Source organism: Ferrovibrio sp. (assembly GCF_002796975.1).
GTDB lineage: Bacteria > Pseudomonadota > Alphaproteobacteria > Ferrovibrionales > Ferrovibrionaceae > Ferrovibrio.
Genome location: NZ_PEKV01000005.1, coordinates 122843 through 236168, shown reverse-complemented (window position 1 = coordinate 236168; position 113326 = coordinate 122843). Strand labels below are relative to the sequence as shown.

The window sequence follows — 113326 nt, the reverse complement described above, 5'->3', positions numbered from 1 at the left end:
TGCGCGTCTTGCCGACGATCACCGCAGCCATCGACTTGGCATCCTTGTCGACCAGACGGATCAGGATCGGGCCGGGATCGCCCTTCGCCGCTTCGTCGACGGGCTTGAACTGGTCGGGCTCCGTCACCTGCAGCAGGTTGTAGTTCTCCGGCTTATCGCTGCGCGGCTCGAGGGTCTCCAGCCCGGCGATGCCCAGTACATTCTTGCGCACCAGATCGGCACGCACCGGATAGTCATGCCGGCTCGGCATGGTCCAGTGATCGGCCGTCGCACCGCGCTCAATGCGGAACAGCGACTTCACCGTGGCGATCTCCAGCGAGGTGACGTCGTTCACCTTCGAGGTCAGGCCGGGGAACATCGGCTTTGGCGTGAAATCGGCCTGCGCCGCCTTGTCGCGCGACACCGCCACCCACCAGCCGGCACCGCCGAGAACGACAGCGGCGACGACCAGAATTGCCCAGCTCTTGTTACGCAGCTTCATGACGAACACTCCACGGAAATACGCTTCAGCCTTCCAGCGCGCGGCGGATGCGCCGCTGACGCCAGGCGATGGCCAGACCGACCGCGACCAAAGCAGCCAGCAGCGGCATCAGGCCTATATTGATGAACTTGACCAGCAGCTGCAGGCTTTCGATGTCGCGGTTCAGCTCGCGCTGCACGCCACGCAGCTCGCGCCGGGTGGAGAGCAGGTCGTCACGGAAGGTGGTCATCGCCGCTTCCTGCTCGGCGCTGAGCAGCGCATTCGACTGGTCCTGCGCCTTGCTCTGCAGGTCGGCGAGCTGCTTCTGTGTCGTCTCCAGCTTCTGTTCCAGCGCCTTCTGGCGGGCGAGGAACTGCTGTTCCGCGTGACGACGCATGTTGTCGATCACCTCGAAGGGGCGCTGCGAACGGCCGCGGCTGCGGAGCCCGATCAGGTCGCCCGAGCCCGACATGTTGTCGATCGCATTGATCAGCAGGTCGGCATTGGCGGCGATTGGCACATACATGTTCTGGCCCATCATCTGCTGGCTACGCACCCAGAAGCGGTCGTCCAGCAGGTCGGCATCGGCCACCAGCAGCACGTTGATCGGCTTGGCGCTGTCGGTCACATGCGGGGCCGTCGGCTTCGCAGCCTCTGCCGGCTTGGCGCCGTCATTCTTTTCGTCTTCCTTCTTCTGGGCAGGCGGTGCGCCATTCGGGAAAGCCGACTTGACCTGGCCGCTGATGCGGGCGGCCAGCACGTAGGTTTCACCGGTCGGTTTGAACTTCTCGGCCAGCGCCTGCGGATTGGGATCGCCGTCGAGATCCTTGGTCTCCATCAGCATCGCCTGGTTGGACGACGTGATCAGCGGCGTCACCGTGGTGGTGGCGCCGTCCAGCTTGCGGATCGAGCCCATGGAAGCCGCGTTGATCTGGGTCAGCTCGGACGTCACGATGTCATCGTGGTTGAGCCGTTCGCCCGGAATTGCCAGCCAGGGCACGTAATCCACCACGGCGGCCGGGCCGCTGCGGCCGGTCTGCACGCGCTGGGCCAGCGCCAGATCGGCGACGAACTTGCCAGCCTCGACCTCGACGCCCCAGGCCTTGAACAGATCGGGCAGCAGCGACGACTGATCGCCGCCCGGCATCGGCTGGCCGGTCATCGGATTGGGCATCGCCGCCATGGTCTCCGAATAGGGATCGGCAAACACGATCAGCCGGCCGCCCTTCAGCACATACTGGTCGATGGCATACTGCACCTGCGGGCTGAGATCCTTCGGATGCGCCAGGATCAGCGTCGAAATCTTGTCATTGATCTCTTCCGGCTTGGACGCATCCAGCATCTTCACCTGGAAGAACTGCTTGATCTGTTCGAGGATCAGATAGGGCTGCGCCTGATTGCGCATCGCCGCCATCATGCCGCCCGGACCGTATTCCAGCGGCAGGGCGCCGAGGATGCCGACGGTCGGCTTGGTCGGGTTGCTCAAGGCATAGACCAGCTTGGTCACGTCGTATTCGAGGAACTGTTCCTTGTCGGACTGGAAGAAGGCGATGGTCTGCTGCTGGTCGAGCGCATTGGTGCCGACCAGGCCGAAATAAAGCTGGCCGCTGGGCAGTTGCACACCCTGCAGGCCGGCCTGCACCGCACGGTCTTCCGCTTCGGTGAAGGGCTCGGGATCGATCACTTCGAGGCGGATCTTGCCGCCGGCGAGCGAGGCATAGCGTTCCAGCAACTCGCGCACGCGGTTGCCATACTGCTTCAGCTGCGGCGCATTGCCGGCCAGCTTATCCGAGAAGAAGAAGCGCAGGGTGACCGGCTCCGGGATGCCTTTCAGCACGTTGCGCGTGCCGTCCGACAGCGTGTAGAGCCGCGCCTCGGTCAGATCGACGCGCGCATCGCGCAGGCCGTTGTTGACCAGAATGTTGAAGCCGAAAAAGAGTGCGAAGGCGGCGACCAGGCCGGTGCCGGTGAGAAGGGCTTTGCTGCCGGTTTTCATGGACTTAACCCGCCTTCTTGAAATCGACCACGACAGCGTTGGCATAGAGCCAGACCGCAATCAGCGACAGGAAAAACACCAGATCGCGCAGATCGATCACGCCTTCGGTGATGGCGTTGAAATGCGCCAGGAAGCTGAAGGAGGCGATGGTGTCGACGATCAGTGTCGGTGCCCAGCCCTGGAAGAAACCCAGCACCATCGGCGCACCCGACACGGTGAAGATGAAGCAGACCAGCACGCTGAGCACGAAGGCGATCACCTGGTTCTTGGTCACCGCCGACATGCAGCTGCCGATCGCCAGATAGGCGCCGGCCATCAGGAAGCTGCCGATATAGCCGGCGAAGATCACGCCGTTATCGGGATTGCCGAGCCAGTTGACGGTGAGCCAGAGCGGGAAGGTCAGCGCCAGTGCGATGCCGGCAAAGGCCCAGGCGGCGAGGAACTTGCCCAGCACCGCGGCCCACAACGGAATGGGCAAAGTAAGCAGCAGCTCGATGGTGCCGGCCTTGCGCTCTTCCGCCCACAGCCGCATGGCAATCGCGGGCAGGAAGAAGAGATAGAGCCAGGGATGGAACATGAAGAAGGACTTCAGGTCGGCCTGGCCGCGTTCAAAGAACTGGCCGAGATAGAAGGTGAAGATTCCCGCGGTGAACAGGAACACCACGATGAACACATAGGCGACCGGGGTGGAGAAATAGCCGCTGATTTCGCGACGGAGAACGGCAAGCATCGGTTTCATGGTCTTCGTCCTGCTCAGGCCGCGCGGGCCTGGGTGATTTCGCGGAAGGCGGCGTCGAGCTTGCCGGGCCCGGCGAGCATTTCGCCGATGCGCCAGCCGGCACTGCCTTCGGGCTTGCCCTCGGCCAGAATGCGGCCGCGGGCGATGATGATGGCGCGGCTGCACACCGCCTCCACCTCTTCGAGGATATGCGTGGAGATGATGATCGCCTTGTCGCGCGCCATCGCCTGGATCAGGCCGCGCACTTCATGCTTCTGGTTGGGATCGAGGCCATCGGTCGGTTCGTCGAGCACCAGCACCGGCGGATCGTGCAGGATCGCCTGCGCCAGGCCGACGCGGCGCTTGTAGCCCTTCGACAGCGTGTCGATCGGCTGGTCCAGCACATCCTTGATGTTGATCTGGTCGACCACCTTGTCGAGGCGCCACTGGCGGTCCTTGCCGGCCAGCCCGCGCACATCGGCGATGAAATCGAGGAAACCGCGCGCGGTCATGTCGGCATAGGTCGGCGCGCCTTCCGGCAGGTAGCCGATGGCACGGCGGGCCGCCAGGGGTTCGGCCTCGACGTCATGGCCGCAGACCGCGATGCTGCCCGAGGTCGGGTTCAGGAAACCGCAGAGCATCTTCATGGTGGTGGACTTGCCGGCGCCGTTCGGACCGAGGAAGCCGAGCACTTCGCCTTTGGCGACGCTGAAACTGATATTATCGACGGCGGTGAACGGCCCGAACTGCTTGACCAGATTCTTGATGTCGATCATCGTTTTAGTTTGTCCCCTGCCCCGCGGAACGGCCCCTGCCGTCCAGCGCCCGCTAGATAAGAGTGTCCTCGACCATGGTTCAAGTCCCCGACCAGGAATTGCGGTGCTTCGCCGCAGGCGGGACGCCACATTTTCGCCATGATTGACGCTCGATCCCCTGTCGCCGATGACCCGCCGCCCTCGCCTTGCACCAAGGTCTGCACGATCGACCGCCGCACCGGCTGGTGTCTCGGCTGCTGGCGCACCGGCGNNTACATGCAGCAGGTCGCGCCGCCGGAACATCCGCTGCTGGCCCGCCTGCGCAAGGAAACCGCGGCGCTGCCCATGGGCGGCATGCAGATCGGCGTCGACCAGGGCCGCTTCTTCCAGCTGCTGGTCCGGCTGATGAATGCGAAACGTTGCCTGGAGATCGGCGTCTTCACCGGCTATTCCTCGCTGGCCGTGGCGATGGCCCTGCCGGCCGACGGCCATATCACGGCACTCGACATCAACGACGAATGGACGAGCATCGCCCGCCGCTACTGGCAGGAAGCCGGAGTTGCCGGCCGCATCGCACTGAAACTCGGCCCCGCCAGGGACACGCTGGATGCGATGCTCGCCGAAGGCGCCGGCAGCAGCTACGACTTCGCCTTCATCGATGCCGACAAGACCGGCTATGCCGCCTATCATGAACGCGTGTTGCAGTTGCTGCGCCCCGGCGGCCTGATCGCCTATGACAACGTCCTATGGAGCGGCCGCGTCGCCGATCCGCAGGATACCAGCGCAGACACCGAAGCCCTGCGCGCCCTGAATATCGCCCTGGCGCAGGACAAGCGCATCGTTACGGCCATGCTGCCGGTCGGCGATGGCGTGACGCTGGCGCTGAAACTGTAGCCGGCATGGCCGCCTTCCTGCTCAAGCGCCTGGCCACCCTGCTCGCCACCCTGCTGGCGACCTCGGTGATCGTGTTCCTGGTGCTGGAAATCCTGCCGGGCGACCCCGCTTTGCTGGTGCTGGGCATCGATGCCTCCGACGAACAGCTCAGCGTCTTCCGCCACGAATACGGGCTGGACCGGCCGATTCTCGACCGCTACCTGCTGTGGATCGGCAACTTGCTGATGGGCGATTTTGGCATTTCCTATGCCTACAAGACGCCGGTCTGGCCACTGATCGCCGAACGTCTCTCGCTCACCTACCCGCTGTCGCTCAGCGCCATGCTGCTGACTGTGATCCTCGCCCTCGGCCTCGGCGTCTATGCCGCCGCACAGCACAACAAGCCGGGCGACCTTGTCATCATGGGCATCAGCCAGCTCGGCATCTCGATCCCGAATTTCTGGTTCGGCCTGCTGCTGATCCTGCTGTTCGCCGTCAATCTCGGCTGGTTCTCCGCCGGCGGCTTNNGCCGCCATCCTCGCGCGGATCACGCGCTCCTCGGTGCTGGAAGTGCTGCGCGAGGATTTCGTGCGCACCGCGCGCGCCAAAGGCCTGAGCCGCCAGTCGGTATTGTGGGGCCATGTGCTGCGCAACGCGCTGATCCCGGTGATCACCGTGATCGGACTGCAGTTCGGCAACCTGCTGACCGGCACCATTGTTGTTGAACAGGTATTTTCCCTACCCGGATTGGGTCGTCTGATCTTCCAGGCGATCAGCAACCGCGATATCGAAGTGGTGAAAGCCGCCGTGATCCTGCTGGCCTTCACGGTCGTGGCCGTGAATTTCATCGTGGATGTGCTTTACGCGGTGATCGATCCGCGACTGAAGGCGCAGGATGTCTAGCTTCATCAAACGCGCATTCAAACATCGCAGCTTCGTGGTCGGCGCGGTCCTGACCGGCTTTGTGCTGGGCATGGCTTTGCTGTCGCTGGTCTGGACGCCATATTCACCGACCGCCATCAACATCCGCCACCGCATGGCGATGCCCTCGGCCGACTACTGGCTCGGTACCGATTCCTTTGGCCGCGACGTGCTGTCGCTGATCCTGGCCGGCGCGCAGAACTCGCTCACCGTCGGGCTGCTGGCGGTCGGCGGCGGGCTGGCGCTGGGCAGCGCGCTCGGCCTGCTGGCGGCGGCAAGACGCGGCTGGATCGAAGAGCTGGTGATGCGCTTTGCCGATTTCACCTTCGCGTTTCCCGCCATTCTGTCAGCGATCATGCTGGCCGCCATCTTCGGCCCCAGCACGATGAATTCGGTTGTCGCCATCGCGATCTTCAACATCCCGGTTTTCGCCCGCGTGGTGCGCGGCTCGGCCAATGCGATCTGGGCGCGCGACTATATCCTGGCGGCCCGCAGCGCCGGCAAGGGCAGCTTCCGCATCACCATCGAACACGTGCTGCCCAATATCCTGGCGGTCATCGTCGTGCAGGCCACCATCCAGTTCGCGCTCGCCATCCTGGCCGAAGCCGCATTGTCCTACCTCGGGCTGGGCACCCAGCCGCCGACGCCGAGCTGGGGCCGCATGCTGAACGAAGCCCAGGCGCTGGTCTTCCGCACACCCTTCCTCGCGGTTTTCCCCGGCTTCGCCATCGCCATCGCCGTCCTCGGCTTCAACCTGCTGGGCGACGGATTGCGCGATCTGACCGATCCACGCCTGTCGAGGCAACGCTGATGCCAGAGAAGACAACAGGCGGGCCCGCGCTTCTCTCGGTCAAAGATCTGCGTGTCGCACTGCAGACCGCACGCGGCCCTGCCGAGGCCGTGCGCGGTATCGGCTTCGAGCTGGGCAAGGGTGAGACGCTCGGCATCGTCGGTGAATCCGGCAGCGGCAAGTCGCTGACCGCGCTGGCACTGATGGGCCTGCTGCCGGATGGCGCCACCACGGGTGGTCAGGTGAATTACGCCGGCCGCGATCTTCTCGCTGCCAGCGAAAAGGAACTGTGCCGCCTGCGCGGCAACCGCCTGGCGATGATCTTCCAGGAGCCGATGACCTCGCTCAATCCGCTGCACCGGATCGGCGACCAGATCGCCGAACCGCTGCGGCTGCATCTCGGCCTGCGCGGCCCGCAGGCGCGCGAACGTACCGTCGAGTTGCTGGATCGCGTCGGCATTCCCAATCCGCGCAGTCGTCTGGACGCCTATCCGCACCAGCTGTCGGGCGGCCAGCGCCAGCGCGTGATGATCGCCATGGCGCTGGCCTGTGACCCCGACATCCTGATCGCCGACGAGCCGACAACGGCCCTGGACGTCACCATCCAGGGCCAGATACTCGACCTGATCCGGCGGCTGGTGGATGAAACCGGCATGGGCCTGGTGCTGATCAGCCACGATCTCGGCGTGATCGCCGAAACGGTGGACCGCGTGCTGGTGATGTATGCCGGCCGCGCGGTGGAATCCGGCCCGGTGCGCGAGGTGTTTGCCCGCATGGCGCATCCTTATGCGCGCGGACTGTTCAGCGCCATGCCGCGTATCGCACCGGGGCTTTCGCATCCGCGGCCGCAACTGCCGACCATTCCCGGCATTGTGCCCGACCTGCACGATCTGCCGGCTGCCTGCGCCTTTGCCGACCGCTGCAAGCTGGTCGAGCCGCGCTGCCGCACCGAGTTCCCGCCCAATGCGGCTGTCGGCCCGGCGCATCAGGCCGAATGCTGGCGCACCGACATGACAGTAGGCGCACCATGACTGCGCTGGTTGAGCTCGACGACATCCACAAGACCTATGTGCTGAAACGGGCGACGCCGTTTTCGCCGGCGCAACAGGTCTTTGCCGTCAATGGCGTGTCGCTGACCGTGCAGGCCGGCGAGAGTCTCGGCATCGTCGGTGAATCCGGCTGCGGCAAGTCGACCTTGGCCCGGCTGGTGATGGCGCTGGAAAGGCCGAGCCGGGGCCGCATGCGCTTTGCCGGTCGCGACCTGAATGCGCTGCCGGTCGAAGAGCTGCGCGCGGCGCGGCGCGATTTCCAGATGGTGTTCCAGGATCCCTATGGCTCGCTCGATCCGCGCCTGACGGTGGAGCGCATCGTCGCCGAGCCGCTCGATGTGCTGGAGAAGCTGACGCGCGCGGAAAAGCGCGATCGCGTCGCCGAAACGCTCGCCACTGTCGGCTTGCGCGCCGGCGACATGGAAAAATATCCGCATGAATTTTCGGGCGGCCAGCGCCAGCGTATCGCGATTGCCCGTGCGCTGATCACGCGGCCGAAGCTTATCGTCGCCGACGAAGCCGTCTCGGCGCTCGATGTCTCCGTCCAGGCCCAGGTGCTGAACCTGATGGCCGATCTGCAGCAGCGTTACGGCATCACCTATCTGTTCATCAGCCATAACCTGGCGGTGATCGACCATCTGTGCAGCCATGTGGCTGTGATGTATCTCGGCCGCATCGTCGAGCAGGGCAGCACGGCGACGATCTTCGCCAGGCCAGCGCATCCATACACGCGCGCACTTCTCGCGGCCTTGCCGCAGCCGGTACCGCCGCCGCCCGGTCAGGCGCGCCGCAGCAGCCTGCTGCAGGGCAACCCGCCGAGCCAGACGACACTGACGCCCGGCTGTGCGCTGGCCGATCGCTGCACCTATGCCAAGGATCGCTGCCACACCACGGCACCTGACTTGAGGATAATGCCCGATGGCCGCGCAGTGGCCTGCCACAAGGCAGACAGCGTTCTGGAAGAACCGCTAGCGCGCTGAACCGACCACCTGCAGGCGATAGCCGCGCTCGCGCATGCAGTAATCGGTGAATTCGGCCTCGCGCGGGCCGCGATCAAAGTAAGATGGCGTGCGCGGTTCGCGCCAGGGCGCACCCCATGTATTAAAACCGGTGCCGGTCCAGGGCGGATAGAGCGGCCGTGTCGACGAGCTTTCATCCAGCGCCTGCTTCCAGGCGATATTGCGGCAATCCTTGTAGTCGCTGTCGCGCTGCACGGCACCGGTATCGCTGCGCACCCATTCGGTCGGCGTCGTTGCGCAAGCCGCCAGCAGCAGAAAAAGCGAAATGGCGGCCACGCGGATCATGACTTTTTCGCGATGGGCTGCAGATGGTAACCACGCTGCTGCATGCAGTATTCCGCGAGTTCATACATGCGCGGGCCGCGGCGGGTATAGGAGGAGGTGATGCCACCATCCTCGTCGCCGCCTACGATGAACTGGGTGTCGCGGAACGGCGGATAGATCGGCCGCGTCTTGTCGCTTTCATCCAGCGCCTGCCAGTTGGCGATGTCCTGGCATTCCTTCTCGTCTTTCTGGCGCTGCTCCAGCGATGTCTCGGTCCGCGCCCATTCTGTGGTCGGCGCACAGGAGGCCAGAATGAGCAATGAGAGAAGCGCAATCTCGTGTCGCATCGCCAACCCCTATTGTTCCACCACCGGTGCGAGATGATAGCCGCGCGCGCGCAGGCAGAAATTCTGCAGGTCGCCTTCGCGCTGCTGCCGGTACATGAAGGCATCATGCCGGTAATAGCCATAGGGGCTCGGATAAGGTCCGAAGCGGGACGGCCAGGCACCGTAGTAGCCGCGGTAAAACGGACCGTCGAAAAAGCTTTCGCGGAAGGCCTGGTCGCGCGCCAGGTTTGCGCAGTCCCGGCTGTCGACCTGGGCTTCCGCCAGGGTGACGCCGGGCTTCTGCCAGGCCATCGGCGGCCCGCAGGCCGCCAGCAGACCGGCGACGGTCAGCACGGGAATGGCAAATGGCGTGTTTCTGCCCATGGCAGCCCGACCTCCGGGAGGCACTATACCAGATTGAGACTAGGCTGGGCTTACGGCAGAAATGGGGCCGGCGGTAACGCCTGCGTTATTCCTGACAGGGGAAGGCATCGGTCATGGCCTGCCGCACGGTCTGGATCGCGTCCAGCCCCAGTTGATCGCCATTTTCTTTCGCCCATTCGACGAATTGCTGGCGCAACAGAGCGGCCGGCGCCTCGCGCGGCGTGCAGAACCAGGTGATCTCCTTGCCATCGGCGACGATCAGTTCATACATCGCCACCGAGGCCTGCAGGTAGCGCAGGCAGCCGGTAAGGCGGGCGCTGCCTTCGGCACTGTCGCAGAGCGCCTGCAGGTCGCGGCCGAGGAATTTCGGTGGCGGCGCCAGACTGCCGCCCGGATTCATGGCGGGATTCTGCTGTGCAGCAGCAACGGAGACCAGTGAACCGGCGAGCAGGCCGGCCAGGACGAACAGGCGCATCAGACGATCTCGTTCTCGAAAGGCTCGCCGCCCATGCGGCGGAAGATGGCATACATCGCATCGGCTGCGGCATCCAGCATGCTGGGGTCGGTGGAGCGCATCACGATGGCCGTGGAGGCGCGCCCGCTGCGGAAGGCCGGGTAAGACCCCATGTCAACATCGGGATACTGTTTCTGCAGTGCGCCAAGATCCTCGGCCACCGCACCTTCGGGCACCAGCGCCAGCACGGTGCGCGACAGCAGCTTGTCGCCGCCGATCAGCGTCGGCGCCACGCTGGCCACCATGGCCTGGAAGATCATCGGCACGCCGGCCATCACCATGACATTGCCGATGCGGAAACCCGGCGCGGCCGATACCGGGTTGTCGATCAGCGTGGCGGTATCGGGGATCCGCGCCATGCGCAGCCGCGCGGCATTCAGCATGCCGGCTTCGTAATGCGCCTCCAGCCGGCGGCGCGCTTCGGCCTGGATATCGATGCTCACACCGAACGCCTTGGCGATGCAATCCGCGGTGATGTCGTCATGCGTCGGGCCGATGCCGCCCGAGGTGAAGACATAGTCATAACGTGCGCGCAGCTCGTTCACGGCCGCGATAATGGTCGCCTCGATATCGGGTACGACGCGCGCCTCGCGCAACCGGATGCCAATTTCGGTCAGCTTGCCGGCCAGGAAATACATGTTGGCATCGCGGGTGCGGCCCGAGAGAATCTCGTTGCCGATCACCAGCATGGCAGCCGTCACGATTTTAGGCGCGTCCGTCATACGACAGGAAATAGCACGCGCTGGACGTGTAGGCCAGTCGCCGCTATAGGCGGGTTATGCAGTTTTCACAGCCCCTGACGCAGGCCATCCTGCTGCGCCGCTACAAGCGCTTCCTGGCCGATATGCGCTTCGCCGACGGCCGCGAGGAAACCGTGCACTGCCCCAATCCGGGACAGATGCTGGGCCTGACCGAACCGGGCAGCCGGACCTGGCTCAAGCCGGGCAAGGGGAAGCTGAACTGGGGCTGGGTGATTGCGCAGGCCGACAATGGCAGCATGGTCGGCGTCGATACCGGGCTGGCGAACAAGCTGGCTGCCGAGGCGCTGGTCCATGACGTGATTCCGGAACTCACCGGCTACAACCTGCATCGCCCGGAGGTGAAATACGGCGCCAACAGCCGCGTCGATTTTCTGCTCACGGCAAGCGACCGCTCGCCCTGCTATCTCGAAATCAAGAACGTGCATCTGAGCCGCCAGCCGCCGCTGGCGGAATTTCCCGACTGCGTCACCGAGCGCGGCGCCAGGCATCTGCGCGAATTGTCGGCGATGGTGGCAGCCGGTCACCGGGCCGTGATGCTGTTCGTCGTGCAGCGCGACGATTGCAGCCATTTCCGCATTGCCGCCGACTGCGATCCGGGCTACGCCGCGGCCTTCATCGAGGCTAGGAATGCCGGGGTCGAGGCGCTATGTTACGCCTGCAGCGTGACGGAGGCCGGCATCGCGATTGCCCGCCGGCTCCCAATAGACCCGTAACGCCCTGATACACAAGGCAAAATATACGTGACCCAGAACCAGGCCCGCATTCTCGAAACCGACGACGACGATGACATCCACGCCGGTGCGGTCCGCCTGCACCGGCCGGAAGATTTCGTCGGCATGCGTGCGGCCGGTAAACTGGCCGCCGAGACGCTGGATTTCATCACGCCTTATGTCGAGCCCGGCGTCACCACCGGCAGGCTGGACGAGCTGTGCCACAACTACATCGTCGAGCGCAGCGCCGTACCCGCGCCGCTTGGTTATCGCGGCTTCCCTAAGTCGATCTGCACGTCGGTGAATCATGTGGTCTGCCACGGCATCCCGGGCGACAAGGTTCTGGAAGACGGCGACGCCCTCAACATCGACGTCACCGTGATCCTGGATGGCTGGCACGGCGATACCAGCCGGATGTTCTATGTCGGCGATGTTGGCGTGAAAGCCCGCCGGCTCAGCGACATCACCTATGAAGCCATGATGCGTGGCATCGAGGTGGTGAAACCCGGCGCGACCACCGGCGATATCGGCCATGCGATCCAGAGCTTCGTCGAGAAGGAGCGCTTCTCGGTGGTGCGCGATTTCTGCGGCCACGGCCTGGGCCGGATTTTCCACGAGCCGCCGAACATCCTGCATTACGGCGAACCGGGCACCGGCGTGCCGCTGCAGACCGGCATGTTCTTCACCATCGAGCCGATGGTGAATGCCGGCAAATGGCAGGTGAAACTGCTGTCGGACGGCTGGACCGCGGTGACGAAAGACCGTTCGCTCTCGGCGCAGTTCGAACATTCGATCGGCGTCACCGAGACCGGCTACGAGATCTTCACGCTCTCGCCCAAAGGCTGGCACAAGCCGCCCTACGCGTAAGACAGGCTGATTGGCAGAAGCGGTCGACACCGAAAAACCCCACTACCACGGCCATCGCGCAAGATTGCGGGCCCGCTTCCTCGATAGCGCCGGGGCCGGCATACCGGATTATGAAATCCTCGAACTGATTCTGTTCGGCGTGTTCCGCAACGGCGACACCAAACCGCTGGCCAAGGCGCTGGTGGCGGAGTTCGGCTCGCTGGCCGCCGTGCTGGCGGCGCCGTCCGAACGGCTGTCGAAAGTGCCGGGCTGCGGCGAGGCGGTGATCGCCGCGCTGAAGGTGACGCGCGAAGCCGGCCTGCGCATGCTGCAGGCCGAGGTCAAAGCGCGGCCCGCCTTGTCGAACTGGCAAGCCCTGCTGGATTACTGCCGCGCCGTGCTGCAGCACGAACAGGTCGAGCAGTTCCGCATCCTGTTTCTCGACCGCAAGAACCAGGTGATCGCCGATGAGCAGCAGCAGCGCGGCACGGTGGACCATACGCCGGTCTATCCGCGCGAGGTGGTGAAACGCGCGCTGGAACTGAATGCCGCCGCGCTGATCCTGGTGCACAACCACCCAAGCGGCGATCCGACACCGAGCCGCGCCGATATCGAGATGACGCGGCAGGTGGCATCGGCCGCCGCGACGATGGGTATTGCCGTGCATGACCATCTGATCATCGGCCGCAAGGGCCATACCAGCTTCCGCGAGAAGGGGCTGATCGGATGAGTCACGACCTGAAGATATCGGTCTGGATCGGCTTCGGCGTGACGCTGCTGCTGATACTGGCCAGCCTGCCGATGGCGCTGCGTCTGGTGCCGCTGAACCGCCATTACGGCCTGCGCGTATCGGCGGCTTATGTCTCCGAGCAGCAATGGCTGCTGATGAACCAGGTCTCCGGCATCAGCATGACCGGCGGCGGGCTGCTGATGCTGCTCGTCGGGGCATGGCTGCTGCGGGCTTACAGACACCAGGCGCTCGCCTGGCCGGACAAGCGGTTCAGCCTCGCCTTCGCGCTGCTGCCACTGCCGCCGGCGCTGCTGGGCATCGCCCTGCCCTACGCCTTCATTCCGTAAAGCGGTTGACCATCATTGCAGCCTGCGCCACCATCGCCGTTACCGAGGGGGGCGCCGCTAGGGCGCTGAGATTCGGCCGGCAGACTCGATCGTTTGCAACGCCGTGACCCTAAGAACCTGATCCGGGTCATGCCGGCGGAGGGAACGGTCGTTCAGTCGCCCAGAGTCTTATGACTCGCCGCGCCTGTATTCCGCGAACATCCACCACATCCCGGATTTCCTGTCGCCTGACGAAAAGGAAATCCCATGGACAAGCTTTCAGACGCTCCCAACTTTAAAATTACAACCGGCCCCCTGCCCGCCTCGCGCAAGGTCTACCAGTCCGGCGCATTGCATCCCGACATCCGCGTGCCGCATCGCGAGATCAGCACGCATCCCTCGGCCAACGAACCGCCGCTGCCGGTCTACGACACCTCGGGGCCCTATACCGACCCGGCGGCAGAGATCGACATCAACCGCGGCCTGCCGCGCTGGCGCAGCCGCCTGATCGAGGCGCGCGGCGATGTCGAAGCCTATGATGGACGCCTGGTGAAGCCGGAAGACAATGGCGGCGCGAGTACCGTGCCGACCTTCCCGCAGCATCCGCGTCCGCTGCGCGCCAGAGGCAATGCCGCCGTCACGCAATACGAATATGCCCGGCGCGGCGTCATCACGCCGGAAATGGAATATGTCGCGATCCGCGAGAACGAGGCGCGGAAAGAGCTGACCAGACGCGACGGGGAGGATTTCGGGGCCGAGATTCCCGATTTCGTGACACCGGACTTCGTGCGCGACGAGATCGCCCGCGGCCGCGCCATCATCCCCTGCAATATCAACCATCCGGAACTGGAGCCGATGATCATCGGCCGCAATTTCCTGGTCAAGGTGAATGCCAATATCGGCAATTCCGCCGTCACCTCATCGGTCGCGGAAGAAGTCGACAAGATGGTCTGGGCGATCCGCTGGGGTGCCGATACGGTGATGGACCTCTCGACCGGCCGCAACATCCACAACATCCGCGACTGGATATTGCGCAACTCGCCGGTGCCCATCGGCACCGTGCCGATCTACCAGGCGCTGGAGAAGGTGAATGGCAAGGCCGAGGACCTGACCTGGGAGGTCTATCGCGACACGCTGATCGAACAGGCCGAACAGGGCGTCGATTATTTCACCATCCATGCCGGCGTGCGGCTCAGCTATATCCCGCTCACCGCCAATCGCGTCACCGGTATTGTCTCGCGCGGTGGCTCGATCATGGCGAAATGGTGCCTGGCGCATCACCGGGAGAATTTCCTCTACACGCATTTCGAGGAGATCTGCGACATCATGCGGGCCTATGACATCAGCTTCTCGCTCGGCGACGGACTCCGCCCGGGCTCGACAGCCGATGCCAACGACGCCGCGCAGTTCGCCGAACTGGAAACCTTGGGCGAGCTGACCAAAATCGCCTGGGCGAAAGGCGTGCAGGTGATGATCGAAGGGCCGGGCCATGTCGCCATGCACAAGATCAAGGCCAATATGCTCAAGCAGCTGCGCACCTGCGGCGAGGCGCCGTTCTACACGTTAGGCCCGCTCACCACAGACATCGCGCCAGGCTATGACCACATCACCAGCGGCATCGGCGCTGCGATGATCGGCTGGTACGGCTGCGCCATGCTCTGCTATGTCACGCCGAAGGAGCATCTCGGCCTGCCGGATCGCAACGATGTGAAGACCGGCGTGATCACCTACAAGATCGCCGCCCATGCCGCCGATCTGGCCAAGGGCCATCCGGGGGCAGCACGACGCGACGACGCGCTCAGCCGGGCGCGGTTCGAATTCCGCTGGGAGGACCAGTTCAACCTCGGCCTCGATCCGGAGACGGCGGCGCAGTTCCACGACCAGACTTTGCCGAAGGAAGCGCACAAGACCGCGCATTTCTGCTCGATGTGCGGGCCGAAATTCTGCTCGATGAAAATCAGCCAGGAGGTACGCGACGCCGCCCGCGAGGGGATGACCGGGATGGCCGAGCGTTTCCGGCAGCAGGGCGGTGAAATCTATCGGTAATATCGCAGTGCGAAAGCGGCGGCCGGGGCTTGCGACTCCGGCTGCCGCTGCTTACATCATATAAACTTCTCATAAACTTCAGGGCAGGCCATCATGAACCGCAAACCGACCGCCATTCTCGTCGCCATTCTGGCCGTGGGCCTTGTCCTGCTGCCGGCACTGGTCGAGGCCAGGGCCGGTCGCGGCGGCAGCATGGGCAGCCGCGGCACCCGCACCTACCAGGCGGCGCCGCCGACCCAGACCGCGCCTTCGGCCGCCCCGGTCCAGCGCAGCGTGACGCCGCCCGCCACCACCCAGCCCGCGCCCACCACTGCCGCGCGTCCGGGCACCGCCGCTGGCGCACCCGCCGCCGCGCAGCCTGCCGGCTTCTTCAACCGTCCCTTCATGCCGGCCCTGATGGGCGGCCTGATCGGCATGGGCATCGGCGGGCTGCTGTTCGGCGGCGGCCTGTTCGGCGAAGGCGGCCTCGGTGCCATGGGCTTCGGCGGCATCGTCGGTCTGCTGCTGCAGCTGGCGCTGGTCTTCTTCATTGTCCGCCTGGCGATGAACTTCTTCCGCAACCGCCAGCAGCGTCCCGCCATGGCGGGTGGCCCCCAGCAGTATGCCCGCACGCCGATCAGCGACATTCCGGCGTCGCAGCCCCAGGCTCGCACCGGCGCCATGCTCGGTGGCGGCACAGCACCGCAGATCGGCGACGCCGATTTCGAGGCTTTCCAGCAGTCGCTGGGCGAGATCCAGACCGCCTGGTCGAACGGCGATCTCGAAGCGTTGCGCAGCCATGTCACGCCCGAGATGCTGGGCTATTTCGGCCGCGAACTCTCCGCACTCGCCAGCCAGGGCCTGACCAACCGCGTCACTGACGTCAATCTCGAACAGGGTGACCTTGCCGAGTCCTGGTCCGAGGACGGGATCGATTATGCGACGGTGGCGATGCGCTGGAGCGCGCTGGACTACACCACCGATGCCAGCGGCGCAGTGGTCGAGGGCAGCAGGACCGAGCGCAGTGAGAGCGTCGAGACCTGGACCTTCCTGCGTGCTGGCGGCACTGGTCGCTGGATCCTCAGCGCGATCCAGCAAATCGATTAAGTGACGCCGCCGCCGGTTTTCGATGCGGCCTTCCGGGCCAGACTGACCGAGCTGATGGTGTGGCGGCGCGACGTGCGCCGCTTCATCCCTCATAAACCTGTATCGCCGGAACTGGTCGCCGGGCTGCTGGAAACCGCAGCCCTGGCGCCTTCCGTGGGCAACAGTCAGCCCTGGCGTTTCGTGCTGGTGGAAGACACGGCGCGCCGCGCCAAGGTGGTCGCGAATTTCGAACGCGCCAACAAGGAGGCGCTCGGCGACTACAGCGGCGAAAAAGCAAAACTCTATGCCGGGCTGAAACTCGCCGGCCTGAAAGAGGCGCCGGTGCATCTCGCCGTCTTCGCCGATGAAGGCACCGGCCAGGGCCATGGGCTGGGCCGCCGTACCATGCCCGAGATGCTGGATTACTCGGCTGTCATGGCGGTCTACGGCTTCTGGCTGGCGGCGCGCGCCGTGGGCCTGGGCGCCGGCTGGGTCTCGATCTTCGAGCCGGACGCGCTCACCCGCGATCTCGACGTGCCGGTGGACTGGAAGCTGGTGGCCTATCTCTGCGTCGGCTGGCCCGAGGAGGAACAGGCGACGCCGGAACTGGAGCGCGCCGGATGGGAACATCGGCGGCATCCAGAGGACTTCATTACCAAGCGGTAGTCTATATTGCCGAGCCCTAATTGGGCGATTGAGGGCGTTCACGGAGGCTTCTCGCGACGACCTCGCTCAGGACCGTCGCATAGGCCTGATGCCCTTCGTAATTCAGATGCCCGCCGCCCAGCTGCCGGCCAAAGCCATACAAGTGACTGAGATCATCGCTGGACTCCGCCCGCAGACGATCGGCAAGCGCGCGGTCGATATCGATGAAGTTTATGCCGCGGCGCGCCAGTTCAGCCGTGATGACGGCGACGGTGGCTGCGCGCATGGCCTGCTGCTCCGCGCACGCCGTTTTCGGCACCGGCAGATTTCGCATCGCATAAAATGCAGCGACCCGATGCTCCCGTGCACCTGCGGAATATTCATCGAGAAGGACAGTGGCGGCCTGCCAATGTCGCTCGGGGGCATGGCCCACCCACAGCCGGTGCAACGACGCCAGAACATCCTGATGACAGCCATCGTGAGCCGCGCTTTTCGGCGTCGGCCGGGCCGCGGGAGCCAGACCCAGAATATGGAGCATGGAATTCTTGCTGCGCAGATACAGCAGCCGTGCAACCTCCGAGTGGCGCAGAAGCCCAAGAAACGCTCGTCCCGGAATGGTGTCGGCATACCGCATCGACAGGCGGTTTCGGTATGCATATCCGCGCACGAGCTTGCCGGACGCGTCCGGCACATAACCCGGATTGAGCCTGTCATCGGTCATCTCGCTGGTCAGGAAGTCCGAGGCGTCCGAGATGAGCATGACGACATCGGGCTGCAGCGAATAGCCGAAATGCTCCAGTCGCACCAGTTGTCGCAGCGGGCCAATCCCCGACATCGCGAGGTTCAGCACCTGCACCTGCCTGACGGACTCCGGCAGGCGTGCAGCGCGGTTGAGCATGGCCTGTGTCAACGCGGTGAAGGTGTACTGGTATTCGACCTGCAGACCTTCGACATGGGAATCGCCGGTTATGGCGACGCGTATTTCGCCGGGGCGCTTCGCCACCTCGATCCCGGCCGGACCGCGCAGGCCAAGATCGGTAATCGTCAGTGGCGCGCGGTTCTCCCGTACCCAGATGCCAGACACATGCGGGGTAAAGCCGTAGCCAATGTTGTAGTCTGGCGCACCGAGGATCGGCTCGATCACCGGCAGTACCCGCCAGAGCGGCGTCGCCGCGATGACCTTCAGGCCAGCTTCGACGGCGGCCAGGCCGGCAATGCCGCCGAGGGCGAGCATGAGAAGCCGGTTCCGCAGACTGTATCGCCTGGCCATGTCAGAACCGGAAATAGATGAAGGGATTGACTGCCGCTGTCGGAATCAGGACCAAGATCAGCGAAATCGAGATCAGGCAGCCCCACAGTAGCGGACCATCGTAACGCCGCAATATCAGTACGGCCGGACGGCCGGCGGCGCGCGCTTCGAGCCAGTGCAGCACGAACAGCCCAGCGATCCCGGTGCATACGTAGCCGGCCGGCGCGCCATGTTCGGGAATACTCCAGTTCGAGACCGACAGCATGGCGCGGAAGTAGTCCATCGCGAAGTCGAAGCTGGGCGAGCGGAATAGCACCCAGAGCGCGACAACGATCAGCATATGCACCAGCCAGCGCAGCGGTGCGAAGACCTCAAGCCGACACGGCCACAGGCGGCCGAGCAGAATATAAATGCCCCAGGCCGTGCCCCAGATGATGAAAGTGATATTGGCGCCGTGCCACAGGCCCGCCAGCGCCATGCTCGCCACCAGCACAATCGCCGAGCGGATCCAAGTGCCGTGGCGGCCGCCGAGCGGAATGTAGAGGTAGTCGCGGATCCAGGTGGACAGGCTGATATGCCATCGCTGCCAGAATTCGCGCGGTCCGAGGCTGATATACGGCGTGAGGAAATTCACCGGCAGCCGCAGGCCGAGAAGATAGGCCGCACCGATGGCGATATCCGAATAGCCGGAGAAGTCGAAATAGATCTGGAAGGTGAAGAGCGCAGCGCCGAGCCAGGCCAGATAGGCCGATTCCGGAGGGGCCATAAAAATCTCATCAACCAGCGGCGCAAGGCTGTCGGCGAACACCACCTTCTTGACCAGGCCGAGCGCACACAGGGCCAAGCCGAAAGCGATCAGGCGCGGCCGGCGCCGGCTGCCCGTGAACAGCCGCTCTATCTGCGGCAGGAACTGATGCGCCCTGACGATCGGGCCGGCCACCAGCTGCGGGAAGAAACTCTTGAACAGGAAGAAGGAGGCGAATGAAGAGGCCGGCGCGGTCTGCCGGCGCGCCACGTCGATGTGATAGGCGAGCGCTTGGAAGCAGTAGAAGGAGATGCCGAGCGGCAGGCCGGTATCGGTATAGCTGCCGGTGGCGCCGGCGGCGCCAAGCAGCAGGCTCTTGTATTTGAAGCCGACGATCAGGCCGATATTCAGCAGCACCGCCAGCGTGATCTTCCAGCGGGCCCGCAGGCCGCTCAACTGGATCAGCCAGTTGAGCGAGACCGTGACGAGAAAGACGATGGTGTCGAACGGCCCGGCGACGGCATAGAAGACCAGACTGGCCGTAATCAGGACATAGGCCGGTCGCCGGAAGGCCTGAACCGCGCACCAGCTTGCCAGCAGGAGCGCGAGAAAGGCGAGAGAGTTGAATGGCATATTCGGGCCTTGCGGACGAGGTGCTGCCGCAGGCCCGCCTGCGCGCCCTTACGCCGCCGCCTCGAGCATGGCGGTGTACTTTTCGACCTGCGCGTTGGCGCGGGCCTTGGCATGGTCGTCTTTGGCGTCGTCGAAGTCTTCGCGGGCATCCTTCAAGGCCTGCTCGACCTTCGCACGATCCAGCTTCGACACCGGGGTGGCCTCCTCGGCCAGCACGGTCAGCTTGTCGTTCGCCACTTCGGCGAAACCGCCGGCGACAAAGATGCGCTCGGTGACGGCGCCGTTGACGGTCACTTCGATCACGCCGTTGCGGATGGTCGAGATCAGCGGGCTATGACCCGGCAGCACGCCGAAGTCGCCGGCCTCACCGGGCACCACCACCATTTCGGCATCGACCGCGAGAAGCAGCTTCTCGGGCGATACCAGTTCGAACCTGACGCTTTCCGCGGCCATGGTCTACTCCTTTGCGCGAAGGGCTCAGGCCGCTTCGGCGGCCAGCTTCTTCGCCTTGGCAATCGCCTCGTCGATGGTGCCGACCATGTAGAAGGCCGACTCCGGCAGATGGTCGTGCTTGCCGTCCACGATTTCCTTGAAGCCGCGGATGGTCTCGGCCAGCGGAACCTGCACGCCCGGCGAACCGGTGAAGACCTGGGCCACGTCGAAGGGCTGGCTCAGGAAGCGCTGGATCTTGCGGGCGCGGGCCACGGTCAGCTTGTCTTCTTCCGACAGTTCGTCCATGCCCAGGATGGCGATGATGTCCTGCAGCGACTTGTAGCTCTGCAGGATCGACTGCACGCGGCGGGCGATCTCGTAATGCTCTTCGCCGACGATGCGCGGATCGAGAATGCGCGAGGTCGAGTCGAGCGGATCCACCGCCGGATAGATGCCCAGCTCGGCGATCTGACGCGACAGCACGGTGGTGGCGTCCAGATGGGCGAACGACGTCGCCGGCGCCGGATCGGTCAAGTCGTCGGCGGGCACGTAAATCGCCTGCACCGAGGTGATCGAGCCCTTATGGGTCGAGGTGATGCGTTCCTGCAGCATGCCCATGTCGGTGGCCAGCGTCGGCTGGTAACCCACCGCCGAAGGAATACGACCGAGCAGCGCCGACATTTCCGAACCCGCTTGGGTGAAACGGAAGATGTTGTCGACGAAGAACAGCACGTCCTGGCCTTCCTGGTCGCGGAAGTATTCCGCCAGCGTCAGGCCGGTCAGCGCGACGCGGGCGCGGGCGCCCGGCGGCTCGTTCATCTGGCCATACACCAGGGCGACCTTCGAGCCCGGGCCGTCGGTCTTGATGACGCCCGATTCCATCATTTCGTGATAGAGATCGTTGCCTTCGCGGGTACGCTCGCCCACGCCGGCGAACACCGAATAGCCGCCGTGCGTCTTCGCGATATTGTTGATCAGCTCCATGATCAGCACGGTCTTGCCGACGCCGGCGCCGCCGAACAGGCCGATCTTGCCGCCCTTCGAGTAGGGCGCGAGCAGGTCGACGACCTTGATGCCGGTGACCAGCACCTTCTGCTCGGTCGACTGGTCGACATAGTCAGGAGCCGGCGCATGGATCGGCGCGGCAACCTTGGCGTTGATCGGGCCACGCTCGTCGATCGGCTGGCCGATCACGTTGATGATGCGGCCCAGCGTCTCCTGACCGACCGGCACCGAGATCGGGCTGCCGGTGTCGGTGACTTCCATGCCGCGGACCAGACCGTCGGTCGAGTCCATCGCGATGGTGCGGACGGTGTTTTCGCCCAGATGCTGCGCGACTTCCAGAACCAGGTGGTTGCCCTGGTTGGTGCAATGCAGGGCGTTCAGGATGGCCGGCAGGTAACCGTCGAACTGCACGTCGACAACCGCGCCGATGACCTGAGTGATGCGACCCGTCTTGTTCGTGGACATGATGCTGCTCCGCTCTTTCTTTCCTGTATCGTCCAGCGCGCGGTCTTAGACCGCCTCGGCGCCGGAGATGATTTCGATAAGTTCTTTGGTGATCTGGGCCTGACGCGACCGGTTGTAGACGGTCGTGAGTTTCTTGATCATCTCGCCGGCATTGCGCGTCGCGTTGTCCATCGCGGACATGCGGGCGCCCTGTTCGGAGGCCGCATTCTCCAGCAGCGCGCGATAGACCTGCATCGACAGGTTCCGCGGCAGCAGCTGATCGAGAATGGTTTCCTCGTCGGGCTCGAATTCGTAGATCGCACCCTTCAGGTCCGGACCGGCATTGACCGCATCGCCGGCAACCATGGCCGGGATGAGCTGCTGCACGGTCGGGATCTGGCTGATCACCGACTTGAAGTTGTTGTAGAAGACATGGGCGACGTCGAATTCGCCGGCCTCGAACATCGCCAGCACGCGGTCGGCGATTTCCTGAGCCTCGGCAAAGCCCACCTTCTTGACCTTCGACAGATCGACGGTGTCGGCGATCTTCGACGCATGGTCGCGACGCAGCTGGTCGCGACCCTTCTTGCCGACGCAGAGGATTTTCACCGTCTTGCCGGCAGCGGTCAGTTCTTCGATCTTGCGGCGTGCCAGCTTGACGATCGACGAGTTGAACGCACCGCACAGGCCGCGTTCGGCGGTGGCGACGATCAGGAGATGAACCTGATCCTTACCGGTGCCGATCATCAGCCGGGGCGCGGTGTCGGAACCCGTCTGGGCAGCCGACAGCGAAGCCATGATGCTGGCCATACGCTCAGCATAAGGACGCGCCGCTTCGGCGGCCTCCTGGGCGCGGCGCAGCTTGCTGGCTGCCACCATCTTCATCGCCTTCGTGATCTTCTGGGTCGACTTGACCGAGTTGATCCGAACGCGCAGTGACTTGAGGCTAGGCATGAAGCTCTACCCTTTGGTTCAAGCGGTTCAGGCGAAAGTCTTGGCCAGCTCTTCGAGCACAGCCTTCAGTTTCGCTTCCAGATCCGGCGTCAGGGCCTGGGCCTCGCGGATACCCGACAGGATGTCGGCATGCTTCGACTTGATCGTGCTGAGCAGGGTCTGCTCAAAGCGGCCGACATTGCTGACCGGCAGCTTGTCGAGATAGCCCTTCACGCCCGAATAGATCGAAACGACCTGCTCTTCGACCGGCAGCGGCTGGTACTGCGGCTGCTTCAGCAGCTCGGTCAGACGCGCGCCGCGGTTCAGCAGGCGCTGGGTCGCCGGATCGAGATCCGAACCGAACTGGGCGAAGGCCGCCATTTCGCGATACTGCGCGAGTTCCAGCTTGATCGAGCCGGCAACCTGCTTCATCGCCTTGATCTGCGCGGCCGAACCGACGCGCGACACCGACAGGCCGACGTTGATGGCCGGGCGGATGCCCTTATAGAAGAGTTCGGTTTCCAGGAAGATCTGGCCGTCGGTGATCGAGATGACGTTGGTCGGAATGTAGGCCGACACGTCGCCTGCCTGGGTCTCGATGACCGGCAGGGCGGTGAGCGAACCGGCGCCATTCTTGTCCGACATCTTCGCGGCGCGCTCGAGCAGGCGCGAGTGGATGTAGAACACGTCGCCCGGATAGGCTTCGCGGCCCGGCGGGCGGCGCAGCAGCAGCGACATCTGGCGGTAGGCGACGGCCTGCTTGGACAGATCGTCATACACGATCACGGCATGCATGCCGTTGTCGCGGAAGAACTCGCCCATGGCGCAGCCGGTGTAGGGCGCCAGGAACTGCAGCGGCGCCGGCTCGGATGCGGTGGCGGCCACCACGATCGAGTATTCCATGGCGCCGGCTTCTTCCAGGGTCTTCACGACCTGGGCAACCGTCGAACGCTTCTGGCCGATGGCGACATAGATGCAGAAGAGCTTCTTCTTGTCGTCGCCGGTGTTGGTGGCCTTCTGGTTCAGGATGGCGTCGATCGCAACCGCGGTCTTGCCGGTCTGGCGATCGCCGATGATCAGTTCGCGCTGGCCGCGGCCGACGGGCACCAGGGCGTCGAGCGCCTTCAGGCCGGTCTGCATCGGCTCATGCACCGACTTGCGCGGGATGATGCCCGGGGCCTTCACTTCCATGCGGGCGCGGGTGACGTCCTTGAGCGGGCCCTTGCCGTCGATCGGGTTGCCGAGCGCGTCGACGACGCGGCCCAGCAGGCCCTTGCCGACCGGAACGTCCACGATGGCGCCGGTCCGCTTGACGGTGTCGCCTTCCTTGATGCCGCGATCTTCGCCGAAGATCACGACGCCGACGTTGTCGGTTTCGAGGTTGAGGGCCATGCCCTTCACGCCGCCGGGGAATTCGACCATCTCGCCGGCCTGGACCTTGTCGAGGCCATGGACGCGGGCGATGCCGTCACCGATGGAAAGAACCTGACCGACTTCCGAAACCTCGGCCTCGGTGCCGAAATTCTTGATCTGGCTCTTCAGGATTTCAGAAATCTCTGCGGCGCGGATATCCATCACGCAACACCTTTCATGGCGGTCTTCAGATTATTGAGCTTGGTGAGGACCGACGCATCGATCATGCGCGATCCGAATTTGACGATCAGGCCGCCGATCAGCGAGGGATCGACCTTGGCGTTGATCACGACATTGCCGGCGGCACCCGACGACAACGAAGACTTGATCTGGGCGAGCTGCGCGTCGTTCAGCGCCACGGCCGAAACGACGTCTGCGACAGTCTCGCCGCGATGATGGCTGAGCAGCGTCTTGAAACCGGCGATCACATCGGCCAGCACGAAGAGGCGGCGGTTGGCGGCGGCGACGCCGAGGAAGCGGCGAACCAGATCGCTGAATCCGGCCTTTTCGGCGACGGCGGCGATGGCCCTGGCCTGTTCGTCGCGGCTGAACACCGGCGAGCGGACCAGGCGGACGAGATCGGCCGAACCGGCCAGCATGGCCGACAGCTGGTCGAGATCCTTGGCGACGGCATCGAGCTGGCCGGCATCGCGCGCCAGATCGAACAGCGCGGTCGCATAGCGGCCGGCAATGCCGGTAACAAGCGAGGTTTCCTGAGCCACGAAAGCCCCTTCTTCTTCATGGACCGGAGCGTCGGAACGGGACTCGCCGCATGCACTTACGGCCAGCCCTCCGGCGCTCCTCTTAAGACGTTGACAGACTTAAGGAATTTTCGGGGAGACTATAGATATTTTACGGCCCCCCCGGCGCGAAAGCCGCGTTTAGTTAGCATACGGGTATTAGCGGCGCAACGGTGAGGCGTCATGGGCGGAAGAAGCCTTTTGTCGCACTGCATTCAGGGCCCGACAGACGCCTGTTTCGTCCCGTTTCGGCCTGTTCGACGGCCAGTTCCGTCCCGTTCGAGGCCTGTGACAGCCCGTTTCATCCCAATCCAGCCCGTTACGTCCCGTTAGAGCCCGTTTCGGCCAACATTTGCGCCGGTTTGCGGCGCGGCGCGGAGCGCGCAGCCTGGGCCAACTGCTCACCCGGCGTGGCCTGCTCCTGGTTTTGATTGATTTTTTCGCCCAGCCACTGCAGCAGGCGGGGATCCTGTTCCTGCACGGTGCGGCGGCGCATCTCGCGGGTCGCAGCATCGCCCAGCGCCGCGAAGCGCAGCCGGGCCGACAACAGCAGGCGGTCGGCGGCGCAGTCGATCCGGTGCCGGAATCTGGCCGAGCGGCGCAGGTTACGCAGAATGCGGTCCGGTTCGCATCCCAGCACTGCCGCCACGGCTTCGACAGTGCCGCCCTGGGCGATCAGCTCGGCGGCCTTGCCCCAGTCGACTTTCTTCCAGTGTTGGCGCGAGCCGGACTTCGCGGCCTTTTCCGGCGTGATGGCATCTGGATTGTTCAGGCCAATCAATGGCTTGGTCTGGTTCGTCATGATCTGCGCTCCTGCCGGGGGAAGTTTGCCGGCCAGCCTAGCAGAAACATAAGAACATTTAAAGTACAATATGATTATAAGCCTCACTCCACCCGTTATTGTCATGGCCGGGCTTGACCCGGCCATGACGGGGAGAAGGTACAGCACCAACGCTCAGCGCAGATGCTCGCGGAAAAAGCCGGTCCAGTGCGGCACGGCCACGAACCGGTCGCCGGTATAGCCGCTGTGGTAGCCGCCATAGCGGACGCATTTCGAGAAGGCGCCCCAGGTATCCTGCCCGGCGGTCACCGTGCCCGAATTCAGTTCGGTCACTTTGCCCCTGCCATCCGGGCCAGCCTCGACCAGCAGATTGCAGTTGGCGTAATGCGGACCGCTGCTGTTGCGCTGGCGGCGGTAGGGCGCATCGAAACTGTGGCCCACGCCGGGCAGCACGATAATCTTTGCCGCACCGCCGCGCCCGTTCATCCAGGGCACATATTGTTCGCAATAGCGGCTCGGCGTTTCATCGTCCTCGGCGCCGGTGATGAACAGGAAGGGCGTGGGCAGATAGGCATCGCGCGGCGCATGGCGCAGACCGCAATAGCCATACAGGCCGACCACGGCATCGGGCGGCTGCGCCGTGAACGGCTTGCCGTACAGACGCGTCACGTTGCGGTTGACGGTCTCATGGATCCATCTCTGCACCAGCGCGATCGCCGCGCCGCCGCCCTGCGACTCCCCGATGCTGCCGACTTTCGCGAAGCCGCGCTGACGCAGCCAGGCAACTGCGGTCAGGCTGTCGAAGGCCATGTTGAATTCGTTGCCGCCCTTCTGTGCTGCGGCGACATAGTCGTTGTGCGTCACGCCAATACCGCGAGGTGACCAGTGGTCGATCACCAGCGCGGCGAAACCGGCGGCGCGTGCCGCATCGGCATATTCGAACAGGCGCGAATCCAGCCCCTGAGACCCATGCGTGATCATCACGGCAGCCGTGGCGTTGGGTTGCGCGAAGAAATAGCCGGTGGCGTCCATGCGGTTGCAGATCACCGGCGCCCCGGTGCAGGCAACGCTCTGCCAGGTCACCTTCTCGCCATTCGTCGGCGCAGCGCGATTGCCGGTCGGCGTGACGCAGGCTGTCAGCAGCAGCGACAGCCCAAGCGTCAGCAGCAGTTTCATTTCGTCAACACGCGGCTCACGGCCTTCTGCCAGCCGGCATAGAGCTGCGCGCGGGTCGATGCATTCATGCGCGGCTCGAAGCGGCGTTCGCAATGCCAGCCATAAGCCACCGCATCCAGCCCGGCATAGACGCCGGTGGCGAGGCCCGCGAGATAGGCGGCGCCGAGCGCGGTGGTTTCGATCACGCGCGGGCGTTCGACCGCGACATCCAGCATGTCGGCGAGGAACTGGCAGAGCCAGTCATTCGCCACCATGCCGCCATCGACGCGGATCGCGGCCGGCGCCGGCGCGCCGTCGGCCTTCATCGCCGTGGTGAGATCGCGCGTCTGGTAGCCGACCGATTCCAGCGTGGCCCGCGCAATGTGAGCCCGCCCGGCATCGAGCGTGAGGCCGAGAATGGCGGCGCGCGCATCGGGATCCCAGTAAGGCGCGCCGAGGCCGACAAAAGCCGGCACCAGATAGACGCCGTGCGTCTCCGGCACCGTTGCCGCCAGCGTGGCGGTCTCGGCCGCGCCCTCGACGATCTTCAACCCGTCGCGCAGCCATTTCACGGCGGCGCCGGCGACAAAGATCGAGCCTTCCAGGGCGTAAGTCGTCTTGCCGTTCAGTCTGTAAGCCACCGTCGTGAGCAGGCGATTGGTCGACTGCACCGGTTTGTCGCCGATATTGACCAGCGCGAAACAGCCGGTGCCGTAGGTCGATTTCACCATGCCGGGCTGGAAGCAGGCCTGGCCGAAGGTGGCAGCCTGCTGGTCGCCGGCGATGCCGGTGACCGGCACCGCATGGCCGAGGATATCAACTGATGCGATACCGAATTCGCCGCTGCAATCCTTCACCTCGGGCAGCATCGCCGCCGGCACATTGAAAATTTTCAGCAGCACCTCATCCCATTGCTGCGACACGATATCGAACAGCATGGTGCGCGAGGCATTGGTGGCATCGGTGGCATGGACTTTCCCGCCGGTGAGGCGGAACAGGAGATAAGAGTCGATCGTGCCGAAGCAGAGCTCGCCTTTTTCAGCGCGAGACCGCGCACCGGGAACATTGTCGAGCAGCCAGGCGATCTTGGTGGCGGAGAAATAGCTGTCGATCAGCAGGCCGGTTTTCTGCTGCACGATGCCGCCGACGCCATCGGCGACTTTCTGGCGGCAGGTTTCCGCCGTGCGGCGATCCTGCCAGACGATGGCGCGATGGATCGGACGGCCTGAATCTCTTTCCCACACCACCGTCGTCTCGCGCTGGTTGGTGATGCCGATGCCGGCGATGTCGCTGCCACGCAGGCCGGCCTTGGCGACCGCTTCGCGCATCAGGCTCTGCACATCGCGCCAGATGTCCTCGGCATCATGCTCGACCCAGCCATCGGCCGGATAATGCTGGGTCAGTTCCTTCTGCGCGGTGGCAACTGGCAGACCAGACGCATCGAAGACGATGGCACGGCTGGAGGTGGTGCCCTGGTCGATGGCGAGGATGTAGTTCGGCATGGTCTGATTATTCCGCGGCGCAGCCTTCGGCCTTGAACACGCGTTTGGTGCTGGCCGGGAATTTCACCAGCTTGGACGCCGGACGGATCGGGCGGACCACCAGATTGCCGGTACAGTTCGGGCAACGGCCTTTCAGGGTGTTGTCGGCACAGTCGGCGCAGAAGGTGCATTCAAAGGTGCAGATGCGCGCCAGCTCTGACTCGGGCGGCAGGTCGCGGTTGCAGCATTCGCAGTTGGGACGCAGTTCGAGCATGACTTATTGTCCTTTCGCGATGGAGACGGCCTTTTTGGCGATGGCGGTGATGCCGGCCCAGTCATTCTTCTGCACCATCTCCTTCGGCGCCAGCCAGGAGCCGCCGGCGGCGAAGACATTGGGCAACGACGTATAGCTGCGCAGGTTGGCTTCGGTGACGCCGCCGGTCGGGCAGAATTTCATCTCGGGGAAAGGTCCGCCGAAGCCTTTCAGCGCGGCGACGCCGCCGGAAGATTCAGCTGGGAAGAATTTGGCGCGCAGGAAACCCTGCTCCATGGCGCGCATCACCTCGGACGCCGTCGCCACCGCCGGCAGATAGGGCAGGCCGGTATCCTTGGCGCAGTAATACAGCGCCTCGGTGGCGCCGGGCGAAATGACGAATTTCGCCCCCGCAAGCTGTGCGGCGGCGAACTGCGCCGGATTCAGTACTGTACCGGCGCCAACCACGGCCTCGGGTACTTCGGCGGCGATCCGCCGGATGGCATCCAGTGCGGCTGCCGAGCGCAAGGTGATTTCCAGCACCGGAATGCCGCCGGCCACCAGAGCTTTTGCCAGCGGTACCGCCGTGGCGGCATCTTCCACCACCAGCACCGGGATCACCGGGCTGCGGGTCAGGATGGCGTCCAGCGTGGCAGTACGCCCGGTCAGCTTGTCGGTGGCCTTGTCCGGCATGTGTCCTCCCTGATTTAAGGGAAGGATACGCGCGGGACACGGCCTGCTTCAAGCCATCCGCGCGGCCGTGGTGGTCACTCCTGCAGCCGGCCGCGATGGTAGCGGCGCACCACGGTATCGTCGGCCGGGAAGAAATCGGGCTGCATGCCGGTGATCATCGCCTGGATGCAGGACCAGCGGCCGTCCTCGCGCAAATACGTATCCGTGTAGATGCTCATGCCCGAGGTGGCGACGCCGTCGCGGCGGCGGGTGTAGCCGTTGCTGGCGCAGACCAGCGCCACGTCGCCGAAAATCTCGATCCGCTCGTCGCGATAATCCCAGTAGGTGATCACGTCAGGATCGAAGCCGGTGGCCCAGTAGGTCAGATAGGCGTCGCGTTCCAGCCGCTGGCCGGTCGGCATGATGCAGGTGAAGCGCGGATGGATGATCGAGGCCTGCGACGCCACATCGCAGGTGACGAAGTTATGGATGAACTGCGCATTGAGCCGGCGCAACGTGACGAGTGCGGTATCCTGCAGCATGACTTTCCCCATTCTTGCATTGCCTGGCTGCCTGTATCGGACATCGCGGGTCAATCCGGCAATTACGCGGGAGGTCAATCCAGCAGGGTAAACGCCGGTTCGGCCGTCAGCTTGCGCGCCAGCTGCGCGGTGATCTCGTCGGCCGGGAAAAAGCCTTCGAGCTTGATCTGCTGCAGGGTGATGTCGCGCGGCATGGCAAAGGTCGTCAGCGTGACGAAGAAGCTGAGCGCGTGCTTGCCGATGCGCAGCTGCATCGGCACGACGGGATGATCCATATGCGGGCTGGCGAAGGCCGCTGGCATGTCGGGGTAGCGCAGCAGGTCTTCGCGCAGTCTTGCGGCGGCATGACTGAGCCCCTGCGTCGCCTCGCGATGCAGCACCTGCAGATAGGCGGCGGTGAAATCATGCCAGTTCGGCATGAAGCGCCGCATGCCGCCGGGATGACACATCACATGCATCACATTCTGCGACAGTTCGGCCGGCACATTATAGAACGGCCGCAGCGCACCGAGGATGCGGGTGGCGGCATGGTTGCGATGGCGCAGGTTCCAGGCCTCATCCACCACCAGCGCCGGGAACGGCTCCTGCTGCGCCAGCATGAACTCCAGCGCCTGCTGCACATGGCCGAGCTGCGGCGCATCGAGCGGTGCCTCGCTGAACACCGGCGCGAAACCGGCGGCGATCAGCAGGGCATTCTGCGCCGCCAGCGGAATATCCAGCACGCTCGCCAGCAGCACCACCATCTCGCGGCTCGGCTGCGAACGGCCTTTTTCCAGAAAGCAGAGATGCCGCGTGGAAATGCCGGCCTCGGTGGCGAGGCCGAGCTGGCTCATGCGGCGTTCGTTGCGCCACTGCCGCAGCAGGTCGGGAAAGGCGGCGCGCGCGGTCCGCGCGGCCGGCGCGGAAACCAGCATGTCGTTCATGCCGGCAGCCTAGACCCGGCGGGTAAAGCCGACAATTACCTTTGAGGTCAATCCTGCTTTAAGGCAGCGGCTCCAGTGGGTCGGGGCCATACTTGTTAGGCCCAGGGGTGCCGAGGACAATGCACAGCCAGAGCAGGAACAGCCAAACAGCCGCAGTAACCGCAACAACAACTGTTGTCATTGCCACGCTCAGGTTCTCTAAGAAAATCAGTGGCTGAAAGACGATGCAGAGCGCCGCAACAACAAGCATGAGCCACCCCGGCCAACCCATATCACGACAACGCTGCGCCCCTGCAATCCAAATAACTGCATTGCCAAAAGCATATACAAGCAGTCCGGTCCCAGCGCCTATGACAACCCCCCATGTCGTAGTCGCGATATTCAGCAGCCCCATCAGAGCAACTGCCCAGCCTACAAGGCAAAAGAGTAAAAGCAGCGAATACGACTTGCGGTTCCTCCGCCCGGAAAGTCGGAAAAGATCGGAGAAAACCGGTTTCGACATCCGCTATTCCTTCAGCCCGCCGCTTTTCAGGATGAAGTCGGCGATCTCGGCGACGCCTTTTTCCGCTTTCAGGTTGGCGAAGATAAAGGGCCGTGCGCCGCGCATCTTTTTCGAGTCGCGGTCCATGACTTCAAGCGAAGCGCCCACGAGAGGCGCCAGGTCGATCTTGTTGATCACCAGCAGGTCCGAGCGCGTGATGCCCGGCCCGCCCTTGCGCGGAATCTTATCGCCGGCCGAGACGTCGATCACATAGATGGTGATGTCGGCCAGTTCGGGCGAAAACGTTGCAGCCAGATTGTCGCCACCGGATTCGACGAAGATCACGTCGAGGCCGGGGAATTTCTTCTGCATGTCGGCGACGGCGGCGAGGTTGATCGAGGCGTCTTCGCGAATGGCCGTATGCGGGCAACCACCGGTCTCGACGCCGGCGATGCGGTCCGGCGACAGCGCATTGGCGCGGGTGAGGAATTCGGCATCTTCCTTGGTGTAGATGTCGTTGGTGACGACGGCGATGTTCCAGTCATCGCGTAAGAAACGGCAGAGCCGTTCGACCAGCGCGGTCTTGCCGGAGCCAACGGGCCCGCCGATGCCGACGCGGAGCGGATTGGAGGAACTCATGAGCGGAACAGCCTCGTATACTGGGTTTCGTGCATCATAGAGGTGAGATCGACCATCGGCGAGGCCGTGCCGCAGTCTTCCACGGAACAGCCCAGCGCACAGGGCACAATACTGTCGACCACCGGCATCAGACTGCTGAGCGTGCGTTGCCCGTCGGTCTGGCCCAGCGGGATCAGGCGCACTGCGGCCGAGACCAGATTGGCGGCAAAGGCATGCAGATAGGCGGCCAGCACGGTTTCCACTGCGAGAGTGTGTGCGCCGGCGGCGACGCCGACGGCGATGCAGAGCGGCACCGGTTTGTCGGCACGCAGGGCGGCGAAGGCATCGAGTGCGGACGACTGGCCCCAGGCGGCACGGGTGACGGAGAGATACGAACCGCCCTGCTGCGTGCTTTCCAGCGCCATCTCGGCAGTGCCGCGCCAGGCGGCGGCGAGATCGGCCAGTTCATCCAGTTTCGTCAGATCGTCGCAGGCGGCATGCGCCTCTTTCAGCAGCACGGCATCGACCCAGCCGGCGCCATGGCGCAGGATATGGCCGATCCAGTCGCCAAGCGTGGCGGCATTCTTCACTCGGCCGGTTTCGACCGCGTATTCGACGCCATGGCTGTAGGAAAACGCGCCGATCGGATAGCTCGGCGAGAACCAGGCCAGCAGGCGGTAGAGATCAGTGGTCCCGATCTTAGTGGTCGTGGTCATGGTGATGATCGTGGTCATGATCGTGCGAGTGTCCGTGATCATGACTGTGGCTGTGGCCACCCTTCTGCTCGCCGCCTTTGCCGTAACGCGAGCCAAGGCCGTAAGGGTGCGAGGGATCGTGATTGTGCTGGCCGTAGGCGCCGCCCTCGGGATCGAAGGGTGCGTTCACCGCCTGCACCTGCGCACCCAGGCCCTTCAACATGTCGACAATCACATGGTCGTCGCCGATCAGGATGCGATCTGCGTGAATGGCAGCCGGAAGATGCCGGTTGCCGAGATGCCAGGCGAGCCGCGCCAATAGCTGCGGCGAGGCGGCGCGCACTTCCACCAATGGTTCGATGGCAGCCCGCACCTCGATATAACCGCCGCTCTCCAGCTTCAGCCCGTCGCCATGCCGCAGCACGGTGGCTTCGGTCAGGTCGAGCAGGAAGCTGGTACCGTCGTCGGCGATGAGCCGGATGCGGCGGCGATGCCGGTCATGATGCGCCAGGGTGACGACGGCCTTGCGCTCAGGCGCAGGCCAGCGGCCGGACGATACGACTGAGGTTGCTTTCAGCATTCCCACTTACTCCTCTCGTCGTCCCCGCGAAAGCGGGGACCCAGAACAACGGCATGACTGGGTTCCCGCTTACGCGGGAACGACGATACCTGTCAAAACAGAAAGTACCGCTGCGCCATCGGCAGCACTTTCGCCGGCTCGCAGGTCAGCAGCTGGCCATCGGCGCGCACCACATAGGTCTCCGGATCGACCTCGATCTTCGGCATGTAGTTGTTATGCACCATGTCCTTCTTGGTCACGGTGCGGCAGCCCTTCACGGCAACGAGCGACCGCTGCAGGCCATATGTCTGCGCAATGCCGCTGTCGATGCCGGCCTGGCTGGCGAACAGCAGGCTGGACTGGATGCCGTTGCGACCGAAGGCGGCGAACATCGGGCGGTAATGCACCGGCTGCGGCGTCGGGATCGAGGCATTGGGATCGCCCATCGGCGCCGCCGCGATGCTGCCGCCCTTCAGCACCATATCGGGCTTCACGCCGAAGAAGGCCGGCGACCAGATCACCAGATCGGCGAATTTGCCGGGCTCGACCGAACCGATCTCATGCGCCACGCCATGGCTGAGCGCCGGATTGATGGTGTATTTCGCCACATAGCGTTTGGCGCGGAAATTGTCGTTGTCGCCTTTTTCCTCGGGCAGTCGGCCGCGCTGCTTCTTCATCTTGTCGGCGGTCTGCCAGGTGCGGATGATCACCTCGCCGACGCGGCCCATCGCCTGGCTGTCGGACGACATCATCGAAAAGGCGCCGAGATCGTGCAGGATATCTTCGGCGGCAATCGTCTCGCGCCGGATGCGGCTGTCGGCGAAGGCGACGTCTTCCGGAATGCGTGCATCGAGATGGTGGCAGACCATCAGCATGTCGAGATGCTCGTCCACAGTATTCACCGTGTAGGGCATGGTCGGATTGGTCGAGGACGGAAGTACGTTTGCCAGTCCGGCAACCTGAATAATATCCGGCGCATGGCCGCCGCCGGCGCCTTCGGTGTGGAAGGCATGAATGGTGCGATGTCTGAAGGCCGCAATCGTGTCCTCGACAAAACCGCTTTCGTTCAGCGTATCGGTATGGATCGCCACCTGGATATCGTGCGCTTCCGCCACATTCAGGCAGTTGTCGATCGCCGCGGGAGTCGTGCCCCAGTCCTCGTGCAGCTTGAGGCCGCAGACGCCGGCGGCGACCTGCTCGACCAGGCCGTCAGGTTTCGCTGCGTTGCCCTTGCCGAGGAAGCCGATATTCATCGGGAAGGCCTCAGCCGCCTGCATCATGCGCATGATGTGGAACGGCCCCGGCGTGCAGGTGGTGGCCGAAGTGCCGGCCGCCGGTCCGGTGCCGCCGCCCATCATGGTGGTGACGCCGGAACACAGCGCCTCTTCGATCTGCTGCGGGCAGATAAAATGGATATGCGCGTCGAAACCGCCAGCGGTGACGATCTTGCCCTCACCCGCGATGGCTTCCGTGCCCGGACCGATGATGATGTCGATGCCGGACTGGATATCGGGATTGCCGGCCTTGCCGATAGCTGCGATACGCCCGTTCTTGAGGCCGATATCGGCTTTCACGATACCCCAGTGATCGAGGATCAGCGCATTGGTGATCACGGTATCGACCGCGCCGGCCGCATTGGTCACCTGGCTCTGGCCCATGCCGTCGCGGATCACCTTGCCGCCGCCGAATTTCACTTCCTCGCCGTAGAGCGGCGTGTTGGCGGAATAACCGCCCTCGCCAGCCTTCGCCGTGGGCGGGCTGGCGGTGAAATCCTTCTCCACCTCGATAATGATGTCGGTATCGGCCAGCCGCACCTTGTCACCCACGGTGGGGCCGTACATGCCGGCATAGGCCTTGCGGGGAATGCGGTTCGCCATCTCTACAGTCCCTCTTACAGCTTGCCCATCACATCGGCACGGAAGCCGTAGACTTCGCGCTTGCCGGCGAACGACACCAGATTGACGCTGCGGGTCTGGCCCGGCTCGAAACGCACCGCCGTGCCGGCCGGAATATCCAGCCGCATGCCGCGGGCCTTGTCGCGGTCGAAACGCAGCGCCGGATTGGTCTCGAAGAAATGATAGTGGCTGCCGACCTGGATCGGCCGGTCGCCGGTATTGGCGATTTCCAGCGTCACGGTCGGCCGGCCGGCATTCAGTTCGATCTCGCCGTCGGGGGTGATGATTTCACCGGGGATCATTGCGCACCTCTTCCACCCTTACTGTCATGGCCGGGCTCGACCCGGCCATCCACGTGCGAGGGTTCTGCGGAACGGTTCCAGTCCGGGACAGACAGTAAGGCGTGGATGGCCGGGTCAAGCCCGGCCATGACACAGAAAGAGACAGAGAGAGAATGTGACGACACCATCATTCCCATCACCGGATCGGATTGTGCACGGTCACCAGCTTGGTGCCGTCCGGGAAGGTGGCCTCGACCTGGATCTCGTGGATCATTTCAGGAATCCCGTCCATCACCTGCGCCCGGCTGATCACACTGGCGCCGGCCTGCATCAGGTCGGCGACCGAGCGGCCGTCGCGCGCGCCTTCCACGACAAAGTCGGTGATCAGCGCGATGGCTTCCGGGTGATTGAGCTTCACGCCGCGTTCCAGCCGCCGACGCGCGACGACGGCCGCCATGGCGACCAGCAGCTTGTCTTTTTCCCGGGGCGTCAGATTCATGACCGCTCCCCTCCCCCAGCTAAAACGGCGATGTCAGACGGTAAGATAGCGGCGGACGTCGTCGGCATCCAGCCGGGAGGCATCGCCTTCGACCACCACCTCACCGCGCTGCAGCAGGATGAACTGGTCGGCGAGCGCCCGGGCGAAGTCGAAATACTGCTCGACCAGCACGATGGCCATGGTGCCGCGGTTGGCCAGATCCCGGATCACCCGCCCGATATCCTTGATGATGGAGGGCTGGATGCCCTCGGTCGGCTCGTCCAGCAGCAGCAGCCGGGGTCGCGTGACCAGGGCCCGCGCAATCGCCAGCTGCTGCTGCTGACCGCCCGAGAGATCGCCGCCGCGCCGGTTGCGCATTTCGTGCAGCACCGGAAACAGGGCATAGATATCGTCCTCGATCTTGCGCTCGCCTCTGGGGAGCGGCGCCAGACCGGTTTCGAGGTTCTCGTAAACCGTCAGGCGCGGGAAAATCTCGCGGCCCTGCGGCACCATGGCAATGCCGCGTTTCGCCCGCTCATGCGGCTTCAGCGCAGTGATGTCCTGGCCTTCCCACATGATGCTTCCTGAGCGCACCGTCTGCAGGCCGACCAGTGCACGCATCAGCGAGGTCTTGCCCACGCCGTTGCGACCCAGAATGCAGGTGATCTTGCCGATTTCAGCGTTGACCCCAACATCGCGCAAGGCATGGCTGGCGCCGTAGTAAAGATTGAGATTCTGCGCAGCTAACATTGTTCAGCGCCCCAGATAGACTTCGATGACACGGGGATCGTTCTGCACGTGATCCACCGTGCCTTCCGACAGCACGCTGCCTTCATGCAGCACGGTAACGCGCGCGCCAAGATCGCGCACGAATTCCATGTCGTGTTCGACGACCACCAGGGTGCGCTCGCCCTTCAGCGTCAGGATCAGTTCGGCGGTCTGTTTGGTCTCCGCATCGGTCATGCCGGCGACCGGTTCATCCAGCAGAATGAGTTGTGTGTCCTGCACCAGCAGCATGCCGATTTCGAGCCACTGCTTCTGGCCATGGCTGAGCGAGCCGGCGATGTCTTCCACCCTGGTTTCCAGGCCGACGGTATCCAGCGCCCAGACAATGCGATCCAGCGCTTCGGAATTGAGTCGGCCGGCCAGCGTCTTCCAGGCGCCGCGCGCCGATTTCAGCGCCAGTTCGAAATTCTCGAAGACCGTGAGATTCTCGAACACGGTGGGCTTCTGGAATTTGCGGCCGATGCCGAGATTGGCAATCGCCACTTCATCCAGTTTGGTCAGATCGATACGGCCGGCGAACAGAACTTCACCGGAATCGGGCTTGGTCTTGCCGGTGATGATATCCATCATCGTGGTCTTGCCGGCGCCATTGGGTCCGATGATGGTACGAAGTTCTCCGGGCGCCACCATCAGCGCGAGATTGTTGATCGCCCTGAAGCCGTCAAAGGACACACTGACGCCGTCCAGATACAGCTGGGTATCCGAGACACGCACCTTGTCGATCACGTCGGGCGCGAGGCCGGCGGTGGCAGGCTGCAGCAGCGGCGAGGGCGCGGGCATGGCGGGGCGCATCACTCGGCTCCCTTTTCGGCTGCGGCTTTGTCGCTCAGCGCAAAGGCCTTTTTCTCGTCGCGCCAGGCCCGGAATTGCCCGACGAGGCCGACGATGCCTTTCGGGAACAGCAGGGTGGAGGCAATGAACAGGCCGCCCAGCACAAACAGCCAGAGTTCGGGTGCGGCACCGGTGAGCCAGGTTTTCACCAGGTTGATCGCCACGCCACCGAGGATGGCGCCATAGAGCGTGCCGCGGCCGCCGACCGCGACCCAGATCGCGACCTCAATGGAATTGGCCGGCGAGAATTCGCCGGGGTTGATGATGCCGACCTGCGGCACATAGAGCGCCCCGGCGACACCGGCGAGCAGGGCCGACAGCACGAAGGCGAACAGCTTGGCCGAAGTCGGCGAATACCCGAGGAAGCGCACGCGGCTTTCGGCGTCGCGCACCGCCAGCAGCACGCGGCCGAGTTTCGACTGCGTCACAAAGCGGCAGAGCAGGAAGCACAGCCCAAGCGCGATCACCGAAGCGACATACAGGCCGAGGCGCGTATCCTGCGACTGGATCGGGAAGCCGAGGATGTCCTTGAAATCGGTCAGGCCGTTATTGCCGCCGAAGCCCATATCGTTGCGGAAAAACGCGAGCAGCAGGGCGAAGGTCATCGCCTGGGTGACGATGGAGATATAGACGCCGGTGACACGGCTGCGGAAAGCGAACCAGCCCAGCACCAGTGCCAGAATCCCCGGCGCCAGCAGCACCATCAGCATGGCAAAGGGGAAACTGTCGAAGCCCGCCCAGTACCAGGGCAGTTCCTTCCAGTTCAGGAAGACCATGAAATCGGGCAGCTCGGGATGACCATAGACGCCGCGCGTGCCGATCTGGCGCATCAGATACATGCCCATGGCATAGCCGCCGAGCGCGAAGAAGGCGCCATGGCCGAGACTGAGGATGCCGGCATAGCCCCAGACCAGATCGAGGCTGAGCGCCAGGATGGCGTAGCAGGCATATTTGCCGAGCAGCGGAATCAGGTAGTCCGACAGATGCAGCAGGCTGCCGCGCGCCGGCAGCATATTGAGCAGCGGCACCAGCACGATCAGCACGAAGCCGATGGCGAGGAATGCGGCCCAGCCTTTGCGATCCAGCAGCGGGCGGGGTTTGGCGAGAGTCTCCAGTTTCTCACGCATCCGCAGACCTCCCCTTGGCCGCGAACAGCCCGCGCGGGCGTTTCTGGATGAACAGGATGATGCAGACCAGCACCACCACCTTGCCCAGTACCGCGCCGGCCACCGGTTCGAGGATCTTGTTGACGACGCCGAGCGTGAGCGCGCCCACGAGAGTCCCCATCAGGCTGCCGACGCCGCCGAAAACGACCACAAGGAAGCTGTCGACGATGTAGAGGGTGCCGAGATTGGGCGAAACATTGCCGATCTGGCTGAGCGCCACGCCGGCCATGCCGGCAATGCCAGAGCCGAGCGCAAAGGTCATGGCATCGATGCGCGCGGTGGGAATCCCCATCACGGCGGCCATCTGGCGGTTCTGCGTCACGGCACGCATGTGCAGGCCAAAGGCGGTGCGCTTGAGGATCAGCGCGATCAGGCCCAGCACCAGGAAACAGAAGATGATGATGTAAACCCGATTCCATGTCACAGATAAACCGCCCGCCACGTCGATGGCACCGGTCATCCAGGATGGATTGGCGACTTCCTTGTTGGTGGCGCCGAAGATGCTGCGCACCGCCTGCTGCAGGCAGAGGCTGACGCCCCAGGTTGCCAGCATGGTTTCCAGCGGCCGGCCATAGAGGAAGCGGATCACGCCGCGTTCGATCACGACACCGACGGCAGCCGCGATCAGGAAGGCCACGGGGAGCGCCACGATCAGGTAGGCGCCGATCCAGCCGGGTGGCAGCAGGGCGCGAAACAGCTCCTGCGTGACATAGGCCGAATAGGCGCCGAGCATGATCATCTCGCCATGCGCCATGTTGATCACGCCCATCACGCCAAACGTGATGGCGAGACCGACGGCGGCGAGCAGCAGCACCGAGCCGAGCGAAATGCCCTGCACGAAGTTCTCGACATAGGAATACAGCGTGATCTTGGTCTGCATCCGGTCGAAAGCCTTGACCAGCGCGGCCTTCACATCGGCATCCGGTTCCTGGTTGAGACGCGCCTGCAGCAGCGCCCGCACGCGCAGATCGGAGGCCGCGCCCAGCACGGCGATGGCATCGAGCCGCTTGACCTTGTCGGGATGCGCGATCTCAGCGGCCGCCAGGCTGAGCGCCATGATGCGCTTCACGCCGTCCACTGTTTCGCGGCCATAGGCGTCACGCAGCAGGGCAACGGCCTCCGGCGTGGCATTGTCGAGCAGCGCATTGGCGGCGATCTGTCGCGCAGCCGGATCGGCACTGCTTAAGCCCAGCCGACCGACGGCCTCGCGCAGCACGTTGCGCAGGTTGTTGTTGACGAACAGCGGGTCCAGCGTGCCGGGCGATACTGCCCCGAGCGCGCGGCCATCCAGCGGCGAGGTCAGCGCCAGATCATTACCGCTCGGCGCGCCGATCACCATCAACCCGTCGGACTTGCGCAGGAACAGCCGGCCATCGGCCAGCGCGCGAAAGACCGCAATGGCACGCACATCGCCCAGATCGGTCAGCGCCTCGATGGCCTTGCCCTTGTCGGCAAAGCTGTCGCTTTTCAGGCCGTTCAGCGCGGTGGTGAAATCGACCGGACCGCTGCTGGCGGCAGGCACCGCACCGGCCAGCAGGCTTTTGACATCGTCGGAGACGGCAATGACCTGCAGCTCTTCCGGCTTGGCCATGTCCTCGATCTCGCCGGTGGCGGCATTGGTGACGACGATCAGCGCGCCATCCGTCTCGCCGATTACCACGGCACCGTCAGACAGGCGTGTGTAGAGATTGCCGGCGGCGAGTGCTGCGAGCGCGGCTTTCGCCTTGTCATCGCCGCTTTGCGTCAGCGCCGCGATGGCGGGTTTGGGGTCGCTGTCGGTGAGGCCGGACAGCGTGGCGGCCAGATCCTGCGCGGCAGACGGGCGCACGAAGGCAACCAGTGCCAGCATCAGGACGACCAGCAGAATGGGCAGAAAGCGTTGCATGGGTTCGATGACCGCTGCGATTTTTATGACAAGGACGGAACGGATTTTTTGTTGGGCGCTCCAATCCCCTTCCCGTGCAGCTGCGCCGCGCAGGAAGGGGTCGGATGCCATTTACGCTTACGCTTTTAGTTGGTGAGAGCCGCGTATTTCGGCATCTCGCAGTTGCCGCAGACCCAGGGGAAGGTCCAGTCGGCCGTCAGCTTGGCGCTTTCCGGGATGAACTTCGACCAGGCGTCGGCCTTCACCGGACCCTTGGTCTGCCACACGGTGTTGAACTGGCCGTCCGGACGGATCTCGCCGATCAGCACCGGCTTGGACAGGTGATGGTTGGTGTTCATCACGGCGGTGAAGCCCGAGGGAGCCTTCACCTTCTGGCCATACATCGCCTGACGCACGGCATCCACGTTGGTGCTGCCGGCCTGCGCGACAGCCTGGGCCCACATCTTGAAGCCGATATAGGTGGCTTCCATCGGATCGTTGGTGACGCGCTTGTCGTTCTTGATGAAGGTCTTCCACTGCTTGATGAAGGCATCGTTGGTGGGGTTCTTCACCGACTGGAAGTAGTTCCAGGCGGCCAGATGGCCGACCAGATTCTTGGTGTCGATGCCGGCGAGTTCTTCTTCGCCGACCGAGAAGGCGACCACCGGGATGTCGGAGGCCTTGATGCCGGCATTCGCCAGTTCCTTGTAGAACGGCACATTGGCGTCGCCGTTGATGGTCGAGACCACGGCGGTCTTCTTGCCCGCCGAGCCGAACTTCTTGATGTCGGCCACGATGGTCTGCCAGTCGGAATGACCGAACGGCGTGTAGCTGATCATGATGTCTTCCTGCTTGACGCCCTTGGACTTCAGGAAGGCTTCCAGAATCTTGTTGGTGGTGCGCGGATAGACGTAATCGGTGCCAGCCAGCACCCAGCGCTTCACTTCGCCGCCTTCCTTGCTCATCAGGTATTCGACGGCGGGAATGGCCTGTTGGTTCGGCGCGGCGCCGGTGTAGAACACGTTCTTCGAGCTTTCCTCGCCCTCATACTGGACGGGGTAGAACAGCATGCTGTTGAGTTCTTCGAAGACCGGCAGCACCGACTTGCGGCTCACCGAGGTCCAGCAGCCGAACACGACCGCGACTTTTTCCTTCGAGATCAGCTCGCGCGCCTTTTCGGCGAACAGCGGCCAGTTGGAGGCCGGATCGACCACGACCGCCTCAAGCTTCTTGCCGAGCAGGCCGCCCTTCTTGTTCACATCGTCCACCATCATCAGGACGGTGTCCTTCAGGGTGGTCTCCGAAATCGCCATGGTGCCCGACAGGGAGTGCAGAACGCCGACCTTGATCGTGTCCTGCGCCAGGGCCGGCGCACTGCCGACGGCGACTGCGCCCAGCATGGCGCCTGCCGCGGCCATCGTCCGCATAAACTTGGTCATTGAGACTTCCTCTCCTGCTTGGGCCGAGCCCCCCAGGCCGGCCTGACAGGAAAGGAATGGCAAGGAGCGTGCCAAGCGGACCATGGCGTCACGACAAGCCCCTTATGCGCAGGTAATTCACTGATTCCGCGCTGCAATAAGGCAACCCCCGCGGTTATCCACCGGGACAATTCAAACTTGAGCCGAGACACAATCGTGGCGGGCCGCTGCGCTTTATTTGGGCATCTACCTCTTAAAAAAACGGCAGCGCATAAAATATGGGCAGAGGTTTACGCCCATACAAAGGCCAGATGACTCAAATTGAGTCAGAACCTCCAGAGCCGCGGCATCATCGGCCGCAGACCAAGGCCGGGCCGCAATGCCGACCACAGGCGCGCGAACTGCCGGCGCAGCCGCGCGGCATCGGCATCCAGCAGGCGTACCAGCAGCAGGCCGTCGATCACCGTGGCGCCCCAGGTAGAGTTCTCGGCGCAGCCCGCGTCGTGATCTTCCAGCGCTCGTAGCCGGTCGCGCGCACCGGCGGCGTCCGGTCCCTGATAGAGGATCACGGCCTGCGCCGTCGCACCGGCAAAGCCGGCGGGATGGTCCAGCGTGGCGAGCGTGTCGCCGTCCAGACGCGTGGCATCGGTCCAGAGCAGGCGACCGTCGCGCCGGACCTGCCAGCGGTCGAACAAGCCGCCGGAGGCGAAGCGTTCGCCGCGCGCGATACGCCCAAACACCGTGATGTCGCCAGCCAGCAGGCGGCTGTCGGCTTTCAGGGAGACCGAAATGCGGCGCTCCAGCCGGGCACCGTCGAACAGGATCATTTCCTGCGGCAGCCATTCCAGCGCGGCATCGGCCGCAACATCGAGCGTGAGATCGAGCGCGGCGGCACTGTCGTCGGGCGAACGGTAGATCTTCTCGGCGGCCTGCGGCGTGCAGAGTGCCGTGGCGCCCTGCTCCACCGCGACCGACAGCTTCAGCCGGTCGCCACCGGTGAGGCCGCCGGCGGTGGTGATCAGCACGGCGGTGATCGGCTCGCCCGGATCGGGCGACGGCAGCAAAGCGCGGCAGGGATCGGACTGGTAGAGATCGGCCAGACGCGTGACGCCACCGCCGTCCTCTGCGGCAAAACGCAGGGTGAGCGCGCCGTTCGCGCGCTGCAGGCGCTGAACCGGCGCCGCCGTCATCTCTCCACCCTCCAAACGAAACGGGGCCCCATCATGGATGGAGCCCCGCAGGTAAAGCAAGGAACCAGACCTCACTTCCGTCATACCCGCGCCCGGCGGCTTTGCCGCCTTACATATACTGTCGCGCAAAGCGCGACGTGCTGGTATCCCATTTCCTTTTTTATAGTGCAGGTAAAAATGGGCCCCCGGGTCAAGCCCGGGGTGACGCTGCACTATATGACAGTGGCATGCCGCTCGATGCAGGTCTTCAACACCGCATCGGCATCCTTCTTCCACCAGTTGTTGGTCGACATGATCTCGACCTCGCAGAAGCCGTCATAACCGACGCCTTCGACCATGGCGCGAATCGCCGGAATGTCGATCACGCCATCGCCCATCATGCCGCGATCCAGCAGCAGGTCAGTGGTCGGCACCAGCCAGTCGCAAACGTGGAAAGCCAGCACGCGCTTGCTGGCGCGCTGGATCTGCGCCGCAAGAGTCGGGTCCCACCAGACATGATAGACATCGACGGCGACACCGAGGTGGCGGTCGTTCGCGCCGGAACCGAGTGCATCGCAGATATCGAGCGCCTGCGCCACGGTGTTCACGCAGGCACGGTCGGCCGCATACATCGGATGCAACGGCTCTATGGCGAGCGGCACATTGGCAGCGCGCGCATGTTCCAGCACGGCGGCGATGCCGTCCTGCACCTGCTGTCTGGCCCCCGCGAGGTCGCGAGACCCGGCCGGCATGCCACCCACCACCAGCACCAGGCACTGGGCATTCAACGCGGCCGCGTCATCAATCGCGCGCTTGTTGTCCTCGATCGCCGCCTGACGCCCGGCAGCATCGGCAGCCGGGAACATGCCGCCGCGGCAGAGTCCGGTCACGGTGAGGCCAACCTTGCGGATATGCTTCGCGGCCTTGGCCGTGGTGTAGTCCGCCAGCTTGTCGCGCCAGGGCGAGATGCCGGTGATGCCGTGGCGTGCGCAACCCTCGATACACTGCTGCAGCGACCATTGCTCCCTCACCGTGGCGGTGTTGAGCGAGAGCGGGCCGGGTTTACGCTGGCTCATGCGGCAATCCCGTGCGTCGCCAGCACCGCCTTCATGCGGCTGGCGGCGCGATCCGGATCGCTGAGCAACCCGGCCGCATCGGCCAGACGGAACAGTTCGGCCAGATGCTGGGCCGAACGCGTGCTCTGCTGGCCGCCGACCATGACGAAGTGATCCTGATGGCCATTGAGATAGGCCATGAAGACCACGCCAGTCTTGTAGAAGCGCGTCGGTGTCTTGAAGATATGGCGCGACAGCGGCACGGTCGGCGCGAGCAGGTCGTGGAAGGTCTTCTCGTCGCCGCGCGTCAGCGCGCCGAGCGCCGCCGAAGCCGCCGGCGCGATGGCATCGAAAATGCCGAGCAGCGCGTCGGAATAGCCTTCGGAATCGCCAGCGATCAGTTCGGCATAGTTGAAGTCGTCGCCGGTATACATGCGCACACCTTTCGGCAACTTGCGGCGCATGAGAATTTCCTTGTCCTTGTCCAGCAAGGAAATCTTGATGCCGTCGACCTTGGCCGCATTGGCCCTGATCACATCGAGGCAGGTGTCCATCGCCTTGAGATGGTCGCCATTGCCCCAGTAGCCGGTGAGTGCCGGATCGAACATCTCGCCGAGCCAGTGCAGGATCACCGGCTGCTTCACCTGACTGAGGATACGGTTGTAGACCTTCGCGTAATCGTCCGGCGATTTGGCCGCGGCGGTGAGCGCGCGGCTCGCCATCAGGATGATGCGGCCACCGAGCTTCTCGATGGCGCCGCACTGTTCCTCATAGGCCGCGATCACCTTGTCGATGGTGACATCCGGCCCCGGCGCCAGATGATCGGTGCCGGCACCCGACGCCACCGTGGCGCCCGGCACGTCCTTCGCCGCATCGAGCGAGCGACGCACCAGTTCCAGCGCATCCTTCCAGTCGAGGCCCATGCCGCGCTGCGCGGTATCCATGGCTTCCGCCACGCCGAAGCCGAGCGACCAGAGATGTTTCCTAAACGCAATCGTGCGATCCCAGTCGATGGCAGGGGTCAGCCAGGGATCGTGATCGGCCAGCGTATCCGCCACCACATGCGCCGCCGCATAAGCGACGCGGCTGAACGGCGGCTTGGCCGCAGGAAACGCCTTGGGCTGTTTCAGCGTATAGGGCGCCAGCTTGCCGGCGCCGGCAGGCAGGTTGAGCGTCGTCATGTGGTTACGCCTTCAATTCCGGCAGGTCGATCCAGCGGCGTTCCTTCCAGCTCTTCAGGCCAGCTTCGGCGAGCTGCACGCCCTTGGCGCCTTCGAGCAGCGTCCACTTGAACGGCTCGTTGTCGACCAGATGGCGGATATACATTTCCCACTGGGCGCGGAAACCATTCATGTAGACCTGGTTGTCGGGGACTTCCTGCCAGGTGTCGAAGAAGTCGATGGTCTGCGGCACATCGGGGTTCCACACCGGCTTCGGCGTGTTGACGCGGGCCTGGGTGCGGCAGCTGGTCAGGCCGGCGACCGCCGAACCCAGCGTGCCGTCGACATGGAAGGTGACGAGATCGTCGCGGCGCACGCGCGTGACCCAGGAGGAGTTGATCTGCGCGATCACGCCGCTCTTGAGTTGGAAGGTGGCGTAGGCCGCGTCATCGGCATCGGCCTTGTACGGCTTGCCGTTCTCGTCCCAGCGTTTCTTGATATGCGTCGCGCCGAGGCAGGACACGCTCTCGACTTCGCCGAACAGGTTGTCGAGCACGTAGCGCCAATGGCACAGCATGTCGAGGATGATGCCGCCGCCGTCCTTGTAGCGGTAGTTCCAGCTGGGACGCTGCGCCTGCTGCCAGTCGCCCTCGAAAACCCAGTAGCCGAACTCGCCACGCACCGAGAGGATTTCGCCGAAGAAGCCGCTGTCGATCAGCATCTTGATCTTCTGCAGGCCGGGCAGGAACAGCTTATCCTGCACCACGCCATGCTTGACCTTGTACTTCTTGGCGGCCTTCACCAGGTCGAGCGCGACCGAGAGCTTCTCGGCAGTCGGCTTCTCGCAGTAGATGTCCTTGCCGGCAGCCATCGCCTTTTTCAGCAGGCCGGCGCGCGCCTGGGTGGTGGCGGCATCGAAGAACAGCGTGTCGTCCTTGTTCTTCAGCGCCGCATCTAGATCGTCGGTATAGCGTTCGATGCCGTGCGCCTTGGCCAGACGCGCCACCTTGTCGAGGTTGCGGCCGACCAGGATCGGATCTGGCATCACCCGGCGGCCGTTCTTCAGCACCACGCCGCCATCCTTGCGGATCGCGCAGATCGAACGGATCAGATGCTGGTTCATGCCCATGCGTCCGGTGACGCCGTTCATGATGATGCCGAGACGGATATCCTTGCTCATTCTGTTCTGTCCTTATTCAAGAATTCAAAGTCAGGGGGGCAAGATTGCCCCAATCTGGTTCGGCCCCAGACCCGAAGGCCGTGGCGTCCATGATGCTGCGCAGGTCGAGATTGCCGCTGCGGATATTGAGTCGCACGCGGCCGCTCTTTACATCGCGGTGATAGAGGTCTGGATGGGCGGCAAGGAATGCGTCCTGCTCCGCCTGCGGTGCCGTGCCGAAGCCATCGACGTAATGATGGCCGTTACGCTCGACATCGCCGAGACCCAGGGCCGCCACCAGGGCGAGATCCTGCTGCACGGCAAGACCGGCCTGGCAGGTCAGATCCTCGCCGGTCACAAAGTAACCGTTACCCCAATGCGAACACCGCGCCGCATTAAGGATGGCGCGATAGACGCCCTTGCAGGTTTTCGACGAGATGCCGCGATAACCCAACTCGCGCGCCTTGGGGAAGACGTCGTAATCGGCATCCGATTCGTCGACGATCAATGGAATCTCGGCCGAGAGTTTCTCCACCGGCTGGGCCAATGCGGCAGCACGCTTGATCGGCTGCTCGATGTAAATGATCGAGGAGATCAGCCGGCGCAGTGCGCGGTCGTCCTTCATCGCCGCCCAGAGCGCGGCGATGCCGTTGACATCGTCATACTGCTCGTTGCCATCCAGGCTGGCGCGATAGGGCTCGCTCGACTGATCGAGTACAGCTGCAATCCCCTGCAGGCGCGCCAGATCGTTTTCGACATTGCCGCCGACCTTGAGCTTGAACCAGCGATGGCCGTATTGCGCCACCGCGCCCTCCAGGCTTTCCGGCAGGCCGTCGTTCAGTCGCGGTGCAGCGACATCGCTTTCACGCAGCGGATCGATCAGGCCGACGGTATGCCGCGCGGCAATAGAACGCCCGGCTTTCAGCCCGCCGAGCCAGTTGTCGAGATCGAAACCGGCAAGATCCGGCGTGAGCGTCGCAGCTTCGATACCGAACTGGTTTTTGCCCAGCAAGGCCACGAAGGGCACACCACGTAAGCGACAGAGCGCGTCGATCACGGCGCGATCCAGCAGCGCCGCGCCATAGGAGACCACCAGCGCATTCAGTCCCTCGCCCGCGCCCTGCTGCACCAGGGTGGCATGATGGGCGGCGGAATGGCCGAAAGCGGTGCGCGGCGTGGAATCGGCGGCGTAAGCATTCACGGCATTGAGCAGGCTGCGACGCAATTGATCGAAATTCTGCTCATTGGAGAGTGCGGGATTCTTGTCGAACCATTTCGGCGCCATCAGTTCGGCCGCCGAACCCCAGGCGCTGCGGCCATCGGGTAGCGTGATACGCAGGCGCGCATAGGCCTGCGGCGCATGGGTGAGCGTCACCACGCCGAAGCGGAAGGGCAGCCGCAGCGTGACCGGCCGTTCAAACAGCTGGATATCGCCGATGGCAAAGGCGGGCGCTTCGGCCTTCATGCCGCCGCTCCCAGCAGATTGCGCAAGTATCGGATCGAATGCGCGGCGACGCCGGGGCCATCGGGTTCGTAGACGAAGGGCTCGACGCCGAGATCGCCGCCATAGCCATGCTGCCTCAACGCGGCGATGATCGGCACGAAATCCATCTCACCCTGGCCGGGGCCCTTGCGGTTCGGGTCGTTGACCTGCACATGCGCGATCAGACCGCTGGGCAGCCATTGCGAGATCAGTTCAGCTACGCTTTGCTCTTCCGCCAGGCCGGCGGCGCTGCAGTCGATCATGGTGCGGAAGCTGTTGCTGCCGATGCCTTCCACCACGCCGATCGCCTCGGCCACCGTGTTGATGAAGTTGGTCTCGCGGCGCGACAGCGGCTCGACGCAGTAGATCACGCCGGCCTTCTCGGCGGCGCGGGCGGCATAGCGGAAAGCTTCGAGCGCATAGCCCTTGGCGGCATGGATGTCGCGGTCGGGCAGCTGGCGCTGCGCGGGCGAGCCATGCACCAGATAGGCACCGCCCAGATCGGCGCAGAGATCGCACAGGCCCTGCATCATCTCGCGGGTGCGACGGCGCACCGCCGGATCGGTCTCGGTGATGGACAGCCCCTTGGGCGTGACCAGCAACCAGTGCAGGCCGGTGACGGCGAGCCCGGCCTCTTCCACCGCGCGGCGGATCACCTTGCGCTCGGCTGCGGTCAGCGACAGCGGATCGTCGCTTAGCGTGAAGGGCGCGATCTCCAGCCCGTCATAGCCCAGTTCCGCCGCCAGCGCGCATTGCGCGGCAAACGGCAGGGGGCTGAGAACTTCATTGCAGAGCGAGATGCGCATCGTCAGCTAGTCCGTAAAGTAACTAGTCAGTTACTTATAGCGTGGAAAGGCGGGTATCGTCAATTCCGCTCTCGTGGGTCAGGCGCGCCGGAACGGGCGCAGCAGCAGCGCCGTGCCCTGTCCCATGACGCGCCGGGCGAACGGCACATTCATCAGGACGGTGAACAGCACCAGCAGGAAGATGACGAAGGCGATCGGACGTCCGAAGAACGGCGTGAGATCGCCATCGGACAGGCTCAGGCCACGGCGCAGGCTCTTGTCGAGCAGGTCGCCCAGCACGATGCCGAGCACCAGCGGCGCCATCGGATAGTTCAGGCCGCGCATCGCCAGGCCGATGATGCCGAAGACCAGCATGACCAGGATGTCGAAGGGTCGCGAGGCAATGGCGTAGGAGCCGACGGAGCAGAGCACGAAGATCACCGGCATGACCAGCGCGCGCGGCACCAGCAGGATCTTGACCAGCAGCCTGGTCAGCGTCAGGCCATAGATCAGGATGCCGATGGAAGCGAAGAACATCATCGCCACGACGTCGTAAACGAAAGAGGGACTCTCCACCATGATCAGCGGCCCGGGACGCACGCCATGGATCAGCATGGCGGCCAGCAGCACGGCCGCCGGAGCGGAACCGGGTACTGCCAGGGTCAGCACGGGGATCACCGCACCCGGCACGCAGGCATTGTCGCCGGTTTCGGCAGCCATCAGGCCTTCGACCGAACCCTTACCGAACTTCTCCTTTTCCTTGCTGGCGCGGCGCGCAGCAGCATAGGAACTCCAGGCCGCGACATCCTCGCCCACGCCCGGCACGATGCCGATGAAGGTGCCGATCAGGCCGGAACGAATAACCGTGCGCCAGTATTGCAGCACGTCCGCAATCTTGGGGATCACGGTGTCGTAGGTGTTGATGATGAATTTCTGCGGCTTGTCCTTCATCACGTTCAGCACCTCGGCAAAGCCGAAGACGCCGACCAGCGCCGGGATCAGCGCGATGCCGCCCGACAGGTCGTGCACGCCGAAGGTGAAGCGGTCGTAGGCATACATGCCCTCCTGACCGATGGCGGCGATGAACAGCCCGATGAAACCGGCGATCCAGCCTTTCAGCGGATCGGTGCCGGTGAGGTTGCCCGAGATCACCACACCGAAGACGGCAAGCCAGAAGAATTCATAGGCGCCGAATTTCAGCGCCATTTCGCCCAGGATCGGCGTGAACAGCGCCAGGAAGAACATGCCGATCCAGGTGCCGAGGATCGAGCCCGAAGTGGCAATGCCCATGGCACGGCCGGCGAGACCCTGCTTGGCCAGCGCATGTCCGTCGAGGCAGGAGGCAGCTGAAGCCGGCGTACCTGGAATATTGAGCAGGATGGCGCTGCGGCTGCCGCCGTAGATGGCGCCGACGTAAGTGCAGATCAGGATCAGCAGCGCCTGGTCGGACGGCAGCTTCAGCGTCAGCGTCGTCATCAGTGCCACACCCATGGTGGCGGTGAGGCCCGGCAGCGCACCGATGATCAGGCCGACCAGCGAGGCAACCAGCGCATAGAAAATGGTTTCCGGGCTGGAGAAGCTCCAGATCGAATGGGCAAAACCGAGCAGGCCGTCAAACATGGATGCGCGCCTTCTTACTTACGGCAGACGAACGAGGAAGAGTTCTTCAAAGATATACTGGATTGCCCAGCCGGCCAGCAGGCCATGCACGACAGCAATCGCGATGCCGCGCGGCACCTGTCCGGCGGCGCGGCGCTCGGCATACTGGAAAACGATGACGAAAGTGGCGATATAGACTGCCGTGACCAGCCAGAACGGCAGCGCGCTGGCAACGATGACCAGTGCATAGACCAGCGACAGGCCGAGGCTGAAAATCAGGCGCCAGTGGTCGCGTAGCACGAGGCGGCGGGGCGGCCGCGTCTGCAGCGCACCGCCGCGCACCGCGCGAAACATCAGGATCGCGCCCATGAAGGCGATGGCAATGCCGAGCAGGCCCGGTACCAGGCCCGGCGCCGTGTAGATGCTGGCCTGGAAACGTTCGAGGCGATCCATCTTCAGGCTGATGACGAGAATCGCGAGGCCCAGCGCGATCCAGACCCAGGCAGACCAGAAATCGGCGCGCGGCGAAACCGTGGCTTCTTCGGCGGTGGCAGGCTGGGCTGGGGTCTGGTCCATCATCACGACTCCTGAAAAGCAAATCGGCCGCCCGGCTTGTATCAAGCCAGGCGGCCGTCCTGTTAACTCCGGCTTACGGCTTCGGGATGCCGAGCGTTTCCGGATTGACCTTGGCCTTGCCGCCTTCCTGCAGGATCCAGGCAGCGCCCTGGATGGCCGGGAAAGAGGCCTTCTTGGCGGCTTCGCCATACTGCGGATCGAAGATCGCGCCCTTGTCGGAGGCATATTTCTTCAGCGCTTCCGACTTGGAAATCTTCTCCGCCCAGATCTTGTTCAGCGTGGCGGTCACCTCCGCCGGCACACCCTTGGGCACGAAGATGCCGAAATAGTTGGCCTCGGTGCGGAATTTCGGCAGCGTCTTGGTGATCGGCTCGATCGGCGCAACGCCGTCAACCACCAGCGGCTTGTCGGCCAGCACGGCCAGCGGACGCAGGCGTTTGCCGCGGATCATCTCGATCTGCTCGACGCCCAGCTGGCTGGTCACTTCGGTTTCGCCCGAAACCGTAGCAATCACTGCCGGATTGCCGCCGTCATAGGACACGTGCTTGTAGGTGGCGCCCGCCGCGCGCGACAGCGCCTCCGAACCGTAATGGCCCGATGAATTCACGCCGGCCGTGGCGAACGACACGTGGCCCGGCTTGGCCTTCATCGCCGCCAGCAGATCGGCAACGCTCTTGTAGGGCGTGTTCGGATTGACGCTGATCACCGCCTGATTCGCGACAGTCAGGTAGAAATCCCAGTCCTTCGCCTGGGTGTCGAGCAGACCAGACACGGCATAGGAACCGATATCCTTCGCGGCGCCCGAAGCCCAGGTGTAGCCGTCCTTGTTGCCTTCCAGCACGCTCTTGGTGCCGATCGAGCCCGAGCCGCCCGGCTGGTTGACGACAACGACCTTCTGGTTGAGCGCCTTTTCGAGCTCGGCGGCGGTGACACGGATCACCTGATCGGTGGAGCCGCCGGCGGCCCAGGGCACGATTACGGTGATCGGCTTGGTCGGCTTCCAGGTCTGCGCGTCGGCCGGCTGGGCGACGAGGCCCAGGGTACCGACCGCGAAAGCGGCCACAGCGATACGAATAGCAAGCTTGCCTTGCATGGCGGTCTCCTCCGTTATGGATCGTGACGATCCTTGTTATCCAGCCAGCATTTCCGATGCCGGGCGGGCTTGTCAACGGGGAAGTAACCGGTCAGTTACGAAATTCGGCCGGGCCGCTGCCCGGTCGCCTCAAGGCCGCAGGTAGCCCAGCACCACTTCCATGGAATGGTCGAGGCGGGTTTTCTGCTGTTTCGGCGACAGCAGGTTGCGGCCGAAAATGGTCGACAGCGTATGGATGTTGGAAAAGTAAAAGAAACCCAGCGCTGCAATCGTGGTGTAAAGCTCGACCGGATCGACCCCTTTGCGGAACACGCCGTCTTTCTGGCCGCGCTGCAGCAGATCGGTAATCACCACCAGCAGCGGCGTGTAGAGCTCGCGGATCTTTTTGGAATCCTTCAGATAGCTGGCCTTGTGCAGGTTCTCGGCATTCAGCAGCGCGATGAATTCGGGATTGCGCGAACAGAATTTGAAATTGAACTCCATCAGGTAGCGCATGCCGTCTTCCGGCTTCATGCGCGCCACGTCGATGGCATGTTCCTCCTCGCGCATCCGCGTATACGCGTTTTCCAGCACGGTGAGCCAGAGGCCCTCCTTGTTGCCGAAATACTCGTAGATCATGCGCTTGTTGGAGCCCGAACGCGCGGCGATCTCGTCGACCCGCGCGCCGGCCAGACCCTTGGCGGCGAATTCATAAAGCGCCGCATCGAGAATGTTGCGCCGCGTTACATCCGGCTGACGGCTTTTTTTCTGTGTGGGCTTGGCGGATTTCGACTTGGTCATACTGACACTCTCCCCGTCGCCCAGTCTTGCCGGGCAACGGGGGGAGCCGTCAAGCCGGAGCCGTGCCCGGCGTTACGGGCAGGTCGTGCCGTTGGTGAAGCCGATGCTGCCGCTGGCCGGCGTACCGACACAGTTGCCACTGCCACGGATATTGCCGGTCGAGTCGCCGGTGATGGTGGTGACGCCGGCACCGAAATTGACAATGTTGTTCGTAGTGCCGCCGGTCGCACTGATCGTGTTGCCGGTAAAGGTCAGCGTCGTGTTTGAACTGCTGGCAAACAGCGCCGTCATGGTGGTGGCAGTGCCGCTGCCGCTCGCCGTGATGGTGTTGTTGCGCAGAGTAACCGAGGTGTTCTGACCGATGGTCACGACGTTGCCCACGGCCGCGCCGCTCTGCGTTCCGGTGATGATGCTATTCTCGATATGCACGCCGGTGGAGCCGTCTGCCACCTGCACCACGCGGCCAGCGGCGCCGCCGCTGTAGGCACCCGTCACCGTCACGCCTTCCAGCCGGCCACCAGCATTGAGTTGTACGGTCGTGGTGGTCATATTGGTGCCATTGATCGACGCGCCGGTATTCACGACAGCCGTACGACCAGAGGCACTGCGCACCGTGGCGAATCCGGTCAGGGTCTGGTTGAAGGCCAGGCTGACTGCATTGAGACCCGTCGTCTGGAAGGCACCGGCCAGAATGACCGTCGAATTATTGCCGGCCGCCGTGACGACATCATCGAGATCGTCACCCGCCGTGGTCGCGCTGTTCAGTACGGTGAAGGTCGAGCCATTCGCCAGCTGAGTCGCCGTCTCCGGCGCGCTGAACTGGCCGGCCTGGCTGACCACGTCGATATCGCGCACGACGGGATCGGCCATGCGGCGTTCCATCGGCGTCAACGTGGAGGCAGGGCGTCCGTATACCTGAAAAGGTATGCGCAGGCGGGCGGTGAGGAAGCCCTGGCTGCCGCGCGGATCGTCATGCTGCCATTCGGCACCGATGCTGAAGCGCGAGCCTTCCCACAGATACGGCACGCTGTCGAAGGTGAGTTCGGCACGGGCGCGCGGGCCGCTGATATCCTCCACACCGCTTTCGCTGAAATGGTAGGCGCCGCCAAAGATGCGGAACTGCCGGTCGGCAGATGCGTCGAACAGCGGCACGCGCCGGCCGACCTCCGCATCGAAACCGCCCATGCTGCGTTCCTCGCCGCCGCGGAAGATCACCGTGGTGCCGGAGACTTCGGCGGTGTTCAGGCTGTCAATATTGTGGCTGCGCCGCCCGACCGGCGCGTAATAGTTGGCGCGCAGATCCCAGTCCTGCGACAGCGCTTCGACACCGAGGGTCACCTGGTTGAAGTGGTTGTCGTATTCGGTGCGGCGCCGATCGAAATAACCGTAGGCGCCCAGATTCCAGCCGCTCTCCAGCATGTGGCGGACACCAAGGCCGTAATTGCCCTCGTTGCTGTCGTTATCGTCCATGCGCAGGCGCAGATTGGCGAACAACAGGGTGTCGGCGGACTGCGCGACGGGAATGAACAGATCGGCTTCGCTCAGCGAGCGTTTCGTGCCCGGCTTGGCCTCAAGATCGATATGAGGGCCCCATTTGGGCTCGGCGGCGCTCTGCGCGACAGCAGACGTAGTGACCGCACAACCAACTACCAACGCGAGAATAGTGGCGGAACGACTGCTGCTGCGGCTTATCACTGGTATTCCCCCGAAACCGAAATCACCGTCGAGGGTTAAGCCAGGTCACTCACTCAGTCAACGGATTTATGAAAATACAAATATCCTGGTGCAGATTACTCCAGCATCTCCGGCAGCGTGACCAGTTTCACGCCGGCCTGCTCCAGCCCGGTACGGATGTGGCGCGCCATGGAGACCGCGCCGGCGCTGTCGCCATGCACGCAGATCGAATCGACATTGCAGGGGATGCGCTTGCCGGTGACCGAGACGATGGCGCGTTCCTGCACCATGCGCAGCACATTCTTCAGTGCCTCGTCATTGTCATGCACCATGGCATGCGGCTGGCCGCGCGGCACCAGGTTGCCATCGTCATCGTAATTGCGGTCGGCAAAGACTTCCTGCGCCACCGGCAGGTTGGCCTTGGCGGCCGCCGTCACCATGGCCGAGCCGGCCGGCGCCAGGAAGATCAGGTCTTTCGACACGCCGGCGATGCCACGCGCCAGCGCCATGGCGAGATCCATGTCGGTGGCAGCCTTGTTGTTGATGGCGCCATGCGGCTTCACATGCGTGACCTTGCCGCCCTTCGTCGCCGCCACGCCCATCAGCGCGCCGATCTGGTAGGCCATCAGCGCTTCGACTTCCCTGTTGCTCATGGTCATCGGCCGGCGGCCGAAACCCTGCAGATCGGGATAGGAGGGATGCGCGCCGATCGACACGCCATTCTTCACGGCCTCCGCCACGGTGGCCTGCATCACGCTCCAGTCACCGGCATGGAAGCCGCAGGCGACATTGGCGGTGCCGACGACGCCGAGCATCGCCGCATCGTCGCCCATGGTCCAGGCACCGTAGCTTTCGCCGAGATCGCTGTTCAGGTTAGTCTTCGTCGTCATGAGACAGTCTCCCTAGCGCCAGTGCCCGCTGGGGGCATCGACTGCGCCGCTGATCAGATTCTGCGTATATAGCGCGTTCAGGTCGAGAGTGACATCGGGCGGTGCCGTGCGGATGCCCTCGATCAGGCGGCGTACCATCTTTTCCTGTTCGCGGCGCGCGGCTTCGGCGGCGGCGACCTCGACAGCCGTGAAGCTGAGCGTATCGCCGGGCTTCATGCGGCCAACGCGGGCGAGATCGGCGGAAATCACCGTGGCGATCTTGGTATAGCCGCCGGTGGTCTGGCGATCCGCCATCAGGATGATCGGCTTGCCGTTGCCCGGCACCTGGATCGATCCGGTGACGACGCCTTCGGAGGCAATATCGGCGCCGCGCGTGTGTTCCACCGTCTCGCCTTCGAGCCGGATGCCCATGCGGTCGGCTTCCTTGGTGATGCTGTAGGTGGCCGACAGGAAGGTCTCGATGCCCTTTTGCGTGAAGCGGTCTTCCTGCGGGCCGAGCACCACGCGGATCGGACCGGAGCCATAGTCAATCTCATCGGCGAGTTCGCGTTCGTCGCCTTCGGCGGCAATCGTATTGAGCGGCAGACTGTCGCCGGCTTTCAGCGCGCGACCCTCGAAGCCGCCCAGCCCGGAGCGCATATAGGTCGACAGGCTGCTCATGAAGGCGGGAATCGCAAACCCGCCGGCGACCGCCAGATAGGCGACACCGCCCTCGTCCACCGCACCGATGGTGAGTTTATCGCCGCGTTTCAGCAGCAGCGAACGCCAGGGTTTTGCGGGTCGCGCCTCGCTGCCATCGGCGGGCTGCAGGGTGAGTTTCGCCTTGCCGCCAAGCACGACGCGCACGCCGTCAGCAGCCGCCACCAGCGTCGGCCCGAGATAGCCGATTTCCAGCGCGCCGGTATTTTCCGGATTGCCGACCACCGCGTTGGCGAGCCGCAGCGCAATCGCATCGGTAGCGCCGGCCACCGGCATGCCGAGCGCCTGCGCACCGAGCCGGCCGAGATCCTGCACCGAGGTCATCAGCCCGGGCGCGACGACATCGAGGAAGCGGGCGCTCATGCTTTCACCCTGAGCGCAGCATAGTCGAACGAGCCATCCTCAACCTGGTGCAGCATCGCGGCATAATCATCTGCAGAGACCGCGACATAAGTCACTTCATCGCCGGCGCCGAGCAGGATCGGTTCTTCGCGCGCGGCATCGAACAGTTTGAGCGGCGTGCGGCCCAGCAGATGCCAGCCGCCCGGGCTTTCCCAGGGGTAGATTGTCGTCATCGATTCGGCGATGGCGACCGAGCCTTGGGGAACCTTGGTGCGCGGCGAGGACCGGCGCGGCAGATGCAGCACGGCATCGAGCCCGCCCATATAGGCGAGGCCCGGCATGAAGCCGAGCATGTAGACGAAATAACGTCCGCCGGTATGAATCTCGATCACCTTCTGCGGCGTGACCTTGCAGCGTTCGGCGACCTCGGCCAGATCGGGCGCAAACTCCTCGGCATAGCAGACCGGCAAACGCCAGAGCCGACCGGCGTGCTGCTGCGGCTTCAGCCCGTCGAGCAACCCGCGCACATGGCTTTCGAGATCGGCGCGGCTGGTGGCGAGCGGATCGTATTGCACCAGCAGGGCGCGGAAAGACGGGATGGTTTCCACCAGACCAGCCGGACGCGTGTCGGTCAGTGCGGCATGCAGCGCCATCACCATGGCATTGATGCCACGGTCGATGCCCTCGCCGAATTCGACACTGAAGCCGGTATCGCCGAAGGACCGGATCTGGGGATAGGCGCTCATACCGGAGTCATAGAGCGGGCCTGCTCAGGCTACAACAGGAAGCGCCTCGATATCGTAGGCGTGGTTGAGCTTGCGCTGCAGCACCGGGTCTTCCAGTTCCATCTCGAACCGCGTGCCCGGGCGGATGCCGCCGATGGCGCCGATGGTGCCGCCGAACATCAGGCTGCCCGGAGGGAGCGTGGCGGCGTTGCTGTAGCGCTGCATCAGGTCGGCCGGACTGCGCAGGCCGGAGACCGCGCCTTCCTGATACAGGGTGCGCTGGCCATCGATGGTCGCCCAGGCGCGCAGGATCAGACTGTCCCAGTGCGGGGCCACTTCCTCGTAGCGCCAGAGCCCGGTGCCGACCACTTTCGAGCAGAGCTGCTTGGAGAGCGCGACACCGGCTGATTCAGCCTTGCGGTCGGTGTGATCCGAACCGACTGCGACCCAGAGGCCGTCAGCCAGCGACAGCACCACCGGCTCGACCTCACCCGAGGTATCCGGGCCGAGCACCTGCAGATGCGTGGTCTGGCTCAGCTGGCCGGTGCCGATGCGATAGAACAGCGGCACGCTGCTCGGCCGCGGCACGCCGATCGCGGCGAGTTCTTCGATATGGTGTTCGATGGCATGCGCGTCACGGCCGGCCCAACCGGCCACGATCAAAGTGTCGATCTGCACGGCGACGCGGTCGCGCTTGTCCTGCCAGAGGCGGTCGAAAGTCAGCATGTTCGGAATCCTAACCAAAAGCAGTCGGCAGCCAGAGCGCAAGCCCCGGGAAGATCGTGAGGAGCAGGATCAGCAGCACCATGATGCCGACGAAGGGCACCGAGCCGGCGATCACGTCGTTCAGCGTGCCATGGGTGCGCAGCGACTGCACGACGAAGAGGTTGAGGCCGACCGGCGGCGTGATCAGCGCCATCTCGATCAGGATGATGATGATGATGCCGAACCAGATCGGATCGAAGCCGAGCCCGAACATCACCGGCGCTACGATGGGAATCGTGGTGATCATCATCGACAATGTTTCCATGAAGCAGCCGAGGATCAGGTAGAAGATCACCAGCGCGATCAGCATCTCGAATTTCGACAGGCCGAGACCGGCGATGAAATCGGTCAGCATCGTGGTCAGGCCGATGGCCGAGATGACGAAATTGAGGAAATAGGCCGCGACGATGATCATCATCACCATGGCCGTGGTGCGCATGGTGTTTTCCATCACCTCTTTCAGCATGGCAATCGACAGCCGCCGATAGAAGGCCGCCAGCCCGAGTGCTGCCACCACGCCGAGCGAAGCGGCTTCGGTCGGCGTCGCCAGGCCGGCATAGATCGAGCCGACCACGACGAGGAAGATGCCAAGCGGCGGCAGCAGGTCGACCAGGCTGGCGAGGCGTTCGCTCCAGCTGTAACTCTGCGTGCTGCCGCCCCAAGCCGGCTTCACCACGCAGCAGACGGCGACCAGCGCCATGAAGAGAACCGCCAGGCCGAGGCCGGGAATGATACCGGCGAGATACAGCTTCGGGATCGAGGTGTCGGTCAGTACCGCATAGATGATCATGTTGATCGACGGCGGAATGAGAATACCGAGCGTGCCACCGGCCGCCAGGGTGCCGAGGAACAGGCGTTCGTTATAACCGTGCTTCTTGACCAGCGGCAAAGCCACGGTGCCGACCGTGGCGGCGGTGGCGACCGACGAACCCGAGGTGGCGGCAAAGATGGCACAGGCGCCGATGTTGGAATGCATCAGGCCGCCGGGAATCCAGGCCAGCCATTTCACCATGGCGGCATACATACGCTCGGCGACACCGGCGCGCAGCAGGACCTCGCCGAGCAGGATGAACATCGGGATCGAGACCAGCAGAAAGTCTTTCGATGACGACCAGGCGACCTCGCCCAGTGCCAGGCTGAGCGGCATCTTCGAATAGATTTTGTCGAGCAGCAGGCCGAGCGTGCCGAGCGCACCGGCCACCGGCAGGGCGGCAGCCAGCAGGGCGAGCAGGAGAACGAGCGTTGTGCCAAGCATCGGTTCAGTCCTGCGGCTTGAGAGTGGCGGCCAATTTTATGTTGGCAGTGTGGGCGGCTTCGTCGGCGGCGTCTTCCTCAATGGTGCGTGCACCGGCGAGGCTGCGCACCTTGGCGAGATCGCCGCCCAGCAGCGCGAACAGGCTGCGCAGCAGCAGCGGCAGAATGGTGAAAAGGAAGAAGACCAGTCCGATCAGCCAGAGCGACTGCGGCATCCACAGTGGTGTCGCCAGCGGCGTGGTGGCACGGGCCTGGAAGGCCAGCGAAGTATCGAGCACAGCCCAGGCCTGCCAGGTCAGCAGCGCGAGGAAGCCGCCAAAGGCGATCAGAGCAAGAATGTCGAGGATGGCGCAGAGAATCTGCGGCAGATGGATATACAGCGCGTCCACGCGCACATTGGCGCGGCGCAGCAGGGTGAAGGCCAGCGCCCAGGTGGTGCCGATGGCGAAGGCATAGCCCGAAAGCTCGTCGGCGCCGCCCAGCGACACCAGGAGCAGCTTGCGCAGCAGAACGTCGACGGACACCAGAATGGCGGAGGCGAGAACCAGAGTGCCGCCGGCCCAGATGGCGTAGTGGGAAATGCGGTCGGCAAAGCCGAGCCAGCGATCGAGCAGCGCGGTCATAATGTCCCCCGGATTCAGTCAAAAGCAGGCGGGGCCGCGCCAGGGCGGCCCCGTCCGTTACACCGAGCTTACTTCGCCTTGGCGGTGATGCCGACGATCTTGCCGATACTGTCGTTCCAGGCCGGAACGCAATCGCCCGAGCAGCGCGCCGCCCATTTCGGCACGACGGTCTCTGCCATCGCCTTCTTCAGCAGGGCCTTGTCGGCCTCGGTGACCGGCACGACGGTCATCTTGGCCTTGGTGCCGAGCTTGCAGCTGTCCTTGCCGGCGTTGCAGTCGTAACCCTGCTGGGTTTCCTCGGCAGCAGCCTTCCAGATGCGGTCTTCCAGGCCCTTGATCTCGGTCTGCAGGAAGCTCTTCACCTTCGGGTCAAGTCGGTCCCAGGTCTTCACATTGACGCCGTGCATGACGTGGCTCCAGCCCAGCGGCAGGGCATAGATATGCGTCGCCACTTCGTACCATTTGGCCGAATTGCCCGACAGCGTGCCGGTGATGGCGCAGTCGACCACCTTGTTCTGCAGTGCCGGCACCACTTCGTTGAAGGCCAGTGTCACGCCGGTGCCGCCGAAGGCCTCGACGAATTCCGCCAGCGTGCGGTTGCCGGTGCGCACCTTCTTGCCCTTCAGGTCGGCCAGGCCCTTGATCTCACCGTTGCAGAACAGCACCTGCGCGGAATACGGCCAGATGCCGAGTACCTGCACGCCGAAACGCTCGCGGTAGAACTTGTCATAGACCGGCTTGTAGGCATCCGACACCTTGCGCGCGGTTTCGACATCCGGCGACAGGCCGGCGAGATCGACGGCTTCGTTGCGCGCATCATCGGCGGCGACATAGCCCAGCACGGTGGAACCGAAATCGATCACGCCGAGGCGCATCAGGCGGAAGATTTCCGCGCCCTTCAGGCCCATTTCATTGAACGGGGTGATTTCGGCGGTGATGGCGCCCTTGGACTTCTGGGTGATTTCCTTGGTCCAGAACGGCTGCTCGTATTCCTTATACTGGGTCAGGTTGCCCCAGGCGCCGACCACTTTCAGCGGCGTCTTCGGCAGGTCCTGGGCCAGAGCCGCACCGCTCAGCCCCATCGCCACGGCACCCGCGAATGCGAGCGTCTTGATCATTGATGTCATATCTTCCCCTCCGGTTGTGATTGCGAAATTACAGAATCGCCAGGCGACTGTTCTTCAGGTCGGTCACCAGCATGTGCCCCGGCGCATGGGTGATGCAGAACTCCGGCTTCACAGTGGCGATCACCGACTGGGGCGTGACGCCGCAGGCCCAGAAGACCGGCAGTTCGTCAGCCTTCACTTCGACCGGATCGCCATAGTCGGGCGTCGCGAGATCCTTGATGCCGAGCAGTTCGGGCTTGCCGAGATGCACCGGCGCGCCATGCACGGCGGGGAAGCGCGAGGTGATCTGCACGGCGCGGATCGCATCGGCGGGCTTGAGCGGACGCATCGACACCACCAGCGGGCCGCGGAACGGCCCGGCCGGCACGGTGTCGATATTGGTGCGATACATCGGCACATTGGTGCCGCAGCTGATATGGCGCAGGTCGATACCATCCTCGACCAGCGCTTCTTCAAACGAGAACGAGCAGCCGATCAGGAAGGCGACGAGGTCGTCGCGCCAGACGGCCTTCAGGTCGGGCACTTCCTCAACCAGCTTGCCGTCGCGCCAGACGCGATAGAGCGGCAGATCCGTGCGGATATCGAGATCCTCGGCCAGCGCCGGGATGCGCGGATCGCCGGGTTCGGATGCGCCGATCAGCGGGCAGGGTTTCGGATTGAACTGGCAGAAGCGGAAGAAATCGTCGGCCAGCGCCTTGGGCAGGATGGCGAGGTTGCCCTGCACGAAACCCGGGGCGATGCCGGCGGTCTGGCCACGGTGTTCGCCGCGGCGAATGGCCAGCCGGGCCTCGCGGCCACTGGCATAAATCTTACCTGACGCAACTGCGTTCATTCCGCTCCTCCACTCTGCGCCTATCGCATCATGAGGGAAGGTTGACTGTCCAATCGCGAGTTCCGATGGAAGCCTATAAGAATTTCTTATCGGTCAGGAAGCAGATGCCCCAGAGCTATTTCTGCCTCTTTTCGCGCCGCTTCATTTCTGTCTGCGCCATCTCGCGCGCGATCTCGGTGACTGCCTCGGCCAGATAGCTGTCGGGTTTGACTGGATAGCAGGCATGGAAATTCAGATCGGGCAGATTCTGTTCCGCCTTCACCACGCGCAGACGTTTTTCTGTCAGTTCTCGCCGGATGATCAGCGGCGGAATCGCCGAGATGCCAATACCGTCCAAGGTCATGCGCACGATGGTGGAGAGCGACGCATTGCCATACATACGCAAAGCCGGCATGTCGTGTCGCGTCATCATCTCGCGGATCGCAATGTAAGGTCGGGTGTTGCGCGGATAGGTAATGATCGGCCAGCGGGCAAGTGTCGATAGCGGCACCGGCTCGGCACCGAGATCGAGTGACGGACTCGCCACCCAGGCCAACGGATAGCTCGACAAAGCCACGTTTTTCATGCGCGGTTCGCTGATCGGCCCCAGCACGAAAGCGATATCCAGCTGATGCGCCAGCAGGCGTTCGCGCAACAGCGGCGAGACATCGACCTCGATCTCCAGCGTCAGCGCCGGATAGACCGTGTGCATGCGCTCGATCAGTTTCGACAGCCAGGTATGCACGATGGTTTCGGCGACGCCGAGTCGCACGATGCCGCGCATCGCCTTCTTCTCGCGCGCTGCATGCAGCAGGTCGGCGTGAAGCTGCAGCATGCGTTCGGCATAAGGCAGTAGCTCGTTGCCTTTCGAGGTGAGTGCGATGCCGCGCGGTTCGCGGTCGAAGAGTTTCACACCAAGTTCGGATTCGAGTTGTGCGATGCGCTGCGACACGGCGGGCTGCGTGGTGTTCAGTTTGTCGGCAGCGGCGCGGAAGCCGCCAAGATGGGCGACCCAGACGAAGGTTTCGAGATTGCGCAGATCGGCCATGACCGGACGCCCCTGATTTAGCCGTCGCACTATAAGCCGTTCTTATCGGCCCAGGGCAAGGTCCCGGGCAAGGCTGGAGCGCTTCTCCGTCATGAAACATTCGTATCATAATAAAATTCTATAGAATCAATTGTTGCAAACGCTCCTGCCCTGCGGTTCAATTGCGCCATGCCGGACCTGACCTCCGCCGCCGACCCCTCGCTCAGCGACCGCATCGCCCAGGCTTTTCCCAGCCTGCCGCCGCAGTTGCAGGCCGCGGCCCGCTTTGTGCTGGATCACCCGGATGATGTCGCCCTGCTGTCGATGCGCGAACAGGCGCGCCGTGCCGGCGTCCCGCCGGTGACCATGACGCGCCTGGCGCGCCAGCTGGGCTTTGCCGATTACGCGTCTTTCCGCGACCTGCAGGCCACGGCGTTGCGCCGGCCGAGCCATACCGCGGAATTCAGCCACCGCGCCGGCCAGTTGCAGCGGCAGAAAGCGCAGAGCAGCGACGGTGCGCTAGCGGCGCAGATCGGCTGGGCCATGGCCGACCATATCGCCGGCAGTCATGACGAGGCGGGTACGGCTGAGCTGATCGCCGCCGCCACACTGATCGAAAAAGCCCGCAAGGTGTATTTCCTGGGCTTACGCTCCTGCCATGCCGTGGCTTTCCATGCGCAATATGTGCATGGCCTGTTTCGCGATAACGGTGTGCTGCTGGACGGTGCCGGTGATACCGGTTTCGACGCGCTGCGCCATGCCGGCACGGGCGACGTGCTGGTGGTGATCAGCGTCGAGCCCTACACCACTGCTGCGGTCGAGCGCGCCGCTTACGCAGCCAGGCTCGGCATGGCTGTCGTGGCGATCACCGACAGCCGCGTGTCGCCGGTGGCAGCGCTGGCGCAGGCCAGCATCCTGGTGCCGACCGACACGCCATCCTTCTTCCATGCCATCACGCCGGCCTTTGCCGCTGCCGAGACGCTGATCGCGCTGATCGCGGCGCGCAGCGGCGAGCAGGCGCTCAACGCCATCCGCAATGCCGAGCACCAGCTCGATGCCTTTTCCACCTACTGGTCCCGCCGCCCCCAGCGCAGAAAGCCCAAGTCATGACAAGCCGCATCCTGCATCGCAGTATCAATCATGCCTATCCGGTCGCCGTCGGCGGCGAAGGCATCCGCATCATCGATGCCAACGGCAAGCAGTATATCGATGCCTCGGGCGGCGCTGCGGTGAGCTGTCTCGGCCACGGCCATCCCGACGTCACCCGCGCCATGCATGAGCAGGCCGACAAGCTGGCCTTCGCCCATACCAGCTTCTTCACCACCGAGCCGGCAGAACGTCTCGCCGATGAACTGATCGCCCATGCACCCAAAGGCATTAGCCATGTCTATTACGTGTCGGGCGGATCGGAGGCCATCGAGGCCGCGCTGAAGATGGCGCGGCAGTATCACGTCGAGCGCGGCGAGCCGCAGCGCAAGCATTTCATCGCCCGTCGTCAGAGCTATCACGGCAACACGGTCGGCGCGCTGTCAGTGGGTGGCAATGCATGGCGCCGCCAGCAGTTCGCACCGATGCTGATCGAGGCGCATCACATCGCGCCCTGTTTCGAATATCGTGACCGCCAGCCCGACGAGACGCCGGAAGCCTATGGCAAACGCACCGCCGACGAGCTGGAAGCCAAAATCCTCGAACTCGGCAAGGACAGCGTGATCGCCTTCCTCGCCGAACCGGTGGTGGGCGCCACCCTGGGCGCGGTGACCGCCGCGCCGGGCTATTTCAAGCGCATCCGCGAAATCTGCGATAAATACGGCGTGCTGCTGATCCTGGACGAAGTGATGTGCGGCATGGGCCGCACCGGCACGCTGCATGCCGTCGAGCAGGAAGGCATCTCGCCCGACATCATGACCATCGCCAAGGGCCTCGGTGGCGGCTACCAGCCGATCGGCGCGATCCTGCTCGGCCAGCATATTTTCGATTCCTTCAGGAACGGCACCGGCTTCTTCCAGCATGGCCATACCTATCTCGGCCATCCCATGGCCTGCGCCGCCGCCCTTGCCGTGCAGCAGGTGATCAAGCGCGATCATCTGCTGGAGAATGTGCAGGCGATGGGCGTGCACCTGATGGACCGCCTCCAGGACCGCTTCGGCAATCACCGCCATGTCGGTGACATCCGCGGTCGCGGCCTGTTCCAGGCCATCGAACTGGTGCAGGACCGCGCCAGCAAGGCGACCTTCGACCCGGCCAAGAAGCTGAATGCCCGCATCAAGCAGGAAGCGATGAACCTTGGCCTGATGTGCTATCCGATGGGCGGCACCATCGACGGCAAGCATGGCGACCATGTGCTGCTGGCGCCGCCCTTCATCTGCACCAAAGACGACATCAACCTGATCGTCGAGACACTCGGCGATGCTGTCGACACCGCGCTGAAGAGCGTCGCCTGATGAGCACCCTGCATCCTGCCGTCATCGCCGTCGCCCCCAACGGCGCCCGCAAGCTGAAGCCTGACCACCCGGCGGTGCCGCTCAGCGCCGATGAACTTGGCATTTGCGCCGCACAATGCCGCGACGCCGGCGCTGCCATGATCCACCTGCATGTGCGCGAACCCGGCAGCGGGAGACATTCGCTGGATGCCGGGCTCTATCGCGAGGCGATCAAGGCGGTGCGGCGCGAGGCGGGCAGCGACCTCATCATCCAGGCGACGTCAGAGGCCGCCGGCATCTACGACCGTCACCAGCAGATGGCGGCGATGCGCGCCCTGATGCCGGAAGCCTGCAGCCTTGCCGTGCGTGAAATCCTGCCCGATGAGGCCGCGGAAAAGGACGGCGGCGCCTTCCTGACCGAACTCTACAAGGCCGGCGTGATGATGCAGTACATTCTCTATGCCGCCGAGGACGTTCAGCGTTTCCACGAGTTGAAGGCGCGCGGCATCATCCCGGGCGACAGGCATTTCGTGCTGTTCGTGCTGGGCCGCTACACGGCCGGGCAGAAGTCCGAGCCGGTCGACCTGCTGCCCTTCCTGCACGACTGGAGCAATACGGATGGCGATTTCGCCGTCTGCGCCTTCGGCCCGAAGGAATCGGCCTGCGCGCTGACCGCACTGGGCCTGAACGGCCATGCCCGTCTCGGCTTCGAGAACAACACGCTGCTCAGCGACGGCAGCACGGCGCCGGACAATGCCGCGCTGATCCGCCAGACCGTGCAGGCCGCCGGCGTGATGGGCCGCAGCATCGCCGATGTGAAGACGGCGCGGGCGTATCTGGAAGGTTTGAGGTAACCGCTCTTTTCGTCGTCCCCGCGAAAGCGGGGACCCAGTCGGTCCGATGTCTGGGTTCCCGCTTTCGCGGGAACGACGATGTTAAGCCGCCGCCAGCGCGAAATCCTGCTCCGGCACCGGCGAAGTCCGGCCGGCAAGCGCTGCGGCGATCACTTCGGCCGACCCAAAGGCCAGCGTGAAGCCGAGTGCGCCATGGCCCACATTAAGCAGCAGATTGTCGATCCCGCTGGCATTGAGGATCGGCAGGCCCTTCGGCGTGGCAGGCCGCAGTCCGGTCCAGGGTTCCATCTGTTGCCAGGTGGTGGCCTGCGGGAAAGTCTCGCGCGCCTGCCAGACCAGCTGACCGAGACGGCGCGGATCGATACTGTCGTCATTGCCGACGATATCGGCCATACCGGCGACGCGCAGTTTTTCGCCCAGTCGTGCATAGACCACCTTGTAGTCGGTGTCGGTGATCGAGACGCGCGGCGCGGCATCGTCGTTGGCGATCGGCAATGACAGGCTGTAGCCCTTGATCGGATAGATCGGCAGGTCGAGGCCGGCGGTGAGGCCCAGACGCCGGCTGGCCACGCCAGCCGCCAGCACATAGACATCGGCCTCCAGCACATCGCCGCTGGCGGTTTCCACGCCGAGCAGGCGCCGGCCGCTGCGCAGCAGACGGCGCACCTTGGCGCCATAGACGAATGTCACGCCGCTGTTGTCGCCCGACAGCAGGCCTTCGATACCCTGGCACAGCCGGTAGGGATCGGCGGCTTCCTCGTCAGGCGTATAGACACCGCCGACGATGCGATGCGCGATGCCTTTCAGCGCCGGCTCAAGCTTGAGGCAGGCGTCGCGATTCAGCACCTGCTGCACGCTGCCGCGCTGGCTCTGGTACTCCACCTGCGCCCGCGCGCCGTCGAGGCCGGCAGCGCTGCCCTGCACCACGAGCTTGCCCGCCCTGCTCCAGGCGAATTCCAGCCCACGGATATCCTCGGCGCCATGCAGCACATCGCGGCTCAGATAGGCCAGCCGCAGCAGCCGGTCAGTGGTGGCAAAGGCCTGCTCGCGCGTGCAGGCCGCCATGAATTTCAGCAGCCAGCGATACTGGAACAGATCGAAGGTAGGACGGAAACGCATCGGCGTATTGCGCCCGAACAGGTATTTCGGCAGGTCGAACCAGACGCCGGGACTGGCCAGCGGCGCGACATAGGAATAGCTCAACTGCGCGCCGTTAGCATGGCTGGCGCCCTGCGCCGTGGTGGACGCGCGGTCAACGATGGTGACGCTGTGGCCGTCGCGCGCGAGCCGCCAGGCCGTTGTCATGCCCACCACGCCGGAACCGATCACCACGATCTTCATGCGATACTCCATGGCGTCGCGCGGCAGAGTGCCTCGCAACGGTCGCCTGAAGCTAGGTGGCCACGATCCGCGCCGCCACTGCCGATCCGGCCGTTGCCCATTACATTGCGTTATGCCATGTCTAGCCCAAGTCGCCTTTCCGGCCGGACCAGCCATGCAACTGCGCCATCTCGAAGTCTTCCACGCCATCATGCTGACCGGCACGATCACGGCCGCGGCGAAACTGCTGAATATCTCGCAGCCGGCGGCGACGCGTCTGCTGCTGCGTGCCGAAGACCAGTTGGGCTACAAGCTGTTTGACCGCGTGCGCGGCCGCCTGCTGCCGACCCGCGAGGGCCAGGTGCTGCATGCCGAGAGCGAGCGCATCATCAGCGGCCTGGACAACCTGCGCAAACTGTCGCGCAACCTGGGCGCCGCCACCAGCGGCCACCTGCGCATCGCCGCCGCACCCGCGCTCTGCGTCGACCTGATTCCGCTGGCGATCACGCGTTTCCGCCAGAAGCATGCCGATGTCAGCTTCGAGGTCGAAAGCCGGCAATATGCCGATCTGGTCCGCGTGGTGCTGAACCACGAAGTCGATCTCGGTGTCGGCTTCGATATTCAGGGCCATCCCGGCCTGGACATCCAGACGCTGGCGCCGGCGCAGTTCTATGGCATTTTCCCCAAATCGATCGAGAACCAGCTGACGGCTGCCGTGAAGCTGGACTGGTTCCGCAAGCATCCCTTCATCGGCCTGCGCAGCGACGATCCGCTCGGCGCGGCCTTCAGTGCGGCAGTGAAACTGTCCGGCGTTGACCTGCAGCCCATCGTCGAGGTCAAGACCAACCAGATCGCGCTCGCGCTGGTGTCGCGCGGTGCCGGCGTGGCGATCGTGGATCAGTATACTGCCGCTTCGCATAACCCCGACCTGGTGGTAGCCCGCCCGCTGTCGCCGCGGATCGATTTTTCCGTGCATACCCTGCGGGCAAAACACCAGCCCGCGTCGGTTTTGGCGCGGAAATTCAGCGCTATGCTGGCGCTGACCGAGAAAACCATCTCCGGCGTGCTCGGCCCGACCGAAAAGGCCTATCGGGCTTGACGGAACGGGCCTAAATTGTCCCCATACCATCAGGTTATGGACATGGCACCGATACGCATGGCAGAAAAGCCGTGCGGTTCAGCTATCACAGGGCTAAGGAACTGGCCGGAAGCCGCATCGGGGGGCGGCACCGGCATGGCAGGCGAAGGCGCTTCGGACACCGATCCGGAGACAGCCGGCCCGGATCCTTGTCTGTCCCGATACCGCCGCCCCGGATCGCCATGATCTGTGGACGGCAACTGCAGTAACGCCTGGCCTGGCCAATCACGGCGGCGGCCATTCACGGAGGAGAAGTAATCATGCTGTTTGGAACCAAGCACCTCGCCATCGGTGCTTTCGGCGCGGCCATCCTGGCTGCCCTGCCCGGCGCCAGCATGGCGCAGCAGAAGTTCGTCACCATCGGCACCGGCGGCGTGACCGGCGTGTATTACGCAGCCGGCGGCGCGATCTGCCGCCTGCTGAACAAGGACCGCAAGACCCATGGCATCCGCTGCTCGGTCGAATCGACCGGTGGCTCGGCCTATAACATCAACACGATCAAGGCCGGCGAGCTCGACTTCGGCGCCGCCCAGTCGGACGTGCATTACCAGGCCTACAAGGGCGTCGGCCCGTTCAAGGATGCCGGCGAGTTCAAGGAACTGCGCTCGGTCTTCTCGATCCATCCGGAGCCGTTCACCGTGCTGGCCCGCAAGGAAGCCAACGTCACGAAGTTCGAAGACTTCAAGGGCAAGCGCTTCAACGTCGGCAATCCGGGTTCGGGCACCCGCGCCTCGATGGAACAGCTGCTGAACACGATGGGCTGGAAGCTCAGCGACTTCGCGCTCGCTTCTGAGCTGAAGGCCGACGAACACGGCCCGGCGCTGTGCGACAACAAGATCGACGGCTTCTTCTACGGCGTCGGCCACCCCTCGGCCAACATCCAGGATCCGACCACCACCTGCGGCGCCAAGCTGGTCCCGCTGACCGGTCCGGCCGTCGATAAGCTGGTCGCCGAGAATCCGTACTTCGCCAAGGTGTCGATCCCGGCCGGCCTGTACAACAACAACCCGCAGGCGACCCCGACCTACGGCGTGCTGGCCACCCTGGTCAGTTCGTCCAAGGTCGACAGCGAGACGGTCTACCAGCTCGTGAAGGCGGTCTACGAGAACTTCGACGAGTTCAAGAAGCTGCATCCGGCCTTCGCCAATCTGGACCAGAAGGCAATGATCAAGAACGGCAACTCGGCTCCGCTGCATGACGGTGCTGCGAAGTACTACAAGGAAAAGGGCCTGATGTAAGCCCGGCGTTTTGACGCGCAGCCGGCCCGTTTCCAGGAACGGGCCGGCTTTTTTTTAAGTAGAAGACATTTCGAATTTCCCGGGGGATCACCATGACCGCCAGCACCACCACTCGACCCGCTACCGAGCAGGAACTGCAGGAACTCGTCAAGGAAGCCGATCTCGGCGGCCGTGACCCGCAGGGCCTGGTTGCAAAGATCATTCTGGTTGTCGCTGTCGCATGGTCTGCATTCCAGGTCTGGTATGCCTCGCCGCTGCCCTTCCTGTTTGGCGTCTTCATCCTCAACGACACCGAAGCGCGCGCCATCCATCTCGGCTTCTCGATCTTCCTGGCCTTCACCTGCTATCCGGCCTTCCGGCGCTCGCCGCGCGACTACATTCCGCTGCTGGACTGGATCTTCGCGCTCGTTGGCGCTTTCGCTGCCTCCTATCTTTTCCTGTTCTATCGCGAGCTGGCGACACGCCCGGGCCAACCGATCCTGTTCGACCTTGTGATCGCCGGTATCGGTTTTGTGCTGCTGCTCGAAGCCACCCGCCGCGCACTCGGCCCGCCGATGGTGATCGTCGCCGTCGTCTTCATCATCTTCACCTTCGCTGGCCCCTGGATGCCGGATGTGATCCAGCACAAGGGCGCCTCGCTCACCAAATTCCTGCAGCACCAGTGGCTGACCACCGAAGGCGTCTTCGGCGTGGCGCTCGGCGTCTCGGCCGGTTTCGTCTTCCTCTTCGTGCTGTTCGGCTCGCTGCTGGAGAAAGCCGGCGGCGGCAACTGGATGATGCAGATTTCAGTAGCATTGCTCGGTCATCTGCGCGGCGGTCCCGCCAAGGTGGCGGTTGTTTCCTCGGCGCTGAACGGCGTGGTTTCCGGCTCGTCGGTCTCCAACGTCGTCTCGGGCGGCATCTTCACCATCCCGATGATGAAGCGCACGGGCCTCTCTGGCATCAAGGCCGGCGCCATCGAAACGGCGTCTTCCGTGAACGGCCAGATCATGCCGCCGGTGATGGGCGCCGCCGCCTTCCTGATGACGGAATATGTCGGCTTGCCCTATTCCGATATCGTCAAGCATGCCTTCCTGCCGGCGGTGATTTCCTATATCGCGCTGTTCTACATCGTCGACCTCGAAGCGCAGATGATCAATTCCAAGCCGCTGGAGCGCGCCGTGAAGCGCCCGCGCCGCGAATTCTGGCTGCGCCAGCTGCTCGGCTGGAGCGGCACTGTCGCCTTCATCTGCGGCCTTTACTATGCGGTGCTCGGCATCCAGGCGGTATTCGGTGCCGCTGCGCCCTGGCTGCTCGCCATCGGCGGCATCGGCCTGTACCTGATGTCGCTGTGGTATGCCGCGAAGTTCCCTGATCTGGAACTCGACGATGCCAGCAACCCCAACATCAAGGTCCCCGAAGCCTGGGCCGTGGCCCGCACCGGCCTGCATTTCACGCTGCCGATCATCGTGCTGCTGTGGTGCCTGATGGTGGAGGAAATGTCGCCGGGCCTGTCGGCCTTCTGGGCCACGGCTTCCGTGATGGCCATCGTGGTGACGCAGCGCCCGATCATCGCTTTCTTCCGCGGTGGTCGCGAGTTCGCCGCTGCCACCAAACTGGGGCTCGCCGACCTGGTTGACGGCTTCAACCTCGGCGCCCGCAACATGATCGGCATCGGCATCGCCACCGCGACTGCCGGTATCGTGGTCGGCACCGTGACGCTGACCGGCATGGGCCTGATGATGACCGACTTCGTCGAGTTCCTGTCGGGCGGCAATGTCATGATCATGCTGTTCCTGACCGCCTTCATCTGCCTGATCCTCGGCATGGGCATTCCGACCACCGCCAACTACATCCTGGTCGCCACATTGATGGCACCCGTGATCGTGGAACTGGGTGCGCAGGCCGGCCTCGCCATTCCGCTGATCGCCGTGCATATGTTCGTGTTCTACTTCGGCATCATGGCCGACGTGACGCCGCCGGTGGGCCTGGCCTCCTTTGCGGCGGCGGCCATTTCCGGTGAGGATCCGATCAAGACCGGCCTGCAGGGCACCGTCTATTCGATGCGCACCGCCGTGCTGCCGTTTGTCTTCATCTTCAATCCACAGCTGCTGCTGATCGATATAGACCATGGCCTTGAGGCCACGGTCGTGGTCGTGATCTCTACCATTGCCATCCTGCTGTTCTCGGCCGGGACCATGGGTTGGTTCCTCACGCGCAGCAAACTCTGGGAATCGGCCGCGCTGCTGCTGGTCTGCTTTGCCATGTTCCGGCCGGGGTATTTCATGGACAAGTTCTATGAGCCCTATGTCCAGGCACCCGCGGCGCAGGTCTACGACATCGCCGCCCGCCTGCCCACAGATGGCCGCATCCTCTTCGTCGTCGCCGGCACCACACTGGAAGGCGAAGATGTCACCAAGACGATCAGCCTGCCGCTGGCCGCGCCGGGCGAAGGCCGCAAGCGTCTGGCCGATGCCGGCCTGATGCTGACTCCGATGGGCGACAAGATGCAGATCGGCGCGATCAAGTTCGGGTCCGGCGCCAAGCGCGTCGGCCTGGAAAGCGGTTTCACCATCGAGCATGTGCTGCTGCCCGCCGATCGCCCCAGCAAACACCTGTTCTACATCCCGGCCTTTGCGCTGCTGGCCGTCGTAGTGGTGCTGCAGCTGCGGCGCCGCAAGGCGGCGAAGCTGGCGGTGGCATGACGGGCGTCGTTGTTCTCTGCTCGGGTGGGATTGATTCTGCCACCCTCGCCTACAAAGTGGCGGTCGAGCGCAAGCTCGACCGCCTCATTTCTTTCGACTACGGCCAGCGCCATCGCCGCGAGATCGAACATGCCGCGCGCATTGCCGCCGCACTCGATGTGCGGCATGACGTGATCGACATCACCGCGCTGGGCCAGTTCCTCACTTCATCATCGCTGATCTCCGGCGGCGAGGCGGTGCCCGACGGGCATTACGCACAGGACAATATGAAGTCCACCGTGGTGCCGAACCGCAATGCCATCATGCTGAGCATCGCCTTCGGGATTGCAGCGGGCGCCAAGGCCGATGCGGTCGGCATCGCCGTGCATGGCGGCGACCATTTCATCTATCCCGACTGCCGGCCCGGCTTCATCGACGCCTTCCGCGCCATGCAGGATCGTGCGCTGGAAGACCTGTGGAACGTGGAGCTGTATTCGCCCTTCACCGCCACCGACAAGGCCGGCATCGTCGCCGAAGGCGCGCGGCTCGGCGTGCCGTTCGATCTGACCTGGAGCTGCTACAAGGGCGGCGAGATGCATTGCGGGCGCTGCGGCACCTGCGTCGAACGCCGCGAGGCTTTCCATCTCTCAGGCATACCCGATCCGACGCAGTATGAGGATGCCGATTACTGGCTGAAGGCGATTCAAGAAATGAAGGCGGGGAAAGAAAAGTAACTTCGCTTGTCACTCGCGGGCTTGACCCGCGAGTCCCATTTAATGGGATGCCCGGGTCAAGCCCGGGCATGACACAGGATGCGCTTACGCCGCCGCAATCCCCTGCCGCTCGTCGCGCAGGCGCAGCAGGCGGATCGCCGGGATGCTCAGCAGCACCATCCAGGCCTTGCCGAGGATCTGGCCACCCAGATAGTCGAGGCTGCCGAAGGCGAGATAGAGGAAGGCCACTGAGTCGATGCAAAGCCCGACCAGGCTGGAGAGAATCACGGCGCGGATCAGGCCGCGCTTCTGCAGCGGCGTATAGACGGCAAAGTCGGCCAGTTCCGACAACAAGAAGGCGGCCACGGAGGCGATCACCAAAGCCGGCGGCGCCACGAAACCGGACAGTGCGGCGCCCGCCACAATCGCCGCCAGCGCCCAGCCCTTGCCCAGCCGGCGCTGCACCAGGTCGCGCAGCACCAGCGCGAGACCGATCATCAGCACGCCGCTCGGCGCGGTCATGCCAAAAGGCGCGACCGGAATGAGACAGGGCCCCTGCGGGATGCAGACGGTGCCGACATTGCCGATCAGCCAGTTCGCCATCGGCACGCAGGCGATAAAGCCGGCAAGATAGGCAAATCCTTCGAGGCGCAGTCGGTCCATGAGGGCTCCTGCCAAAACAGTTGGCGGGCGGGGATATACGGCGGCAGCGGTTTTGAGGCAACCCCGTTGAAATTTCCCATAAGAAACCAATACTTATGCCGCCGAGACGCTGGCCCAGGGCTGCGCGATCTCGACCATGCCGCTGCACTCGCCATCCGCATCGAACATCACCGCGCTGGGGCAGGCATAGTTCAGCGGCAGCGGATCGCGGCGTTTCGCCACCGCGCCGGGGAAGCGCGCCCTGATCGCCGCCTGCACATCGGCGGCGTGCTGCGGGTCGTACCAAGGCTGGCCCATGATGCTGGCGTCGATGCGCGGCTGGTGGAAAGCGGCTTCCAGCGGCAGCTTGTAGTCGATCAGGAAAGACAGGATCTGCATGATCGCCGGCATGATGCGGCGGCCGCCCGAGGCGCCGGTCGCCAGCCAGGGCCGGCCGCCGTCCAGCACCAGGGTCGGCAGCATGTTGCACAGCGGCCGCTTGCCGGCGCCGATGGAATTCGGCTGATTGGGGCGGGTATCGAACCACATCATGCCGTTATTCATGATGATGCCGCTGTCAGGCAGCATGGTGGAGCTGCCGAAGGCGGCCAGCAGCGTCTGGGTCACCGCCGCCATGTTGCCCTCGCCGTCGACCACGCAGAAATGGCTGGTACAGCTCTTGCCGTTGTCGGTATCGCCCATGCCGGCCAGCCGCTTTTCGTAGGCGGCCGTCAGCCCTTCGATATAGGCAATGTAACTCTGCGCAGAGAGAGTCTTGTCGATCTTCGGCCCGGCCACTTCGAAAGCATCGCGTAAAGAAGGCCCGGCGGTGAGATAGGGCGGCAGCAGCAGCGTCTTGCCGTGATAGTCGTAGCGCAGCGGCTCGACTAGTTGCGCCTTGTAGGCCTTCAGGTCGTCGGCGGAAATCTTCGAACCGCCTTTGGCCAGATCGGCGGCAATGCTTTTTGCCAGCTCGCCCTCGTAATAATCGCGACCGCCGGCACTGGCGATGCGCCGCAGGGTGGCAAGCAGCGCGTCATTCTTCAGATAGCCGCCAGCCTCGGCGGTGGGCGGGAGACCATCGGCCAGGAACACCGCTTTGGCTGCCAGCGATTTGGCCAGATGGCGCGCCCCATTGGTGACCTGCAGGCTGAGGAACCAGTCGACCTCCATGCCGCGTTCGGCAAGGCCGACGGCCGGCGCCAGCAGTTCTGCCCAGTTGCGCGTGCCGAAGGTTTCATGCGCCAGCCGCAGACCATCGACCTGCCCCGGCACCGCCATCGAGGAATAGCCGTAGATGTTGCGATCCTCGACCACCATGGGCCAGCCGAACATGCTGTCGTCCACGCCGCCTTTCAGCGGATAATCGGCCGGATCGAGCTTCGAGGCGCTGACCGCGCTGAAGTTGATCACATGCGCCTTTTTCTTCTTGGCATCCCAGACCTGCAGATAGCCGATCCCGCCAACGCCGCTCATCCATGGCTCCAGCACCCCAAGCGCAAAGGAGGTGGCGACAGCGGCATCGATGGCATTGCCGCCATTGCGCAGCACCTCGGCGCCGATATCGGCGGCCTTCTGGTTTTGCGCAGCAACAACACCACGACGGCTGCTGGCGGCGGACTTTTTGAACTGCAGCGTACGATTCAGATTCGAGGACATGGACACTCTCTGTGTTTATTCGGCCTGGGTTTATTCGGCAACGAAGGGATCGGCGACGCGCGGCCAGTAAGGCCCGCGTACCTTCTGGAACGGAATCTCGGCAAAATCCGAGCGCATCGCGCCGGGTGCCTGCACATGCAGGATCTCGCCGGCCATCGGCGCGAAACCAGCATGGAAATGCTGGGTCGACTTCACCACGACCATCGCCTTCGATGTCAGGTCGATGCCGAACTGCGCGAAGGCGCCGGGATGGAAAGTCTGCGTGCGGGTCGACATCAGCACCAGATCGACACCGCCTTCTGTTTGCACCCAGACGGCATCGCCGATCGGCACGTCGCCGCTCAGCGCCGGCTGCATGGCATCCTTCAGGATGCGTTTCACCGTGACGCTGAGGTCGAGCGGATCGCCCGAGGTCACGCCACATTTGCCGCCAATGCGCAGATCGAGCGTGGCGCCCTCGCCGGCATCGCAGCAGAAACGCACCGCCATCGGATCCCAGTAGAGCCCGCTGGCGACATTCTGGATTTTGCGTTCGAGGATGCGGCGCAGGATGAAGGTGGCATCGCCGGGCGCACCGCCGCCCGGATTGTCGGTGACGTCGGCCAGCACCACCGGGCGTTTTGCCGCCGATGACGTGGCGCGATCGAGCGCTGCATCGATGCTCAGGTTCTGCGTCGCGGTCTGCTCGCGCAGGCCCCAGATTTTCCTGCCAAGATGCTCCGCCACGGCAGCAGCCTTCGCTGCATCGCCATCGGCGATCACGATCATCTTCGCCGTGGCATCGGGCACGTCCTGCATCGGGAAACCATGCGCGAACGACACCGAGAGAATGCCGTCTTTGCCTTCCTGCGCCTGCATCTCGCGCACAAAACCGGTCATCGGCTCGACCGGCGTGCGCCAGAGGTTGATCATCCGGGTGTCGAACACCGCCATCACCGGGTTGGCCGCGCCCTGCTGTTTCGCCAGCAGGATATCGTAGAGTTCCTGCGCGCGCTCCTTGCTGTCGGTATGCGGATATTCCTTGAAGGTGATCAGCGCATCGGCGCTGGTCAGCATCTTTTCCGTGATCGAGCAATGCAGGTCGAGTTCGGCGCCGACCGCCGCTTCCGGTCCGACGATGGCGCGAATCTTTTCCAGCAGGTCGCCTTCGCAATCATCGTAGCCATCCGCCACCATCGCGCCATGCAGGCTGAGCAGCACCATGTCGACCGGCATGGCGGCTTTCAGGTCGGTCAGGATTTCGTCGCGAAAGCCTTCATAGACCTTGCGCACCGTCACGCCGGCCGGCTGGGCGAAGGCCGACAGGCTTTCCGCCACCTCGGCCTGCTGCGCTTCGGCAGCACGACGCCAGACATGCAACGGGGCCGAGAACAGGTTTTCCGGTCGTCTGGTTGCATCGCCGCGATACAGCATCCACTCGCGGAAGCCGGCTTCCGCCGTCGGCAGCGGCGAGAAGGTATTGGTTTCCGTGCCCAGACAGGCAATGAACACTTTCATCGAACCAGATCCCCATTGCTAAGGTTCAGACTGGTGAACAAAGCCCGATGTCGGGCGCCGATAACGACCACCGACATGGACCAATGTCCCCCGGTTATGCTGGCGGGCACTACAGAACAGGCATGCTGCACAGCGAAACGGCAGAGACGCAACTGCCCGGCGCAGCGGCAAACTTTTCTTGACCGAGGCCCACCGGCCGTGATCAGCTTTCATTAGCGATCATACAATAACAAGGGGGAGTGCTATGCGTTCGCGTCGATTCCATATGCTCGTATCCGCTATCGGCCTGAGCATCGGGCTTGGCCTGCTGGCCGGCGCCGCTTCGGATGCGGTTGCCCAGGACAAGAAGACCTTCAGGATGGTGCCGCATTCGGGCCTGCGCATCACCGACCCGATCATCACCACCGCCTTCATCTCGCGCAACCATGGCTACATGATCTACGACACGCTGTTCGGCGTGGACGACAAAATGGCCGTAAAGCCGCAGATGGTGGATAAATATGAGGTCAGCGGCGACAAGCTGACCTATACCTTCACGCTGCGCGATGGCCTGAAATTCCACAATGGCGCGCCGGTCACCTCGGCTGACGTCATCGCCTCGCTTGCCCGCTGGGGCACGAACGACGCGATGGGCCAGAAGCTGTTCAGCTACACCAAGGAATGGAAGGCGGTGAACGACAAGACCTTCCAGCTGGTGCTGAAGGAGCCCTATGGCCTGGTGCTCGACTCGCTGGGCAAGCCCAGTTCGCAGGTGCCGTTCATCATGCCGAAGGCGATGGCCGATACCCCAGCGAACAAGAATGTGCCCGATGAAATCGGCTCCGGTCCCTTCCGTATGGTCAAGTCGGAATTCCAGCCCGGCGTGAAGGTGGTTTACGAGAAGAACCCGGACTACAAGCCGCGTTCGGAGCCGGCCAGCAACCTGTCGGGCGGCAAGGTCGTAAAGGTGGACCGCGTCGAGTGGATCACCATGAGCGACGCCCAGACCGCGACCAACGCGATCCTCAAGGGCGAAATCGACATGATTGAGCAGGCGTCTTACGACCTGCTGCCGGAACTGAAGAAGTCGAAAGACGTCGTCATCAAGGATCTGCTGCCGCTGGGCATGAACTACATGCTGCGCATGAACTGGCTGCAGCCGCCGCTGGACAACGTGAAAGTGCGTCAGGCGATCCTGCATGCGATCTATCAGGAAGATTATCTGGCCGCCCAGATCGGCAATCCTGAATACTACAACGTCTGCGGCGCCTTCTTCGGCTGCTCGACCCCGCTGGCGACCGATGCCGGTGCCGTCGGCGTCAAGAAGCCGGACCTGGCCAAGGCCAAGAAGATGCTGGCGGAAAGCGGCTACAAGGGCGAGAAGATCGTCATCATGGCGCCGACTGACCTAAACAGCATCAGCCAGCTTCCGCTGGTGACCACACCGGCGCTGAAGGCCATCGGCATGAACATCGAAATGCAGTCGATGGACTGGCAGACGCTGGTCGGCCGCCGTGCCAAGACGGATCCGATCGATCAGGGCGGCTGGCATATCTTCCACACCGCCTGGGGTACGGCCGACATGATGAACCCGATCGCCAATGCCGGCGTGAAGGGCCTGGGCAAGCAGGGCGGCTTCTTCGGCTGGACCGAAGATGCGGTCATCGAGAAGCTGCGTGACGACTACGCGCGTGAAACCGATCCGGCCAAGCAGAAGAAGCTGGCCGAGGCCGTGCAGAAGCGCGCCTATGAACAGGTTCTCTACATCCCGCTGGGCGAATACCACCAGGTCAGCGCCTTGCGCAGCAACGTGGTGGGCGCGCTGCCGACCCCGGCGCTCGCCCTGTGGAACATCGAAAAGAAATAAGGCTGCATGGCATAATTGTTGCGTAAAACGATTCCATGCTTCGTCTTGTTTTGTCACGTCTGATGGCTGCCATCCCCGTCATGGGGGTGGTAGCCATTTTCGTTTTCCTGCTGCTGCGCCTCAGCCCCGGAGATCCCGCCGCCATCCTTGCCGGCGATACGGCCACGATTGAAACGATTGCCGCCATTCGTGCCGACCTCGGCCTCGACCGCCCGATCCCCGAGCAGTTCATCACCTGGTTCGGCCAGCTTGTGCAGGGCGACCTGGGCAGGTCGGTGCTCTCCAAGCAGCCTGTCACGACCCTGATCGCGCAGCGCGTCGAGCCGACCCTGTCGCTCGCGCTGTGCACATTGATATTCGCCATCATCGTCGCCGTGCCGATGGGCATCCTGGCTGCCTGGAAACAGGGCAGCTGGCTCGATCGCGGCATCATGGCCCTCTCGGTGGCCGGCTTTTCGGTCCCGGTCTTCGTGCTCGGCTATGTGCTGATCTTCGTCTTTTCCATGAAGCTCGATCTGCTGCCGGTCCAGGGCTTTGCCTCCCTGAGCGAGGGACTGCCGGCCTTTGCCGCCCGCATCACGCTGCCCACCATTGGACTGAGCTTCATTTATATCGCGCTCTTCGCCCGCATCACCCGCGCCGCCATGCTGGATGTGCTGGGGGAGGACTACATCCGCACTGCCCACGCCAAGGGCCTGAAAGATCACGTGGTGCTGGTGAAACATGCGCTGCGCAATGCCGCCATCCCCATCGTCTCGGTGATCGGCATCGGCTTTGCGCTGCTGATCGGCGGCGTGGTCATTACCGAAACCGTGTTCAACATCCCCGGCATCGGCCGACTGGTGGTGGATGCAGTGCTGGCCCGCGATTATCCGATCATCCAGGGCGTCATCCTGTTGTTCTCGGGAATCTATGTCCTGATCAACCTGGCGATCGACATCGCCTATGTGCTGCTCGACCCCAGAATCCGGTACTGATACTTTTGATGCGAAACCTGTTCGGCCATTCCGCCTTCCGCAATCCGTCCGTCCTGATCGGCGGATCAATCCTGCTGCTGCTGCTGGCCGTTTCGATCCTCGCGCCGCTGCTGACCCAATATGATCCACAAGCGATTGCACCGCGCTTCCGCCTGAAATTTCCATCCGACGAATTCCTGATGGGCACCGACATGCTGGGCCGCGACGTATGGACCCGCGTCGTGCATGGCGGCCGCGTCTCTCTGCTGGTCAGTGCCGTGGTGGCAATAATCGCCATCTCCATCGGCCTCGCCATCGGTCTGACCGCCGGTTACATCCGCTGGCTGGATGGGCCCGTCATGCGCACCATGGACGGCCTGATGGCCATCCCCGGCATCCTGCTGGCCATTGCACTGGTGTCCCTGAGCGGTGCGTCGCTGCTCACCGTGATCATCGCCATCGTCATTCCGGAAATCCCGCGCGTGGCACGGCTGGTACGCGGCGTGGTGCTGTCGATCCGCGAGGAACCTTACGTGGAAGCTGCCGTCGGCCTCGGCACCCCGACGGTGAAAATCCTGATCAAACACATCCTGCCCAACACCATCGCGCCGCTGATCGTGCAGGGCACATATATCTGTGCCTCCGCCATTCTGGTGGAATCGATCCTCAGCTTCCTGGGTGCGGGCCTGCCGCCGGAAATTCCCACCTGGGGCAACATCATCGCCGAGGGTCGCGCCGTGTTTCAGCGCGCACCGTGGATCATCCTGTTCCCCGGCGGCTTCCTCGCCGTCACCATCCTGGCGGTCAACATCCTCGGCGACGGCCTGCGCGACACGCTCGATCCGCGCATGAAGAAGCGTTTGGGGGCGTAAAGACATGACCGCGCCCATCCTCAGCGTCAGGAACCTCTCGGTCGCCCTGCCCCAGGGCGGTGACCGCAGCCTGGCCGTCCAGAACGTCAGTTTCGATGTGATGCCGGGCGAGATCGTCTGCCTGGTCGGCGAGTCAGGCTCGGGAAAATCGGTCACCGCCAGCACCGTGATGGGGCTGGGCAGCCTCCCCATCGTCAGCGGCGATATCCGGCTCGAAGGCGAAGATCTGCGCAAGGCTTCAAAATCCCGCCTGCGCGATCTGCGCGGCAGCCGCATGTCGATGATCTTCCAGGAGCCGATGACAGCGCTCAATCCGGTGCATCGCGTCGGCGACCAGGTGATCGAACTGCTGAAGGCGCATAAATGGAAGGGCAACGGCGTCAGCGCCGAGGAGCGCGTGCAGCAGCTGTTCACCGATGTGCATCTGCCCGATCCGGCGCGGCTGATGAATGCCTATCCGCACCAGCTGTCGGGCGGCCAGCGCCAGCGCGTGATGATCGCCATGGCGCTCGCCTTGGAACCCGCGCTGCTGATCGCCGACGAGCCGACCACGGCGCTGGACGTGACGACGCAGGCGCAGATCCTGCTGCTGCTGCGCGAGTTGCAGCAGACGCGCGGTACCGGCGTGCTGTTCATCACCCATGATTTCGGCGTCGTCGCCGATATTGCCGACCGCGTTGTGGTGATGCGATACGGCGAGGTGGTGGAAGCCGGCCAGACCGACGACGTGCTGTACCGGCCGCAACATGATTACACGAAGATGCTGATCGATGCCGTGCCACGGCTCAAGCCGCGCACGGCCACACCGATCACCGCCGAGCCGGTGCTGAAGGCACAGGATCTCAGCAAGCTCTACGTCACCCGCAGCATGTTCAAGGGCGTGCGCGAAGTGCGCGCCGTCGATGGCATCGAACTCAAGCTCTACAAGGGCCAGACGCTCGGCATCGTCGGCGAATCCGGGTCAGGCAAGTCGACCGCGGCCCGCTGCGTCGCCCGCCTGATCGATCCGACCGGCGGCAAGGTTCTGCTGGATGACACCGACATCGCCAAGCTGAGCGTGCGGCAGCTGCATCCCTTCCGCCGCCGCATCCAGGTGGTGTTCCAGGATCCGTATCGCTCGCTTAATCCGCGCCGTACCGTGGCGCAGTCGATCATCGAAGGCCCGCTGAATTACGGCACGCCGCGCGACGAAGCGATGGAACGCGCGCGCAAGCTGCTCAGGATCGTCGGCATCGACGTCAATGCGCTCGACCGCTATCCGCACCAGTTCTCCGGCGGCCAGCGCCAGCGCCTGGCGATTGCCCGCGCGCTGGCCATGGAACCGGAAATCCTGGTCGCCGACGAAGCCGTCTCCGCGCTCGACGTCTCGGTGCAGGCGCAGGTACTCGACCTGCTGGAAAGCATCCGCGACCAGTTCGGCATCGCCATCCTGTTCATCACCCACGATCTGCGCGTCGCCGCACGGCTGTGCGACCGCATTGCGGTGATGCAGCACGGCAGGATCGTGGAATTCGACGAAACGGCACGCCTGTTTGCGGCGCCGCAGCACGAGTATACCCAACAGCTTTTTGCCGCCCTGCCCGGCCGCCACTGGCTGGAAGCCGAACGGGCCGGCTGAAAACCGTTTCGCAGGGAGGACCGCATGACCGAGCTGCATGACCTGAGCGCCCATGATCTCTGGATGGGCTACCGCACCGGTGCGATCTCCCCGGTTGAGGCTACGAAAGCGGCACTGAAGCGCATCGCGGCCTGGGAGCCGAAGATCAACGCGATGTATCTTATCGATACCGAGGGCGCGCTGGCGCAGGCAAAAGCCTCCGAGCAGCGCTGGCGCAAGGGCCAGCAGCTCAGCCCGCTGGATGGCGTGCCGATCACGCTGAAGGAGAATGTCGCCAGCAAGGGCGTGCCGACGCCCATCGGCACCGCCGCTGCCATCCTGACGCCGAGCACGGTGGATGCGCCGCCGGCGGCCCGCGTGCGCGAGGCCGGCTGCGTCTTCCTCGGCAAGACCACGATGCCGGATTTCGGCATGCTGGCCTCCGGTGTTTCCAGCCTGCACGGCACCACGCGCAATCCCTGGAATCTCAAGCGCAACACCGCCGGCTCGTCCTCGGGCGCCGGCGCGGCGATTGCGGCCGGTTACGGCCCGCTGGCGCTCGGCACCGATATCGGCGGTTCGGTACGCCTGCCGGCCGCGTATAACGGCATCTTCGCGCTCAAGCCCAGCCTCGGCCGCATCCCGATCAACCCGCCTTATCTCGGCCGCGTCACCGGGCCGATGACCCGCACGGTGATGGACAGCGCCATGCTGATGAACCACCTCACCCTGCCCGACGGCCGCGATTACATGTCGCTGCCCTTCGATGAGCGCGATTACCCCAAGCTGCTCGACGGCGAGGTAAAGGGCCTGAAGATCGGCCTGCTGCTGGATGCCGGCCTCGGCCTGGCCGTGCAACCTGCCGTGCGCAAGGCCGTGGAACAGGCAGCCATGCTGTTCGAATCCGCCGGCGCGCGGATCGAGCCGGTGAAGCCCTTTATGACCCAGGCGATGGCCGACGGGCTGAACACCTTCTTCCAGGCGCGCGCCTATACCGATTTCGCGGCGATGCCGCCGGAGCGGCAGGCCAAGGTGCTGCCCTATATCGCCAGATGGTGCAGCATGGCGAAAGACTACACGGCTGTCGAGGTCATGCGTGCGCTGGGCCAGGTCTTTGCCCTGCGCGAAGCCACCGTGGCCGCTACGCTGCCGTTCGATTATGTGATCAGCCCGACCTCGCCGATCACCGCCTACGATGCCGAGGAAGCCGCGCCCGGCAACGATCCGCAGTTCAAGTCCGAGCACATCCGCTTCACCGCGCCGTTCAATCAGTCGGAACAGCCGGCCGCCTCGATCTGCGCCGGCTATGACAAGGACGGCCTGCCGATCGGGCTGCAGATCGTCGGCCGGCGCTTTGACGATGCCGGCGTGCTGCGCCTGTCGCATATCTACGAACAGATGCGCCCGGCGCTGCGCGCCTGGCCGGAGCCGTGAGCCTCAAACCGCTTTTCCCGTCACCGGAAAACCGCTAAGCATCCGCCATGACCATCGTGGTATCCGGCGGCACCGGCTTTATCGGCCGGCATCTGGTACGGCAGCTCGCCGAGGCAGGCGAGACCGTGCATGTGCTGGCGCGCCCGGACTCGCAGGCCGGGGATTTGCCGGCGACGGTGCATCGTATCGCCGAGCCAGCCATGCTGGGCGACCTGCTGCAACGGCTGCAGCCGCAGACCTGCTTCCATCTCGCCACGCGTTACGCACATGACACGGCGCCCGACGCCATCCCGGCGCTGATCGCGGCCAATCTCGGCTTCGCCGCGCAGTTTGCCGATGCGGCAGCGCGCAGCGGCTGCAAGGCTTTCGTCAATACCGGCACAGCCTCGCAGCTCAACAGCCGCGGCGACTATATGCCGGCCTCGCTCTATGCCGCCAGCAAGCAGGCCTTCGAGGATCTGCTGGTCTATTTCGACCGCCGCGCCGGGCTTCCTGTGGCCAATGTGCTGCTGTTCGACACCTACGGCCCGGGCGATACGCGCAATAAGCTGCTGGCGCAGCTGATCGCGGCTGCGAAAAGCGGCACGCCTATCAATCTCAGCCCCGGCGAGCAGGAGATCGACCTGCTGCATATCGACGATGCCGTCGCCGGACTGGCGGCAGCCGCACGCGGCCTGCATAACGGCGCGTCGCATCCGGCGCATTACGTGCTGTCCTCGAAGCGGCCGCTGACCATCCGGGCCCTGGCCGAGCTGATCATAGCGAATGGCGGGGAGAATCTGAAGGCCAACTGGGGCGCGCGCGCCTACCGCGACGGCGAGGTGATGCAGACCTGGAAGGGCGGCACGCCACCGCCGGGCTGGCAGCCGCAGCACCGGCTGGAAGATTTCCTGCGTGAGAGGCTGGCCTAGTTTTTTGCCTTGGCGACGAAAGCTTCGATCGGGCCGTAGAACTCGGCCTCGAAGCTGCGGATCTTCTCATCCGGCCAGTTCCACCAGCGGATGTCCAGCAGGGCGGCTACAACTTCCGGCGCGAAGCGATGCCTGATCAGTTTTGCCGGATTGCCGGCGACGATGCCATAGGCCGGCACGTCGCGCGCCACCACCGCACCGGCCGCAATGATCGCACCATCCCCCACAGTGACACCGGACAGGATCATGGCGCGCGCGCCGATCCACACGTCATTGCCGATCCGCACCGGGCCTTTGGTGACGGCATCGGCATTGCCGGCGTCAGGATGCAGCAGCATGGTGCGAAACGGATAGGTGGAGATCAGCCCGGTCGGATGATCGGCACGGCCGAAGATCAGCACCTCCGGCCCGATGGAACAGTAAGCACCGACTGAAATCGCGGCTGAGGCATGCGGCTGCACGAAATTGCGTTTCGACAGGCCATAGGTATGACGCCCGACGCTGACATGCGCCGGCCAGCCTTCGGCTTGGCGCAGGCCCAGCTTTTCCCGCAGGCGCCGCCAGCCGCTCATGGCGCGTAATCCGGCCAGGCCGCATCGCGGGCATTGATCACCAGCGGCGCGAAGGGCCAGGCGATGCCGAGTGCCGGATCGTTCCACCGCAATCCGCCGGCGCAGCCGGGCTGCTCGCCTTCGCTCAGCTCATACAGCACGTCGGCCTCGTCGGTCAGCGTCAGGAAACCATGCGCAAAACCATCCGGCACAAACAGCGCGCGGCTGTTGCCGGCGCTTAGTTCGACCGAGAACGAGCGCCCGCGCGTGGCCGAACCGGGCCGTATGTCGACCACGACATCGAAAATCGCACCGCGCAGGCAGCGTACCAGTTTGGCCTGCCGCACCGGGGCTTTCTGGAAATGCAGGCCGCGCAGGGTGCCGCGCTTCGCATTGTGGCTCAGCCCACCCTGGCGCGGCGTGAAGTCGATGCCGGCGGCCTTGAAAGCTTCGGCATCATGCAGGCGATGGAAATAACCGCGCTCGTCGCGGCTTGGCGCGGTCTCGACCGTGAACAATCCTTCGAAGTCGGTTGCTGCGATCTGCATGGTCAGAAAATCTGCAGCTGCGGAATGGCGATGACGAAATGCCCGTTCCAGCCGCGAACCTGCGCCTGCTCTGCCGCGATCTCGTTTTTCAGGTTCCACGGCAGGATCAGCAGATAATCCGGCCGGTCTTCGGCAATCGCTTCCGGCCCGCGGATCGGAATCTGCGAGCCCGGCAGCAGATGCTGCTGCTTGTGCGGATTCTTGTCATAGGCCGCGGCGATATCCTGTGCCGTGACACCGCAGTAATTCAGCAGCGTATTGCCCTTGGCCGCCGCGCCATAGGCGCAGACCTTTTTGCCGTCGGTTTTCGTCGCGGTGAGAAAGCCGCGCAGCTCGTCGCGCACAGCTTTCACCCTTGGCGCGAAATCGTCATAGGCCGCCAGCGTATCGAGGCCGGCCGCAGCTTCCTTCTTGCGCACCCGCGCGAGCCCCACCGTATCGGTGTGATCCGCATGGCGATGGCAGACATAAAGCCGCAGCGAACCGCCATGGGTCGGCAGCTCCTCGACATCGAAGACCCGCAGCCCGTGGGCGGCAAAAATCTTCTCCGCCGCCAGCAGCGACAGATAGGAATAATGCTCGTGGTAGATCGTGTCGAACTGCACCTGCCCGATCAGGTTCAGCAGATGCGGGAATTCCACCGTCAGCACGCCCTGCGGCTTCAGCAGCACGGTGAAGCCGGAGATGAACTGGTTCAGTTCCGGCACATGCGCCATCACGTTGTTGGCGGCCATCAGGTCGGCCGCCTTGCCGGCATCGCGCAGGCGCTGCGCCGTCTCGCGATTGAAGAACGCGACTTCAGACGGAATGCCCTTCTGTTCGGCCACCGCGGCGACATTGGCCGCGGGCTCGACGCCCAGCACGCCGATGCCGGCGGCCTTGAAATGCTGCAGCAGATAGCCGTCGTTGCTGGCCACCTCGACCACCAGCGACTGCGGCCCCAACCTGAACCGCTCGGTCATTGCCTGCGCATAGCGGCGGGCATGCTCGACCCAGCTGGTGGCATAGGACGAGAAATAGGCATAGTCGGAAAAGATCGCTTCCGCCGGCACGTCGTGATCCACCTGCACCAGCAGGCAGCCGTCGCAGACGCGGGCATGCAGCGGATAGCGCGGTTCCGGCTGGCCGGCCTTCGCCAGCGGCACATAGGAGTTGGCCAGCGGCTGCAGCCCAAGATCGACGAAACTGCGCGTCAGCGGCTGATGACAGAAACGACACCCACTCATAACCCATCCTCGAAAGCGGCAATCTGGCGGTCGGTCAGTACCGCGGCATCCGCACCGGCCATCCAGTCACGATACCATGTCACGGTGGCATCCAGCGCGGCCTGCGTGGTGAAGCGCGGCTGCCAGTTCAGGCTTTGCGCGGCCAGACGCGCATCCAGCGCCAGCACACCCTTCTCGCCGATCTCCTGCTGCGGTTCATGCCGCCAGGCCGGGGCGCCGAAGGCTTTGGTCAGGTCTGTCGCGATGGTGCCGACGGTGATGCGCTGGTCCTTCAGCGGACCGAAATTCAGGCTCTCCGGCAGGCCAGGCTTTCCTGCATGCAGCGCTTCGGCGTAGCGCAGGTAGCCATGCACCGGATCGAGCACATGCTGCCACGGCCGGGTCGCTTCAGGCCGGCGCAGGATAACGCTATCCTGCTTCTGCGCGGCGCGCACGATATCGGGGATCAGCCGGTCGGCCGACCAGTCTCCGCCACCGATCACATTGCCGGCGCGCGCCGTGCCGACGCGATGACGGCCGGCAAAGAAGCTCTTCATCCAGCTGTGTACGGCGATCTCGGTCGCGGCTTTCGATGCCGAGTAAGGATCGTCGCCGCCCAGCGGCGCGGTTTCGGGGAAGGCCGCGCCGCTTTCGTTATTGGCATAGACCTTGTCCGTGGTGACGATCACGGCCGTCAACGGATGCGGATGGCGGCGCATTGCTTCCAGCAGATGGATCGTGCCGATCACATTGCTGGTCCAGGTGCCGACCGGATCGCGATAGCTGGCCGGCACCAGAGCCTGGGCGGCGAAATGCAGCACGATCTCGGGTCGCGCCTCTGCCAGCGCCGCCTCGACGACACCCGCGTCGCGCAGATCGGCCAGCGTTTCACCAGCCAGTGGCGTCTTCAGCAGCGCATGCAGGCTGGGCTCGGTGTCAGGCGGCAGGGCAAAGCCATAGACCTGCGCGCTGAGCCGATGCAGCCAGCGCGCCGCCCAGGCGCCCTTGAAACCCGTATGGCCGGTCAGCAGAACGCGGCGACCGCGCCAGAAATCACCGCTGACGGCCATGCGCCTCAGGCCCAGGTCTTCCACGGCGCCTTGCCGCTGCTCCACAGCGACTCAAGCACCATGCGTTCGCGCACCGTATCCATCGGCTGCCAGAATCCGTCGTGCCGGAAGGCCTGCAACTGGCCTTCGGCGGCCAGCTTCTCCAGCGGATCTCGCTCCCAGACGGTCTTGTCGTCGGCGACATAGTCCAGCACCTTGCGCGACAGCACGAAGAAGCCGCCGTTGATCAGGCCGCCATCGCCACGCGGCTTCTCGCGGAAGCCGGTCACGCTGTCCGCATCCATGGTCAGCGCGCCGAAGCGGCCCGGCGGTGTCACCGCCGCCATGGTGGCGAGCTTGCCATGCTGGCGGTGGAAGGCCAGCGAAGCAGTGATATCGATATCGGAAACGCCGTCGCCGTAAGTCAGGCAGAAGGTGTCGTCGTCCTGCAGCCAGCGCGTCACGCGCTTGAGCCGGCCGCCGGTTTCGGTCGCCTCGCCGGTTTCCACCAGCGTCACCTTCCACGGCTCAGGCGCGCCGCTCAGGTATTCCAGCTTGTTCTGCGCCAGATCGATGGTGACATCGGCGGCATGCAGCACATAGTTGGCGAAGTACTCCTTGATCACATAGCCCTTGTAGCCAAGGCAGATGATGAAATCGGTAATGCCGTGGGCAGCATAGATTTTCATGATATGCCACAGGATCGGCCGCCCGCCGATTTCCACCATCGGCTTGGGTCGCAGCACGCTTTCCTCGGTGATGCGGGTGCCGTAACCACCTGCCAGGATGACAGCCTTCATCGCGATTTCATCCCCATCAGATAGGCCAGCGTGCCACAGAACCGGCCGGCATCCCGCAGGCCCTTATTGCGAAAATCGGTCAGCAGATAAAACGGCGCCTTCAGGCCGAACTTCAGCAAGGCCGGCAGGGCGATCCGCCACATGGCATCCCGCCCTTTGTATTTCTGTTCGATATACAGCCGCGACCACGCCATATGCCAGAATTTTTCCCAGTGCTTGTCCCAGCTGCGCTTGATCGAGCCGCCGCCGACATGGTCGGTCACGGCATCCGCCACGCGAATCAGCTGCCAGCCCGCACGACGCAGCCGGATGCAGAAATCATCGTCTTCGTAATAGAGGAAGATCGCCGGATCGAAGCCCTGCACCGCATCCAGCGCCGCGCGGCGCACCAGCATGGCGGCGCCGGAAACATAGCCAGCCGAGATATCGCCTTCTGGCTCAGGATCGATGCGCTTTGATGCCATTTCAGCGCGGCGGAACATGTCGACATCATGCGACACTTCCCAGTCGCCGGCCGGGGTGCGCAAAGCCGGCGCCAGCACGCCGGCCTGCGGATAACGTTCGGCTGCCGCCAGCAGTCGATCCAGGCAATCGGGGCGCAGCTTGGCATCGGGATTGACCAGCAGCACGAAGTCGCAGTCCCGCGCCTGCGCCAGACCTTGGTTGGCGGCATTGCCGAAACCGCGGCCGATCTCGTTGGCGATCAGGGTCGCGTCGGGCACATCGCGATAGATGATGTCGCGCGTGGAATCCCGGCTGGCATTGTCGGTGACGACGAGCGGACAGCCGGGCGGCATATGCGCCAGAAACTCGCCGATGACGCGCTCGCTGAAATGGGTCACGGTCACCACCGTGATGGTCGGGGTCACCGTAGGGGCCATCGCCTGGTTCACTGCTGACGTCACATTCCGGCTGGAGTTTCAGGGGTTTTACACAGATTCGCCGGGTCAGGCGAGGCCTTGCCCGGCTGGACTTGTATATACAATTGAACCTATACTGGTCGGGCCAGAACCACAGGGCCAGACACAGGGAAAACCGATGCCCGGGCCAGCCGCCGTCTCGCAGACCGGACCGACGCCGCGCTATCGCCGCGTCAAGGAATTCATCGTCAGGCATATTGAAGCGGGCGACTGGCGCGCCGGCGATCAGGTGCCGTCGGAAAGCGCCCTGGTCAGGCAACTCAAGGTCAGCCGCATGACGGTGAACCGGGCGTTACGTGAACTGACCCATGAAGGCCTGGTCGTGCGGGTGCAGGGTACGGGAACGTTTGTTGCCGAGAAGCGCCCGATCTTCAATCTGGTCGAATTGCGCAACATCGCCGAGGAAATCGCCGAACGCGGCCAGCGCCATACCGCCCGCGTCGAACTGCTGCGGACCGAACGCGCCACCCCCGAGATGGCGCGCGAACTGGGCCTCAATGCGCAGGCCGGCATCTATCATTCCGTGCTGGTGCATATGGCCGACGGCATCCCGCTGCAGGTGGAAGACCGTTTCGTCAATCCTGCCACCGCGCCGGGTTATCTGGATGTCGATTTCACCATCCAGACCCCGAACGAATTCCTGATGCGATCGGCACCCGCCACCGAGGTGGAGCATATCGTCGAAGCGGCGATGGCGGATGCCCGTATCCGCAAGCTGCTGAAGATGTCGGCCAGCGAACCCTGCCTGCGCCTGCGGCGCCGCACCTGGGCCGGCGCCCAGATCGTGTCGAGCGCCGTGCTCTGGTATCCCGGCCACGCCCATCGTTTCACCACACGTTTTTCCTATCGCGCCGACGGCACGTCGAAGCGCAGCTATCTCTGAACGAGGTCCGTCATGTCAGACAATCGCCGCGACAACACCCGCGTCATCCGCAGCCCGCATGGCAGCGACCTGCATACCGGCAACTGGCAGATCGAGGCGGCCTACCGGATGCTGCGCAACAACCTCGATCCCGATGTGGCCGAGAAACCGGAAGAGCTGGTGGTCTATGGCGGCATCGGCCGGGCGGCGCGCAACTGGCAGAGTTTCGACCAGATCCAGAAGACGCTGACCACGCTGAAGCCGGATGAAACGCTGCTGGTGCAGTCGGGCAAACCGGTCGGCGTGTTCCGCACCCATGAAGATGCGCCGCGCGTGCTGATCGCCAATTCGAATCTGGTGCCGGAATGGGCGACCTGGGACCATTTCCACGAACTCGACCGCAAAGGCCTGATGATGTACGGCCAGATGACGGCCGGCTCCTGGATCTATATCGGCAGCCAGGGCATCGTGCAGGGCACCTACGAAACCTTCGTCGAGATGGGCCGCCAGCATTACGGCGGCCAACTAAAGGGCCGCTGGATTCTCACCGCCGGCCTCGGCGGCATGGGCGGCGCACAGGCGCTGGCCGCCACCATGGCCGGCGCCTCGATGCTGGCGATCGAATGCCAGGCCTCGCGGATCGAGATGCGGCTGCGCACCGGCTATCTCGACATGAAGGCCGCGACGCTCGATCAGGCCATCGCCATGCTGGAGGATGCGAAAAAAGCCGGCAAGGCGATCTCCATCGGCCTGCTGGGCAATGCGGCCGAAATCCTGCCCGAGATGGTGAAGCGCGGCATCCGGCCCGATGCCGTGACCGACCAGACCAGCGCGCATGATCCGCTGAACGGCTACCTGCCGGCCGGCTGGTCGCTGGAGAAATGGGAAAAGGCGCGCGAGGCCGATCCGCAGAGCGTCATCAAGGCTGCGAAAGAGTCGATGGCTGCCCATGTGCGCGCCATGCTGGCCTTCCAGAAGATGGGGATTCCCACCTTCGACTACGGCAACAACATCCGCCAGATGGCCAAGGAAGTCGGCGTCGCCGAAGCCTTCGATTTCCCCGGCTTCGTGCCGGCCTATATCCGGCCGCTGTTCTGCCGCGGCATCGGGCCTTTCCGTTGGGTCGCTCTCTCTGGCGACCCTGAGGACATCTACAGGACCGATGCGAAGGTGAAGGAGCTGATCCCCGACGATCCGCATCTGCATACCTGGCTCGACATGGCGCGCCAGCGCATCCAGTTCCAGGGCCTGCCGGCACGCATCTGCTGGGTGGGTTTAGGCCAGCGCCATCGGCTGGGTCTCGCCTTCAACGAGATGGTGGCGAAGGGCGAGTTGAAAGCCCCCATCGTGATCGGCCGCGATCACCTCGACAGCGGCTCGGTCGCCAGCCCGAACCGCGAGACCGAAGCGATGAAGGACGGTTCGGATGCGGTCTCCGACTGGCCGCTGCTGAACGCGCTGCTGAATACGGCGTCCGGCGCCACCTGGGTGTCGCTGCATCATGGCGGCGGCGTCGGCATGGGCTTCTCGCAGCATGCCGGCGTGGTGATCGTTGCCGATGGCACGCCGGCGGCGGCCAAGAGACTGGAACGCGTGTTGTGGAACGATCCCGGCACCGGCGTGATGCGTCATGCCGATGCGGGTTACGACATCGCAGTGACCTGCGCCGAGGAACAGGGGCTCAACCTGCCCTTCCTCGCTGGCAAGCGCTGACCTGACCGCTTGCCCTTGCCTTTCTGTCGCCCGCTTCCCAGATGGTAAGCGGGTATCGGCATGTTTCACGGCGATGTTTCACGGAATAAGCATCATATAAGGGTGCCATAAGGCGAAAATAAGCACCTTATAAGCCGGCATAAGGATGCAATAACGTGCATATACGGCAGGATTAACTGCCTGTAAACATTCGATAAAACCTCCATTCGCCGCGCTATATCCCTGATTCTTAACGCACCGGAGCCGGATCCTGCGGTATGATCCCCCTGACTGACTGGGGGACTGCATCATCGCCACTGTAAATTTCCTGCGCCGCCTCGACCGCCGGACGCTGATCGGCAGCCTCGGCGCGGCCGTCATTCTTTGCATTCTCGCCGGTGTGGCCTATGCGCTGCGACCGTCGGCGCGCGAGGTGGATGCCAATTTCTATACGCCGGGCGTCACGCCGAAGCGCGAAGACTGCGTGATGGTCAGGATGAAGACCTATAACAAGCTCGACAAGCAGATCCTGCAAAGCATTGCCGCCGAATGCGAACTGACCGTGCAGAGCATCGAGGGGCATGAGAAGCTGCGTCAGGCCTGGCAGGAACGGCAGGCCGTGCGCGACGCGACCCCGAAGCCCGCTGCGCCCGAGCCCACGACGCCGGCGGAAGCCGACCGTACCCGCCGTGTCTGGCGCTGATCGGTTTCAGTCCATCCCGTGCGCACGTAGTATTTTGCGGTAGAGGCCGGCGTAGCGATCAACACAGGCTTCCAGCGAATAACGCTGAATCGCAATCGTCCGGGCAAGCGCACCCATCTCCCGACGCCTGGCCGCATTCAAGGCAAGCTCAAGGATCGCATCGGCCATGCCTGCGGAGTCCTTCGCCGGAACGACGAAACCGGTTTTGCCATGCTCTATCGCCTCGGCATTTCCACCTACATCGGTCACGATAGCCGGTAAACCGCTGGCCATGTATTCGATGATGGCGTTTGAGAATCCCTCTTCATGCGAGGCCAGCAAGGCCACATTACCTGCAGTCAGCAGCGAAGGAATGTCCTTGACCGAGCCCAGCCAATGAACGCGCTGGGTCAACCCCAGTTCTTCCACCAGATCCTGCAGGTTCGATCCGATACCGTCGTCGCGGCCGGCGCAAAGCAGAACCCAGTTCTCCGGCAGGCGATCATTGACCATGGCAAGGGCGCGCAGCAGATCAGCATGCCCTTTGTAGGGAATCAGATTGGCGACGATCAAGAAGACCAGCGCATCGTTACTCAGGCCTAGACGGCTGCGGGCCGCATCGCGCGGGATATTACTGCCATAGGAGGAAAGATCCACGCCGTTGTACAGGAGATACAGCTTCGATTCCGGCACGCCTTCATCCCGCAGCTGGTCGACCACACTCTGCGAGTTTCCCAGAACCGCACTCATGCGGCGATGCCACTGGCGCTCGATAAATCCGCTTCCGAACAGATCGCGCTGGTAGTTATTCTGGCTGCGGCGACTCATGATTCTAATTCGGCATCGTGCAAGCACGGCCGCCGGCGCGCCGAGAATATATGCGGCGGGCAGGAAGAAGTGCACGATATCTGGCCGGCGCTTCAGCAGATGGAAAAACAGGATGAAACTGCAGAACAGCACGTAGAGAATTCGCTTCGGCAACAACGTCGACACTCGCTCCGGGCCGAAAACCGAAACGCCGCGGCGCTCCATTTCAGATGCAAGCTCGCCGCGATGATGCAGGCAGAAAACTTCCACAGTGAAATTATGCGCCAGCAGGCGCGGCAGAACCTGCAGCAGGTGCCATTCAGCGCCACCGCGATCCAGAGATCCGATCACAACAGTCAGGCGCCGGTTCGGCAATTCGATTGGAGATTTCATCAGGACAGAGGGCGAGCTGGCATCGATTGACCGCAAAGCCGGTATATCGGTTACCGTCGCGAAGGTAAAGCAACCTCGATGGGCTTGCCCACCGGAGTTAATTCGTTACCTGGAACTGAGTCCGGACCAGACCGGCGAACAGGCCGTCGGCCGTCGCCAGCTCATCGAAGGTTCCCCGCTCGACGACGCGGCCGTTCTGCAATACCAGGATCAGATCGGCCCGCCGCACTGTCGCCAGGCGGTGCGCAATAATGAAAGTGGTCCGCCCCGTCATCAGTGTATCCAGCGCCTTCTGGATATTGGCTTCGGTCGCTGCATCCAGCGCCGATGTCGCTTCGTCCAGGATCAGGATCGGCGGATTCTTGAGCAGGGCGCGGGCAATCGCCAGACGCTGGCGTTCGCCGCCGCTCAAGTTCACGCCGCGCTCCCCGACGATGGTGGCATAGCCGTCGCTCTGGCGCTGGATGAAGTCATGCGCCTCGGCCAGCCTGGCCGCCCGTTCGACCTCGGCATCGGTCGCTTCCGGCCGGCCGATCCGGATGTTGTCGGCAATCGAACGATGGAAAACCGCGCTGTCCTGGAACACCACGCCGATATTGCGACGCAGGCTTTCGAGGGTGAATTCACGGATGTCGCTGCCGTCGATCAGCACGCGCCCCGACTGCGGATCCCACAGCCGGCTGAGCAACGCCATGGTCGATGTCTTGCCCGATCCGGTCGGACCGACCAGGGCGACCGTCTTGCCGGCCTCAGCCTCAAAGCTAACATCGACCACGGCCGGGCGCCGCTCGTCGTAAGACAGTGTCACATGGTCGAAGGCCACAGCCCCCTTGATCACACCGGCCGTGCGGGCACCCGGCCGGTCGCGCACCGCGGCCTCGGTATCCAGCACCTGGAAGAATTCGCCGAGCGAATGCATCTGGAAAAACATGCGGCTGATGAAACCCATCGCCGCTTCCAGCCGGCCGATCAGCAGCGTGGCAAAGCCCATGAAGCTGACGATCTCGCCGACGCTGGTCTCGCCATGCAGATGCAGCCAGCTGCCCAGCATGAAGATGCTGATGATTGTGATGGTGGAAGCCATGCGGCTCAGCACCGTCATCAATGCCCAGAGATTCAGCACCGGGAACTGCGCCTTGAGCAGGCGCTCCATCACCATGGCGAGTTCGCGCGCTTCGAGCGCCAGCCGCACGAAACTCTGCACCAGCACTACATTGCCCAGCGCATCGCCGGCGCGTGCCGCCAGTTCAGAGTGATAGGCCTCGACCTGGCCCTGGGCTTTCTCGGTCTTGGCGACGACAATGGCGCTGACCAGTGCAAAGACCGCGATCAGCGCGATCAGCAGCAGGCCCAGCCGCCAGTTCAGATACAGCGACAGCGGCAGCAGTGCGAGCACGGCCACGAATGTGGAGAGATGCTCGCGGAAAAACGCCAGCCACAGGCCGAAAAGGTTGTCGGTGCCGGCCAGCATGATTTTGAGCAAGGTGCCGGAATGGGTGGCAGAATGGAACGCGGCCGGCAGACTCAGTACATGTTCGAAATAGAGCGCCATGGCGGCGAGACGGCGGCGATGCGCCAGCCGGTCGGCATGCAGCGCGACCAGAATGCCAGCGAGGATGCCGGCCAGGCCCGCGGCGCACCACAGGACCAGCAGTTCGATCGTGCGGGCCCAGTTTTCATCCGGCGTGGCACCGCTCGGATTGGACAGCACGTCGATGATGCGACCGAACAGGAGCGGTTCGATGAAACCGACGCCGGCAAGACCGATATTCGCCAGGGCCAGAATGATCGACAGGCGTTTCTCAGGCTGCAAAAGCGCGAGAACGCGCGCATAAATGGCGACGAAGCTCATGCAGTTACTATGCGCTGCACCGCGGGATCGCGCCAGCACTTGTCTGCCCCGATAAAAGCGCGATAGTTCCGGAACTTATTTCATGGAGAATCATATGGACCGCCCTGCCGCCACTCGCTCGAGCCGAGACCGCCTGGAAGCCTGTCTGGCGCGGATCGAGGATCCAGCTGGCGAGGGCAAGCGCGCCTTCACGAAGCTCTATACTGAACAGGCCCGCGCTGCAGCGGACGCTGCGGATCGGCGCGCGCAATTCGGCCAGGCTCTTGGTCCGCTGGATGGCCGCATCGTCTCGATCAAGGATCTGTTCGATATGCCCGGCGAAGCGACCACCGCCGGCTCGAAGCTGCGGCGCGATGCTGCACCGGCCGTCACGGAGGCCCCGGCGATTGCCAGGCTGCGGGCGGCAGGCGCAGTCATTGTCGGCAAGACCAACATGACCGAATTCGCTTTCTCTGGCGTCGGCATCAATCCGCATTACGGCACGCCGGGCAATCCGGCCGACCGTAGTTGCATTCCGGGCGGCTCCAGTTCGGGCGGCGCGGTGTCGGTGGCCGATGGCATGGCCGAGATCACCATCGGTTCGGATACCGGCGGCTCGACCCGCATCCCGGCCGCGCTCTGCGGCATCGTCGGGCTGAAGCCGAGCCAGTCTCGCGTGCCAACCGCCGGTGCCTTTCCGCTGTCCTATGCGCTCGACAGCATCGGCCCGATGGCCGGCAGCGTGGCCGACTGCGCTCTGGCCGATGCCGTGATGGCGGGTGAGACCGTCGCGCCACTCATGCCGGCGCCACTGGCCGGACTGCGGCTCGGCATCCCGCAGGGACTGCTGATGGAGAATATGGAGACGCCGGTCGCCGCCGCCTTCGACGCCGCGATCAAATCCCTTGGCCGGCACGGCGTCGCGGTGACCGACCATGCCCTGCCCCAGCTGGCCGACATGCTGGCGGTGAACGCCAAGGCCGGCTTTGCCGCCACCGAAGCTTTTTACATCCATCGCGACGCCATGGAGCAGCGGCCGGGTGAGTTCGACACCTTTGTGCGCAACCGCATCGAGCGGGGCCGCAATGTTACGGCCGCCGACTATATTTCCATGCAGCGGCGGCGCGCCGAACTGATTGCAGCGATGGACCAGCATCTGGCCGACCTGGATGCCCTGATTCTGCCGACCAGCCCGATTGTCGCCCGCAAAATCGCCGATCTGGCAGGAGATGAAGCGGCCTTCACGGCTGCCAATGCGCTGCTGTTGCGCAATACCTCGGTAGCCAATTTCTTTGATCTCTGTGCCATTTCCCTGCCCCTCCCGGTGACCGGGCTGCCCGTCGGCCTGATGCTGGTGGCGCGGAATGGCCAGGACCTGCGCCTGCTACGCCTGGCTGCCGCGATGGAAGCCGCCATAAGTGGATGATAATAATATATAATTTTGGCCAGAATTAGTTTGACCGACCGAGTGGCCTTGTTTATCGTTCATAGCGTGAACGAAAAGTCGCCCAAACTTTCCGAGTCGTCCCAAGATGCCGCTACCATGGTGGCCCTACTGGCTGCCGTGGGCGATTCCGACCAACATACCCAGCGCAGCCTCGCCGGCCGGCTGGACGTCGCCTTGGGCCTAGCCAATGCACTGCTGAAGCGCTGCGTCTCCAAGGGCCTGATCAAGATCCAGAATGCGCCGGCCCGGCGCTATGCCTATTACCTGACGCCCAAGGGATTTGCCGAGAAGAGCCGTTTGGTCGCCGAATATCTGGAAAGTTCGCTGAATTTCTTCCGCCGGGCGCGCGGCCAGTATGAAGAACTGTTCGTCGCCCTGGCGGCGCGCGGCATTACCAAGATTGCAATTGCCGGCAGTGGCGAACTCGCGGAAATCGCTATGCTCTCGGCCTCCGCCACCGGTATCACGGTTCAGGCGGTGATTGCGCCGGGACGCAACATTCCAGATTTCCATGGGCATGCGGTTGTGGCCGATCTGGCCGCGGCATTGGCGCACGGCGCCGAAGCGGTGGTAATCGCCGACAGCAGCGCCCCGCAGGCGGTGTATGATCGAATCTGCGCTGCGCTGCCGGCGGATTGCGTGGTGGCACCGCGGCTTCTACATGTGACGTCGGCCCATGTCGCAAGCAAGGAAATCGCGGCATGACGACGCTGTCGTGGTACGCCGTCTATACGCAGCCGGCCAAGGAAAGCCTTGCCGCGCAGCATCTGCGCAACCAGGGCTTCGAAACCTATCTGCCGCAGTATCAGAAACTGCGCCGCCATGCCGGCCGCACCGACATCGTCGCGACGGCCCTGTTCCCGCGCTATCTTTTCGCCGGCCTTGAGATCGACCGCCAGCGCTGGCGTTCCGTGAACGGCACACGGGGTGTGGTCGGCCTGGTGATGTTCGGCGATAAGCCGATCCCGGTACCGCTGGCCGTGATCGACGACATCCGCAGCCGCGAAGACGAGACCGGCTATATCCGCCTGAATGGCCCGGCCTTCCGGCGCGGCCAGACCCTGCGAATCGTCGAAGGGCCGATGACCGACACCCAGGCCATCTTCGAGGAGCAGGTCGACGGCAACCGCGCCATCCTGCTGGTTTCCCTGCTGGGTCGCATGGTCCGTACCCGAATGCCGCTGCGCCAGATTGGAGCGGCCTGACGCCGCCTTCCAGCTAGCCAGCACCCCGATTCAGGCATATAAGCCGCGCCATGACCAAATCCGCCCCCCTAGCCAACCCGCCCAAGGTGGGAATTGTCAGCCTTGGCTGTCCCAAAGCCCTGGTTGATTCCGAGCGTATCATTACCAAGCTGCGCGCCGAGGGATACGCGATCTCAGGTTCCTATGACGCTGCCGATGTGGTGCTGGTGAATACCTGCGGCTTCCTCGACAGTGCCAAGCAGGAATCGCTGGAGGCGATCGGCGAAGCCATGCGCGAGAATGGCCGCGTCATCGTCACCGGCTGCATGGGTGTGGAGGCCGACAGGATCCGAGGCATGTTCCCCGACGTGCTGTCGGTCAGCGGCCCACAGCAGTATGAAACCGTGATCGAAGCCGTGCATGAAGCGGCGCCGCCGCTGCACGACCCCTTCGTCGACCTGGTGCCGCCGCAGGGCATCAAACTGACGCCGCGGCATTACGCCTATCTGAAGATTTCCGAAGGCTGCAATCACAGTTGCAGCTTCTGCATCATTCCCTCCATGCGTGGCAAGCTGGCCAGCCGCCAGGCCAATGACGTGCTGTTCGAGGCCGAGCGCCTGGTGAAGGCCGGCGTTAAGGAACTGCTGGTGATCTCGCAGGACACCTCGGCCTATGGTGTCGACATCAAGCATGCCGAAAGCCAGTGGCGCGAGCGCAAGGTGAAGGCGCGGCTGACCGAACTGGCCGATGCGATGGGCAGCCTGGGCGCCTGGGTGCGGCTGCACTACGTCTATCCCTATCCTCATGTCGACGAGATCATTCCGCTGATGGCGGAGGGCAAAATCCTTCCCTATCTCGATATTCCCTTCCAGCATGCCGAACCGCGCGTGCTGAAAAGCATGCGCCGCCCCGGGAACCAAGAAAAGGTGTTGCAGCGCATCCGCAGTTGGCGCGAGATCTGCCCGGACCTGTCGATCCGCTCGACTTTCATCGTCGGCTTCCCCGGCGAGACGGAGGCCGATTTCGAATTCCTGCTGCAATGGCTGGAAGACGCCGAACTCGACCGTGTCGGCTGCTTCAAATACGAAAATGTCGAAGGCGCGCGCGCCAACGACCTGCCGGATCAGGTTCCGGACGAGGTGAAGCAGGAGCGCTGGGAGCGCTTCATGGCGACCCAGCAGAAAATCAGTGCGCGCCGGCTGAAGCGTTTTGTTGGGCGCACGCTGGACGTGCTGGTGGATGAGGTCAAGCGCACGAGTGCTCTCGGGCGCAGCTTTGCCGATGCTCCGGAGATCGACGGCATTGTGAAGATCAAGAAGGCCGCCGGGGTGAATGTCGGCGACCTGATCAGGGTGAAGATCGAGAAGGCCGATGCCTACGATCTGATTGGTTCAGTAGTGGTGTAGTAGCCGGACGGCGGTTCAGCCCAGCACTTTATCCCACACCGATGCGACGTTATCCAGGGTAAGGTGAGATACGCTTTTTATCCCTTCGCTGCCTAGCCTGACGCGAATTTTCTCAGAGCGCGCAAGATCACACAGCGCCTTCGCAAGCTCCGCGCTGTCATCTACCGGAAAAGTCAGGCCATTCTCGCCATCGCGTATATATTCCTGTGCATCGCCCGCTGAATCGCTGACGATACAAGCGCAGCCATGCCCAAGCGCCTCCAGCAGGGCGTTGGGAGTCCCTTCGTAGCGGGAGGCCATGACAAACAGGCCTGCCCGGCGATACCACTGAAAAACGTCACGAACCCTACCAAGGAATTCGACCCGATCAGCAATATCGAGTTGTTCTGCAAGCATGCGCAACTCGTCGGCCAGATCCCCTTCGCCGATGACGACTAGCTTCCAGCTGTCTAGTTGCGGGGCTACCCGGGCAAAAGCCCTGAGCAGAACGTCATGCCCTTTTTGTGGATGCAGCCGGCCAACAGCGAGAACAATCTTCTCCCGGGCCAATGCTGTTTGCCCATTGGCAGTTATACTCAGCGGATTTGGCACATAAAGCAGGCGACTGGCGGGTAGGAATTTCCTGAAAGCCCGAACGGCAACCATACTGTTCGCCGTTACGACATCGGCATGACGATATGCCAACTGGCAGAGCAGATCCCACAGCCAGCCGAAAGACTGCCTAGTCGGATCGTTACGCTCAGATACGATCGTACGGATAGGCAGAAATGCCGAGGCTGCAACTACCAGTACATTTGTCGTACCGATAAAGCCGACAACCGAAGTAGGGCGAAACCTCCGCAATACCTGCCGCAGAGCCAATATACGCACCGCGTTGCGCGCCAACCCACGCAGCTTTGCCTCCGACGCATGCGCGGTCAGCGCAATTCTGCGAACACCTTCTGGTAGCGGATAAAAATCTCGTTCACTCTCTTCCAGCGTGACCAATGCAACCTTGCGTCCCGCGCGTTGCCAGGCACCAGTAAGCTGGGACAGCACTCTCTGCGCGCCGCCAGGCCCCATATCGCTGATGACGGCCACGACGTCGACAGGTCGCCTTGCTTCCTCAATCAGTAACAATTCGTGATCAATCCGTTGTGGCCACGAGGTGGCAAGACTCGCGATGGCATCGGACAGGGCCCGCCCTCGCCGCAACCGCTCCTCGGGAGCGTCGCAAAGTCGGATCAAGGCATGCGCCAGGCTTTCCTTCTCGTTAGTGCGGAACAGCCAGACAATCGAATCCGGTGGCAGCATTGCTGCAGTTTCCACGTCGATGCCTTCTACCGGGTCTGGCTCCGGCGCGATCACGCACAGCCCATACTTCATGGCCTCGAGATTGGCATTCGATAGGTTGCCCTGACGATTCAATGAGACATAGACATGCGCCGCACTGTACAGGGCCGACATGTCCTTGTGTGAGACCGCGCCGGTGAAGGTTACCATGCCGGGCGCAACAACATTGGCTCGGCTGCGCAACTCCTGCTCTCTACTGCCAGTTCCCACGATGACCGCATGAAGCCTGTCGGCATGTGTCTTGTGCAACATGGCGATCGCATCAAGGAACTCGTCGCAGCCCTTTATGTTCTCCAGCCGTCCGACGAACAGGACCAGTGTTTTTCCTGCCGGCAAGGGAATCACGGCCCCCGCTTGCCGTTCTGTTACCTGGCCTGTTCCTATGCCATTCAACAGGACATGCCGCTCGATCTCCGGACGCAGGGCCCGTTCGAGCCATTGCCCGCCGCCACTGCCATCCTGGGTACAGATCACCAGGGCAAATGGAGAGCGATAGGCCCATTCCAGCACGGCCAGATATAGGCCGCCACCCACATGGACCGTCTTCATGTCCGGCGTAACACCGAGTACGCGCAGGACTACCGGTATGCGCCCGAACCGCGCGAACAATGCGGCCAGCAGTACATTTGAGCGGTCGAAATATAGTATATCCGGCCGGCATTGCCGCTGCATGCGCCAGACGGCACAAGCCTGCAGGAGCTCGCCGAGATAGAACCGCAAGCGACCGAGAGAGGATGGGAGGCATCCGGCACCGGCCAGTATCGCCGCCGCCTTGCGAATCTTCGCCAAACGCACAGTTCGGCCAGAAAATGCGCCGTCCTTGTCGGTGAAAACCAAGCGCAGCCTGTGAGAAGATGCCGACAGGCGCTCGATCAGCGCGACGAGGGCCGGTGATCCCGTTGGTCGCCAATCCCCCGTCTCCATGCTTGTCCGCAGCCCACTCGCCAGTCGCAGAACGGCCAGGATACGCATCGGGCTATTTCTCGGCCGTCGCCTGTGAGAGGAAAACGTCGGCAACGGCAAGGCGCAGCGCGAAGCGATACCATGCCGGATCATTGCGCCGCGCCCAGCCAAGCTCCACGACCTTCGGGTCGAGTTGCGGCAGGCGTGGCTGATCCAGCGGCGCCAGCATGCGGTTGATGGGGAAACTGAAGCCGATCTTCGGCCGGTCTATCAGCCTGTCCGGCAGATGACGGCGCAGCAGGCGGCGCACGATATCCTTGCTGGATGCGGCAAGACAACCCCGCCAGTCCAGCCCGGCGATCACATCACACAGCTTTCGGGACAGGAACGGCGTGCGCAGCTCGAAACTCGCCCGCATGCTGCCGAGATCGAAGCAGGTCAGCTGGTGCATCGGCAGCACATCCGCCAGTTCGAACTGCCGCGACGCAACGGCAAGTGGCTCGTATGACCCAAACAGCCGCGCGCTCCATTCCGAGAAATTCGGCAGGCGGCGCATCAGGTCGATCGCACCCGTATTCTTCCAAGCCAGATAAGCCTCGTCATCGCGGACAGCGAAAATCTCGGAAAAAATCCTCAGCCGCGAATGGAGACCGGATACCGGCCGCAATACCGCACCAAGCGCCAGACGCAGGAATTGAGGAGTTTCGTAGATATGCCTGGACTGGAAGAAAAAGCGATACTTCCCATAGCCGTAGAAAATCTCATCGGCACCACTGCCAGTCAGCCCCATCTTGTAGCCGGCACCACGCGCTGCAAGGCACATCTGTTCGATGGCAACCAGAACTGCATTGTCGATCGGCTGGCGGAAGCTCGCCAGCATGGTGTCCAGCCCGTCGCGCCCCGGCGTATCCGTGCTTTCGACCTTGTCATGCGGCAGCCCGAGATGCCTGGCGATCATCGCCGCATCGCCTGACTCATCGACACCATCCGCATAGGCAACCGTCAGGCAATGAGGAGTACCCCCCATCTTCCTGGCTAGTGCAGCGATCAATGGAGAATCGAGACCGCTGGAAAGGAAAATGCAAGCCGGGACATCCCCCTGCAATCGCCGGCTTATACTCTCTGCCAGAACTTCTTCGATGACATCCAACTCTACTTCCGTCGCCCGCCGCAAGTCACCGCGCGGTAATGCGACCGGAGGTGTTTGCCAGTATGTCTGCTTCGCGACAACGCGCCCGCTCCTAATTGTCGTGCGGCTGGCTGGCGCGAGACGCGAAACGCCTTTCCAACCAGCCGCTGGCGGTGGCAGATAGCCAAGACACAGGAAGGCCGTGAGCTGTTCATCCGGCAGTTCAGGCGTAAGGCCGAGCAGGTCGACCAGGGGTGCCAGCTCGGAACTGACGTAAACACCATCTGGTGCTTCCGCTATGAAAAGCGGCTTTTCACCAAAGGCGTCCACCGCCAAGTGGCCGGCATCGCCATCCCACAGCGCGAATGCCAGCATGCCGTCAATCCGGTCCAGCAGGCCCTCGCCCCATTGCTGCCAGCCCTGCAGCAGAACCTCGGTGTCTCCGCTGGTGGTGAATGCCTGCCCAAGTTGCTGCAGATCGTGGCGTAACTCGCGAAAATTATAGATTTCACCGTTATAGGTCAGCGTCAGCCTGCCTCTTTGCATTGGCTGCGCGCTGTCATCGCTCAGATCGACGATTGCAAGTCGGCGATGCCCGAGGAACACACCCCTTTCGCGATCGAACCATTCACCCTGGCCATCCGGCCCGCGATGCGCCAGACGTTCGGTTCCGCGCCGGCCGATTGCAATATCCCGCTCGGTGAGCGGGCGATTCAGAAATATCGCAAACAACCCACACATGGAATCAGACTGCCTCCACACGCCCCATCAGAGCATCAATCGACTCAAGGGAAGCGTTCAGGCTTTGCGCCTGCTCATTCTGCACAACTGTGGTCTGAAATTCCGCCTGCAGCAACAATGCAAGCCTGCGATTGTATTCCACATCGGGCATCTGCTGGGGCGCCAGAACACTTCTGAGAATCGCTGCGCCAAGCCGTGCCGGATCAGTAACCTCTTCGGTAAGGCCAGTAGCAGTGTAATAATTCTCCGACAGGCTGATCACGGGGCGGCCGAATACCAGCCCTTCCCAGCCGGTGCTGCCCGTGTCGGTGACGATGGCAGCCGCATGCCGGATATATTTGAACTGTGAATCAAATGGAGAAATCAGCATTACCCCCGGCAGCATCCTAACCTCGTTGAGGAATGCGGTGGTCCGCCTGCCTTCATTAAAGCGGTGCTCGCGGACCAGCAGACGATATCCGGCCGGCAGATTAGCCGAGAGCCATGAAATCAAAGCCTTCTGGCTGTGCCACTGTGCTGCTTGGTAATTGAGGGCAAGTTCCGGTTCCTTGTGCAGGGCGATCAGAACATATCGCATGCCGGCCAGGCGGTCCTCGGGCAGGCTCGCAAATAGCTTCCGCTGCACCCGCTTACGCCAACCGATCCTGTAATATTCCGCGATCTTGGGAATCGGTTCGCGTGGCGCGGTGCCGATGCGCCCTTTGCACACCCAGCTCGCCCACGAGGCAAGCTGCAACACAATATTCTTGTGCCACTGCAGCCACGACATGGCCGCGGCGATATCCCAGTTGCGCTTGATATACGCCACTGTTTCGGGTGCGGCCCTGAAGGCTTCGAGCCGTTTCATTGCTTCATCGTCCGGCAGATGTCCGGCCACAACGGAGTCGCGGCACATCGCATCCGCACGCCTGTTCCACATGAACGGGTCGAGCGTCCAGAAGCAGCGATGCGACAACAGCTTGGACGGACGGTTGACCAACAGCGGGATGTTGCGCGCCGCGGCCACCATCATCACGGCAATTCCTTCCGGACTCGCCGTCTGTCCTGCAACCACAATATCAGGTCGGAACCGATCAAATACCTCGATCACCCTAGCCATCAGGCGCTCTATCATGCGACCCGGTTCGGCATTGTCGCGCAACGCGCGGCGCGAAATCTCGGTGCTGGGCCAGTCGTAAAGATCCTGGCCATATGCACGGCCCATCGTCCGCTCGCCCGCCAGAATCAGCCGGTTCATCGGAAGCCCGGCCGCTTTCTCGGCAGCATGAATTCCGGCCTCGACTTGCCGGCGCTGCTCGGGATCGGTTTCCCATGGCTGAGGCTGGACAAGATTCGGGAGGCTGAAGAAATCTTCCGTATTCTGGAGGATCCCCTGATACCTCTGCCGAGCCTGTGGAACATCTAGTACGCCGACCTGCCAGTCTCGCGCCTGCACAGCATGGGACACAACTGCCTGCAGGTATTTGGCGCGCAGGTTGTGTGGTATGAAGAGGACGCGGCTGGGCACGTGACTCAGTCCGCGTCCTGCTGCTGCGCTAGTTTGCGCACCACCGCGGCAAGGCCCGCGGCATCCAACCCATGATGTGCCAGAACCTCGTCGTTACGACCGCAGGCCGGAACACCCTCGATCCCGAGGCGTCGCACAGGCGCTGCGAAACCCTGCTCGACAAGCGCCACCATGATTTTCTCACCCTGCCCGCCAGAAAGAAGATGATTGTCGAGCGTAACGACGGCACGGCAACCGGCCAATGCATCCTTGAGCCAGGCACCGTCAATCACGTTCAGCCATGGCAGGTTGATAACCCGAACCTGCAGTCCTTCAGTCGCCATCCGTTCAGCCATGATCATGGCCTGCGGCAAAAGCACTGGACCGTATCCGATCAATGCGATATCGCCGCCGCCCCGCAACACCGCACCACGACCGGGCTGCAGCCTGTAGCCTTCAGGCAGGCTGTAGGGAATGTCGCAGGGGATCGAAACCAGCCGTATGTAGCTGCTGCGCAGATTATCCCGGACCGCCCAGCGCACAGCCATCGCAACTTCGGCCTCGCAGCATGGCTCCAGCGCCACCAGGTTCGGCACAGATCCCATCAGGGCAATGTCGCGCACCGACTGATGAGAATGGCCAGGCCCCGCCGGCACCACGCCGGCAAGGGAGCCGGTATAGATGATGCGGGTATCCTCGGTGGAGGCATTGAATATCTGCTCATTCGCGCGCGGCGTAAGGAAGCAGGCGAAAGAATGGACGACCGGCAGCATACCCGCCAGTGCCAGGCCGCTGGCCTGGCTGACCATATCCATTTCGGCAATGCCGCATTCGACAAAGCGATCTGGAAACTGCTCCTGGAACGGGATCAGGCCCGTATCCAGCACAAGGTCGGCGTCTAGTGCGATGATATCACGGTTGGCCGCCGCCTCTGCCAGCAAGGCCTCCGAATAGGCCCGCACCATTCGCTGAGGCGTTGCAGGGAGCTGTACGGCTACAGGCCGTTCGACAAGATCGACCACACCCGGCTCTGCTCCGAATGCGGCAAACTGCGCACGGGAGCGATCCATCAGTTCGGCTATCGCGCGGTCATAGTCTGCCGGGCTCGGCGCCCCCGAGTGATAGCGATACCACCTACCGTCCATCGCTATGTGTTCCATGAAGGACACGCCGCATCCTTTCAGTGTGTCGGCAATAATCACCGTCGGACGGCCGGTTTCCGACCTAGCCGCGGTGATTGCCGTCGAAAGGGCCTGAAAATCGTGACCGTTGCAGCGCAGGACATTCCATCCGAATGCCGCGAATTTCGCCTCCAGGTCACCAAGATCAGCGGTCTGCTGCACCAGCGTATCCGACTGGACCTTGTTGTGATCGACGATCACCGTGATTTCGGACAGGCCAAGGCGTACCGCAGAACCGAGAGATTCCCAGATCTGCCCTTCCTGCAATTCCCCGTCGCCAGTCATGACGAAGAGTCTGGAATTCCGGCCCTTCAGGCGATTGGCGATCGCCATACCCTTGGCCTTGGAAATGCCCATGCCCAGAGAACCGGTATTGGCTTCGATGAAGGGCGTCAGGGTGAGATCTGGATGGCCAGGAAGGCCACCGAGGCGGCGAAGCTGCAGACGTGCCTGCTCGGGCAGCTGGCCGAGCGCGATCATGACCGCATAGAGACCGGGAGCGTCATGACCCTTTGATGAGAAGAAGATGTCGCGCTCGGTATCCCGTCCGGCTTTGGCGGGCAGCCGCATCTCATCAAGATACAGCCACGAAACTATATCCAAGCTGGAGAAGCTCGATCCGATATGGCCGGACCCAGCAGCCGCAATCATGCTGAGAGTATTTATGCGGGCAAGGTTGGCGAAGATGGCAGCGCGCCCGGACATCGGCGCGTTCATGGCCTTGACGCGGTCAAATTCGCTGCGGGGAATGAAGGTCAACTTGGACATGGTGAACGATCAGCCTGCGATGTAATTCATATAGCCGCAGTCCTCAAGTGCTTTTCGCACCTGCGCCTGCTCGCTCTCGCTCAGCGGCCGGTAATAGCCCGTCATGTGTGGCTGGCAAATGCCGCGCAGGGAAAGCATGTATTTTTCTTCGGCGCCAGTCAGGAAATTGTCGGCCTTCGAGCCCTTCGGCATCATGCCCAGGAACTTCATGAGATTGCGCTGCTGTTTCAGGGCGCCATCTTGGTCACCGGAAACAAAAAGTCGGTAGATCTCCTGCAGCGGCTCGGGCAGCGGGCCGGCCAGGCTGGTCGTGCCCGCGCGGCTTCCCATGGCCAGCGCCGCATACCACTGATTGGCGACCGCCGTGATCACCTGGAAGCGCTCTTCCGCCATCCCGAGCACCTTCAGCTGGTCAACCGTGTTGCTACTCGAGAACTTGATACCGGCAATATTCTTATGGTCCTTCAGCTTGGCGACGAAGTCCGGCGTAAAAGCCCGGCACCAGTTGGCACTCGTATACATCCACAGCGGCTTCGGCGCGTAATCCGCAATATGCCGGTACATCCACTCCATGCGATCCAAGCTCAGCAGCGGATGATAAGGCATCACATGATAGGAATCGAATTCCAGGTCGCGCGTGGCATCGACAAAATTCAGCATGTCTTCGAGGGCGAAGAAGCCGCAGCCCAGAACCAGCGGCTTGCGACCGGCATTCACCGCACACGCCGTCCGCGCAACCGTCAGGCGCTTTTCAAAGCTGAGGTTCATGTCTTCGCTTCCGGTTCCCAGGCACCAGAAGCCAGCCACGTCCTTGCCAATGAGATATTCGATGAGCTTCGTCAGTCCGCCAACGTCCACTTCTCCCTTGGCGTCGATCGGGGTCTGAACGACAGGCACAACCCCCTTGATAATGCGCGTTTCGATCATTTCTTGTCCTTTTCAGTCCGTCGTTCGGCGAGAAAATTCAGATAGGCTTCGGCAACCAGCAGGTCTGGTACTTCGTCAACATCGCAGGAATGCATCTGGTCCATCACCAGCGGCACCTGCCGGCGAGATACTAGCCTGCCTTCGCGCAGGAAGTAGTCCCGCTTGGTGGCATAGATGGACGCGTTGTACAGATAGAGGGGGTTGGCGTCATTGCCTTCTGAATGCGCGCACCACGGTTCCAGCACACCGTCACAAATTCCCTTCAGGATGGGATCGCGCTTCTTGAACGGGCCCTTCACGCTTGCCAGCGTATCCAGCTCCGACGCCCAAAGCATGTTTACGGCCTGATCGATGTGATCCGGGTTGCGAACCGGGCAAGTCGGCTGCAGCAATACGACGATGTCGTAGAGTTGGCCAGTTTGCGCTTCCATGAAGTCCAACGCATGTTTCACCGTATCGATATTGCGCACTTCGTCGCCGGAAAGTTCGGCGGGCCGCCGGAACGGGACGAGAGCGCCGTACCGGCGCGCAACTTCAATGATTTCCTCGTCTTCCGAGGTAACCAGCCAGTCCGTCAGGGCAGTTGCCCTGGCCGCGGCCATAATCGTATGGGCAATCAGGGGATGTCCGGCCACCGGCAGGATGTTTTTGCGCGGCACCCGCTTTGAGCCACCGCGGGCCGGGATAACGCCCAGCGTCCTGGGCTTTGTGCTGCTGCTCATGACTGTCCGCTGCTCTAGTGCCCGTTACATGTCCGACAGCACGTTGCTGCGCTTCAACAGGCCGATGGTTTCAGCGATGCCCGCCTTCATGTCACCACTGAACCTGAAACCGGCGGCGCGCAGCCGTGCGTTTGAAACGTCGTACGACAGCTGGTTCATAATCTGGGAATTCACGAACTGTACGTTCAAGTCCGGCACATGCGGACGCACGTGATCAACCACCTCGCGAACCGTGGCATTCTGGGTCAACACGTTGTAGATGCGTCCATCGAACAGGTCGCGCTCAATGAAAAACGAGATGGCCCGAACGGCATCACCGAGATCAAGATAGGGGCGCCGCTGATCATAGGCCGTTTTCCACACCGTCAGCGGCTGCCCCATGACAGCCTGCCAACAGAATTTGTTGACGGCGGTGTGAAATCGCATGCCTGGGGATGGCCCGAATATCGTGCCGAAGCGGCAGATCACCGCCTTCAGGCCGGCAGCCGACATTTCCTTGACCAGCGCCTCTTCCTTGAGCTTCGTCTCGGCATAAGGGCTCTGCGGTCGCAGGCCCGCAGCATCGCAGTCTTCATCGACCACGGCAGTCTGCATACCATAGACGCTGGTAGAAGACAGGTGGATCAAAGCGCTGCCGGCCTCGCCTGCGGCTTCGGCGACACAGCGCGTTGCTTCAAAATTGTTCTGCTCGACAAGATCCTTGTTGTCGAAACTGCTTGTGGCATCGGTGATAGCAGCAAGATGGATAACGACGTCAGCGCCAGTGAGGATCGCACGCAGATTAGTCTTGGTGACATCCGCCTCGATGAACTTGTATCGCGCGCGCGCCGGAAGGTTGAACAGCGACGAATAGCGCTGCGACAACATGTTGTCGACCAGGACGACTTCCAGATCAGGCTGCAATTCCGGCAAGTCACGAATCAGGCGCGATCCGATATGGCCCAATGCACCGGTAACGACGAGCTTCATTGTCTTACTTTCTGCAACTTCCCAAAGTATCGGCGTGGATCATGACCTGCAGGCATCCGAGACTGGCAGATGCGCAAGAATCCCGATCACCCCGTTAGCTTCCACTCGAAATCAGCTTGCGGAGGCCGCCGGCCATCCTGTCCAACTGTTCATCATCGACAGTGAACGCGCTGGGCACGTTAATGGCCCGCGATGAAACCGAATACGAAATCGGATTCTGCTGCTGCCCCCATTCACCACGCGAACCGAAGGCTGGCAGCGAGCTGAGCGGATAGAAGAATGGTCGCGACGGCAACCCCATCTCGCCCAGATCACGCATCGCATCTTCCTTGGTGATGCCCAGGCCTTCATCGAAAACAACCGCCGGGCACCAGACCGAGTTCGTTACGCCAGAAGGCTCGGGATTCCACAGCAGGCCGTTAAGGTCGACTAGCCTGGACTTGTAGCCCCGCCAGATCCAGCGCTTGCGTTCGACGAGTTCGTTGATCCGCTGGAACTGTGCATAGCCCAATGCCGCCTGCATGTTGAACGGCATGTATTTGAAGGTGACTTCGGTATTGTACCAAGTGCCCGGCGCCCGGCCATGGTCACGCAGGAACTTGCAGCGCTCAAACAGTTTGTCGTCGTCAAGCAATAACATCCCACCTTCGCCGGTGGTTAGTGTCTTGGTCCGATGGAAGCTGAACACCGAGCCAACGCCGAATTTGCCGGCGCGCACGCCTTTGTATAACGAGCCAAGCGCCTCGGCTGAATCTTCGATCGCGACAATGCCACGCTCGGCGCAAAGCTTGGTGATGCCGTCCCAATCCGGCATGTTGCCGTAGAGATCGACCACGATGACAGCTTTGGTCTGCGGTGTGATACGGGCCGCGATGGTCTCGGGCGTCAGGCACCAATGCTCAGGATCGATATCTGCGAAGACGGTCTTCGCCCGCTGATATGTGATCGGCGCTGCGCTGGCGATCCAGGTGCATTCCGGTACGATGACTTCATCGCCCGGACCGATTCCCAGGGCGGCCAGCAGCAGGTGGATCGCCGAGGTGCAGTTCGGCGTCATCAGCGCATACTTGCGGCCATGCCAAGCAGCGAATTCGCGCTCGAAGGTCTCGACATACCAATAGGCCTTTTCGCCGTACCAGCCGTTGCGGACGGCATCCAAGACCACCTTCTCTTCATGCTCGGTGATCCACGGCCCGGACATATAAATTTCCATCATCACCCCTCTCCCGTGGGTTCAAGCCGTATCGTGGCTTTGAAAAACGTGCCGTCAAGCTTCACGAGTGCGCTGTACTGGTCGGCAAAATCGTGCGCCATCAGCTTCAGCACGACTTCGCGCGCCGCTGCGTCGGCATCCACATCAATCACTCTGTCCTGCAACAGATCCTTGCGCCGATTGGTGGGCCAGTTACCCTCCTGCGGCACAGCAATCAGAATGCCGTCACGGAGTTGCGGCCAGGCTTCCTCGAACAGGTCGCCGCAATCCCGTATCACCCGCGCATAAAGATCCTGCCCGCGGCACGGCAATTCATATTCGGTGACCTTCCTGGCCCAGACTGCCCCGGCATCAATCTGCGGCGCAATCTCATGCAGCGACGCACCCGCCGTGTGCTCCCGCCTGATAGCCCAGACGACAGGGTCGCGGCCACGGCCATAAGGAAGATACGCCGGATGGATGTTCAGGCTGCGCTTCACCTTCGCCAACAGGGGTAGGCGGAATATGTGATTCCCCCACAGATTCAGCAACCAGTCGAAATGCGCATCGGGAACCGCATGCAGGCCTTCTACCGCTGCGTCGCTGTATAGAGAAAAATTCTGCCCTTTACTGGCGAGATATTGCGCAATGCCATCCGCACCCGGCTCGCCGACAATAAAGCGATACTCGTCTTCTGCAAAATTCTCCACGAGATGCCGGACCAGTCTGGCCCCGACATCCTTGGCAGCAAAGACGAGTATCCGCTTACGGCTCATCATTTCACGCAGCGAAGGAAGCCGTTCGGCGTGAACGTCATCAGTAGCTTGCCGTTAATGTACTCGTCTTCCTCGAACCGATCGGTCTCGCGAAGATACTCGTACATCGCAGTCTTTGGGTTGTTTCCCGGCCCCCAGGGGCGTGGACGATGCGTCTGCGGTGGAATATCTTCCACAATAGTGTCTGACACAACGAGCCACTGGCCGGGCGTCACCATCGGGCCGTACAGGCGCAATTCATCAAGCACATGGTCGTGCGTGTGGTTGGAATCGAGCAGAACCATCACCTTCATGCCAGGCTTTATCTTTGCCTTCACCACGTCGATGATCGCCGGATCGGTGGAAGATCCTTCCAGCAGGGTAATCCGCTGGGAGAAAGAATACTGCTCCATCGCCTCGCGATTATGCTGCGGCAGGACACGGTCGATACCGATCACCTCACCATTCCCCAGCAGTTCCAGCAACGATGCATACATCACGATCGAACCGCCCCAGGCGATTCCGGTCTCGATGATGAGATCGGGCTTGGCATCCCAGATCAGTTCCTGGGTTGCCAGAATATCGGCGGGCAGCTGGACGATCGGGAGACCGAGCCATGTCCACTGATAGGCATAGTGATACCGGTCCGACTGCACAACGAAGTCCAGCGCCAGCTTGCGCAGGCCTTCGTCCTTGTTCTGGGCTACGGCATTGCTGCGCTTGTCGATCTCGAACTGCTTGCGGTCAAACATAATTCATCCTTCCAAGGCGAATACGATATTGCAGGAATGGTCCAGCCGGTGGGATTCCGGCAGATCGCTCATAGGCAGCGGCCCATCCTTGCCACGCACGGACGTCAGATGCTTCGTCATCAGGATCGGCTTGTAGCCGCACTGCTGCATCTCTTTGCATATATCCTTGACATTCCAGAGCCACACCGGAATTCGCGCCCCATAGAAATTCTGCGTGGTCACGAAAGTTGGAATATCGCCTGCCAGCAGATCGGCAAGAATGAAGATGCCCGCCCGCAGACTTGCGATCTGCTTCAGCAGGGCACGCCAGTCCTCGACATAATGCAGCGCGCTAGCGATCTGGGCGATATCCAGTGCCGGCAGTGCGGATGGCATTTCCTCGTAGAAGTGCAGGTTACCGAAACCGGCAAGGCGTTTGCGGGCCACCTCGCAGACGGCCGCCATCTCGACGACATGGTAACTGCCGCTGAATTCGGGCAGCGCCGCCTTGAGCTGGAAATAGCCGGTTCCCATGCCGCCGCCGTAGTCGAGGATGTTGATCGGCTTCCGCTTCATGCCCAGCAGCGCCGCGATCGGTAGGGTCGGATAATCACGCATGGCGGCCGTGTCCGGTAGGGCCCCACCCTGCAGGCCGGCCACATCGCGCTCCGCGCGGTCAAGCAGCTTCTGCACCCAGATGTCGCCATGAAAAACAGTGCTGTCCCCCCGGGCAGCGGCAAATGTTTCAAACACGCCATTCCATACAGACATTACCATGACGTGCCTCCAGATGCGGTATGATCGAAGTGAAGACGCATATGCCTGTCAGCCCTCAATGATGGAAACTTCCGGCACGAAAACGATCCACTTTCCGCCACCACTACGG

At 63.3% G+C, this 113326-nt stretch carries 111 protein-coding genes, 1 pseudogene and 1 riboswitch (2 of these 113 cut by a window edge); of the genes and pseudogenes, 33 read left to right on the top strand and 79 right to left on the bottom strand.

The genetic code is table 11. The features are described 5' to 3' along the window. The 4 genes in view from CTR53_RS06100 to CTR53_RS06085 are tightly spaced (at most 25 nt apart) and all read right to left on the bottom strand, a layout consistent with a single transcriptional unit that may run on beyond the window. Positions 1-481, bottom strand: the start of a protein-coding gene (locus tag CTR53_RS06100; RefSeq protein WP_290810031.1) for a DUF4340 domain-containing protein. The gene continues 665 nt to the left of window position 1, outside the view; 481 of the gene's 1146 nt are visible here — the first part of the coding sequence; the start codon lies at positions 479-481; the stop codon falls past the left edge of the window. Positions 482-506: 25 nt separating this feature from the next. After that, positions 507-2456 carry a GldG family protein gene (locus CTR53_RS06095; protein ID WP_290810029.1) on the bottom strand — a complete coding sequence of 650 codons (1950 nt, stop codon included), beginning with the start codon at positions 2454-2456 and terminating at the stop codon, positions 507-509. Between the two features lie 4 nt (positions 2457-2460). Continuing rightward, positions 2461-3195, bottom strand: coding sequence for an ABC transporter permease subunit (locus CTR53_RS06090; protein WP_290810027.1), 735 nt, complete (start codon positions 3193-3195; stop codon positions 2461-2463). 14 nt (positions 3196-3209) lie between these two features. Continuing rightward, a complete protein-coding gene (locus CTR53_RS06085; RefSeq protein WP_290810025.1) occupies positions 3210-3950 on the bottom strand; it encodes an ABC transporter ATP-binding protein in 741 nt (246 codons plus the stop codon). A gap of 138 nt (positions 3951-4088) precedes the next feature. Between CTR53_RS06085 and CTR53_RS06080 the strand changes: the two genes are divergently transcribed. The 6 genes and pseudogenes from CTR53_RS06080 (at position 4089) to CTR53_RS06055 (ending at position 8542) form a co-directional block, all read left to right on the top strand. Next, entirely contained in the window at positions 4089-4823 is a 735-nt protein-coding gene (locus CTR53_RS06080) for a class I SAM-dependent methyltransferase (RefSeq protein WP_290810023.1), read from the top strand. 5 nt (positions 4824-4828) lie between these two features. Further along, positions 4829-5254 (top strand): annotated as a pseudogene (locus CTR53_RS06075) (ABC transporter permease); the annotation flags it as partial. Positions 5255-5363: 109 nt separating this feature from the next. Beyond that, positions 5364-5705 carry an ABC transporter permease gene (locus tag CTR53_RS06070; protein WP_367158943.1) on the top strand — a complete coding sequence of 114 codons (342 nt, stop codon included), beginning with the start codon at positions 5364-5366 and terminating at the stop codon, positions 5703-5705. Further along, positions 5698-6534 (top strand): ABC transporter permease, encoded by an 837-nt coding sequence (locus CTR53_RS06065; protein ID WP_290810019.1) that lies wholly within the window; start codon positions 5698-5700, stop codon positions 6532-6534. Before CTR53_RS06070 ends, CTR53_RS06065 begins: the two co-directional genes overlap by 8 nt. Beyond that, on the top strand, positions 6534-7544 hold the full coding sequence (locus tag CTR53_RS06060; protein WP_290810017.1) for an ABC transporter ATP-binding protein: 1011 nt from the start codon (positions 6534-6536) through the stop codon (positions 7542-7544). Before CTR53_RS06065 ends, CTR53_RS06060 begins: the two co-directional genes overlap by 1 nt. After that, the gene (locus tag CTR53_RS06055) at positions 7541-8542 is read left to right on the top strand and encodes an ABC transporter ATP-binding protein (RefSeq protein ID WP_290810015.1); all 1002 of its coding nucleotides are present in this window, start codon (positions 7541-7543) and stop codon (positions 8540-8542) included. The genes CTR53_RS06060 and CTR53_RS06055 overlap by 4 nt, the downstream gene beginning before the upstream one ends. Here CTR53_RS06055 and CTR53_RS06050 read toward each other — a convergent pair. From CTR53_RS06050 to CTR53_RS06030, 5 genes are all read right to left on the bottom strand, one after another. Beyond that, a complete protein-coding gene (locus CTR53_RS06050) occupies positions 8531-8866 on the bottom strand; it encodes a hypothetical protein (RefSeq protein ID WP_290810013.1) in 336 nt (111 codons plus the stop codon). The genes CTR53_RS06055 and CTR53_RS06050 overlap by 12 nt on opposite strands. Continuing rightward, positions 8863-9192: a hypothetical protein gene (locus CTR53_RS06045; protein ID WP_290810011.1), complete on the bottom strand. Its 330-nt coding sequence runs from the start codon at positions 9190-9192 to the stop codon at positions 8863-8865. Before CTR53_RS06045 ends, CTR53_RS06050 begins: the two co-directional genes overlap by 4 nt. 9 nt (positions 9193-9201) lie before the next feature. Further along, positions 9202-9555 (bottom strand): hypothetical protein, encoded by a 354-nt coding sequence (locus CTR53_RS06040; protein ID WP_290810009.1) that lies wholly within the window; start codon positions 9553-9555, stop codon positions 9202-9204. Positions 9556-9640: 85 nt separating this feature from the next. After that, on the bottom strand, positions 9641-10030 hold the full coding sequence (locus tag CTR53_RS06035) for a Rap1a/Tai family immunity protein (protein WP_290810007.1): 390 nt from the start codon (positions 10028-10030) through the stop codon (positions 9641-9643). Further along, the gene (locus CTR53_RS06030) at positions 10030-10791 is read right to left on the bottom strand and encodes a molybdopterin-binding protein (protein WP_290810005.1); all 762 of its coding nucleotides are present in this window, start codon (positions 10789-10791) and stop codon (positions 10030-10032) included. Before CTR53_RS06030 ends, CTR53_RS06035 begins: the two co-directional genes overlap by 1 nt. A gap of 56 nt (positions 10792-10847) precedes the next feature. Here CTR53_RS06030 and sfsA point away from each other — a divergent pair, with 56 nt between their 5' ends. The 7 genes from sfsA to bluB all read left to right on the top strand — a co-directional run bounded on the left by sfsA (position 10848) and on the right by bluB (position 17219). After that, positions 10848-11543, top strand: coding sequence for a DNA/RNA nuclease SfsA (gene sfsA, locus CTR53_RS06025; protein ID WP_290810003.1), 696 nt, complete (start codon positions 10848-10850; stop codon positions 11541-11543). A gap of 75 nt (positions 11544-11618) precedes the next feature. Then, positions 11619-12407, top strand: a complete 789-nt coding sequence (gene map / locus CTR53_RS06020) for a type I methionyl aminopeptidase (RefSeq protein WP_290811642.1) — start codon at positions 11619-11621, stop codon at positions 12405-12407. Between the two features lie 10 nt (positions 12408-12417). Continuing rightward, positions 12418-13116, top strand: a complete 699-nt coding sequence (gene radC / locus CTR53_RS06015; protein ID WP_290810001.1) for a DNA repair protein RadC — start codon at positions 12418-12420, stop codon at positions 13114-13116. Beyond that, complete coding sequence (locus CTR53_RS06010; RefSeq protein WP_290809999.1) at positions 13113-13463, top strand: SdpI family protein; 351 nt, start codon at positions 13113-13115, stop codon at positions 13461-13463. Before radC ends, CTR53_RS06010 begins: the two co-directional genes overlap by 4 nt. Positions 13464-13498: 35 nt before the next feature. Continuing rightward, positions 13499-13625, top strand: a riboswitch (TPP riboswitch). A gap of 84 nt (positions 13626-13709) precedes the next feature. Then, the gene (gene thiC, locus CTR53_RS06005) at positions 13710-15488 is read left to right on the top strand and encodes a phosphomethylpyrimidine synthase ThiC (RefSeq protein ID WP_290809997.1); all 1779 of its coding nucleotides are present in this window, start codon (positions 13710-13712) and stop codon (positions 15486-15488) included. Between the two features lie 93 nt (positions 15489-15581). Further along, a complete protein-coding gene (locus CTR53_RS06000; RefSeq protein WP_290809995.1) occupies positions 15582-16574 on the top strand; it encodes a TIM44-like domain-containing protein in 993 nt (330 codons plus the stop codon). Next, on the top strand, positions 16575-17219 hold the full coding sequence (gene bluB, locus CTR53_RS05995; RefSeq protein ID WP_290809993.1) for a 5,6-dimethylbenzimidazole synthase: 645 nt from the start codon (positions 16575-16577) through the stop codon (positions 17217-17219). Positions 17220-17235: 16 nt separating this feature from the next. On the opposite strand, the gene CTR53_RS05990 is transcribed toward bluB, so the two are convergent. The 46 genes from CTR53_RS05990 to CTR53_RS05765 form a co-directional block, all read right to left on the bottom strand. Further along, complete coding sequence (locus tag CTR53_RS05990) at positions 17236-18432, bottom strand: hypothetical protein (RefSeq protein ID WP_290809991.1); 1197 nt, start codon at positions 18430-18432, stop codon at positions 17236-17238. A 37-nt stretch (positions 18433-18469) separates the two neighbouring features. Next, positions 18470-19825, bottom strand: a complete 1356-nt coding sequence (locus CTR53_RS05985; protein ID WP_290809989.1) for an MBOAT family O-acyltransferase — start codon at positions 19823-19825, stop codon at positions 18470-18472. 48 nt (positions 19826-19873) lie between these two features. Continuing rightward, complete coding sequence (locus CTR53_RS05980) at positions 19874-20278, bottom strand: F0F1 ATP synthase subunit epsilon (protein ID WP_290809987.1); 405 nt, start codon at positions 20276-20278, stop codon at positions 19874-19876. Positions 20279-20302: 24 nt separating this feature from the next. Next, entirely contained in the window at positions 20303-21727 is a 1425-nt protein-coding gene (atpD, locus tag CTR53_RS05975; protein WP_290809985.1) for a F0F1 ATP synthase subunit beta, read from the bottom strand. 45 nt (positions 21728-21772) lie between these two features. Beyond that, positions 21773-22660: a F0F1 ATP synthase subunit gamma gene (locus CTR53_RS05970; RefSeq protein ID WP_290809983.1), complete on the bottom strand. Its 888-nt coding sequence runs from the start codon at positions 22658-22660 to the stop codon at positions 21773-21775. A gap of 27 nt (positions 22661-22687) precedes the next feature. Continuing rightward, a complete protein-coding gene (gene atpA / locus CTR53_RS05965) occupies positions 22688-24214 on the bottom strand; it encodes a F0F1 ATP synthase subunit alpha (RefSeq protein ID WP_290809981.1) in 1527 nt (508 codons plus the stop codon). Beyond that, complete coding sequence (locus CTR53_RS05960; RefSeq protein WP_290809979.1) at positions 24214-24774, bottom strand: F0F1 ATP synthase subunit delta; 561 nt, start codon at positions 24772-24774, stop codon at positions 24214-24216. Before CTR53_RS05960 ends, atpA begins: the two co-directional genes overlap by 1 nt. Before the next feature lie 337 nt (positions 24775-25111). Next, on the bottom strand, positions 25112-25594 hold the full coding sequence (locus CTR53_RS05955) for a hypothetical protein (RefSeq protein WP_290809977.1): 483 nt from the start codon (positions 25592-25594) through the stop codon (positions 25112-25114). A 153-nt stretch (positions 25595-25747) separates the two neighbouring features. Then, positions 25748-26749 carry a dienelactone hydrolase family protein gene (locus CTR53_RS05950; protein WP_290809975.1) on the bottom strand — a complete coding sequence of 334 codons (1002 nt, stop codon included), beginning with the start codon at positions 26747-26749 and terminating at the stop codon, positions 25748-25750. Next, complete coding sequence (glpK, locus tag CTR53_RS05945; RefSeq protein WP_290809973.1) at positions 26746-28230, bottom strand: glycerol kinase GlpK; 1485 nt, start codon at positions 28228-28230, stop codon at positions 26746-26748. Before glpK ends, CTR53_RS05950 begins: the two co-directional genes overlap by 4 nt. Positions 28231-28237: 7 nt before the next feature. Further along, entirely contained in the window at positions 28238-28483 is a 246-nt protein-coding gene (locus CTR53_RS05940) for a DUF1272 domain-containing protein (RefSeq protein ID WP_290809972.1), read from the bottom strand. Positions 28484-28486: 3 nt separating this feature from the next. Beyond that, entirely contained in the window at positions 28487-29155 is a 669-nt protein-coding gene (locus CTR53_RS05935) for a bifunctional 4-hydroxy-2-oxoglutarate aldolase/2-dehydro-3-deoxy-phosphogluconate aldolase (protein WP_290809970.1), read from the bottom strand. Between the two features lie 74 nt (positions 29156-29229). Beyond that, positions 29230-29676 (bottom strand): nuclear transport factor 2 family protein, encoded by a 447-nt coding sequence (locus tag CTR53_RS05930; RefSeq protein WP_290809968.1) that lies wholly within the window; start codon positions 29674-29676, stop codon positions 29230-29232. Positions 29677-29750: 74 nt separating this feature from the next. Beyond that, positions 29751-30599 carry a helix-turn-helix transcriptional regulator gene (locus tag CTR53_RS05925; RefSeq protein ID WP_290809966.1) on the bottom strand — a complete coding sequence of 283 codons (849 nt, stop codon included), beginning with the start codon at positions 30597-30599 and terminating at the stop codon, positions 29751-29753. Positions 30600-30657: 58 nt separating this feature from the next. Beyond that, positions 30658-31101, bottom strand: coding sequence for a DUF805 domain-containing protein (locus CTR53_RS05920; RefSeq protein WP_290809964.1), 444 nt, complete (start codon positions 31099-31101; stop codon positions 30658-30660). Positions 31102-31104: 3 nt separating this feature from the next. After that, complete coding sequence (gene ureG, locus CTR53_RS05915; protein WP_290809962.1) at positions 31105-31719, bottom strand: urease accessory protein UreG; 615 nt, start codon at positions 31717-31719, stop codon at positions 31105-31107. After that, positions 31716-32456 carry an urease accessory protein UreF gene (locus CTR53_RS05910; RefSeq protein WP_290809960.1) on the bottom strand — a complete coding sequence of 247 codons (741 nt, stop codon included), beginning with the start codon at positions 32454-32456 and terminating at the stop codon, positions 31716-31718. The genes ureG and CTR53_RS05910 overlap by 4 nt, the downstream gene beginning before the upstream one ends. Further along, positions 32398-32973: an urease accessory protein UreE gene (locus tag CTR53_RS05905; RefSeq protein ID WP_290809958.1), complete on the bottom strand. Its 576-nt coding sequence runs from the start codon at positions 32971-32973 to the stop codon at positions 32398-32400. The genes CTR53_RS05910 and CTR53_RS05905 overlap by 59 nt, the downstream gene beginning before the upstream one ends. Before the next feature lie 92 nt (positions 32974-33065). Next, complete coding sequence (gene ureC / locus CTR53_RS05900; RefSeq protein ID WP_290809956.1) at positions 33066-34829, bottom strand: urease subunit alpha; 1764 nt, start codon at positions 34827-34829, stop codon at positions 33066-33068. 14 nt (positions 34830-34843) lie between these two features. Next, entirely contained in the window at positions 34844-35149 is a 306-nt protein-coding gene (locus CTR53_RS05895) for an urease subunit beta (RefSeq protein ID WP_290809954.1), read from the bottom strand. A 175-nt stretch (positions 35150-35324) separates the two neighbouring features. Continuing rightward, positions 35325-35627 (bottom strand): urease subunit gamma, encoded by a 303-nt coding sequence (locus CTR53_RS05890; protein ID WP_290809951.1) that lies wholly within the window; start codon positions 35625-35627, stop codon positions 35325-35327. 33 nt (positions 35628-35660) lie between these two features. Then, positions 35661-36356 carry an urea ABC transporter ATP-binding subunit UrtE gene (urtE, locus tag CTR53_RS05885; protein WP_290809949.1) on the bottom strand — a complete coding sequence of 232 codons (696 nt, stop codon included), beginning with the start codon at positions 36354-36356 and terminating at the stop codon, positions 35661-35663. 3 nt (positions 36357-36359) lie between these two features. Further along, positions 36360-37106, bottom strand: a complete 747-nt coding sequence (urtD, locus tag CTR53_RS05880) for an urea ABC transporter ATP-binding protein UrtD (RefSeq protein ID WP_290811638.1) — start codon at positions 37104-37106, stop codon at positions 36360-36362. 77 nt (positions 37107-37183) lie between these two features. Further along, a complete protein-coding gene (urtC, locus tag CTR53_RS05875) occupies positions 37184-38350 on the bottom strand; it encodes an urea ABC transporter permease subunit UrtC (protein WP_290809947.1) in 1167 nt (388 codons plus the stop codon). Then, entirely contained in the window at positions 38343-40274 is a 1932-nt protein-coding gene (gene urtB / locus CTR53_RS05870; protein WP_290809945.1) for an urea ABC transporter permease subunit UrtB, read from the bottom strand. The genes urtC and urtB overlap by 8 nt, the downstream gene beginning before the upstream one ends. Before the next feature lie 125 nt (positions 40275-40399). Further along, positions 40400-41692, bottom strand: coding sequence for an urea ABC transporter substrate-binding protein (gene urtA, locus CTR53_RS05865; RefSeq protein WP_290809943.1), 1293 nt, complete (start codon positions 41690-41692; stop codon positions 40400-40402). Between the two features lie 305 nt (positions 41693-41997). After that, the gene (locus CTR53_RS05860; RefSeq protein ID WP_290809942.1) at positions 41998-42861 is read right to left on the bottom strand and encodes an urease accessory protein UreD; all 864 of its coding nucleotides are present in this window, start codon (positions 42859-42861) and stop codon (positions 41998-42000) included. 212 nt (positions 42862-43073) lie between these two features. Continuing rightward, positions 43074-43916, bottom strand: coding sequence for a sugar phosphate isomerase/epimerase (locus CTR53_RS05855; protein WP_290809940.1), 843 nt, complete (start codon positions 43914-43916; stop codon positions 43074-43076). Beyond that, positions 43913-45076: a dihydrodipicolinate synthase family protein gene (locus CTR53_RS05850; RefSeq protein WP_290809938.1), complete on the bottom strand. Its 1164-nt coding sequence runs from the start codon at positions 45074-45076 to the stop codon at positions 43913-43915. Before CTR53_RS05850 ends, CTR53_RS05855 begins: the two co-directional genes overlap by 4 nt. 4 nt (positions 45077-45080) lie before the next feature. Beyond that, positions 45081-46235 (bottom strand): Gfo/Idh/MocA family oxidoreductase, encoded by a 1155-nt coding sequence (locus CTR53_RS05845; protein ID WP_290809936.1) that lies wholly within the window; start codon positions 46233-46235, stop codon positions 45081-45083. 16 nt (positions 46236-46251) lie between these two features. Then, positions 46252-47679, bottom strand: coding sequence for an enolase C-terminal domain-like protein (locus tag CTR53_RS05840; RefSeq protein ID WP_290809934.1), 1428 nt, complete (start codon positions 47677-47679; stop codon positions 46252-46254). After that, on the bottom strand, positions 47676-48503 hold the full coding sequence (locus CTR53_RS05835; protein WP_290809932.1) for a sugar phosphate isomerase/epimerase: 828 nt from the start codon (positions 48501-48503) through the stop codon (positions 47676-47678). The genes CTR53_RS05840 and CTR53_RS05835 overlap by 4 nt, the downstream gene beginning before the upstream one ends. A gap of 78 nt (positions 48504-48581) precedes the next feature. Further along, positions 48582-50102: a tripartite tricarboxylate transporter permease gene (locus tag CTR53_RS05830; RefSeq protein WP_290809930.1), complete on the bottom strand. Its 1521-nt coding sequence runs from the start codon at positions 50100-50102 to the stop codon at positions 48582-48584. An 18-nt stretch (positions 50103-50120) separates the two neighbouring features. Further along, positions 50121-50660 (bottom strand): hypothetical protein, encoded by a 540-nt coding sequence (locus tag CTR53_RS05825; RefSeq protein WP_290809928.1) that lies wholly within the window; start codon positions 50658-50660, stop codon positions 50121-50123. Between the two features lie 70 nt (positions 50661-50730). Further along, entirely contained in the window at positions 50731-51750 is a 1020-nt protein-coding gene (locus CTR53_RS05820) for a tripartite tricarboxylate transporter substrate binding protein (protein WP_290809927.1), read from the bottom strand. Between the two features lie 129 nt (positions 51751-51879). Next, entirely contained in the window at positions 51880-52530 is a 651-nt protein-coding gene (locus CTR53_RS05815; RefSeq protein WP_290809925.1) for a TetR/AcrR family transcriptional regulator, read from the bottom strand. 72 nt (positions 52531-52602) lie between these two features. After that, the gene (locus CTR53_RS05810) at positions 52603-54225 is read right to left on the bottom strand and encodes an inverse autotransporter beta domain-containing protein (RefSeq protein ID WP_290809923.1); all 1623 of its coding nucleotides are present in this window, start codon (positions 54223-54225) and stop codon (positions 52603-52605) included. Between the two features lie 95 nt (positions 54226-54320). Further along, entirely contained in the window at positions 54321-55094 is a 774-nt protein-coding gene (locus tag CTR53_RS05805) for a LamB/YcsF family protein (RefSeq protein WP_290809921.1), read from the bottom strand. Between the two features lie 12 nt (positions 55095-55106). Then, on the bottom strand, positions 55107-56156 hold the full coding sequence (locus CTR53_RS05800; protein WP_290809919.1) for a biotin-dependent carboxyltransferase family protein: 1050 nt from the start codon (positions 56154-56156) through the stop codon (positions 55107-55109). Then, on the bottom strand, positions 56153-56881 hold the full coding sequence (pxpB, locus tag CTR53_RS05795) for a 5-oxoprolinase subunit PxpB (RefSeq protein WP_290809917.1): 729 nt from the start codon (positions 56879-56881) through the stop codon (positions 56153-56155). The genes CTR53_RS05800 and pxpB overlap by 4 nt, the downstream gene beginning before the upstream one ends. Positions 56882-56905: 24 nt before the next feature. Then, positions 56906-57586 carry a DUF2848 domain-containing protein gene (locus CTR53_RS05790; RefSeq protein WP_290809915.1) on the bottom strand — a complete coding sequence of 227 codons (681 nt, stop codon included), beginning with the start codon at positions 57584-57586 and terminating at the stop codon, positions 56906-56908. A 10-nt stretch (positions 57587-57596) separates the two neighbouring features. Next, the gene (locus CTR53_RS05785; protein WP_290809913.1) at positions 57597-58880 is read right to left on the bottom strand and encodes a TRAP transporter large permease; all 1284 of its coding nucleotides are present in this window, start codon (positions 58878-58880) and stop codon (positions 57597-57599) included. A gap of 4 nt (positions 58881-58884) precedes the next feature. Next, a complete protein-coding gene (locus CTR53_RS05780; protein WP_290809911.1) occupies positions 58885-59502 on the bottom strand; it encodes a TRAP transporter small permease subunit in 618 nt (205 codons plus the stop codon). A 68-nt stretch (positions 59503-59570) separates the two neighbouring features. Beyond that, entirely contained in the window at positions 59571-60620 is a 1050-nt protein-coding gene (locus CTR53_RS05775; RefSeq protein WP_290809909.1) for a TRAP transporter substrate-binding protein, read from the bottom strand. 37 nt (positions 60621-60657) lie between these two features. Beyond that, positions 60658-61461, bottom strand: a complete 804-nt coding sequence (locus CTR53_RS05770; protein WP_290809907.1) for a putative hydro-lyase — start codon at positions 61459-61461, stop codon at positions 60658-60660. A 115-nt stretch (positions 61462-61576) separates the two neighbouring features. Continuing rightward, on the bottom strand, positions 61577-62488 hold the full coding sequence (locus CTR53_RS05765) for a LysR family transcriptional regulator (RefSeq protein WP_290809905.1): 912 nt from the start codon (positions 62486-62488) through the stop codon (positions 61577-61579). A 168-nt stretch (positions 62489-62656) separates the two neighbouring features. On the opposite strand from CTR53_RS05765, the gene CTR53_RS05760 reads away from it, so the two are divergent. From CTR53_RS05760 to CTR53_RS05750, 3 genes are read left to right on the top strand one after another with little or no spacing between them, the layout of a single operon-like run. Continuing rightward, positions 62657-63577 carry a MurR/RpiR family transcriptional regulator gene (locus CTR53_RS05760; RefSeq protein WP_290809903.1) on the top strand — a complete coding sequence of 307 codons (921 nt, stop codon included), beginning with the start codon at positions 62657-62659 and terminating at the stop codon, positions 63575-63577. Next, the gene (locus CTR53_RS05755; RefSeq protein ID WP_290809901.1) at positions 63574-64908 is read left to right on the top strand and encodes an aspartate aminotransferase family protein; all 1335 of its coding nucleotides are present in this window, start codon (positions 63574-63576) and stop codon (positions 64906-64908) included. The genes CTR53_RS05760 and CTR53_RS05755 overlap by 4 nt, the downstream gene beginning before the upstream one ends. Beyond that, positions 64908-65741: a 3-keto-5-aminohexanoate cleavage protein gene (locus tag CTR53_RS05750; protein WP_290809899.1), complete on the top strand. Its 834-nt coding sequence runs from the start codon at positions 64908-64910 to the stop codon at positions 65739-65741. The genes CTR53_RS05755 and CTR53_RS05750 overlap by 1 nt, the downstream gene beginning before the upstream one ends. Positions 65742-65822: 81 nt before the next feature. On the opposite strand, the gene CTR53_RS05745 is transcribed toward CTR53_RS05750, so the two are convergent. Then, positions 65823-67121, bottom strand: a complete 1299-nt coding sequence (locus tag CTR53_RS05745; protein WP_290809897.1) for a D-amino acid dehydrogenase — start codon at positions 67119-67121, stop codon at positions 65823-65825. 115 nt (positions 67122-67236) lie between these two features. Between CTR53_RS05745 and CTR53_RS05740 the strand changes: the two genes are divergently transcribed. The 4 genes from CTR53_RS05740 to queC all read left to right on the top strand — a co-directional run bounded on the left by CTR53_RS05740 (position 67237) and on the right by queC (position 72834). After that, a complete protein-coding gene (locus CTR53_RS05740) occupies positions 67237-68160 on the top strand; it encodes a LysR substrate-binding domain-containing protein (protein ID WP_290809895.1) in 924 nt (307 codons plus the stop codon). A gap of 299 nt (positions 68161-68459) precedes the next feature. After that, a complete protein-coding gene (locus CTR53_RS05735; RefSeq protein ID WP_290809893.1) occupies positions 68460-69437 on the top strand; it encodes a TAXI family TRAP transporter solute-binding subunit in 978 nt (325 codons plus the stop codon). Between the two features lie 92 nt (positions 69438-69529). Next, positions 69530-72121, top strand: coding sequence for a TRAP transporter permease (locus CTR53_RS05730; protein WP_290809891.1), 2592 nt, complete (start codon positions 69530-69532; stop codon positions 72119-72121). Continuing rightward, positions 72118-72834, top strand: coding sequence for a 7-cyano-7-deazaguanine synthase QueC (queC, locus tag CTR53_RS05725; protein WP_290809889.1), 717 nt, complete (start codon positions 72118-72120; stop codon positions 72832-72834). The genes CTR53_RS05730 and queC overlap by 4 nt, the downstream gene beginning before the upstream one ends. 84 nt (positions 72835-72918) lie before the next feature. Here the strand turns inward: queC and CTR53_RS05720 are convergent, their stop codons facing one another. The 3 genes from CTR53_RS05720 to CTR53_RS05710 form a co-directional block, all read right to left on the bottom strand. Continuing rightward, complete coding sequence (locus CTR53_RS05720; RefSeq protein ID WP_290809887.1) at positions 72919-73476, bottom strand: VUT family protein; 558 nt, start codon at positions 73474-73476, stop codon at positions 72919-72921. A gap of 93 nt (positions 73477-73569) precedes the next feature. Next, the gene (locus CTR53_RS05715) at positions 73570-75114 is read right to left on the bottom strand and encodes a gamma-glutamyltransferase family protein (protein ID WP_290809885.1); all 1545 of its coding nucleotides are present in this window, start codon (positions 75112-75114) and stop codon (positions 73570-73572) included. 30 nt (positions 75115-75144) lie between these two features. Next, on the bottom strand, positions 75145-76611 hold the full coding sequence (locus tag CTR53_RS05710; RefSeq protein WP_290809883.1) for a M81 family metallopeptidase: 1467 nt from the start codon (positions 76609-76611) through the stop codon (positions 75145-75147). Positions 76612-76855: 244 nt separating this feature from the next. On the opposite strand from CTR53_RS05710, the gene CTR53_RS05705 reads away from it, so the two are divergent. From CTR53_RS05705 to CTR53_RS05680, 6 genes are read left to right on the top strand one after another with little or no spacing between them, the layout of a single operon-like run. After that, positions 76856-78457 (top strand): ABC transporter substrate-binding protein, encoded by a 1602-nt coding sequence (locus CTR53_RS05705; protein WP_290809881.1) that lies wholly within the window; start codon positions 76856-76858, stop codon positions 78455-78457. 35 nt (positions 78458-78492) lie between these two features. Continuing rightward, a complete protein-coding gene (locus CTR53_RS05700) occupies positions 78493-79434 on the top strand; it encodes an ABC transporter permease (protein WP_290809879.1) in 942 nt (313 codons plus the stop codon). Between the two features lie 8 nt (positions 79435-79442). Then, complete coding sequence (locus CTR53_RS05695) at positions 79443-80285, top strand: ABC transporter permease (RefSeq protein WP_290809877.1); 843 nt, start codon at positions 79443-79445, stop codon at positions 80283-80285. A 4-nt stretch (positions 80286-80289) separates the two neighbouring features. Then, a complete protein-coding gene (locus tag CTR53_RS05690; RefSeq protein WP_290809875.1) occupies positions 80290-81903 on the top strand; it encodes an ABC transporter ATP-binding protein in 1614 nt (537 codons plus the stop codon). Positions 81904-81927: 24 nt separating this feature from the next. Then, positions 81928-83316, top strand: a complete 1389-nt coding sequence (locus tag CTR53_RS05685; RefSeq protein WP_290809873.1) for an amidase — start codon at positions 81928-81930, stop codon at positions 83314-83316. Positions 83317-83363: 47 nt separating this feature from the next. After that, complete coding sequence (locus CTR53_RS05680; protein ID WP_290809871.1) at positions 83364-84227, top strand: NAD(P)-dependent oxidoreductase; 864 nt, start codon at positions 83364-83366, stop codon at positions 84225-84227. Here CTR53_RS05680 and CTR53_RS05675 read toward each other — a convergent pair. From CTR53_RS05675 to CTR53_RS05650, 6 genes are read right to left on the bottom strand one after another with little or no spacing between them, the layout of a single operon-like run. Further along, positions 84224-84799, bottom strand: a complete 576-nt coding sequence (locus tag CTR53_RS05675) for a CatB-related O-acetyltransferase (RefSeq protein ID WP_290809869.1) — start codon at positions 84797-84799, stop codon at positions 84224-84226. The genes CTR53_RS05680 and CTR53_RS05675 overlap by 4 nt on opposite strands. Continuing rightward, on the bottom strand, positions 84796-85326 hold the full coding sequence (locus CTR53_RS05670) for a dTDP-4-dehydrorhamnose 3,5-epimerase family protein (RefSeq protein WP_290809867.1): 531 nt from the start codon (positions 85324-85326) through the stop codon (positions 84796-84798). The genes CTR53_RS05675 and CTR53_RS05670 overlap by 4 nt, the downstream gene beginning before the upstream one ends. A 2-nt stretch (positions 85327-85328) precedes the next feature. Continuing rightward, on the bottom strand, positions 85329-86552 hold the full coding sequence (locus CTR53_RS05665) for a class I SAM-dependent methyltransferase (RefSeq protein ID WP_290809865.1): 1224 nt from the start codon (positions 86550-86552) through the stop codon (positions 85329-85331). Further along, positions 86549-87601 (bottom strand): CDP-glucose 4,6-dehydratase, encoded by a 1053-nt coding sequence (gene rfbG / locus CTR53_RS05660; protein WP_290809863.1) that lies wholly within the window; start codon positions 87599-87601, stop codon positions 86549-86551. Before rfbG ends, CTR53_RS05665 begins: the two co-directional genes overlap by 4 nt. Before the next feature lie 5 nt (positions 87602-87606). Continuing rightward, on the bottom strand, positions 87607-88380 hold the full coding sequence (rfbF, locus tag CTR53_RS05655) for a glucose-1-phosphate cytidylyltransferase (RefSeq protein ID WP_290809861.1): 774 nt from the start codon (positions 88378-88380) through the stop codon (positions 87607-87609). After that, positions 88377-89261, bottom strand: a complete 885-nt coding sequence (locus CTR53_RS05650) for a glycosyltransferase family 2 protein (protein WP_290809859.1) — start codon at positions 89259-89261, stop codon at positions 88377-88379. Before CTR53_RS05650 ends, rfbF begins: the two co-directional genes overlap by 4 nt. Positions 89262-89418: 157 nt before the next feature. Here CTR53_RS05650 and hutC point away from each other — a divergent pair, with 157 nt between their 5' ends. From hutC to CTR53_RS05635, 3 genes are all read left to right on the top strand, one after another. Continuing rightward, the gene (gene hutC / locus CTR53_RS05645) at positions 89419-90183 is read left to right on the top strand and encodes a histidine utilization repressor (RefSeq protein ID WP_290809857.1); all 765 of its coding nucleotides are present in this window, start codon (positions 89419-89421) and stop codon (positions 90181-90183) included. Between the two features lie 12 nt (positions 90184-90195). Continuing rightward, the gene (gene hutU / locus CTR53_RS05640) at positions 90196-91875 is read left to right on the top strand and encodes a urocanate hydratase (protein WP_290809855.1); all 1680 of its coding nucleotides are present in this window, start codon (positions 90196-90198) and stop codon (positions 91873-91875) included. 379 nt (positions 91876-92254) lie between these two features. Further along, positions 92255-92557, top strand: a complete 303-nt coding sequence (locus CTR53_RS05635; protein ID WP_290809853.1) for a hypothetical protein — start codon at positions 92255-92257, stop codon at positions 92555-92557. Between the two features lie 6 nt (positions 92558-92563). Here the strand turns inward: CTR53_RS05635 and CTR53_RS05630 are convergent, their stop codons facing one another. Together CTR53_RS05630 and CTR53_RS05625 are read right to left on the bottom strand one after the other, a co-directional pair. Further along, entirely contained in the window at positions 92564-93736 is a 1173-nt protein-coding gene (locus CTR53_RS05630; RefSeq protein WP_290809851.1) for a glycosyltransferase, read from the bottom strand. 97 nt (positions 93737-93833) lie between these two features. Continuing rightward, on the bottom strand, positions 93834-95588 hold the full coding sequence (locus CTR53_RS05625) for a glucan ABC transporter ATP-binding protein/ permease (protein ID WP_290809849.1): 1755 nt from the start codon (positions 95586-95588) through the stop codon (positions 93834-93836). Between the two features lie 94 nt (positions 95589-95682). Here CTR53_RS05625 and CTR53_RS05620 point away from each other — a divergent pair, with 94 nt between their 5' ends. The 4 genes from CTR53_RS05620 to rimO all read left to right on the top strand — a co-directional run bounded on the left by CTR53_RS05620 (position 95683) and on the right by rimO (position 99604). Beyond that, positions 95683-96993, top strand: a complete 1311-nt coding sequence (locus tag CTR53_RS05620; RefSeq protein ID WP_290809847.1) for an amidase — start codon at positions 95683-95685, stop codon at positions 96991-96993. A gap of 117 nt (positions 96994-97110) precedes the next feature. Further along, complete coding sequence (locus CTR53_RS05615; RefSeq protein WP_290809845.1) at positions 97111-97719, top strand: MarR family transcriptional regulator; 609 nt, start codon at positions 97111-97113, stop codon at positions 97717-97719. Beyond that, a complete protein-coding gene (locus tag CTR53_RS05610) occupies positions 97716-98219 on the top strand; it encodes a transcription termination/antitermination NusG family protein (protein ID WP_290809843.1) in 504 nt (167 codons plus the stop codon). The genes CTR53_RS05615 and CTR53_RS05610 overlap by 4 nt, the downstream gene beginning before the upstream one ends. A 50-nt stretch (positions 98220-98269) precedes the next feature. After that, positions 98270-99604, top strand: a complete 1335-nt coding sequence (rimO, locus tag CTR53_RS05605) for a 30S ribosomal protein S12 methylthiotransferase RimO (RefSeq protein ID WP_290809841.1) — start codon at positions 98270-98272, stop codon at positions 99602-99604. A gap of 15 nt (positions 99605-99619) precedes the next feature. Here the strand turns inward: rimO and CTR53_RS05600 are convergent, their stop codons facing one another. From CTR53_RS05600 to CTR53_RS05545, 12 genes are all read right to left on the bottom strand, one after another. Beyond that, complete coding sequence (locus CTR53_RS05600; protein ID WP_290809839.1) at positions 99620-101908, bottom strand: glycosyltransferase; 2289 nt, start codon at positions 101906-101908, stop codon at positions 99620-99622. Between the two features lie 4 nt (positions 101909-101912). Then, positions 101913-103709 (bottom strand): asparagine synthase (glutamine-hydrolyzing), encoded by a 1797-nt coding sequence (gene asnB / locus CTR53_RS05595; RefSeq protein ID WP_290809837.1) that lies wholly within the window; start codon positions 103707-103709, stop codon positions 101913-101915. A 4-nt stretch (positions 103710-103713) separates the two neighbouring features. Beyond that, the gene (locus tag CTR53_RS05590; protein ID WP_290809835.1) at positions 103714-105216 is read right to left on the bottom strand and encodes a hypothetical protein; all 1503 of its coding nucleotides are present in this window, start codon (positions 105214-105216) and stop codon (positions 103714-103716) included. A gap of 5 nt (positions 105217-105221) precedes the next feature. Next, positions 105222-107144: a transketolase C-terminal domain-containing protein gene (locus CTR53_RS05585; protein WP_290809833.1), complete on the bottom strand. Its 1923-nt coding sequence runs from the start codon at positions 107142-107144 to the stop codon at positions 105222-105224. 9 nt (positions 107145-107153) lie between these two features. Further along, positions 107154-108071: a dihydrodipicolinate synthase family protein gene (locus CTR53_RS05580; RefSeq protein WP_290809831.1), complete on the bottom strand. Its 918-nt coding sequence runs from the start codon at positions 108069-108071 to the stop codon at positions 107154-107156. Beyond that, positions 108068-108793 (bottom strand): acylneuraminate cytidylyltransferase family protein, encoded by a 726-nt coding sequence (locus tag CTR53_RS05575; protein ID WP_290809829.1) that lies wholly within the window; start codon positions 108791-108793, stop codon positions 108068-108070. Before CTR53_RS05575 ends, CTR53_RS05580 begins: the two co-directional genes overlap by 4 nt. 24 nt (positions 108794-108817) lie before the next feature. Then, a complete protein-coding gene (locus tag CTR53_RS05570) occupies positions 108818-109762 on the bottom strand; it encodes an NAD-dependent epimerase/dehydratase (protein ID WP_290809827.1) in 945 nt (314 codons plus the stop codon). 94 nt (positions 109763-109856) lie between these two features. Further along, positions 109857-110978, bottom strand: coding sequence for a DegT/DnrJ/EryC1/StrS aminotransferase family protein (locus CTR53_RS05565; RefSeq protein ID WP_290809825.1), 1122 nt, complete (start codon positions 110976-110978; stop codon positions 109857-109859). Continuing rightward, the gene (locus CTR53_RS05560; protein ID WP_290809823.1) at positions 110978-111733 is read right to left on the bottom strand and encodes a hypothetical protein; all 756 of its coding nucleotides are present in this window, start codon (positions 111731-111733) and stop codon (positions 110978-110980) included. The genes CTR53_RS05565 and CTR53_RS05560 overlap by 1 nt, the downstream gene beginning before the upstream one ends. Continuing rightward, positions 111730-112461, bottom strand: a complete 732-nt coding sequence (locus tag CTR53_RS05555; RefSeq protein ID WP_290809821.1) for a cephalosporin hydroxylase family protein — start codon at positions 112459-112461, stop codon at positions 111730-111732. The genes CTR53_RS05560 and CTR53_RS05555 overlap by 4 nt, the downstream gene beginning before the upstream one ends. A gap of 3 nt (positions 112462-112464) precedes the next feature. Further along, positions 112465-113217, bottom strand: coding sequence for a methyltransferase, TIGR04325 family (locus CTR53_RS05550; RefSeq protein ID WP_290809819.1), 753 nt, complete (start codon positions 113215-113217; stop codon positions 112465-112467). A gap of 48 nt (positions 113218-113265) precedes the next feature. Next, positions 113266-113326 carry the 3' end of a class I SAM-dependent methyltransferase gene (locus CTR53_RS05545; RefSeq protein ID WP_290809817.1) on the bottom strand. The gene runs 1163 nt beyond the window's last position, so the window shows 61 of its 1224 coding nt (coding positions 1164-1224); its start codon lies off the right edge, out of view — the gene reads right to left on this strand; its stop codon occupies positions 113266-113268.

What these genes read in the sequence shown, in the direction of transcription:
- CTR53_RS06095 (WP_290810029.1), bottom strand. Translation starts at nt 2,456, where the DNA reads ATGAAAACCGGCAGCAAAGCCCTTCTCACCGGCACCGGCCTGGTCGCC.
- CTR53_RS06090 (WP_290810027.1), bottom strand. Translation starts at nt 3,195, where the DNA reads ATGAAACCGATGCTTGCCGTTCTCCGTCGCGAAATCAGCGGCTATTTC.
- CTR53_RS06085 (WP_290810025.1), bottom strand. Translation starts at nt 3,950, where the DNA reads ATGATCGACATCAAGAATCTGGTCAAGCAGTTCGGGCCGTTCACCGCC.
- CTR53_RS06065 (WP_290810019.1), top strand. Translation starts at nt 5,698, where the DNA reads ATGTCTAGCTTCATCAAACGCGCATTCAAACATCGCAGCTTCGTGGTC.
- CTR53_RS06060 (WP_290810017.1), top strand. Translation starts at nt 6,534, where the DNA reads ATGCCAGAGAAGACAACAGGCGGGCCCGCGCTTCTCTCGGTCAAAGAT.
- CTR53_RS06055 (WP_290810015.1), top strand. Translation starts at nt 7,541, where the DNA reads ATGACTGCGCTGGTTGAGCTCGACGACATCCACAAGACCTATGTGCTG.
- CTR53_RS06050 (WP_290810013.1), bottom strand. Translation starts at nt 8,866, where the DNA reads ATGATCCGCGTGGCCGCCATTTCGCTTTTTCTGCTGCTGGCGGCTTGC.
- CTR53_RS06045 (WP_290810011.1), bottom strand. Translation starts at nt 9,192, where the DNA reads ATGCGACACGAGATTGCGCTTCTCTCATTGCTCATTCTGGCCTCCTGT.
- CTR53_RS06040 (WP_290810009.1), bottom strand. Translation starts at nt 9,555, where the DNA reads ATGGGCAGAAACACGCCATTTGCCATTCCCGTGCTGACCGTCGCCGGT.
- CTR53_RS06035 (WP_290810007.1), bottom strand. Translation starts at nt 10,030, where the DNA reads ATGCGCCTGTTCGTCCTGGCCGGCCTGCTCGCCGGTTCACTGGTCTCC.
- CTR53_RS06030 (WP_290810005.1), bottom strand. Translation starts at nt 10,791, where the DNA reads ATGACGGACGCGCCTAAAATCGTGACGGCTGCCATGCTGGTGATCGGC.
- sfsA (WP_290810003.1), top strand. Translation starts at nt 10,848, where the DNA reads ATGCAGTTTTCACAGCCCCTGACGCAGGCCATCCTGCTGCGCCGCTAC.
- CTR53_RS06010 (WP_290809999.1), top strand. Translation starts at nt 13,113, where the DNA reads ATGAGTCACGACCTGAAGATATCGGTCTGGATCGGCTTCGGCGTGACG.
- thiC (WP_290809997.1), top strand. Translation starts at nt 13,710, where the DNA reads ATGGACAAGCTTTCAGACGCTCCCAACTTTAAAATTACAACCGGCCCC.
- CTR53_RS06000 (WP_290809995.1), top strand. Translation starts at nt 15,582, where the DNA reads ATGAACCGCAAACCGACCGCCATTCTCGTCGCCATTCTGGCCGTGGGC.
- CTR53_RS05990 (WP_290809991.1), bottom strand. Translation starts at nt 18,432, where the DNA reads ATGCTCGCCCTCGGCGGCATTGCCGGCCTGGCCGCCGTCGAAGCTGGC.
- CTR53_RS05985 (WP_290809989.1), bottom strand. Translation starts at nt 19,825, where the DNA reads ATGCCATTCAACTCTCTCGCCTTTCTCGCGCTCCTGCTGGCAAGCTGG.
- CTR53_RS05980 (WP_290809987.1), bottom strand. Translation starts at nt 20,278, where the DNA reads ATGGCCGCGGAAAGCGTCAGGTTCGAACTGGTATCGCCCGAGAAGCTG.
- atpD (WP_290809985.1), bottom strand. Translation starts at nt 21,727, where the DNA reads ATGTCCACGAACAAGACGGGTCGCATCACTCAGGTCATCGGCGCGGTT.
- CTR53_RS05970 (WP_290809983.1), bottom strand. Translation starts at nt 22,660, where the DNA reads ATGCCTAGCCTCAAGTCACTGCGCGTTCGGATCAACTCGGTCAAGTCG.
- atpA (WP_290809981.1), bottom strand. Translation starts at nt 24,214, where the DNA reads ATGGATATCCGCGCCGCAGAGATTTCTGAAATCCTGAAGAGCCAGATC.
- CTR53_RS05955 (WP_290809977.1), bottom strand. Translation starts at nt 25,594, where the DNA reads ATGACGAACCAGACCAAGCCATTGATTGGCCTGAACAATCCAGATGCC.
- CTR53_RS05950 (WP_290809975.1), bottom strand. Translation starts at nt 26,749, where the DNA reads ATGAAACTGCTGCTGACGCTTGGGCTGTCGCTGCTGCTGACAGCCTGC.
- glpK (WP_290809973.1), bottom strand. Translation starts at nt 28,230, where the DNA reads ATGCCGAACTACATCCTCGCCATCGACCAGGGCACCACCTCCAGCCGT.
- CTR53_RS05940 (WP_290809972.1), bottom strand. Translation starts at nt 28,483, where the DNA reads ATGCTCGAACTGCGTCCCAACTGCGAATGCTGCAACCGCGACCTGCCG.
- CTR53_RS05935 (WP_290809970.1), bottom strand. Translation starts at nt 29,155, where the DNA reads ATGCCGGACAAGGCCACCGACAAGCTGACCGGGCGTACTGCCACGCTG.
- CTR53_RS05930 (WP_290809968.1), bottom strand. Translation starts at nt 29,676, where the DNA reads ATGCTGCAGGATACCGCACTCGTCACGTTGCGCCGGCTCAATGCGCAG.
- CTR53_RS05925 (WP_290809966.1), bottom strand. Translation starts at nt 30,599, where the DNA reads ATGAACGACATGCTGGTTTCCGCGCCGGCCGCGCGGACCGCGCGCGCC.
- CTR53_RS05920 (WP_290809964.1), bottom strand. Translation starts at nt 31,101, where the DNA reads ATGTCGAAACCGGTTTTCTCCGATCTTTTCCGACTTTCCGGGCGGAGG.
- ureG (WP_290809962.1), bottom strand. Translation starts at nt 31,719, where the DNA reads ATGAGTTCCTCCAATCCGCTCCGCGTCGGCATCGGCGGGCCCGTTGGC.
- CTR53_RS05910 (WP_290809960.1), bottom strand. Translation starts at nt 32,456, where the DNA reads ATGATCACGGACACTCGCACGATCATGACCACGATCATCACCATGACC.
- CTR53_RS05905 (WP_290809958.1), bottom strand. Translation starts at nt 32,973, where the DNA reads ATGCTGAAAGCAACCTCAGTCGTATCGTCCGGCCGCTGGCCTGCGCCT.
- ureC (WP_290809956.1), bottom strand. Translation starts at nt 34,829, where the DNA reads ATGGCGAACCGCATTCCCCGCAAGGCCTATGCCGGCATGTACGGCCCC.
- CTR53_RS05895 (WP_290809954.1), bottom strand. Translation starts at nt 35,149, where the DNA reads ATGATCCCCGGTGAAATCATCACCCCCGACGGCGAGATCGAACTGAAT.
- CTR53_RS05890 (WP_290809951.1), bottom strand. Translation starts at nt 35,627, where the DNA reads ATGAATCTGACGCCCCGGGAAAAAGACAAGCTGCTGGTCGCCATGGCG.
- urtE (WP_290809949.1), bottom strand. Translation starts at nt 36,356, where the DNA reads ATGTTAGCTGCGCAGAATCTCAATCTTTACTACGGCGCCAGCCATGCC.
- urtC (WP_290809947.1), bottom strand. Translation starts at nt 38,350, where the DNA reads ATGCGTGAGAAACTGGAGACTCTCGCCAAACCCCGCCCGCTGCTGGAT.
- urtB (WP_290809945.1), bottom strand. Translation starts at nt 40,274, where the DNA reads ATGCAACGCTTTCTGCCCATTCTGCTGGTCGTCCTGATGCTGGCACTG.
- urtA (WP_290809943.1), bottom strand. Translation starts at nt 41,692, where the DNA reads ATGACCAAGTTTATGCGGACGATGGCCGCGGCAGGCGCCATGCTGGGC.
- CTR53_RS05860 (WP_290809942.1), bottom strand. Translation starts at nt 42,861, where the DNA reads ATGACGGCGGCGCCGGTTCAGCGCCTGCAGCGCGCGAACGGCGCGCTC.
- CTR53_RS05855 (WP_290809940.1), bottom strand. Translation starts at nt 43,916, where the DNA reads ATGAGCCAGCGTAAACCCGGCCCGCTCTCGCTCAACACCGCCACGGTG.
- CTR53_RS05850 (WP_290809938.1), bottom strand. Translation starts at nt 45,076, where the DNA reads ATGACGACGCTCAACCTGCCTGCCGGCGCCGGCAAGCTGGCGCCCTAT.
- CTR53_RS05845 (WP_290809936.1), bottom strand. Translation starts at nt 46,235, where the DNA reads ATGAGCAAGGATATCCGTCTCGGCATCATCATGAACGGCGTCACCGGA.
- CTR53_RS05840 (WP_290809934.1), bottom strand. Translation starts at nt 47,679, where the DNA reads ATGAAGGCCGAAGCGCCCGCCTTTGCCATCGGCGATATCCAGCTGTTT.
- CTR53_RS05835 (WP_290809932.1), bottom strand. Translation starts at nt 48,503, where the DNA reads ATGCGCATCTCGCTCTGCAATGAAGTTCTCAGCCCCCTGCCGTTTGCC.
- CTR53_RS05830 (WP_290809930.1), bottom strand. Translation starts at nt 50,102, where the DNA reads ATGTTTGACGGCCTGCTCGGTTTTGCCCATTCGATCTGGAGCTTCTCC.
- CTR53_RS05825 (WP_290809928.1), bottom strand. Translation starts at nt 50,660, where the DNA reads ATGATGGACCAGACCCCAGCCCAGCCTGCCACCGCCGAAGAAGCCACG.
- CTR53_RS05820 (WP_290809927.1), bottom strand. Translation starts at nt 51,750, where the DNA reads ATGCAAGGCAAGCTTGCTATTCGTATCGCTGTGGCCGCTTTCGCGGTC.
- CTR53_RS05815 (WP_290809925.1), bottom strand. Translation starts at nt 52,530, where the DNA reads ATGACCAAGTCGAAATCCGCCAAGCCCACACAGAAAAAAAGCCGTCAG.
- CTR53_RS05805 (WP_290809921.1), bottom strand. Translation starts at nt 55,094, where the DNA reads ATGACGACGAAGACTAACCTGAACAGCGATCTCGGCGAAAGCTACGGT.
- CTR53_RS05800 (WP_290809919.1), bottom strand. Translation starts at nt 56,156, where the DNA reads ATGAGCGCCCGCTTCCTCGATGTCGTCGCGCCCGGGCTGATGACCTCG.
- pxpB (WP_290809917.1), bottom strand. Translation starts at nt 56,881, where the DNA reads ATGAGCGCCTATCCCCAGATCCGGTCCTTCGGCGATACCGGCTTCAGT.
- CTR53_RS05790 (WP_290809915.1), bottom strand. Translation starts at nt 57,586, where the DNA reads ATGCTGACTTTCGACCGCCTCTGGCAGGACAAGCGCGACCGCGTCGCC.
- CTR53_RS05785 (WP_290809913.1), bottom strand. Translation starts at nt 58,880, where the DNA reads ATGCTTGGCACAACGCTCGTTCTCCTGCTCGCCCTGCTGGCTGCCGCC.
- CTR53_RS05780 (WP_290809911.1), bottom strand. Translation starts at nt 59,502, where the DNA reads ATGACCGCGCTGCTCGATCGCTGGCTCGGCTTTGCCGACCGCATTTCC.
- CTR53_RS05775 (WP_290809909.1), bottom strand. Translation starts at nt 60,620, where the DNA reads ATGATCAAGACGCTCGCATTCGCGGGTGCCGTGGCGATGGGGCTGAGC.
- CTR53_RS05770 (WP_290809907.1), bottom strand. Translation starts at nt 61,461, where the DNA reads ATGAACGCAGTTGCGTCAGGTAAGATTTATGCCAGTGGCCGCGAGGCC.
- CTR53_RS05765 (WP_290809905.1), bottom strand. Translation starts at nt 62,488, where the DNA reads ATGGCCGATCTGCGCAATCTCGAAACCTTCGTCTGGGTCGCCCATCTT.
- CTR53_RS05760 (WP_290809903.1), top strand. Translation starts at nt 62,657, where the DNA reads ATGCCGGACCTGACCTCCGCCGCCGACCCCTCGCTCAGCGACCGCATC.
- CTR53_RS05755 (WP_290809901.1), top strand. Translation starts at nt 63,574, where the DNA reads ATGACAAGCCGCATCCTGCATCGCAGTATCAATCATGCCTATCCGGTC.
- CTR53_RS05750 (WP_290809899.1), top strand. Translation starts at nt 64,908, where the DNA reads ATGAGCACCCTGCATCCTGCCGTCATCGCCGTCGCCCCCAACGGCGCC.
- CTR53_RS05740 (WP_290809895.1), top strand. Translation starts at nt 67,237, where the DNA reads ATGCAACTGCGCCATCTCGAAGTCTTCCACGCCATCATGCTGACCGGC.
- CTR53_RS05735 (WP_290809893.1), top strand. Translation starts at nt 68,460, where the DNA reads ATGCTGTTTGGAACCAAGCACCTCGCCATCGGTGCTTTCGGCGCGGCC.
- CTR53_RS05730 (WP_290809891.1), top strand. Translation starts at nt 69,530, where the DNA reads ATGACCGCCAGCACCACCACTCGACCCGCTACCGAGCAGGAACTGCAG.
- queC (WP_290809889.1), top strand. Translation starts at nt 72,118, where the DNA reads ATGACGGGCGTCGTTGTTCTCTGCTCGGGTGGGATTGATTCTGCCACC.
- CTR53_RS05720 (WP_290809887.1), bottom strand. Translation starts at nt 73,476, where the DNA reads ATGGACCGACTGCGCCTCGAAGGATTTGCCTATCTTGCCGGCTTTATC.
- CTR53_RS05715 (WP_290809885.1), bottom strand. Translation starts at nt 75,114, where the DNA reads ATGTCCTCGAATCTGAATCGTACGCTGCAGTTCAAAAAGTCCGCCGCC.
- CTR53_RS05710 (WP_290809883.1), bottom strand. Translation starts at nt 76,611, where the DNA reads ATGAAAGTGTTCATTGCCTGTCTGGGCACGGAAACCAATACCTTCTCG.
- CTR53_RS05705 (WP_290809881.1), top strand. Translation starts at nt 76,856, where the DNA reads ATGCGTTCGCGTCGATTCCATATGCTCGTATCCGCTATCGGCCTGAGC.
- CTR53_RS05700 (WP_290809879.1), top strand. Translation starts at nt 78,493, where the DNA reads ATGCTTCGTCTTGTTTTGTCACGTCTGATGGCTGCCATCCCCGTCATG.
- CTR53_RS05695 (WP_290809877.1), top strand. Translation starts at nt 79,443, where the DNA reads ATGCGAAACCTGTTCGGCCATTCCGCCTTCCGCAATCCGTCCGTCCTG.
- CTR53_RS05690 (WP_290809875.1), top strand. Translation starts at nt 80,290, where the DNA reads ATGACCGCGCCCATCCTCAGCGTCAGGAACCTCTCGGTCGCCCTGCCC.
- CTR53_RS05685 (WP_290809873.1), top strand. Translation starts at nt 81,928, where the DNA reads ATGACCGAGCTGCATGACCTGAGCGCCCATGATCTCTGGATGGGCTAC.
- CTR53_RS05680 (WP_290809871.1), top strand. Translation starts at nt 83,364, where the DNA reads ATGACCATCGTGGTATCCGGCGGCACCGGCTTTATCGGCCGGCATCTG.
- CTR53_RS05675 (WP_290809869.1), bottom strand. Translation starts at nt 84,799, where the DNA reads ATGAGCGGCTGGCGGCGCCTGCGGGAAAAGCTGGGCCTGCGCCAAGCC.
- CTR53_RS05670 (WP_290809867.1), bottom strand. Translation starts at nt 85,326, where the DNA reads ATGCAGATCGCAGCAACCGACTTCGAAGGATTGTTCACGGTCGAGACC.
- CTR53_RS05665 (WP_290809865.1), bottom strand. Translation starts at nt 86,552, where the DNA reads ATGAGTGGGTGTCGTTTCTGTCATCAGCCGCTGACGCGCAGTTTCGTC.
- rfbG (WP_290809863.1), bottom strand. Translation starts at nt 87,601, where the DNA reads ATGGCCGTCAGCGGTGATTTCTGGCGCGGTCGCCGCGTTCTGCTGACC.
- rfbF (WP_290809861.1), bottom strand. Translation starts at nt 88,380, where the DNA reads ATGAAGGCTGTCATCCTGGCAGGTGGTTACGGCACCCGCATCACCGAG.
- CTR53_RS05650 (WP_290809859.1), bottom strand. Translation starts at nt 89,261, where the DNA reads ATGGCCCCTACGGTGACCCCGACCATCACGGTGGTGACCGTGACCCAT.
- hutC (WP_290809857.1), top strand. Translation starts at nt 89,419, where the DNA reads ATGCCCGGGCCAGCCGCCGTCTCGCAGACCGGACCGACGCCGCGCTAT.
- hutU (WP_290809855.1), top strand. Translation starts at nt 90,196, where the DNA reads ATGTCAGACAATCGCCGCGACAACACCCGCGTCATCCGCAGCCCGCAT.
- CTR53_RS05630 (WP_290809851.1), bottom strand. Translation starts at nt 93,736, where the DNA reads ATGAAATCTCCAATCGAATTGCCGAACCGGCGCCTGACTGTTGTGATC.
- CTR53_RS05625 (WP_290809849.1), bottom strand. Translation starts at nt 95,588, where the DNA reads ATGAGCTTCGTCGCCATTTATGCGCGCGTTCTCGCGCTTTTGCAGCCT.
- CTR53_RS05620 (WP_290809847.1), top strand. Translation starts at nt 95,683, where the DNA reads ATGGACCGCCCTGCCGCCACTCGCTCGAGCCGAGACCGCCTGGAAGCC.
- CTR53_RS05615 (WP_290809845.1), top strand. Translation starts at nt 97,111, where the DNA reads ATGGTGGCCCTACTGGCTGCCGTGGGCGATTCCGACCAACATACCCAG.
- CTR53_RS05610 (WP_290809843.1), top strand. Translation starts at nt 97,716, where the DNA reads ATGACGACGCTGTCGTGGTACGCCGTCTATACGCAGCCGGCCAAGGAA.
- rimO (WP_290809841.1), top strand. Translation starts at nt 98,270, where the DNA reads ATGACCAAATCCGCCCCCCTAGCCAACCCGCCCAAGGTGGGAATTGTC.
- CTR53_RS05600 (WP_290809839.1), bottom strand. Translation starts at nt 101,908, where the DNA reads ATGCGTATCCTGGCCGTTCTGCGACTGGCGAGTGGGCTGCGGACAAGC.
- asnB (WP_290809837.1), bottom strand. Translation starts at nt 103,709, where the DNA reads ATGTGTGGGTTGTTTGCGATATTTCTGAATCGCCCGCTCACCGAGCGG.
- CTR53_RS05585 (WP_290809833.1), bottom strand. Translation starts at nt 107,144, where the DNA reads ATGTCCAAGTTGACCTTCATTCCCCGCAGCGAATTTGACCGCGTCAAG.
- CTR53_RS05580 (WP_290809831.1), bottom strand. Translation starts at nt 108,071, where the DNA reads ATGATCGAAACGCGCATTATCAAGGGGGTTGTGCCTGTCGTTCAGACC.
- CTR53_RS05575 (WP_290809829.1), bottom strand. Translation starts at nt 108,793, where the DNA reads ATGAGCAGCAGCACAAAGCCCAGGACGCTGGGCGTTATCCCGGCCCGC.
- CTR53_RS05570 (WP_290809827.1), bottom strand. Translation starts at nt 109,762, where the DNA reads ATGAAGCTCGTCGTTACCGGTGCATTGGGCCATATCGGATCGCGCCTG.
- CTR53_RS05565 (WP_290809825.1), bottom strand. Translation starts at nt 110,978, where the DNA reads ATGATGGAAATTTATATGTCCGGGCCGTGGATCACCGAGCATGAAGAG.
- CTR53_RS05560 (WP_290809823.1), bottom strand. Translation starts at nt 111,733, where the DNA reads ATGATGAGCCGTAAGCGGATACTCGTCTTTGCTGCCAAGGATGTCGGG.
- CTR53_RS05555 (WP_290809821.1), bottom strand. Translation starts at nt 112,461, where the DNA reads ATGTTTGACCGCAAGCAGTTCGAGATCGACAAGCGCAGCAATGCCGTA.
- CTR53_RS05550 (WP_290809819.1), bottom strand. Translation starts at nt 113,217, where the DNA reads ATGGTAATGTCTGTATGGAATGGCGTGTTTGAAACATTTGCCGCTGCC.